We start from the raw sequence: 103649 nt of genomic DNA, 5'->3' as shown, positions 1-103649 counted from the left end.
AATGCAAGTCTAACGGAAGATGGTACAAATCTGATCTTAACTGATTCGGATGGTAGTACGGTTTCTATTGCATTATCCGATATTGATGACAATACAACCAATGCAAGTTTAACCGAAGATGGAACAAACCTAATCTTAACAGATTCGGATGGTAGTACAGTTTCTATTGCACTTTCAGACCTAACAACATCCACATTCTACACTTCCAATGGTACGTTAACTAGCTCTAGAATTGTAAATGGAGGGAATAATTCATTAGTTTTCAATACTATAAATGCTTATCAATTATTCACTACTACTACCCAGATATCTTCTACTAATACTATTGACATTTCTAGTATACAATCCTTACGACTTGGATCTACAGGAAATACTACTCAAATCTCAGGTGCATTAGGAATTCAATTACAAAATGCTACTCATGTACAAGATAACCTTAGAGTAGATGGTAGTTACTCTGATAGTAGTGGAGATGCTGGAGTTGCTAATCAAGTACTAACCTCTACAGGGACCGGTACTAATTGGGTAGATGTCTCTAGCTTAGAAACGGTGACCACAATAACCGATACTAATGGAGCTACTACCAAGAAAGAAATCGCTACATATAGTAATGAAGCTGGCGGTGCTGCTGTATCTATAAATGAAACGGTAACTTCATTAGAACAAGACAATACACCTACCACTACAGATCCTACAGCAACTGGAGAAATTACTTATACCGATGAAAATGGTTCAACGAGTACCGCTCAAGTAGTTAGTGCTGATGCTAATAACAATATATCCGTAGGTGCTGATGGAGGAGCTTTCTTAAGTATGCCTATAATTTATGCAGCTGGAAAAGTGAATGCTGACGGAACTGTTAACACAGGAGCTATTTATAATGCTAGTATTAATAAAGTTAACACCAATAATGGTGGATCCGGAGGAGGAATAGAAGGAGATTATGAAGTGAATTTCGATATTCCACTGACAAATATTAATTATGTTATCCAATTGACTATTCTTGATTGTGCAGGTGATTGTCCTGGTAATACATTAGATAAGTATGATGATCCAGGAATAACTTACTACAATCAAACAGTCAATGGGTTTTCGGTAAATATAAAAGACAGTGACAATGGCACCAATCAAGGAGATGATATTGATCTTGATTTTATGTTTAGCGTAATTAAACTACCTAATTAGAATTAAAAACATCAGATTAAACAAAATAATGAAAAACAAAACAATGAAAAAATTATCCCTCATAGCTTTCTTATTTGTCATATCAATAAATAGCATACATGGTCAAATTGGAGTTAATGATGCTAATGCCTTACTTGGGTTACCTAAGGCAACTAATTTAGCAGAGATTAATGCTATACTTTCTCCAACTATTGGTTCTGTTGTTTTTAATTTAGCTGATGAAGAAATTTATCGGTACACAGGTTTAACTAATGGATGGCAAGTAAGTACTGATGATCAATTAGATTCTGAAGTAAACTTAGCAACTTCTATTGATGTTGATGAAGCTGGGGAAAATACTATAACGAATGAAACAACTGTTCAAGAAGTTATACAAGCCATTGCCCCTATAACTTCTAAGGCAGCTAGAGTTTTTTATCCACCATCTATCGAGATAGATGCTTCTAGCACAGGAACAGGACGTACGATAAATTTATACACTCAATATACAGCACAATTTGCTACTCCTGTAGCTTCAAATCCTACTGCTCCAGGAGCCATACCTATATATAATGCTAATGAATTACATTATTATGTAACCTTTGCTGATCCGTCTGTATTTGACAATATATCTATTGATAATGCAGGAGAGATGACATATGATATTATTTCGACTCCTTTAACATATAATACATTAATTAATGTAGTATTTGTTGTTAAATAAAAAAACAGCATAGATGAAAAAACATCAGAATACACCATTTTTTATACTACTGATAGTATTCCTATACTCTTCTGTGATTTCTTATGGACAAGCTGTAGTAGAGATTGAAGTAAATTGGCCTCAATGGTCTTCAGAAAATAGGGTAACTTTTTTTATGCCTGATGGTGTAACCCTTGTTACTGGAGGCACAAATCCAATTTGTAATCCTACAAATTGTTTTGATGGAAATACAATTGCAGGCTATACTACCACAGTAAGTTTTAATGTCCCATATGGAACTAACTATTCTATACTTATGGAAGAGTTTTATGGTGATGGTTGGAATGGAGCGGCTTCTGTTATAGTTAGAGTAGATGGAACTCAAGTAATATCAGAAAATGGAAGTGATCTAGTCAACGGAAATCCTAAACCTTCAAGCATGAGTAAGACTGTTACTTTTGATATTGTAGCAGTAATACCTATAATAAGTATAGAGGATATTTCTGTAAATGAAAATGCAGGAACTGCTATATTTACTGTAACACATGGTGGTTCTAGTACCACAGGTACTTTTACTCTTGATTATACAACCGCTGATAATACAGCCACTGCTGGAGCAGATTACACCACAACAAATGGCACATTATCTTTTTCTGGAACTACCGGAGATACAGAAACTATAACTATTCCTATACTAGACGATATTAATATAGAGGGAGATGAGAGTTTTTTGATTAATTTTTCTAATGTAAGCGATCCGTCTGTTGATATTACAGATCAAGGAATAGGTACTATTATTGACATTGAAGTAGAAAATCCAAGACCCTATGAAGAACGTTTTTCAGTTAATGTGCGAGGCAATTTTGATATGATTGGTAACACAAACCTAATATGTACCGCCAATTGTCCTGGAACGCCTACAACTAATAACCCACCAGTAGTAATGGGCTATTCTAATATTGATGGGACTACAATAAACTCTAGTAGTAGTAACTTTACATTACCTGTAGGAGCCACTATTAATTGGGCAGGACTATACTGGGGAGGTGCATATAATTCCACATTTAGTGGAATTACAAATCCCGACCCTTCATTAAACCCTGGACAAATAAAATTTAGACAACCAGGCTCAGGAGCATATACTACAATTAATGCCAACATTACTAATATTGAAAATACCTCATTCAGTGGGTGGAGTACCTTTATATCTTTTGCAGATGTCACTTCCATTGTTCAAAGTGGAGGATCAGGAACCTATACTGTTGCAGATATTGCATTAATTACAGGTAGTGCCTTTACAGGACCATTTGGAGGCTGGACTATGGTAATCATTTATGAAGATCCTACGGATATAACCAGAAGTATCAGCGTATGGGATGGTTTTGATTTTTTTGGATTTGGAGCTAATGACGCATTTACAGTTGTTGGTTTATTAACTCCTTCTACAGGGGCTTTTGATACAGATGCAGGATACTTTGGATTTGACGGTGAAGCAAATCAAACGGGAGATTTTGTATCTATAAATGGAACTCCTCTTTCTAATGGATTAAATCCTACTAATAATACATTAAATAGTACTATATCAAAATACGGAGTTGATATTGGAGCAAGAAACCCTAATTTAAGTTTTAATTGGGGGATGGATATTGATATGTTTGACGCTACTGGTCTAGTTCCTAATAATGCGACTACTCTAGATGTTGGTTTAGGAAGTGCTAATGAAGGGATTTGGGGAGGTGTTTTTGCTGTATCTACAGAAGTAGCTTTCCCTGCTGTAGCAAGTAAAAATTTCTCACCAAATACTATTGGACATGGAGAAGAATCAACAGTTACTATTGTTTTAGAAAACCCAGCAACTGGAGTAGATTTGACTAATTTATCACTTACAGACAACCTCCCCTCAGGAATGTTAATTTCAACATCTCCTAATGCTTCTTCTTCTTGTACGGGAACTGTTAGTGCGGCATCTGGGGCTAATAATTTTTCTGTCTCTGGAATAAGTTTACCTGCAGGAAATTCTTGTACTTTTACTTTTGATGTAATAGGTACAGAAGTAGGAAGTTTTGATAACTCTCTATCATCTTCAGATATTTCTAATGATCAAAATATACCATTAGCTGGTACAACCACCGGAACATTAAATATTATTATAAAAACAGTAATAACCAATCGAAGAATCACGCATAGATCAAGACCTAATTAACAAAAAAATAACAAATAAAAAACTTCTACAAACAATTACATAACAACGAGTTATGTGATTGAAATTATTTCTACGCGAATCCAGTATAATATAAAAGTTATTTTTATATATATTTGTTTATATAAGTATCTACCATACCTATATATAAATAACGTGTTATCTTACAATATTAACACCGTTAATCGTAATAAACAAGCACTTAATCGGTGTTTTCTTATTTTTTATACCCTAAAAAGTTGTTCAGTTTAAAAAAAATATAATATATTTGCCATAACTTACTTACTGTCAAACCGTAACACAGTATTACCCCAAATATAATTATGGATAAAATATTTTTTATAATCGCATGCTTCTTAGCCCAATTTATCATAGGACAACAAGCTTTTCATAATTTTGGAAATATCCAAATTCATGATCAAGGTAAAATAGGTTTTCATACTAATTTAACTAATGACGGAACGTTTGATCAAAATAGTGGTCTTGCAGGTTTCTATAGTACTACTGATGAACTTACTATATCAGGAGATAACAAACCTGTATTTCATGATATGGAAATTGACGTTGTAAATGACCTATTCTTAGAAGTTGCAGTAGGTATTACGAATTTCCAAGAATTTATAAATGGAAGAGTTCAAACGCCTAGAGATAGACGTATTGTTTCTTTAGATTATGTAAATGATACGCCATATTTAGGAGAGAATAATGATCGATATGTAGATGGGTACGCATCAATAACAGGAATTCTTGATTTTACTTTTCCTATTGGAGATGACTATAGATTAAGACCTATGAAAGTTGATAGTCAAATTGCAACAAACACGTCCAAAGGAGCTTATTTTTTCGAAAATCCAAATACTCCTAATTTTTTTCCAAGTAGTTTTGATACTAATAATTTTGGAAATTCTTTATTTGGTGTTAGTTCTTTCGAATTTTGGGATCTAGATAGTAGTATAGAAACTAGAGTAACTCTTACTTGGGATGATAACAGTAATATCCCAACACTTGTAGATGATTTAGAAAATCTTAGAGTTGTAGGATGGGATAAAAATTTAAACCAATGGGTAAACCTTGGTAATACAGCTATATTAGGAGATTTAAACAATGGAGAAATCACTTCAGAAGTAATATTACCCGATAACTATACTGTTCTTACTTTCGGAACATCTAGTAGTATATTAGATGGCGATTTGCAAGTATTCACTGCTGTGTCTCCTAATGGAGATGGTCTTAACGATACTTTTACCATACAAGGTATTTCTAAATTCCCAGATAATGAACTTTCTATCTTTAACAGATGGGGAGTCGAAGTATATAATAAAAAAGAATATGATAATTCATGGGCTGGAATCTCAGAAGGCAGAGCAACTATTGCTAAAGATGAAGAGCTTCCTGTAGGTACTTATTTTTATATTTTAAAAATTAATGGGCAGAAAGATCGTTCAGGTTATTTATATATCAATAGGTAATTTTTAAAATATTTATTTATAAAAACTATTCATGGAACTTGTAATCCATGAATAGTTTTTTTTTGCATATGTCAATACCAAAAGTTTATATCTAACTTAATTACTATTTATTTGTATTATAGAACTTAGGCAAGAAAACATTTTGTTATAGTAAATTTATATATAGCTAATTATTTAGAAAGCAAGTAGTATTAAAAAATACTTATTTGGTCATTATAACTTTTTCACAAAATGATACCCCCATATTTCATACCCTTCATTAAGATAAAACTTGTGAGAAGGGTAATTCGTAACATAACTATTTAACTCCGAAGCCTCACACCCCCTACTCTTTGCATATTCATAGATCCATGTAAATACTTTCTTACCAATACCTTTACTTCTATATGCTTCTTTAATAAATACATGATCAGGCTCACATGATCGACCTACATAATGCCTTGTCATAAACCACAAACCAAATATTCCTATTAATTCTTTATCTAAATAAACTCCCCAACACTCATAATTCTGCTCAAACATCTCTTCAAAACGTTGCATTAAAATATCGTCAGAAAACTGGTTTTTCATTAATTTTTGGAGTAATGGCAAAGCTTTACAAAAATCTTCTTTTAAAATTTTGTGAAATGCTAAATTCATATGGTGTTTTTCTGCAAAAATAATTATACTTTTATCTCAAAGATGTTAAGAATTCTTAAAAATCAAATACATTACTAATTATAGTATTCTAATCAGCATGTATTGTTTTTATTTTTTAATCATCACTAACAAGCAAAAGAAAAAACTATATAAAAATGAAAGAAAAATCAGGAAAAATACAAGATCTGATCGATAAAAAATTTCTGGAAGAACGAAGTGTATTCCTCTGGGGGCAGGTAGATGATAAATCAGCAAAACATGTAATTGATAGATTGATGTATCTAGACATGATAAATCATAAAGAAATTAAGCTATATATTAATAGTCCAGGAGGATATGTTACTTCAGGATTTGCTATGTATGATACTATTAAAAGTCTAAAAAGTCCTGTTTCCACTATTTGTACTGGACTAGCAGCATCTATGGGATCAATTCTTTTAAGTATTGGTGAGAAAGGACGTAGATTTATTCAACCCCATGCAAAAGTGATGATTCATCAGCCAAGTGGTGGCGCAAGAGGACAAGCTTCTAATATAGAAATTCAAGCAGCAGAAATACTAAAAACTAAAGAGTTAAGCGCTCAGATTCTTGCAGATAATTGTGGCCAAGATGTAGAAAAAGTATTAAAAGATTTTAATCGTGATTATTGGATGGATGCTCAGGAATCATTAGAATATGGAATTATTGATGGAATTTTAGAATAAATTACTCTAAAATGACAGAATTGTAGTAAAAGAATGTTAAGACGAGATTTTATTGGTATTAGTACTTTAGGCGTAATCGGAATATTATCGTCATTTTCTATGCTTCAGTCGAAGTTCTCTAAAGATGACCTAATGGGAAAAAATAATCCTTTACTCTTTGGTGATGAACATAAACTTAGGAAAGAAGCTCATGAAGCTTTTTTAAAAATGAAAACCGAAGCACTAAAAAGTGGGTTTAGGATAAAGGTTGTTTCAAGCTATAGAAGTTATGCACATCAAAATAAAATCTGGGAACGCAAATATAAAAAGTTTACTAAAAAAGGGTTATCCCCAATTAATGCAATACAGAAGATTATAGAATATTCTACAATACCTGGTACATCAAGGCATCATTGGGGAACCGATTTAGACATTGTAGATGGTAATGCCAGACAACCTAAACGATTACTTCTTGCAGAGAACTTTGAGAGTGATGGCCCTTTTTGTAAATTTAAAGAATGGATGGATCAGTATGCTAATACCTTTGGATTTCATCTTGTTTATACTGACAAAAAAAATAGAAAAGGTTTTAAATATGAACCTTGGCACTACTCTTACGCCCCACTATCTGTACCAATGCTAAAAGAGTATCAAAAACTAGATATTACTACAGAATTAAAAAAAACAGAATTATTTGGTAGTTCTTTTTTTACAGAAAGCTTTATTAAACAATACATTACAGAAAACATATTAGATATTAATCCAAAATTAACATAATATCATATACTAAAACTAACTAATATTAGTTATCTACTACTGTAATCAAAACAAAAACCCCTAAAATCTTTGAAAACTTCTTTGTCTAAATATTTTTGTGCTTTTATTATTTTATGCTATACACTATCATGTTCTGATGATGAGAATAGTTCTAATAAGGTTTCTGATCGAAATTCTACTACAGAAGAAGAAAAACCTACAGGAAAACCTCCCATACCACTTTCTATTACAGAAGAAATACTAAAATTAGTAAATGAACATCGGCAAAATAAAGGCTTAACAAAATTAATCACAAATAAAACTGCCGAACAATTAGCTGTTACTCATACAGAATATATGATTTCTAAAAGCACTATTAGTCACGATGACTTTTCCTCTAGAAAAAGTGTTTTGAATAAAAAAGAAAATGCCAGATCAGCAGCAGAAAACGTAGCTAGCTTTTATCCAGATGCAAAAAGTGTAGTTGCAGGCTGGTTAGCTAGTAGTGGTCATAAAAAAAATATCGAAGGAAACTATACTCATACCGGTATCGCAGCAATAAAAGATAAAGATGGAAAATATTATTATACACAATTATTTTATCGATAAACTAACTATGCAAACTCAACGACCATAGTTAGCACTAATCCCATTTTAGTTTCTAAAATGGTACCCCTAGTAATTGCTTACTAAGAAGTGTTTATACATTTTATTAGTAAGCAATTTTTATATTTACTAACTTTAAACTTTGGTATCAAAAAAAACAATTTATAATGAGACGTGGTGGTTTAAAAATCAGAATCTTAATCGGTTTAGCAATTGTAGCTTTTGCTTTTTTTAAAAAATGTAATAATAAAACATTAAACCCGTATACTGATAGAGTACAAAATATCAATATGACAAGTGATCAGGAGATTGCCATAGGGCTACAAAGTGCTCCTGAAATGACACAACAACATGGAGGATTATATCCGGATCAAAAATTACAAAGTTATATCGACATGATTGGTAATAAGCTAGTCAAATCAAGTATGGCTAAACAAACCCCTTATAAATATGAGTTTCATTTATTAGCAGATCCAAATACTATAAATGCTTTTGCTTTACCAGGAGGGCAAATATTTATAACCTATGCTTTACTTTCTAAGTTACAAAATGAAGATCAGGTTGCAGGAGTACTAGGTCATGAAATTGGTCATGTACTAGGACGCCACTCTGCAGAAAGAATAGCAGAGCATGAATTTTGGAAAACGATATCTACAGGTGCATCTGTAGGCGCAGATGCAGGAGGAATTGTAAATGGTATTGGAAAAAACATCTTACTAGGAAATGGTCGTAATGATGAGCTAGAAAGTGATAAATTAGGTATTTTATTTATGATTAATTCAGGTTACAATCCTGAGGAAATGATTGGTGTAATGAAAATTCTTAAAGCAGCAGCAGGTCCTAATCGTACTCCTGAGTTTCAAAGCTCTCACCCTGATCCAGAAAATCGCATAGAAAAAATAAAAGAAGCGATACAGGAATATAGCAAACAATAAAAAAAAGCTACTTGTTTTTTCTTTTCTTTAAACAAGTAGCTTTTAGCTTTTTACATACTAATTAATGCAATTAATTAGTTATGACAATTCCTTTAAGAGTGTTATTGCTTCTTTGGCATTTGATAGTTTTGCAAATTTCATTGCTGTATACCCTTTACTATCTTTTGTCTTAATACGTGCTCCTTTTTTAACAAGTACCTTAATAATTTCGGTACGGTTAAACCTAGCAGCGTACATAAGAGGAGTCATCCCTTCAGATTTTTCGTTGACATCACTTCCTAATTCGATGAGCTTCTTTACTGTTTCTAAATCTCCTTTTACAATAGCCATACAAAATGGGCTTGTTTTATAAATCATGAGATCATAATCATGACTAGTAGTGATTGTTGATGTTTCTGCTCCCACACTTACATAAACTGTACATATAACCATTAAGGTTGCTAAAATTGCTTTTCTCATAATAAACTTGATTTTTAAATTATTTGATTGATTTCTATAAATATGACTATCAAGTCTTAGGTTTTGTTACACTTCTTTTTCTATAATAACAGAATTTTAACTTTTAACAGTATTATTTTATCAGTAACGGTATGTTAGCTTATATATAACGTATCGAGAAAAATTAAATCAGCAGTTTAGTTAAAAATAACAAATCCACTAACCATACAATGGAAAGTGGATTCATAGATTTTTTCAGTAAAGTACTTATTTAAAAAATTACTTTTTCTTAAGCTCTAATAATAATGCCTTAGCATCTTTAGCTCCTGACATATCAGCATACTTCAATGCATTAAAACCTTTACCATTTTTTTTATTAATCTTCGCTCCATTTGCTACAAGAAGTTTAATAATCTCTATTCTATTATAACGAGCAGCATACATAAGAGGTGTCATCCCCTCAGAGGATTCGTTAACCTCAGTACCTAACTCAACCATTTTTTTTACCATTTCATAATCACCTTTAGCAATTGAAATACAAAAAGGAGACACATTCGTGATCTCTGTTTTTTCAACTGTATACGTGTTAAGTTCTTTTACAGGGTCACTAGCCATAACAAGACCAATTGTCATAAATGCCACTAAAATTGATAACTTTTTCATTTTTTTTTGCGTTTTGTTTACGTTATTTTCAGTTTACGCTTTGTCTATTTTTGACGGTGCAAATAAATTACATTATTCCAATAAAAAATACTATTTTTTTGATGATAACTCACTTTTAACCTTCCCTGCACAAATTCGTTAATGATTTCATAAAAAACTATTACTCCATAACATTAAGAAAGAGATAAAATGACAAAGTAATAACCTAAGCTTTTTGCATACTTATCAACTAAGTTGTAGCTTTATCGCTTGTCATATTTTTGAGGTTAAAACCTCAAAATACAACCAACTAAACCATAACTATAGCACCTATTATGAATAAAAAAGTAATCCTGATGATACTGGATGGCTGGGGAACGTCTCCTGACCCTAAGGTTTCAGCCATCGACCATGCAAATACCTCATATATTGATAACTTGTATACCCAATACCCTAATGCTTCTTTACGAACAGATGGTCTGCATGTAGGTTTGCCAGATGGACAAATGGGGAATAGTGAAGTAGGGCATATGAATTTGGGAGCAGGTAGAATTGTTTATCAGGATTTAGCTAAAATCAATATAGCGATTGAAAACAATACATTAAAAAATGAATCTATTCTTATAGATGCCTTTCGTTACGCAAAAGAAAAAGGTAAAAATATTCATCTCCTTGGTTTGGTAAGTGATGGTGGAGTTCATTCTCATATTAATCATATTAAAGGAATATTAGACGTAGCACATTCTTATGAATTAGAAAATATTTTCCTCCATGCATTTACAGATGGACGTGATGTAGATCCAAAATCTGGAAAAGGGCATATTGAAGATATCCAAAAACATATGTCTAAGACCACAGGTAAACTAGCTTCTGTAATAGGAAGGTATTATGCTATGGATAGAGATCAAAGGTGGGAGCGTGTTAAATTAGCTTATGATCTTGTTGTAAATGGTATAGGTCAATCTAGTACAAGTGCAATCGATAGTATACAAAATAGCTATGATAACGATATTACTGATGAGTTTATCAAACCTATAAGTATACAAGAAAACAACACTCCTATAGCCACGATAAATGATGATGATGTTGTCTTATTTTTTAATTTTAGGACAGACCGAGGTAGAGAACTGACAGAAATGCTTTCTCAAAAAGACATGACTGAATATAATACTCAGAAATTACCATTATATTATGTTACCATGACTAATTATGATGAGAATTTTAAGGATATTAAAGTCATCTATAATAAAGAAAACATCACAGAAACTCTAGGAGAAATTATTTCTAAAGCAGGTAAAAAGCAAATCAGAATTGCGGAAACCGAAAAATATCCACATGTCACCTTTTTCTTTTCTGGAGGACAAGAGACTCCTTTTAAGGGGGAATCTAGAATATTAAGAAATTCTCCAAAAGTAGCTACTTATGATCTAAAACCAGAAATGAGCGCCTATGAACTAAGAGATGCCTTAGTTCCTGAGTTACAAAAAGGAGATGTAGATTTTGTGTGTTTAAATTTTGCTAATGGAGATATGGTAGGTCATACAGGAATTATGGAAGCTGCTATTAAAGCGTGTGAAGCAGTAGATTTATGCGTAAAAGATGTGATTTCTGCTGGATTAGAAAATCAGTATACTACCATATTAATTGCTGATCATGGTAATTGCGAAACTATGCTTAATCCTGATGGTACACCTCATACTGCTCATACCACTAACCCAGTACCCTTTATTTTGATCGATACTGATAAAATTGAAGTAAATGATGGTGTTTTGGGAGATATTGCTCCTACAATTTTGGATCTTATGGGAATCCAAAAACCCGATGCGATGACACGACATTCTTTAGTAAAGAAATAATAAACTACAGTATCAATGTAATTTTTTAAATATACTACAGCTAGGATCTTATAACCATCTTAGCTGTATAACAACTTATTGTTTTACAAAATTTTAATCCTTCTACCCTATACATTACCCTTATTAAGATACTATATTGAATCTACAAAAGCAGTTCTAATGTAGAAACTTAAAATATAGCATCTAATGGTGTATAGAACAAACATTATTCTTTGTAAATTTGCATTCTTTTATTATGGATTTTGTTTGAAAGCCTATGATTATTACCAAAACACGTGAAGAAATAGAATTAATGCGCGAAAGTGCATTGATTGTATCGAAAACATTAGGAATATTAGCCTCAGAAGTTAAACCTGGTGTAACTACATTGCAATTAGATAAACTTGCAGAAGAATTTATCCGAGACCAAGGTGCAGTTCCTGGTTTTTTAGGATTATATGATTTCCCTAACACACTATGCATGAGCCCTAATACTCAGGTAGTTCACGGTATACCTAATAATACTCCTTTACAAGAAGGAGATATTATATCTATTGACTGTGGTGCGATTAAAAACGATTTTTATGGTGATCATGCATATACATTTGCTGTAGGAGAAATATCTGAGGAGGTAGAACGTTTATTACGTGTTACTAAAGAGTCCCTATATCTAGGTATTGCAGAACTTAAAGTTGGTAATCGAGTAGGTGATGTCGGGTATGCTATTCAGAAATTCACTGAAGAAGCTGGCTATGGGGTCGTTAGAGAGCTAGTAGGTCATGGTCTTGGTCGAAAAATGCATGAAGATCCCGAAATGCCAAACTATGGTCGTAGAGGCAAAGGAAAAAAATTCATAGAAGGGATGGTTGTCGCGATAGAACCAATGACCAATATGGGAACACAACGTATTAAACAATTACAGGATGGTTGGACAATCTTAACTGCAGATGGTAAGCCTAGTGCACACTTTGAACATGATGTAGCTATTATCGATGGTAAACCAGAAATCCTTTCTACATTTAAATATATCAATAAAGCTTTAGGTATTGAAACTGATGAAGAAGATGCTTTTAGACAAGAACTATTAACAGTTTAATATACAATTTAGCACTTAAAAGTCTGCTTCTGGTATTTTTTAAATGAAAAAACTTTTTAAACTTATACTAAACACAATTCCTAGACCACTCTTAATTCGATTGAGTTATATTGCTCGACCTGTAATATCATTATTTTTACGAGGAAAGACATATACAGATCCTATTGATGGTAAAAGTTTTTCTCGTTTTTTATCTTATGGTTATGACAAACAAAGGGATAATGTCCTTTCTCCTTCTACGCTATCTTTAGAACGTCATCGATTACTTTGGCTTTTTCTCAAAAATGAAACTCAATTCTTCACCTCTCCTGCACGAGTATTACATTTTGCTCCAGAACAAGCTTTTTACAAAAGATTTAGAAAACTAAAACATCTGGACTACATAACCACAGATCTTAATTCTCCATTAGCAGATGTAAAGGCTGATATTTGTAATCTTCCTTTTGCTGAAAATGAATATGATATCATATTTTGTAATCATGTGCTAGAGCACATCCCAGATGATACTAAAGCCATGCAAGAGCTATTTAGGGTTTTAAAACCAGGCGGAATGGCGGTTTTACAAATCCCTCAAGACTTAAAAAGAGCTACAACTTTTGAAGATGATACTATTACAGACCCAAAAGAACGTGCCAGAATATTTGGACAATATGATCATGTACGAGTTTATGGTGTCGATTATTTTGACAAATTAAGAACTATTGGTTTTAAAGTACATGAAGTAGACTATACCTCTACTCTATCTATAGAAGAGGTAAAAAAATATTGTCTTGCCAAAGGGGAAATACTTCCTGTTTGCTATAAGCCTTGATAAACAGGCTATCCCCAATTAACTTATATTATTACACGCAGACTATTTTTTTTCAAAAATAATGAATTAGTTCATCATATTAAGCACTTATGCGATTATACCGAACTTAGGTATTACGAAAAGAAAACGAAATAAAAATCTTAAAAAAATAACAACTCTCCTTTTTACTTGTCCCATACTATACGTAATCTTTTTTGTCAAAAAATACAGCAAATATTTCTAATGCTCAGGAAAACCGTTTACCGAAAGTGTTTTTAATTCTTTATTTTCATCTTCATACATAAGAAACACTTTTAACTCTTTTTTTGTTTTTAAAAATTCTAAAGAATGCTCTAGCCCCATAGACATTAAAGCTGTAGCATAGGCATCGGCTTCCATACAACTATTGGTCATCACAGAAACAGCTAATAAATTAGATTTTAGAGGGTATCCTGTTTTAGCATTAAGAATATGAATATAACGTTCTCCATTTACGTCAGTTTTATATTTTCTATACCCTCCAGAGGTTGCCATAGCCTCGTTATGTAATGAAACAATTTTACTATAGGATTGTGTCCCATCAAAATTAGGATCTTCTACTCCTATCCGCCATGGTTTTTTCTTCAATATATTAGTTCCTTTTCCTCTAATCTCCCCTCCTATCTCTACCAGATAATTTTCTAAGCCCTTATCTGCTATAAATTCTGCAAAAACATCAACAGCATATCCTTTTGCTAATGCGTTAAAATCTAAAAACGTATTAGAATGGCTTTTTATAATTTTGTGCTCTTTTAAAACTATTTTATCTATCCCTACAGACACCAATAGACTATCTATTTTAAGACTATCTAAAGAGATTATTTTTCCTTTTGGACCAAAATCCCATGCATTTACCAAAATCCCTACAGTTGGATCAAAAACACCTCCTGTTTCTTTATAAATCTTTTTAGAAGTTGCAAATACCTTTTTAAAATGCTCATCTATCACTATAGTAGTATCTCCTTTATTAATTCTAGAAATATCAGAATCTGGAATATAGGTAGACATAGAGGTATTTATAGCTTCAATAAGACTATCATAATCTTTTGAAAAATCTAATTTTTGGTCATCAATAAATTGAATTGAAAAAGTAGTTCCAAATGCCTTCCCTTTAGTATAATTATGATATAATTTATTTTCTTGTTTACAAGAAATAAATATTCCTATAAAAAACAGTATGCTTATTCTTCCAATCATAAATATTTAGTTCAGATGAGTTTCTATTACTTGTAGTCCTGCATATTCTAGCATATATTCTTCATCTAAATACACTGGCTTATTAGGATTTTCTGAATTCTGTAGACCAACGCCTGCATAAAACACTACCGCCTCTTGCTCTCTGGCATGTTTTTTAAATGATTCCATCCAGATCATATCATAATTATGAGGATTATCCGGATAAGAAACTGCTTTAACTAATACAAAATAACGTTGGTTAGATCCATCTACGCAAACAAACTGAGGATGTTTTCCTAGCTTGCTATTGATTGCAATAAATTCATACCCTCTCTTTTCTAATTCTTTTCCTACGATATTCATCGCTAGATTATGTAATTCTTGTTTGGTAAGTATCCTTGTCATAGCACGGCAAAGATATTATTTTAGTCATATATTTCAGAATTATAACATAAGTAAATCTGGCATTAAAAACTTTTTTTTTAAAACCTCTAAGACATTAGTAGTTTGGTGTAAAATATTTAGCTATAAAATCATTTAAACCTAATAAATAAAGCTTTATCAAAATGATAACTAGGGGTGTATACTGGTTGATTTTCATCAAATATATACCATGGAGAAATTGATATATCTTCATAATTTTTAAGTAAACATACATTTTGAGCCGGTGTATTTCCCTGAGCCAGAAGATACATCTTATCCCCTTTATTGTTTATAATTTCGTCTACTATAATTTCTATATGACCTGGAGAACCTGGTTTAACCAACATATCGCCTATTTTCACCTCTTTGACTGGTATTTTTTGTAATTCATTATACATCGATAATGTACCTGCATAAGTATAAATAAGGTTTAGATATTTATAAAAACTGGTTTTAGAATGATTCGGTGTTGCTGTTTTATGAAATGTTACTTTGTTGCCATTTATTTTGGGACGATATCCTTGTGCATATTTATCCCATGAACAATAATGTCCCGAAGTAAAATTGAATCCTATTCTATCTTTTTCATTTTTTTTCCACAAGTACTCTGATCGCACTCTCATTAATGCATCTGCACATTGTTGTAATCCATTTGATGGAACAGGGATTTCTAAAATTGCATCGTGCCAACCTTGTGCAAAATATGTACTCCCATCATAATTTATGATTTTATGACCATATGGTTTTAGGCTATAATGACGAAGATATTCCTGAAAAGAACCTGAAGCATACTTTACTCTTTTGTAGCCATCTGGAACAATAACCCTTGTAGAAATAGAATCTCCTTTAGGATTTATATAATCCGGAGCCGTAATTGTATTGGTGACGACTCCTTTTATATAGTTAGTTACTATTTTACCTTTAGATGTGTTATCTAATATCAAAAAAAAGATAAGTATAATCACTCCTAATATCAGTACTATTTTTTTCATTTATAATATAATCTTTTAGCATACATATATCCTATAAAGACTCTGTTAATACTACATTAGTTACATCAAAAATAAACAAAAATTAATTTAACGAAAGATTAGTAAACGGCAAGGTTCTACAAGAAGTCTAATAAGTAAAATCATTAATTCTAAAAACAAAAAACATGAAAACAGCCTTACTACTTTTTACGATATTATTTACTTTCCTAAACACTTTTGCTCAAGAAGATTCTTCTTATGAATTTAAGAAAAATGATATTATTGTATCTGGAACCTTTAATTATTCTAACAAAAATTCTAAATCATTTACTAATGGAGAGGAAAAACATAGTTCTAAAATAAACAGCTTTACTATAGTTCCTGAAATTGGCTATTTTTTGTCAAACAATTTATTAATTGGTGTTCGGGCAGGGTATATAACTAGCACATCAAAAAACAAGAACAGTAACACCTATAACTATAAAGAGCGTAGCTATAAGACTAGTATTATTGGAAGGTATTATTTTACATCTAAAAAAAGAATTTCCTTTTTTGTAGAATCAGAAGTAGGATATCAAAACACTACTTTTAAAAGTGGATCTAATGACGCCAATATCCTAAATTCTAACAATAACAAACAAGAAAATTACTCAGCAACTCTTACTTCCGGAATCAATATTTTTATAACCAATAGTTTAGCATTAACTGCTAGAATTGGAAAAATAGGATATACAAAATCAAAATTTAGGAATAAACATTCAATAAATGAGAATTCATATAAAAATGAAAGTGGCGAATTTATTACCTCATTAAATATGGATAATTTTTACTTTGGTATTTTATATCGAATTTAGTGTTCATAAAATTATAAAACCGATACATACTTTATCGGTTTTATAATTTTATGTAAAAGAAAGATTAATTTACCCTCCAAAATCATCAAATCTGATGTGCTCATCTGGAATACCAAAATCTTCTCCCATTTTCTGAACTGCTTTATTCATTAATGGAGGTCCACAGAAATACAATTCTATATCCTCTGGGGATTCGTGATGGCTTAAGTAGTTATCAATTACACAATTGTGTATAAACCCTACAAATCCATCTCCCTCTGCATCAATATCGCTTTTCACTTTCCAGTTATCTTCTTCCAATGGTTCTGATAATGCAAGATAAAATTTAAAATTAGGGAAGTTCTTCTCTAAATCATAAAAGTGATCTAAGTAGAATAACTCTCGTTTAGAACGTCCACCGTACCAATACGTCACTTTTCGACCTGTTTTTAAAGTTCTAAATAAGTGATATAAGTGAGAACGCATCGGTGCCATACCTGCACCACCTCCTACATAAAGCATTTCAGATTCAGAATCATTGATAAAGAATTCTCCATAAGGTCCTGAGATCACTACTTTATCTCCTGGTTTTTGTGCAAAAATATAAGATGATGCCACTCCAGGATTTACATCCATCCATCCATTCTTAGATCTATCCCATGGTGGAGTAGCAATACGCACATTAAGCATAATCTCTCTTCCTTCTGCTGGGTAAGAAGCCATAGAATATGCACGCTCTACTGTCTCACTATTTTTCATTACCAATGGCCATAGTCCAAACTTATCCCATTCTGCCTGAAACTTATCTGGAGTTTCATGTTCTTCAGGGTGCGCAGTAATATCAATATCTGCATATTTAATCTCGCATTGTGGTATTTCAATCTGGATATATCCTCCTGCTTTATAGCCCATATCTTCTGGAATACGTACTACAAATTCTTTAATAAAAGAAGCCACATTATAGTTACGCACCACTTCTGCTTCCCATTTCTTAATTCCGAATACTTCTTCCGGAATTTCGATATTCATATCTTGTTTTACTTTTACCTGACATGCTAGACGTGCACCATGCTGTAATTCTTTACGAGAAAAGTGAGGTGTTTCTGTAGGCAATGCTTCTCCTCCTCCTTCTAATACATGGCACTCACATTGGATACAAGTTCCACCACCACCACAGGCCGATGGTAAAAATATTTTCTGAGCTCCCAGAGTTGATAACAATGTCCCTCCTGAGGCTACTTCAATTTCTTTTTCTCCATTAATCTTTATTTTTACTGGTCCTGAAGGTAATAATTTATCTTTGGCAAATAATAAAATCCCTACTAAAACAAGAATCAGCACCAAAAACGAGATAATGGTTATCGCTATTGTTCCACCGGTAGATGCTAAAAATATCATATTATTTAAGTATTGTAACGTTAGTATTTTCGGCTACTTTTTTTGTAGTCTCTTCTATTTCAACCTGAGCTGCTTTAGTCTCTTTTTTTTCTTCTTCATCACCACCTGTTAACATTCCTCCGAAACTCATAAAACCAATAGCCATTAGTCCTGTAAGGATAAATGTAATACCTAATCCTCTTAATGGAGCAGGGATATTAGAATATCTAATTTTTTCGCGAATAGCAGCAATTGCAAGAATTGCTAAAAACCATCCAATCCCTGATCCTACACCATATACTGCTGCATGAGATATTGTAGCAAACTCTTTTTGCTGCATAAATAAAGATCCTCCTAAGATTGCACAGTTTACAGCTATCAATGGTAAAAATATACCAAGAGAGTTATATAATGATGGTGAAAATTTTTCTACTATTATCTCTACTAATTGTACCATAGTAGCAATTGTAGCAATGAATAATATAAATGTTAAAAAGCTTAAATCATAATCTGCATATTCTTCTCCTAACCATACTAAAGCGCCTTCTTTAAGGATATATTTATCTAATAAGAAGTTTAATGGCACTGTGATTGCCAATACAAATATTACTGCAGCTCCTAGTCCTACTGCAGTAGATACTTTTTTAGAAACAGCAAGGTATGAACACATCCCTAGAAAGAACGCGAATACCATATTATCTATAAAGATAGATTTTAAAAATAATTCTAAATATTCCATTTTTTATCGGTTTTTAACTGCTATTAGTGATTCTAACGAATCAGTAATTGCAATTCTGAACTCTCACATTCTAGTGATCTTCGATTAATGCTTTATTTTTACTTCTTTGAATCCAAATAATTATTCCTACAGTAATCAGTGCCATTGGTGCTAATACCATAAAACCATTATTTTCATAACCTAAAGCATACAACCCTGTTTTATCAATAGGATCTCCTAATACCTTAGCTCCAAATAGTGTTCCTGAGCCTAGTAATTCTCTAAAGAAAGCTACCACAACTAATAGCACTCCATATCCAGCTGCATTTCCTACTCCATCAAGAAAAGATTTCCAAGGACCGTTACCTAATGCAAAAGCTTCAAAACGTCCCATAATAATACAGTTCGTAATGATCAAACCTATGAATACTGAAAGTTCTTTACTTAACGTGTATGCAAAAGCTTTTAGCACTTGGTCAACTATAATTACCAAAGCTGCAACTACTACAAGCTGAACAATAATTCTAATTTTAGAAGGTATGATGTTTCTCATTAAAGAGATGACTACATTTCCTATCCCTAAAACAAAAATTACTGAGATAGCCATCACTATGGAAGGCTTTAACTGAGCAGTGATTGCTAAAGCAGAACATATTCCTAATACTTGAATAGTAATTGGGTTATTATCAGCAAGAGGGTCGGTAAGTAGTTTCTTGTTTTTCTTAGAAAACAATGGTTCTTTAGGCTCTTTTGCTTTTACTTTTTCTTCTGTTACTTCAGCCATTTGTTATTTTTTTAAAGTTTCAAAATAAGGTTGATACATTTTTATCCCTTTCTTTATCATCGCAGTAACACCATCACCTGTTATTGTTGCACCAGCCATAGCATCTACTTCATTATCACTCTTATCTACGTTTTTAGGATCTGCATTACCTTTCTTAACTGTAATTCCTTTATAATTCCCTGAAGCATCTAAAATGTTTTCTCCAATAAAATCATCTCTAAAATACGCTTCTTTGATATTTGCTCCCAACCCTGGAGTTTCTCCTTTATGATCAAAAAATGCTCCCTTTACAGTCTTAAATTCTTTGTCTAAAGAAACATAACCCCAGATTGCATCCCAAAGTCCATTACCTCTCATAGGTACAATATAGAATTCTTCTCCTTCTTTTTTACCAATAAACAAAGGCATTTTTCTTTCGTAGTTATCATCTTGCTTTACCTTATCATTTTCCTTCTTTACTTCGATACTAAAAGCGTTATTAGATTTCTTAGCTGTACTACCAATAATAATATATTGCTCATCACCAACATACTTATCAAATAATTCCTGAGCTTTCTCTGCAGGTACAAATTCATTAGGATCTTCTGTATCACTAATTCCCATTGCAAACAAAATATTTTGTTGCTTTTCTGTACGCTTGTTTGCATCTATTCTACCTTTCAATGAAGATGCTGTAAATGCCAACAATGATCCAACCACAACTACCATTGCAATAGCAAATATGATTGTATATGAGTTTTTATCTGTATTCATCGCCATGATTAAGCCGTTTTTAGTTTTAAACGTTTCATTCTTTTCTTGATATTTCCTTGAACCACATAGTGATCAATAGTTGGAGCAAATACATTCATTAATAGAATTGCTAACATTACTCCTTCTGGATAAGCTGGATTAAATACTCTAATTAGTATTGATATAAATCCGATTAAAAACCCATAAATCCATTTTCCTTTGTTGGTTTGTGAAGCTGTTACAGGATCAGTAGCCATAAATACTATTCCAAAAGCAAATCCTCCTATAATTAGATGATGCCAAAACTCAGTACTCATCAAACTATAAAACTTACTACTCTCACTAATCCAATCTGCACTTACGATTCCATTAAAAATTAATCCCATTGCTAAAGCTCCTAATACGCCACTCAGCATAATTCTCCAACTTCCGATTTTTGTAAAAATCAAGAATAATCCTGCCAATAAAATTAAAACAGCAGAAGTTTCTCCAACAGAACCAGGTATAAATCCTAGGAACATATCTGAGGCAGAATACGAAAGCTCTTTGCCTTGTGCCAAACTTCCTAAAACGGTTTCTCCTGAGATAGCATCTAATTTTGCTCCACCAGCTATTTCATTTGCTCTTTCTACAGCACCATGTACCCATACTTTATCTCCAGACATCCAAGTTGGATATGCAAAGAATAAAAACGCTCTTATCGTTAATGCTGGGTTTAGGATATTCATCCCTGTTCCTCCAAACACTTCTTTACCTATTACTACTCCAAAAATAACTGCAACGGCTAACATCCACAATGGAGTGTCAATTGGTACAATCAATGGAACTAACATTCCTGTTACTAAATACCCCTCTTCTACTTCATGTTTTTTAATCACTGCAAATAAAACTTCTACAGCAAGTCCTACTCCATAAGAAATAACAACCAGCGGTAGTACTTTCCATAGTCCTACAGTAAAATTGTTCCAAGTCCAGAACTCTCCACTAAAAAACCCACTAGTTACTGCCTCTATTTCTCCTGCTGCTAAATGATGCTGATATCCAGCATTAAACATTCCGAATACTAAACACGGTATTAAAGCCATGATTACAGTATTCATAGTACGCTTTAAATCATCTGCAGCACGAACATGAGCTCCAGAATGTGTAATTTCATTAGGTAAATACAAAAACGTATGGATTGCATTAAATGCAGGAGCCATTTTTTTGTCTTTATACTTAAGTTTTAGTTTATGTAATTTATCTTTTAATCCCATAGCACTATCCTATTTCTTTTAACATTAGGTCTAACCCTTCTCTTATAATATTTTGATGTGGTTGTTTAGAGACACAAATAAACTCTGTAAGAGCAAAATCTTCTGGAGCCACCTCATACATTCCTAACTGCTCCATCGCATCTAAATCATTTACCACACACGCTTTAAGCAATTGTAATGGGTAAATATCAAAAGGAAATACATTTTCATAACTCCCTGTAACTACAAAAGCTCTATGTTCTCCATTTGTATTGGTATTAAGGTCATATTTCTTATTAGGGAACAACCATGAAAATGTAAGTGCTCTAGAAGGGGAAATCTTATTAAAAACAGGCTTATTCCAACCAAAAAACTCATAATCTTCTCCTTCAGGAATGACCGTTATACTATTATGATAATATCCTAAATAACCATCTGGTTTTACATTCTCTCCAGTAAGCACATCTCCACTGATCACTCTTATATTACCTTCATCATGCACTCCCGAATTGTAGATAACAGATGACACCTCTGTTCCTATTATGGTTTTATAATATTTTGGAGTTTTAACTGAAGAACCTGCTAATGCAATTACTCTTTCTGCATTAAATCTACCTGTCAATAACAATTCTCCTATAATAACCAGATCTTGTGGGTGTACTGTCCAAACTACTTCTCCTTTATTAATAGGATCTACTTTTGCAATTTGCACACTTACATTTCCTGCTGGATGAGGTCCTGAAATAGTGTGTGTTGTAACATTGTTTAACCCTTTCAGCGGTGAACTTCCTTTTTTACCTACTGAAATATGGACTTCTCCCTCTGTTAGCTTACTTAAAGCAGTAACAGCTGTCTGAAGTTCTTTTTCTTTTCCTTGCAATATATAATCACTATCAGCAGCCAAAGGAGCTGTTGTATACCCTGAAATAAAGATCGCTTTTGGAGCTTTATCAGGATTAGCGATTATATCATAAGGGCGTTGTTTTATAAAAGGCCAGCAACCTGATGCCAAAAGATGAGTTTTTACATCATCTCCACTCATAGAATTCACGTCCTTTACACCAAACTCTGTATATTTTTGCTCTTTATCTCCAAGGATTTTGAAAGCTAAGATCTTTCTCTTAGCACCACGCACAATCTCTATTATTTCTCCACTTACTGGAGAAGGAAACAGCATGTTTTCATTAGATTTGGAATGAAAAAGCGGATCACCTGCTTTAACTTCTGTACCTTGTTTAGCGATTACTTTCGGTACTATACCGTGAAAATCCTCAGGCTTAATTGCGTAAACATTACTTCTGGTAGCATCTGCAGTAATCTTCTCTGCTTCTCCAACAAGTTTAATGTCCAAGCCTTTTCTGATACGAATGTCTTTTGACATATTTGTAGTCTATGTTAATTAACTAAAAAAATCGTGCAAATTTAATAATTAAAACACGTAAGTGAAAGCAGGTTCTACTATAAGATTTTATTTATAATGTTTCTAAATAATAATATTCTAATTCAGCAAACAACTTTAATACTTTAGGCATACTTTTTGTTTATATTTACAGCTATAATTTCTCATATAATGCCACAAAAACTTAAACAATATTGGTGCATTTTTATATTAGGGCTGATATCGCAGGTATTTTTTGCACAATCTGTTACTATCAATAATGAAACTGCTGATCATATTAGAACAATTCAATTTATTACAAATGAAAAATTTTCGGGTATTCCTATACTTCAATTAGGAGATCCTTTCAAGATCACATTTGATGATATTAATGGTGATGAATCTGATTATTACTACAGAATACATCATCATAATTTTGATTGGAGCCCTTCTTCTTTATATAAAAATGAGTACCTAGATGGTTTTGATGGAATTAGAATTGTAACATATGAAAATTCTTTTAACACCTTACAAATGTATAGCCATTATAATTTAAGTATTCCTAATGACGATACTAGAAGACTAAAAGTGAGTGGTAATTATACAATTGAAATTTATAATGATGATGATGAAGTTGTATGTCTAAGAAAATTTATCGTATATGAACCGCTTACCACTGTTAAAGTAGCTATAAAAAGATCGAGAGATTTAAAACATATAAATACCAAACAAGCTGTTCAGTTCGAAATAAACTCTCCTAATAAACTCCTAAGAAATCCTCAAAAGACCATAAAAACTTTGGTAATGCAAAACAATGATATAAAAAATGCTATTACCAATTTAGTTCCTCAATTTACTATTGCTAATAGCTTAATTTACAAGTATGATAAGGAATCTAGCTTCTGGGGTGGAAATGAATTTCTATTTTTTGACAGTAAAGATGTTAGAGCCTCAAATATCAGTATACGAGGAATTGAATTAAAAGAAATTTATCACAATTATTTATATACTAATATTGTTAGAGCTAATCGCAGATACACCTACAACCCCGATATCAATGGAAATTTTGTTATTCGTAATCTAGATGCCGAAAATAATAATATTGAAGCTGATTATGTGTGGATGCATTTTTCATTAGAATGCTACACCCCTCTAGAAGGTGGAGAAATCCATATTTATGGCAACTTTAACAATTACACATTAGATACATCTACTCGCCTTCAATATAATAAAGAAAAAGGAATATATTATAACAAAAGACTCTTTAAACAAGGGTTTTATAACTACAAATATATCCTTCTAAAACCTAACGGATCTATAGACCCTGGTTTTATTAGTGGTAATTTTGATGAAACCGAAAATAAATACACTGTTATACCATATTATAGAGCCCCTGGAGCTCGCTACGATAGAGTCATAGGAAAAGGAACTAGTAATTCTTCTACTATCACTAATTAGAAAGAATACTACTATATCACTTCTCAAATTATAACAAAATACTGTTACTTTTGGCATTACAAGAAAACTATCAGTCATAAATAATGAAAGAAACAGGAAGATTCTTAAAAGAGTATCGTGGAAACGAATGCCTCAACTGTGGTGTACCATTAGATCTTATTGATCGGTACTGTCATCACTGTGGACAAATTAACACCAATAAAAGAGTATCGCTTAAAGATTTTTTTAATGAGTTTTTTGCCAGTATCTTTTCTTATGATTCCCGTTTAAGCCACACTATTATTGCGTTACTTTTTAAACCTGGAAAAATTTCCAAAGAATATATTCAGGGTAAAAGAGTAAAATATGCTAACCCATTTCGGTTTTATCTTAGTGTTTCTATCATCTTTTTTATTATTAACGGTTTGTTTATTGATTTTGATGGATTTAGAACAGAAATTGAAGATAAAGCTAGTTTCGGAAAAGAAGCTATTAACGAAATCAAAGAAAACATCAAAATGGATGATTCGTTAACGCAGAAAATCAATGATCAAATATTAGCAACCAAAGGCATTTCAGATTCTAACAAAAGAGAAATTAGTGAAGGAATCTCTAAAATAGAGGAATTTCCTTTATTAAGTAACACTCCAATCAACCTAAAAGAAGTCACTTACTATTCCCAAAAACAGATCGATAGTATTAGTTTCTTTAAAAGAAGCTTCAAACTATGGCTTATGTATGACGATTATTATGATAAAACAAAAGAAAAGTCCACTTATAGAGCTCTATCAGAATTAAAACATGATAGAAATCAACTCAATAAATACATTTATCACAGAGTCCTAAAAACCAACTCAATAGAAGAAAGTTATGGGCAAGAATTTTTTAAATTTATATTTAATAAATTACCTTTAATTATATTCTTTTTTCTTCCCTTTTTTGCTTTAAGTATCTGGCTTTTATACATTAGAAGACCTTTTAATTATATGGAACATCTTGTATTCATATTTCACATCCAAACCATGTTTTTTATCATAATAGGTTTTTCAATTTTGATCGCCAAAATCACCAACATTAATACTTTTTTGGGGATTGCAATACTTGTTTTCTTATTCTACCTATATAAGGCTATGCGAAAATTTTATAATCAAGGAAGAGGCAAAACTATTGTTAAATTTTTAGTTATCAATATATTATTTTTTATCTTAGCGGGGATTGGGTCTATATTAACTATAATAGGTTCAATATTTATAGTCTAATATGGTTCAGCAAATTACTAGCGGTATAAAAATTTCGGTGGATACCACCTTTGAAGGTACTTTTTACAAGAACTACAAGATTCATTTTGCCTTTGGCTATCAAATCACTATAGAAAATCAAAGTAAAGATTCTGTGCAACTTACCTCTCGATTTTGGGAGATTAAAGATGCTTTAAATAATACTGAAATTGTAAAAGGAGAAGGTGTAATTGGTAAGAAACCTGTTTTAAAACCTGGAGAATCTCATACGTATACTAGTGGTTGCTTGCTTAGTTCTCCTTTTGGTTCTATGAAAGGACATTATAACATGATTAACTTTACATCTACTCGTAAATTTCAAGTAGCGATACCTAACTTTAAGCTAAGCACCCCTTTTGCCCTCAACTAATAATTCGCTTTACCAATTCGAATCTTATTTTTTTTTGATGTTGCTCTACATGACAGTATTGGCAATTAGAGTCGTACACAAAACTATACTCTTTTGTGATATCAAAACTATAATCCATTACCTTAAAAAGTCCTTTAAAATCCTCTTCTCCACACGCTGTATATCTGGTAATCTTGAATATATTTTCTTCTAAAGATTTTTGTAATGTAAAATATGCACTACTCCCCGTACCTGAAAGAAAATGAGAATTTGTTATATTTTTTTTTAACTTTCTAACATCTTGTTTTTTAATTTCAGGAATATTTTTATCAAAATAATTAGTGAGGTTTTCTTTAAAAACCGATCCCGGATATATCTTTAACTCTCCCTTTTCTACCTGATAAATTGGATTATCAAACGATGCTTTTTCGACATTCCCTAAAGGACTTGGAGTAAATAACTTATTACGTAATAACGGTCTCCTTATTCTAACACGATCTGTACTTGCCAAAATAGTATCAGTAACAATACGAGAACAATTACTTCCAACTCGTCCAAAAGCTTTATATGGTATACTTCCTTGTTTCTGAATAGACAGCACAAAGTTTTTAGCCTTCTCATAATGAATATAATCACATACTGATGCTACTAAACGCCCATCACCATGTGTCTTATGAGGATTTGCTTCTAACCATAACAAAAAATCTTCTGTATTTTCTAGTTTCCCTCCTGATGTTAAGGTAGCTTTGATAGGAATTTCTAATTCCACATCAGTAATTGCACTTCTAACCCTACCATATCCTTGTGGAGTAATATACCTCCCAAAATCATAATACTCTGCTTTACCTGTTTTATTTTCAATTAATACAAATGCTGCATGCCCTGCTTTTATATAATTATGCTTTCCTAAACCTAAAGCTAAAAGAATTTTGGTCGAAGATTCATCAGAATGTTTTACAAAGGTATCAGGAAAAGCAAGTGAAATTATTTTACCTGTATAATTCAATTTTAATTTAATTTAATGGCACTTTTTCTGAAGCTGTTTCAGCTTCAAAAACAACAGTATTTACCTTTTTACTTTGTAAGTTTTCATATCGCATAGAAAGTTCTTCCTCATTTTTCACAATTTGAGTAATACTTCTTGTTTTCAAAGAACCTCTATCTATTTGTAAATCCTTATTTTTATCCCCTATTCCTGCATTTTTATGAAAATCCAAAAGTACTTCTGGAGTTAATGTATTTTGTTTTTCAAAAGTAGTAAACCATGTTTTACGTAATTCTTTTATTTCTTTAGTATATAAAGTAGAAGACGACCAAATATGTGTTTCTTTTTCTAACTGTTTAAAATGTTTTTGATTTCCGTCCCAAATCAATTCAAATAACATAAGATCAGACTGCCAATTGGCAACAATAATTGTAAAAGGCTCTATCCCCCTACAATCGTATGTTAATATTGCCTTCTCTATATGGCGGGCTTCTAATAAATCTCTAACTACTACTCCTCTACTCTGCTTATATGATGATGCCCTTTGATGAATTTCAAATCCCCCGTTAAGCAAACAAATCATTGTGTTTTTATCACTAATTCCTATCCAAGTTCCTCCTGCAACTGCATCTTTAGGGAATAACATTCTGGTTGTATTTACCTGATAAAACTCAGGGGGTAAAGTTTTTCGATTTACTGCCTCATCTCTATTAGAGGTAAGTATAAAATTATTTCCTTGAGTTGGGGTTAACGTAACTGTACACATATTTTTTTAGGTCGGCTAAATATCTTACAACTTACAAAAAAAAATACACACTCTATTATATTTATAACATCAAACAGTAAGCAACTTTTTCTTTTCATATAATCAAATTACATAATTGTTCTTAATAAGAAGACAACAAATACCACTAATAAAAGAAAAAACCAAAATGACTATATTATAATAATTCATTCATTTTTTGAGCATAAAGGATAAAAATAGATTTTAGCCTATATAATTTCTATCTTTGCTATCCTAAATGATAAATCGTTTAGAACAAATACATACTAATTAAAACATAACATATCACATCATGGGAAAAGGTTTTTTTCAAGTTCCTACTGCAATAAACGAGCCTATAAAGTCATACGCTCCCGGAACACCTGAAAGAGAAGAAGTACTAGCTACATATGCTGCAATGTATAACAGTACTGTAGACGTACCTTTATATATCAACGGTGAAGAAATCAGAACTGGAGATACCGGAACAATGGCTCCTCCACACGATCACCAACATATTTTGGGTACTTATCATAAAGCAGAAAAGCAACATATTCAAAAAGCAATTGATACTGCTCTAGAAGCTCGAAAAAAATGGGCTCAACTACCATGGGAGCAGCGTGCAGCAGTATTTCTAAGAGCTGCCGAACTTATTGCTGGACCATATCGCGCAAAAATCAATGCAGCTACTATGTTAGCGCAATCTAAAAATATATTTCAAGCAGAAATTGATGCCGCTTGTGAGTTTATAGATTTCTTACGTTTTAATGTAGAATTTATGACTCAAATCTATGAAGATCAGCCAGATTCTACTTCTGATGCATGGAACAGATTAGAATATCGTCCATTAGAAGGTTTTGTATATGCAATTACTCCTTTTAACTTTACTGCAATCTCAGGAAACCTTCCTGCTAGTGCTGCATTAATGGGTAATACTGTAGTATGGAAACCTAGTGATAGCCAAATCTACTCTGCAAAAGTTATTGTAGATATATTTAAAGAAGCAGGAGTACCTGATGGTGTTATCAATGTAGTATATGGAGATCCAGTGATGATTACTGACACTGTATTAGCAAGCCCTGATTTTGCAGGAATTCATTTTACAGGAAGCACACATGTTTTTAAAGACATTTGGGCAAAAATAGGAACTAATATACATAATTATAAAACATACCCTAGAATTGTAGGAGAAACTGGTGGTAAAGATTTTATCATAGCACACCCTAGTGCTAATGCAAAACAAGTTGCTACAGGTATTTCTCGTGGAGCATTTGAGTATCAAGGACAAAAATGTAGTGCAGCATCTAGGGCTTATATCCCTAAAAGCTTATGGGCAGATGTAGAAAAGCAATTACTAGAAGATACAAACTCTTTTAAAATGGGGTCTCCAGAAGACATGAGTAATTTTATTACTGCGGTAATTCATGAAGGTTCATTTGATAAACTTGCTAAGTACATTGATCAAGCTAAAAATGATACTGATGCAGAAATTATAGCAGGTGGTAATTATGACAAATCCAAAGGATATTTTATCGAACCTACTATAATCGTTACCAAAGACCCTAAATATACAACCATGTGTACTGAATTGTTCGGCCCAGTTGTTACGATCTATGTATATGATGATAATCAATGGGATGAAACATTAAAATTAGTAGATCAAACTAGTGAATATGCACTAACTGGTGCTATATTCTCTACAGATCGCTATGCTGCTACAGAAGCTACCAAAGCGCTAGAAAACTGTGCTGGTAACTTCTACATTAATGATAAATGTACTGGAGCTGTTGTAGGACAACAACCTTTTGGTGGAGCAAGAGCATCTGGAACAAATGATAAAGCTGGTTCATATCTCAACTTATTACGTTGGGTATCGCCTCGTATGATTAAAGAGACATTTGTTTCTCCTGCGAATTATAGATATCCCTTCTTAGGAGAATAATATTTCATCAGGTTTAAGTATTACATAAAAAAAGCGCCGATTGGCGCTTTTTTTATGCGCTAGTATTTATATATATTTTTATTTACGATTAATAGTCATACATTAAACAAGTATTTAAACATACTCGAACTCACACATATTATTGAATAATGAATAAAATATTAATTGTAGGAGGAGGGATTGCTGGTCTTGCTACTGCAAGAGCTCTTCAAAACCAAGGATATTACATTAAACTAATAGAAAAACAGTCTAAATGGCAAACTTCCGGAACAGGATTATATCTACCTTCTAATGGAGTTATTGCTCTTGACAAACTAGGACTGGGTGATATTGCTAGAAAAAAAGGCTTTCTCATAAGTTCTCGTAATATAAAAGATGCTAAAGGAAAAACAATTTTAGATTTAGATCTCGAAAAAATATGGGGAAGAGAAAAACCATGTTTAGGGATAAATAGAAAAGTACTTCATGAAGTGCTTATAGAGGGAACACACAATATTAATATCTCATTTAATACCACAATTAAGACACTAAAAACCAATTCAGATTCTGTAGTTATTGAATTATCTGATGATAGTAAAGAAGAATATGACTTAATCATTGGTGCAGATGGGTTATATTCTAAAACCAGAGAATTAATTCTCGGAGATGTTCCATTAAGAAAGGTAACTGCTCAAGTATGCCGTTTTATCACTAAAAAACCTCCAAATATTAACTCTTGGACTTTACATATTAGTTCTTCAGGTCAATTTCTGATCATTCCTATTGATAATGACACTGCATATTGTTATGTAAATAGAAAAACAAAAGGTTTTAAAACTTTTGAAGAAAAACAATATATGAATCCTTTCAAAAAATTTGCTTCTCCAATTCCTGAAATTCTTGACAAGTGGAATCCGAGTAACTCATATTGGAATGACTTAGAAGAACTCCCTAAATTATCAATGATGGGAAGCGGTAGAGTAGTTTTAATAGGCGATGCCGCTCATGGGATGCCTCCTTTTATGGCACAAGGTGGGGCTCTTGCACTTGAAGATGCTATCGCCCTATCTAATTTATTAAAAAACGAAAATTGGAATACAATGGTCGCTACATTTTCTAAAAATAGAGCCAGCCGTATTGATTGGACAAGAATTAGGAATCAAAAACGAGAAAAACTTTCAAAATTACCTTATTGGATTGCTAAATTAGGTCTAAAAAAAGTAGGCGAAAAAAATTGGACAGAAGATTACAAACCGCTCTCTGAAATCCCAAAATAGTAACTTCAAATAATAAAGATAATTTTTCCTTAAATAAAATATTATATTTCAAACAAGCATGATTATTAGACCAGCTATCATAGATGACTTACCCATTTTACTTGATTTCGAACAAAAAATCATCGAAGCGGAGCAACCAATGGATCCTACTCTAAAAACAGAAAAGATTAACTATTATGATATTGAATCGTATATCACTACTGATGATACAGAAGTAATAGTAGCCGAAATTAACGGAGAAATTATAGGTAGTGGTTATGGGCAAATAAGAGATCGAAAAAAACACTATAAACAAAAACAACTTGGATATATTGGTTTTATGTATGTAAAAGAAGCATTTAGAGGTAAAGGTATAAGTCAACAGATTATTCAAAATTTATGTAATTGGTTTCAAACAAAGGGTATTGAAGAAATTCGACTTACTGTATATGACAAAAATCTAAAAGCAATTAGAGCGTATGAGAAAGTAGGCTTTGAAAAACATCTAATTGAGATGAGACTTAACATTAAATAACAGTTAAAAAAAAACTCATTTAGTCATTGTATTTTTTAAATTTACCAACCAATCTTTTTCAGCTTGTAATAACATCTCATAATTAGGCTGATAATCTGGATTAGGAATATACCACTTCTGATTCTCATAATATTCCTGTATGTATACTGTTTTGAAGATATAACCTCTTCTAGCAAAAGGAAGATTTCGTACTATTTTATATGACTCAAAATCTGTTGCTGACAATAACTTTTCTTGATATGTAATATCAAAAGGAATTTCTAAACATTTTTTTGCGTCAAATTTTTCATTTTGGCAATATTGAATGTTTCTAGATGCAGATAAGTACAATTCTCCCTTAGGTGCAAAGTTTTTTTTATAAAATGTTATAAAACCGTCTTCAATATAAAACGTTTTATACCTATTTTTCTCTCCACTATCCATAATTCCTTTTCCTGTAATTACCCAATGATCATATTTATTATAAAACGACTCACCTATAGTAAACCCTTGCTCTTTACCCATATCGATGATAAGAGTAAAGTCATCAATCTGCTTGTTAGACCAACGATTTGCTGCAGTTAATATATAATCAAAAGAATATCGTTCCATTACTGATCCAGAAAGATTAAACATATACTTATGTTTGATCACATTACTCCCTTTTTTAAAACGTGCATTAAAATGGTATACATAATAAAAACTAGGGTCGTTTGTATTAAAATCTTTTCCTATCACTTCACTCTCTACCTTTGCTTGAATATTTCCATTTTTATAGTATATACTATCATTTACAATAGCTGTTTTATATGATAGAGATTTTCCATTCATTAATACAGAAAACTTACTAATGTATGGATGGCTACCTTTTACAGGGATTCCATCTACATCTCCCGAAGGTGAGGGAGCTTCAAATCCTACAAGAACCTCTTTCTCTTCTCCATGATTATAAAACTCATAATACACATCTACACTTAAGTACTCTTCATTATACCGCGTTAATTTTAATATTTCTTTGGTAACTGCAATATTTTCATTTGTAATAGGCACTAAATGATTGCCACTAGCATAATATGCTCCGTCATTAGCAAAAGAGAGATATGTGTGTAGTAAAAATGTAATCCAAACAAGAAACGTATAGTTCTTTATATTTATCATAATTAAAGTAATTATAGTTTACCTAACTCATCTTCTTTTAACAGATTCTCTCATGCCTCTATATAATCAAAAATAGTGTCAAAAGACAGCCCTTAAATATCTGTTTTTTTTACCAGAAGTGAAATAAAAAAAATCAATTAAACGATATTATCTATTAAACATATTTATTTTTAAAGCTTATATTTTATAGGTAAATACACTACTTTTTTAGTTTCAAAAAAATCTTCTTCGAAGTAATCTGATAAATTATGCTCTACTGCTTTTGGAAATAGTGCTAATTCTTCTGTAAGATCACCTCCTTTAAGGTATAGAATCCCATTTTGCAATTTATGCACACTTTTTTTTGCTATATTTTTTCGAACCCACTTTACAAAATCAGGCATATTAGTCACAGCTCGACTGACAATAAAGTCAAAACGGTCATCAAATGTGCCCGCTCTTCTTTGTTCTGCTTTACAATTTTTTAAACCTAGTACTTTTACAACCTCATTGACAACTTTTATTTTTTTTGCAATAACATCAATCAAATAAAAGTGAGTTTCTGGAAATAAAATTGCTAAAGGAATTCCAGGAAATCCACCCCCTGTACCAACATCTAATACACGAGTCTCTGCCTCGAACTCGATAATTTTTGATATCCCCAGAGAATGTACTATATGTCTCTCATACAACAACTCTATATCTTTACGGGAGATTACATTAATCTTAGCATTCCACTCTTCATATAACTCCTCTAATTTTGAAAACTGATTTTTTTGCTCTTCAGTTAAATTTGGAAAATATTTTAATACTATATCCATTAAATAATTAATTTAAAGTGTAAAAATACGTCTAAAGATCATATATTTTACTTCTTTTTAGGAACTTAAAAAAATTTAAATACCTAACTTTACCCAATATAATTATGACAACTATCGTTTGGTCATAAACCCTACTACTCATGACTACATCTAATATACGTTTTAGCAGAGTTGATTCTGCTAAATTTTTTAAGACACTGAATAAAAGAGTTAATATCTACTTTAAAGAAAACAATATTAAACGAACAGGAAATTGGCGATTACATCTAAAAACAATCGTTATGTTTTCTCTATTTTTAACTCCTTATTTTTTAATCCTCACTCTTAACATTTCGCAATGGTGGATGTTATTACTCACTATAGTAATGGGAGTAGGAATGGCTGGCGTAGGAATGAATGTAATGCATGATGGTAATCATGGATCATATTCGTCAAAAAAATGGATTAACAAATTAATGGGAGGTAGTATGTATATCCTTGCTGGCAATGTCTACAATTGGCAAGTACAGCATAATGTTCTACACCACACCTACACTAACATCCATGGTCATGATGAGGATATGGATGCTGGTAGAGTTATTCGATTTACGAAACACTCTAAATGGAGACGTTTTCATAAATTTCAACATTATTATTCTATATTCCTATATGGTTTATTAACTTTTAACTGGGCCTTAACAACAGACTTTAAGCAAACTAAAAACTACCTTGCACGTAAGCTTTCTTATGGAAAATTACCTAGCCCTTTAAAACAATGGAGTACGGTAGTGATTACTAAACTGATTTATCTATTAATATGGATTGTAATCCCTATGATTTTTATGTCTATTGCATGGTGGAAAATTTTAATTGGCTTTTTTATAATGCATTATGTTGCAGGGCTGATCTTAAGTGTAGTTTTTCAATTAGCACATATGGTAGAAGAAGCAGCAATGCCCATACCAGATGAGACAGGAACTATGAAAAATACTTGGGCAGTACATCAGTTATTTACTACTGTTAATTTCTCAACAAAAAACAGGTTAGTTAACTGGTTTACAGGTGGACTAAATCACCAAGTAGAACACCATATTTTTCCACATATAAGTCATGTTCACTACACTAAAATTTCTAAGATTGTAAAACAAACTGCTTTAGAATTTAATCTACCATATAATGAATACAAAACCACTCGCAAAGCAATTATTGCCCATTTTAAACATCTAAAAGAAATGGGAATGAAGCCTGCGACTATCTAATTATAACTTTTATTTACCAGATTAAAAATGAGTATACAAACATCAGAAATGGATATCCAATTATCAGACAGAATTAATGCACTTAAAGCATCGGCCACATTAGCAATGGCTGCAAAAGCAAGAGAACTAAAAGCTGAAGGAAAAGATATTATAGGTCTTAGCCTTGGTGAACCAGACTTTAACACTCCTGATTTTATTAAAGAGGCAGCAATCCAAGCTGTAAATGACAACTATAATTCATATACTCCTGTTGATGGATATACTGAGTTAAAAGATGCTATTATCACCAAATTTAAACGTGATAATGATCTCACATATAATCATTCACAAATTGTTGTATCTACAGGAGCTAAACAAGCCCTATATAACATCGCACAAGTCTGCATTAATCCTGGGGATGAAGTTATTTTACCATGCCCATATTGGGTAAGTTATAGCGATATTGTTAAGCTTGCAGGAGGAGTTCCTGTAGAAGTAAAAACCGCTATTGATACTGATTTTAAAATGACTGCCACACAACTTGAAAAGGCTATTACACCAAAAACTAAAATGTTATGGTATAGCTCTCCTTGTAATCCTAGCGGGTCTATCTATAGTAAAGAAGAGTTAAGAGCTTTGGCAGATGTGCTACAAAAACATCCTAATATTGTTGTCGTGAGTGATGAGATATATGAGCACATTAATTACGTAGGAGGTCACGCTTCAATGGCTCAGTTTGAAGACATGTATAACAGAACAGTTACTGTTAATGGAGTTGCTAAGGCTTTTGCTATGACAGGATGGAGAATCGGATATATTGGCGCTCCAACTTCTATTGCACGTGCATGTAATAAAATACAAGGTCAAGTAACTAGTGGAGCTAATTGTATTGCACAGCGAGCAGTAATTACTGCTCTAGAAGCACCTGTAAACAAGATTCAGTACATGGTAGATGAGTTTAAAGAACGAAGAACATTAATATTAAAATTATTATCTGATATTTCTGGATTCGAATGTAATGAACCTGAAGGAGCATTCTATGTATTTCCAGATATTTCACATTATTTTGGAAAAACATTACAAGGACATACTATAGAAAATGCAACAGATTTCTCTATGTTTTTACTAGAAAAAGCTAATGTTGCCACAGTAACTGGTATTGCATTTGGAAATAGTAATTGTATTAGAATTTCGTATGCTGCAAGTACTGAGGAAATTACAGAAGCTGCTAAAAGAATCAAAGAGGCGGTAAGCTAGATTCGAATAGTTTTTAATACTAAAAAACAAAACCGATTATTTTCGAAGTGAAAATAATCGGTTTTGTTTTTTAGCAAATGTTAACTAAATTTTAACTTTTTTTTATAATCAAAAAAAACACTGTACAACACTAAAAATCCGAAATTCGAGTTATACTATACTTAATCCTTAATACTATTTCCAAATAGTATTAGAAATAAAGAACCAACTTAAAACCGACAATCGTATGGATACTTTAGAAAAAGAACGTATCATTACAAAGAATGTTATTGAAATTTTTAAAGAAAATTTTAATGTAACTCAAACAGATGATGAAATCCTTAACATTAAACCCGAGAAAGAATTTTGTTCTAATTGCAATGGATATTACGAATCAATATTAGACATTTTTTTAATTGGAGATATGGATCTAGAAAGTATAAAAGGATCTGTAAAGGATACCATCAAGAAAGTTGCAGAATTATGGGCTATAACCCCGAATTCTTCAGCGACTTGGGAATGGCAAATGCAATAATCCCCCCTTTTCGTCTTTAATTTAGCCTAAATTAAGAATTTCTGTTTCATATACACGAGTACAGGCATTATGAGTTAAAGACGAAAAGTTTTTTATCTATTTCTCCAGAAAAATGGAGTAAGGAGTATTAACACTGTAAAAAGCTCTAACCTTCCTATAAGCATTAAAAAACAACACCACCACTTGCCAAAAGTTGGTAGTACATCAAAATTATTCACCGGGCTTAATTTACCAAAAGCCGGTCCTATATTACCTAAAGAAGAGGCTGCTCCTCCTATTGCAGTTTCAAAATCCAAGCCTAATGCCCCTAATACAACAGAGCCTATAATAAAAGCAAGCATATATAATATAAAAAATGCTAATATATTAAATACTATCTCCTTAGAAACAGCTCTTGTATTATATCGTACTGGCAATACTGCTCTAGGGTGTAATGTTCTTTTAAATTCTAAAATACCATTACGAATAGTAATTATATGCCTCATTACTTTCATACCTCCTGATGTAGACCCAGCTGATCCTCCTAAAAACATAATTCCAAAGAAAAAAACTGTTAAAAAAGGAGTCCACATTGTAAAATCTGCACTTACAAACCCCGTAGTAGTAATAACTGCTATCACCTGAAATAAAGAATGTCGAAAGGCACTCTCTGCTTCTCCCCAAACCATCGGATGATCTATCGATGATATAGAAGGGTCTGCTTTATAATAAACTATCAGTGTAGCAATTATAGTAAATACTACTGTAAATAAAGCATAAAACTTAAACTCCTCATCTTTTATTACTTTCTGGATCTTCCCTTTAAAACCAAAATAACTAAGGACAAAATTCATCCCTGCTAAAAACATAAATAATATGATAATGTATTGTATAATTGGCTGATCATTCCAGTATGCTACACTTGCATTTTTTGTAGAAAATCCTCCTGTAGAGAGTGTACTTAACGCATGATTTATAGCATCAAAAAAATTCATCCCTGCTAACTGCAATAAGATTGTTTCTGCAGCAGTATACCCTACATAAATCAGCCATAATCGCTTTGCTGTATCCGTAATTCTAGGATGTAATTTATCAGCACTAGGGCCTGGAGCTTCTGCTGCAAATAATTGCATCCCTCCTATACCTAATAGAGGTAAAATTGCAATTGCTAATACGATAATCCCCATACCTCCTATCCAATGGGTTAAACTACGCCAAAACAAAACTCCCTTAGGGATAACCTCGATTTCATTAAGAATAGATGCTCCTGTAGTGGTATACCCAGACATAGTTTCAAAAAAGGCATTGGTAAAAGAAGGGATTGCCCCAGAAAACAAATATGGTAAAGTACCACTGAGCGACATAAATATCCAACCAAAGGTCACTACAATATATCCATCACGTTTATTCAACTCTTTTTGATGTGTTCTTGTTAGAAACATCAGTACAACTCCGACAGAAACTGTTGCTAAAGATGCCATCATAATCTCTAGAGTAACTCCATCTTTATAAACAAAACTAATAAGGGTAGCTATTAGCATAAACCCTCCATTACAGAGCAATAAAAGCCCCATAATATGAGATATAATTTTATAATTTAACTTATACATCTAAAGGAATAGCTTTTCGATTTTCTTAATGGATTTAGGTAAACAACAAACTACGACTCGATCTCCTGCCTGAATATAAAAATCTCCTAATGGAATCATTCCATCACCATCTCTAATAACACCCGCAATTATAGCAGAACGAGGAAAATCTAAATCCTTGATTATATTATCACTCACTTCAGAAGTAGGTTTTACAACAAACTCTAACAGCTCTGCATTCATATTATTAAGCTTAGTCATTGCTACAACTTCTCCTTTTCTTATGAACCTAAAAATGTTATTGGCAGCTAAAAGTTTTTTATTAATTAAGGTGTCTATTCCTATAGAGTGTGAAAGTTGAAAATAATCCATATTTTCTACCAGTGCAATTGTTTTCCTTACTCCCTTAGATTTAGCAACCAAACAAGACATTATATTGGTCTCTGAATTACCGGTTACAGCTATAAAAGCATCCATCCCATCAATTCCTTCTTCTTGTAATAATTCTACATTTCGCCCATCACCATTGATTATCAGGGCACCAGGAAGGTCATCTGCAAGGTCAAAGGACTTATCTTTATCTTTTTCAATGAGTTTTACTCTAAATTTATGATCACAAAGATCTTTAGACGTTTTAAAACCGATCTTACTACCTCCTAAGATCATTACATTTTTTATCTGTTCCTTAACTTTTCCTGTTAATTTATAGAGTTCTTCTACGCCTCCTTTAGATGTTACAAAATATACTTGATCCCCTTCTTTAAATCTAGTATCCCCTCTGGGTATTAAAGTATACTGAGTACCATAACGCTGAATTGCAATAGGCATAAAATGAAGTTCAGGAAATACTTCTGCTGCTTCTCTTACTGATTTCCCTACAAACAAAGCTTGTTTAGACAAGGTTGTTCCCACCATAGTTAATGCGCCATTTTCGAACTCATAACTATTATGAAATGCTGATTGATTAAGAAGTAACTCTATTTCACAAGCAGCAAGTGCTTCTGGAGAAATTAACTCATCTATCCCAAACTTGATAAATCCTACTTCTTCTTTATTTTCTATAAATTCTGTATTAGATATTCTAGCAATAGTACGCTTAGCTCCAAGCTGTTTAGCTAATACACATATCGTAATATTAGTAGTCTCACTAGAAGTCACACTAATTACCATATCAACGCTATCTACTCTTGCTTCTTTTAAAATAGCAATTGAAGTAGAATCTCCTTTAATAACTCTAATATCTAAATGAGTATCTGCGTAATTAAGACATTCCTTATCTGTATCTATAAGTGTAATATCCTGAGACTCAAAAGAGAGTAATTTTGCCAAATGAAATCCGACTTCGCCTGCACCGGCTATTATGATTTTCATTGGTATTGTTTATTGTTTTCCATCTAGAGATAAAATAAAATAAGATCAAATACTATATCCTAAAAAGCGACTAATAAGTAATGTCTTAAAAATATAAAAGAGTACAAAGATAATGTAAATTGACTAACTGATAAAATTTGATTATCTCTAACTTAATTCAAATCTATTCTAACTATCAATATCAAAAATGTATATTTGCCTAAATTTTTTTTTAATGTCAGAAAAAATAACTCCATATAACGACAACACCAGATCTAAAAAAGAACAGGTAGCTGAAATGTTTGATACAATTTCAGAGAATTATGACGGACTTAATCGTGTTATTTCTTTCGGAATCGATGTAAAATGGCGTAAAAAAGTAGTCCAACTTGTTAAAAGAACGCATCCAAAAAAGATATTGGATGTTGCAACAGGAACGGGAGATCTTGCTATTAATTTAGCAAAAACAGGAGCTTCAGAAATTATTGGTCTTGATATTTCTGCTGGTATGCTAGAAGTAGGAAAACATAAAGTTACTGCAAAAAAATTGGACACCATTATTAATATGGTACAAGCGGATAGTGAAAACTTACCATATGAAGAAAATTATTTTGATGCTATAACTGTAGCTTTTGGCGTACGAAATTTTGAGAATTTAGAAAAAGGGCTTTTAGAGATATTAAGGGTACTTAAACCTGGAGGTATTTTTATTATTTTAGAAACCTCTATTCCTACCAAAACGCCTTATAAACAAGGATACAAGTTGTACACTAAAAGATTACTCCCTCTTATAGGAAGATTATTTTCTAAAGACAAATTAGCATATTCTTATCTAAGTGAAAGTGCTGCCGCTTTTCCTTATGGAGAAGCATTCAACAATATTTTGAGAAAAATCGGGTTTATAGAAGTCAAAGACAACCCACAAACTTTTGGTGTTGCTACAATTTATACGGCTACAAAATAATTAAGAAGCCGATAATAAAGTAATAACACTAAATAATAAAGTTGTAAAACCATACAAAAGGTTAATTTTAATTATAGATGAAAAGAGTATTTATCTTAATCGTAGTTTTAATATGCACTCAAAACATGAGTGCACAATTATTTTCTAAAGAAAAAGTGCAAAACTTGCAAAACTTCGACAAACCAAGATTTAGCTATGGCTATATCCTTGGATTTAACAATTATGATTTTAATTTTGATTACACGGCTGATGCTTCTGATACAGACATTATACATAAAAGCTCTTTTGGTTTTAATGTTGGGTTATTAGGGAATCTGAGAATTAATGATTATTTAGATCTTAGATTAGAACCAATGGTTATCTTTAACACAAGAAATTTAAAATTTTCAGGACCACAATTTACTTCTAGTTTTGAATCTGATAGAGAGGTAAACTCAACATATGTACACGTTCCTTTACTGTTAAAAATATCGACTAAAAGGATTAATAACATTAAACCATTTATAATTGGAGGAGTTTCTACATCTATCAATTTATCAAGTAACCAAAATAACCCTGATGATAATAGCCAAGGGCAGTTTAGAATGAAAACCAACACCAATTATTATGAAATTGGATTTGGAATAGATCTATACTTATATTATTTTAAGTTTACACCATCCATCAGAGGCGTATTTGCAATGTCTGATGAACTAGTAAAAGACAAAGATCTCAATAGTCCATACACTTCTACTATTGATAAAATGTCAACACGAGGGGTTTTTATAAACTTTACTTTTCAATAATCCATTTTTAGGATCTTTTAAATTCACTAAGTATAATAGCTGTAGCTGTAGCTACATTGAGGCTTTCTGTTTGTTGATCTGATCCGAATTGTGGTATCGTTATTTTATCTTTAATAAGATTTTCAATATCCATAGAAATTCCATTTGCCTCATTACCCATTACAATAATTCCTTCTTTGGGCAACTTCTCATCGTAGACAGAATTTCCATCCATAAATGTTCCAAAAACTCGTGAATTTAAGGTTTTATGCATTAAGAATTCTCTTAAATCAACATAACTAATATTTACTCTGGTAATCGATCCCATTGTTGCCTGGATCACTTTTGGGTTATAACAATCTACTGTTTGCATAGAACACACTAAGTTTTTTACATCAAACCAATCACACAAACGGATTATAGTCCCTAAATTACCAGGATCTCTCACATCATCTAACGCTAAAACTAATCCTTCTGATTTTATCTCAGACACCTCTGGTGTATAAAACACTGCTAATGCAACCTGAGGAGTTGTTAAAAAACTTATTTGTTTTAACTCTTCTTCGGTTACATTATACATAGGCATCCCAATATTATCAAAATTAGAAGAGTCTAAAGTAAATAGAGAATGTAACCTTAGATTAGCCTCGAGCAATTCTTTTATCACTTTTTTACCCTCTGCAACAAACAATCCATGTTGCTTTCGGTATTTTTTTTGATATAAACTTCTTATTAGCTTCTTTTGGTTTTTACTAACCATACAAATAGTGTATTTTTGGATCAATAATAAATAAAGGTTGAAAGATTTTCTGACAAAAATATTATTAATTACTATAACTACCACTTTTTTATTTTCGTGTAACGCGGTAAAAAAAGTTCCGGAAAAAAAAATTTTACTAGACAGTAATAAAATTTTTGTTGATAGTACTAAAATTAAAGATCCCAAACTATATGATTTATTATACCAAAAACCTAATATCAAACTTTTAGGAATCCCAATTAGATTACACATCTATAATCTAGCTCGAATAAATCAAGATTCATTATATAAAGATTGGCTAACAAGAAAACCTAAACGAGAAAAACGAATTACTAATTTTCTTTCTAAAAAACAAGTAGACCGATTAGGGGTAGGATTATCACGAATCAATGAATGGCTAAAAAGTATTGGAGAACCTCCTTCTATTATTAATGAATCTAAAATAAAACGTTCTATAAGAAAACTACAATCTCATTACTGGAATAATGGATGGTTTAATGTTAAAGCTGATTATAAAATAAACACTTTAAATAACAAGACTGCAACAGTAGAATATTATATAAAACCAAATAGACCTTATTTTATTGATTCTCTACACACTACTATAGTATCTAAAGTTGCTGATTCTATCTATAAACTTAACAAAGAGAAATCTACTATCATTTCGGGAAAACAATACAAAACATTAGATATTGAAACAGAAAGAGATCGACTCACATATTTATATAGAAATTCTGGTTTATTTCATTTCGAAAAAGAATTTATCAAATTTGATGCAGACACCATCGGTACAGACCATAAAGTAAATTTAAATTTACTAATAAAAAATCGATCTATAACATCCGGAGATTCGATCAACAGACCTCCATTTAAAATTCATAAAATAAGTACCGTTAATATCTATACAGATTATTCTTATCAAAATCGAAATAAGCAGATTAAAGATAGTACTTCTTATAAAGGATATAACATTTATGCTTTTGAAAAAATAAAATATACTCGCAGATCACTTACTAATGCTGTTCTAATTACTCCTGGAGAAGTTTTTAGAGACAATGATCGTACACTTACTTATAATCAAATTAATAATTTAAAAACGTTTAAATATCCAAATATAAAATACGAAGTTGATCCTAATGACTCTACCAAAGAGAGTCTTATAGCAAACATCTTACTTACCCCTAGAAAAAAATACAGTACTGGTATAGATTTTGACGCTTCTACATCAAATATTCAAACATTTGGAATTGGATTTGGAGGATCATTATTAATTCGAAATGTTTTTGGAGGAGCTGAAATTTTAGAAATTTCAGGTCGAGGAAGTATAGGTTCCTCTAGTGATGTAATAGATGTAGGTGAAAAATTCTTTAACATATCAGAAGTAGGAATAGATGTAAAACTATCATTCCCAAAAATACTTTTCCCATTCAGAACTCATAAAATCATTCCTAAACATATGTCACCGACCACTAATCTTATTTTTGGGATGAATGCTCAAGAAAATATTGGTCTAGATAGACAAAATGCTACGGGTGTATTTAATTACTTATGGAAACCAAATAAAACAGTAACCAACCAGATAGATTTTATCAACATACAATATGTCAGAAATCTTAATACTAGTAATTATTTTAACATTTATAACAACTCATTTGATAAGGTAAACACCATTGCAAGACAAGTTCTTGAAGCAGATTCACCTTTCTTTACCCAACCAATTACAGGAGTTCCCACGACAAACAACGCTTTACTACGAATACCTGATGGAATAAATCAGTTTATTTTTGAATCTCTTTTTACATCTAATATTGATTTATCTCAAGGTCAGTATAATGAAATTCAAAATATCCTAGAACGTAAAACTCGGCTAACAGATGACAATCTAATTTTTGCATCAAACTATACCTATACCAAAAACAATAGAGAAAACCTTTATGACGAAAGCTACTCTAGGTTTAGAGCTAAAATTGAATTTGCTGGTAATACCTTGAGTGCAATTTCTAATGTCTCAAAAATTAAAAAAAACTCTGCCGGGCGTTTTGATATTTTTGGTGTTGAATTCTCTCAATATGCTAAAACAGAATTAGATTACATAAAGCACTGGGATTTAGGAAGAAAAACTGTAGTTGCTTTTAGAGCATTTACAGGTATAGCATTACCCTATGGCAATGCTAATAGTATTCCATTTACAAAAAGTTTCTTTGGGGGGGGACCTAATGACAACAGAGCATGGCGTGTTTATGATTTAGGACCAGGGAGTACCGGAGGAAGAGATGAATTCAATGAAGGAAATATGAAAATTGCATTCAATACAGAATATAGATATAATATTTTAGGATCACTTAATGGAGCTCTTTTTATAGATGCTGGAAACATTTGGAATGTTTTAGATAATTTAGAAGATGAAGATGCCGTTTTTTCTGGATTAAAAGATCTAAAAGAAATTGCAATAGGAAGTGGTTTTGGGTTTCGATATGATTTTAACTTCTTTGTTCTAAGATTAGATGTAGGATTCAAGACATTTAACCCTGCTAATGATCAAGATAATAGATGGTTTAAAGGATATAATTTTTCCAAAGCCATTTACAATTTTGGAATCAACTACCCTTTTTAACAAATTAATAGTATTATTTATACTTTTTTATCATAAAAACACTTATACATTAAAGATAACTCTAAAGAAGCACTTCTGATTTTTAATCATTTGGTTTACGTATAATTTTACTATTTTTGTAACCTTATAAACCAAAACTAAATTATGAGTCACAACATCAAACCAGGGGTTGCTACAGGAGACGAGGTACAAACAATTTTTAAATATGCAAAAGAAAAAAGTTTTGCTTTACCTGCAGTTAATGTAATAGGTTCTAATTCGATCAATACTGTTTTAGAAACTGCAGCAGAATTAAATTCTCCAGTAATTATTCAATTCTCTAATGGTGGAGCACAGTTTAACGCTGGAAAAGGTCTATCTAATGAAAATCAAAAATCAGCTATAGCAGGAGCTATTGCAGGGGCAAAACATGTTCATTTGATGGCGGAAGCCTATGGAGTCCCAGTTATTTTGCATACTGACCACTGTGCAAAAAAATTACTCCCTTGGATTGACGGTTTATTAGATGCCGGAGAAGCATTTTATAAAGAAACAGGAAAACCATTATACAGCTCTCATATGATTGATCTATCTGAAGAATCAATCGAAGAAAATATCGAAATCTGTAAAGAATACCTAGCTCGTATGAGTAAAATGGGAATGACTTTGGAAATCGAACTAGGAATTACTGGTGGTGAAGAAGATGGTGTAGATAATAGTGATGTAGATGATTCTAAATTATATACCCAACCCGAAGAAGTTGCTTATGCTTATGAAGAATTAAGCAAGGTAAGTAATAAATTTACTGTAGCTGCAGCTTTTGGTAATGTTCATGGAGTATATAAACCTGGTAATGTGAAATTAACTCCAAAGATTCTTAAAAATTCTCAAGAATTTATTTCAAAGAAATATAATGTTGAAGATAACCACATTGATTTTGTATTTCATGGAGGGAGTGGTTCTACTCTTGAAGAAATCAGAGAAGCAATTGGCTATGGTGTTATTAAAATGAATATTGACACCGATCTTCAATTTGCTTTTAATGAAGGAATCCGTGATTATATGGTAAACAATATTGAATACCTAAAGACACAAATAGGAAATCCTGAAGGATCAGAAGAACCTAATAAAAAATATTACGATCCTAGAAAATGGTTACGAGAAGGAGAAATCACCTTTAAAAACCGTCTTAAAAAGGCATTCGAAGATTTAAATAGTGTAAATACATTATAAAGGATACTGAAAACCAAAGCTAAAACTTCTTATTAGGAAGTTTTAGCTTTTTTTAATACAACAATTTTATGGCTTGGTTTAAGAGAACGCAAAAAGGTATACAAACAGCTACTGAAGACAAAAAAGATGTTCCTAAAGGACTTTGGTACAAATCTCCTACAGGAAAAATTGTAGATGCAGAACAACTTGAAAAAAACTTTTATGTAAGTCCGGAAGACGGATACCATGTAAGAATAGGTAGTAAAGAGTATTTTGAAATCTTATTTGATGACAACAAGTACACAGAACTCGACAAAAACATTACCTCTAGAGATCCTCTTAAATTCGAAGACAAGAAGAAATATGTTGATCGCCTTAAAGATGCCCAAGAAAAAACAAATCTAAAAGATGCTGTAAGAACAGCTGTAGGAAAATCCCAAGGGAACGACCTAGTCATTGCCTGTATGGATTTTGCTTTTATTGGAGGTTCTATGGGAAGTGTTGTAGGTGAAAAAATTTCACGAGCAGCCAGTTATTCTTTAAAACATAAGATCCCTTTAATGATTATCTCTAAATCAGGAGGTGCTCGTATGATGGAAGCTGCATTATCATTAATGCAATTAGCAAAGACATCAGCAAAATTAGCGCAATTAGCAGATGCTAACATACCGTATATCTCATTATGTACAGATCCTACTACTGGAGGTACAACTGCTTCTTTTGCCATGTTAGGGGATATTAATATTGGCGAGCCCGGAGCATTGATAGGGTTTGCCGGACCTCGTGTTGTAAGAGATACCACAGGAAAAGAATTACCCGAAGGTTTCCAAACAGCAGAATTCTTAAAAGAACATGGTTTTTTAGACTTTATAACGCCAAGACATGAATTAAAACAAAAAGTGAATTTATATTTAAATCTTATTCTAAACAGACCTTTAGTAAACTAACATTTATCTTTTTTTTGTATTAAATATATTTCTAATACAAAAAATACTATATTTGCAGGCTGATAGTAAAGTACTATTAATACATAAAAATCATTTAAATAATATTGGAATGTATCTAACAAAAGAGATTAAAGAAGAAATTTTTGCAAAACACGGTAAAGGAAAGAATGACAGTGGTTCTGCAGAAGGTCAAATTGCATTATTCACACACAGAATTACTCATCTAACTGAACATTTAAAGAAGAATCGTAAAGATTTTAACACGGAACGTTCTTTAGTAAAGTTAGTAGGTAAACGAAGAGACTTATTAGATTATCTTATTAAAAAAGATATCTTAAGATATCGTGCAATAGTAAAAGAATTAGGATTAAGAAAATAATCAAAAAAAAGAGGCTTTATGCCTCTTTTTTTAATTATAATGGAATTTTAAAATTTCAAATAAAAACATTCGCACTTCACTAGAGTTCGAATGATGCCTTAGTTTTTCATTGGTCGCGCAATTACAACAACAACACAACCTTGTCCGTCCGAGTAAGACGGAAACCAATGTTTAACAAAACATAGCTACTTTAAAATATATTAAAAAAGTTGGTATGTTTAGAATCAAAAAAAAATATGATTCCAAAAGTTTACAAAGAGGTCATAGACCTTGGTGATGGTAGAGAAATCTCTATCGAAACCGGAAAATTAGCAAAGCAAGCTCATGGATCTGTAGTTGTACAATCTGGCAAATGTATGTTACTATGTACAGTTGTTTCAAATTACAAACAAAGTGATGTAGATTTCCTTCCTTTAACGGTAGATTACAGAGAAAAATTTGCAGCTGCTGGTCGTTATCCAGGTGGTTTCTTCAAAAGAGAAGCAAGACCAAGTGACGGTGAAGTCTTAACAATGCGTCTTGTAGATCGAGTATTACGACCATTATTCCCAAAAGACTACCATGCAGAAACACAAGTAATGATTCAATTGATGTCTCATGATGAAAATGTTATGCCTGATGCAATGGCTGGATTGGCAGCATCTGCAGCAATACAATTATCTGATTTCCCTTTTGAATGCGCTATTTCAGAAGCACGTGTAGGTCGTATCAATGGTGAATTTATCATCAATCCAACAAGAGCACAATTAGAAGAATCAGACATCGATATGATGATTGGTGCCTCTGCAGATTCTGTTATGATGGTTGAAGGTGAGATGGATGAGATTTCTGAAGAAGAAATGGTAGAAGCTATTAAGTTCGCTCATGAGGCTATTAAAATTCAATGTGCGGCTCAACTTAAATTAGCGGAAGCCTTTGGAAAAAAGGAGACTCGTGAATATGATCCTGAAAGAGAAGATGAAGAATTAGCTAAGAAAATTCATGATATGGCATATGATAAAGTATATGCTGTTGCAAAAGCTGGGTCTTCTAAACAAGAACGAGGATTAGCTTTTTCAGAAATAAAAGAAGAAATAACAGCTACTTTTTCTGAAGAAGAATTAGAGGATTTTGGAGATTTAGTATCAAAATATTTTTACAAAGCGGAAAAAACTGCTATTCGTGACCTTACTTTAAATGAAGGGTTACGTCTGGATGGTCGTAAGACTGATGAAATCAGACCAATTTGGTGTGAAGTTGATTATTTACCTTCTACTCATGGCTCAGCAATATTTACTAGAGGAGAAACACAAGCATTAGCAACCGTAACTTTAGGAACTTCTAGAGAAGCTAACCAAATAGACATGCCTTCGTATGAAGGAGAAGAAACATTCTATTTACATTACAATTTCCCTCCTTTTTCTACTGGAGAAGCTAGACCGATACGAGGAACTTCTCGTAGAGAAGTAGGACATGGAAACTTAGCACAACGTGCACTAAAAGGAATGATTCCTGCGGATTGCCCATATACCGTAAGAGTTGTATCAGAAGTATTAGAATCTAATGGTTCTTCTTCTATGGCAACTGTATGTTCTGGTACTATGGCACTAATGGATGCAGGTGTACAATTAAAAAAACCGGTTTCTGGTATCGCTATGGGATTAATTTCTGATGGTGACACAGGAAAATATGCTGTTTTATCTGATATTTTAGGTGATGAAGATCATTTAGGAGATATGGATTTTAAAGTAACAGGTACTGCTGATGGTATTACTGCTTGCCAAATGGATATTAAAGTAAAAGGTCTTTCTTACGAAATTTTAGTAAATGCATTAAAACAAGCTGCAGATGGTCGTTTACATATTCTTGGAAAATTAACCGATACTATTACAACTCCTAATACAGATGTAAAAGCACATGCTCCAAAAATGGTTACCAGAACAATTCCTGGAGACTACATCGGAGCTTTAATTGGTCCTGGAGGTAAAGTAATTCAAGAATTACAAAAAACTACAGGTACAACTATTGTTATCAATGAAGATCCTGTTACCGAAGAAGGATTGGTAGAAATTCTAGGTACAGGTCAAGAAGGTATTGATGCAGTATTAGCAAAAATTGACTCTATTACTTTCAAACCTGCAGTAGGTAGCGTATATGAAGTAAAAGTAATCAAAATGCTAGATTTTGGAGCTGTAGTAGAATATATGGAAGCTCCTGGAAACGAAGTTTTACTTCATGTTTCAGAATTAGCTTGGGAACGTACAGAAAATGTTAGTGATGTTGTTAACATGGGTGATATTTTTGATGTTAAATATTTTGGAATTGACTCCAGAACACGTAAAGAAAAAGTTTCTAGAAAAGCTTTATTACCTAGACCTCCTAGACCAGAAGGAGAAAAATCTAGAGATGATAAACCTAGAGGAGACAGAAAACCAAGACCAAATAAAAGAGAAGAATAATTTTATTTATTATCTTATCTATAAAAAAAGGTAGTGTCCAATAAACTGTGTAAATAAAAATTAGGCGGGTTTTAAAACCCGCCTAATTTTTTTTGTTTAATTTTAATAACACAGTTTTCTTATGGAAGATTTAAAGAAACAATTTTTAGAAAGTGGCTTACTGGATGGTTTAAAGACCGAAGCCGAGTTAACCAGTTTATTAAAACAGCTTCACAGTACTGCTTTAGAATCAATGTTGCAGGGAGAACTTGATGCTCACTTGGGTTATCCCAAGAATGCCAAGAACCTTACCAGTAATGCTCGAAACGGAACCACTAGTAAACAGGTCAAGACTGAATTTGGTAAAAGCCAGATTACGATTCCTAGAGATCGTCAAGGTAGTTTTGAACCTATTGTGGTGCCTAAACACAAAAGCAACTCCTTATCAGTTGAAAACATAGTGATCTCTCTTTATGCTAAAGGAATGAGTGTTTCTGATATTGAAGATGAGTTGCAAGAAATCTACGGATTTAAACTCTCTACTTCAGCGATTTCAATTATTACTGATAGGGTTAATCAACACGTTCTAGATTGGCAGAACAGGCCTTTAGAGAATGTGTATTGCGTGGTGTGGATGGATGGTATTGTCTTTAAGGTTAGACAAGCTGGAAAAGTAATAAACAAAACCATTTATCTAGCCGTTGGGCTTAATCGAGAAGGTCGTAAAGAGCTCATGGGAATGTGGCTTGGACATAATGAGTCTGCTGCATTTTGGCAAGGCGTACTTACTGATATGAAAGCTCGTGGGGTAGAGGACATTTTGGTGACTGTAACAGATAATCTTAATGGCTTTACTCAATCTATCAAAAACGTATTCCCAACAGCAGATACTCAGGTCTGTGTAGTGCATCAAATACGCAATAGTGCACGTTATGTAGTCTGGAAAGACAAAAAAGAATTTACTGGAGATATGAAGCATATTTACAATGCTCCAAATAAAGAAATGGCCAAAGTAGAACTAGATCGATTCGCAGAAAAATGGAATGACAAATATCCTTATGCGGTGCAATCCTGGCAAAGAAACTGGGAGGAACTCACTGTATTTTTTGACTTCCCAATAGAGATCAGAAAGATTATTTACACCACCAATCTTATCGAAAACCTTAATGGTAAAATCAGAAAGTACACTAAAAATAAAATGGCATTCCCAACAGATGATGCCCTCAAAAAATCAGTATATCTAGCATTAATGCAGAGTACTAAAAAGTGGACAGCTCCAATACCCAATTGGGGATTAATACTTAATCAGTTCTTAACTATATATGAAAAACGGGTTCAACTATAAAAAGTTAAACCCGCTGAAATTTTATTTACACAAAATTATGGATACTGTCTAAAAAAAGCGCTTTCAACATGTTGAAAGCGCTTTTTTATTAGCCTACTAATAAGAATAGTATCATACCTCTTCATTTTCTGAAACTTCAGGTATTTCTACTTCTCTTGCTATCTCTTCTACTTCTACTATCTCTTCATTAATAGTATTCGATTTTATAGATTTAAACCTTTCTAACTGCTCTTCTTCTCCTGTAAAATATGGGAAAACATCCATAATTGGAGATTCTGAAATAGCAGGTATTGTATAATCACCCATAGTATTTTGCATCACACTAGTTGTATGATCAAATGCTTCCTTTACATCATTAGCCTGTACCAATAAGTAGATATTCGACTTTCTTTCTTTACCACTCTCTTCATCATAAGCAACTAAAGAAACTTTTGATTTAAACCAGCGATCACAATTCTCAAATGGGTGTATCTCAGCAAAATTAGCAACTTTTATATTCGTGATTTTAAACTCCTCACTAATATACGCTGACATCTCTTCGTTAATTCTGGTTTCGGCTTCTGTATAAGATAAAGCATCCACCAAATAAGGTTCTGTAGTAACTTTTTGTACTCCAGAATCATTTAATTTTCTATATTTTACTTTACACTCGTACCAAGTAATATTCATATCTTTTTTTTAGGCATCAAATATATATTTTTAAAAAAAACCTAACTATGAATCGATATAATAGATATTCACAATTTAAAAATCATATCGTACAATAAAACACTTATTAAATGTTTATCGACTATTCATTTGTTTTATTATCTTTGGTTAGCACCTAATAGATGGGTCATACCATTATACTACCTATATATGATGTTCATTTTGAAAAATAAGACCGACTTATAATAATCATTATAAAATGAGTAAAACTACAAATTTTCATCTCCATCAATCTATCTATCTATTGCATAGTGTAGCAAAGTATATTAATATAAAATCTCCTTTTTCATAATACCCTCAATTTAATTAGCTTCATTTTTTAGATTTAAATTCTCATACTATTAATTTTGTTCTTTTGAATGCAAGCAGCAGACAACAAAATCTTAGTATTTAAAACTATATACATTTATTAATCAAAAATCTGTATCATAACAATCTAAAGATAAAATAGTGTAGCAATCAGTTTAAATAATTTTGTTAGACATACCTAAGCAGAATTAGAACAACAAACTCTTTATAAAAAATAATTGACAAACAGCATGAATAGATCAGAATTATTAGAAGCGATAGATAAAAAATATCAGGCAATGGGACAAGATCCTGATGTACACTTGTCTGGTTTATTACATTCAGAACCAATGAAATATTGGGATTTTATACAAGTAGATGCCTTACTAGGTTTACAGACAAAGCGCACACAATTACCCGATGAGATGGTTTTTATAATGTACCATCAGATTAATGAGTTACTATTCAAAATGGTTATTTGGGAAATGAGTCAGATCTCTCATACAGAAAATATAACTCCAAAAAAGTTTGAAATGCATCTTATGCGAATAAGTAGATATTTTGATATGCTTTCAAACTCATTTGATATTATGAGTGAGGGTATGGAAATTGAGCAGTACATGAAATTTAGAGATACACTCACTCCTGCAAGTGGGTTTCAGTCTGCACAATATCGAAAAATAGAAATTGCTTCGACAGAATTAATCAATTTAATCGATTATAGATATAGAAAAACGATTGATAAAAATACTGCTTATGAATATGCTTTTGAAAACATGTACTGGCAAGTAGCTGGCATAGATCATAAAACAGGAAAGAAAAATAAATTGATGGAAAATTTTGAGGAGAAATATAAAAATGAGTTAATCGAATGGATGAAAGAGTATAATAAAATCAATTTATGGTCAAAATTTAAAGAACTACCAAAGGAACATCAAAAAAATACAGATTTAATCAATGCTATGCGTCATTATGATCATACTGTAAATATTAATTGGGTAATGCATCATTATGATGCGGCAGCTAAATATCTAGATCATGGAAAAGTAAAGGCTGAAGCAACTGGTGGTAGTGATTGGCATAAATATATGCATCCAAAATACCAAAAGCGTATATTTTTCCCAGAATTATGGAATGCCGAAGAGCTTAATAACTGGGGAATTACTAATTTAGGAGGGTATCATAAAATCTTATAATGTCATTATAAGAAATAAAATTAATGATTTGAAAAAAGTCATATTTATGAAGTAAACTTTATAAATATGACTTTTACTAATTTAAATTATTTCATTTATACGCGTAAGGATACTCATTTTTTATTACTAATTACGAGTAAAAAGAAACAAATAACACGTTTTATTTTAAGATATATTTACTGATATTATCCTATAAAACTATAAGGCATTCATTTTTTTTAATTCATTTTTAGCTGTATTTAGAAGCCTCTTTAATTTTCTTTTTTTCAAGATATTATTAGAATTTGATATATCTTCTGAAATTCTGTAAATTAATGATTCACAATATTTAATTCTATTCTCAATAGGTAATTTAGAAATAACATCTTTATATAAATTATCGAAATGAGTTAGGTTTTTTTTGGGGATTTTATAACATGAAAACATCTAATACATAATTTTGGTCTTAATTAATTATAGTTATCATAATACTGACTATAGTTTTTCTATAGCATCAAATTTCATTCCCAAATTCTTATAAAACCATTTCGTAACTAATAAAAATAGATTTAATGCATTTATATCATATTATTTTTTGAATTTATTCAATTATATTTTATTTTTTTACTAGATGTCTCAAAACAAAACCTGATACAAAAAACTGATTATCAACCTAAGCAATTATCTTTAAACACAAAGAATTAATATTATATCGCTTTTAAAATACCTTTTTAATTTATAAAACGTTATTTTTAATATCCCATAATCTACATTACATTTTTTGAATTTTTACATAAAAGTTATACTATTGTTTGAAGGAGAGCCTTCTAATACAGTGTTCCAAAATACAATTGGAGTTATTGTTACTGCTGCAATTGTTTTAATATGCGTATATTATGTATTGCGTTATCTAGAATCAGTTTATGTAAAATATAATAAGAAACCATATTTTATTCATCTTTACCCTACACTTAAGGAACTACCTCCACATCTTCAAAAATTTTTAAATGATAATGATTTTTATAACACTTTAAATAAAAAAAGAAAACGATATTTTGCTCACAGAGTATTTCGTGTATTAGAAGAAATACAATTTGTAGGTAGAGAAGGACTCGTTATTAATGATTTTATGCGTATGCAAATTACAATAATGTTTACGCAACTTACTTTTGGGATGCGTCATTATTTATTAGAATATTTAAATACGATAGTTTTATATCCTACGTCATTTTATTCAATTTTAAATAAAACAGAAAACATAGGAGAATTTAACCCTAGATCTAAAGCTCTAGTTTTATCTTGGAAAGATTTTCAAAAAGGGAATTTACATCAAGATAAAGGAAAGAATTTGGGCATTCATGAGATTACACATGCAATCCATTATAACTCAATAAAAAATAATAATATTAGTTGTGAGATTTTTTATGATACTTTTCTATTACTAGAGGCATATCTGGGGTCTTCTGAAATACGGAATAAAATTGTAGACACCAAAATATTAAGGGATTATGCTTATACTAATAAATTCGAATTTATAGCAGTATTAATAGAAGTTTTTATGGAGTCACCAAAAGAACTAAAAAAAAGGTTTCCTGAGCTATATTCTTATGTGGTTCAAATGCTAAATTTTAGATATTTTGAGTCTTAATCAAGAAGAATTCTTAAGAAACAGTTATATTTATCGCACTAAAATAATTACAATTTATATTTAACTAGACTATGGAGGAATTTCAGCAAATACTACCTGTTAGCTCCCTTACTGATGACAGAAGGGTTGCTTTTTATAAAAAGACATATACTCACCTTGCTATGGCTGTTTTACTTTTTGTAATTGTAGAATGGATATTTTTTCAAATAGAACCTATTGTAAACTTTGCACTTTCTATGACTCAAGGGTGGAGATGGATGGTTATGTTAGGTGGTTTTATGTTAGCGACAACTTATGCAGAAAGAATGGTATTAAAAAATCATAATATCAATCAACAATATTTAGGATTATTATTATATGTAATTGCAGAAGCTTTTATTTTTATTCCACTTATAGGAATGGCAATGGTGATTTCGGAAAGCGGAGGGGTTAATATCCTTAATCAAGCAGCAATCTTAACTCTTGCTCTATTTACAGGATTATCTGCAATTGTCCTATTGACTAAAAAAGATTTTTCTTTTCTAAAATCGATATTGACTATTGGTTTTTTTATTGCCATTGGGTTGATCATTGCAGGATTTTTATTTGGATTTAATCTTGGTCTTTGGTTTAGTGTAGGAATGGTTATACTGGCATCAGGATCTATTTTATACCAAACATCCAATATGGTTCATAAATATTCTGAAGATCAGTATGTAGGAGCATCTTTAGGGTTATTTGCTTCATTGATGTTACTTTTCTGGTACATATTGAGTATTTTATCTCGAGAATAAAGGTAAAACCAATAATATCAGAGCCTCCACGAGATCTTATTTCTGAAAAAATATTTTGATTTTGAGGCAAGTCTCTGAAAATTAAATAGACCAAAGAAACAATATTAAAAAAGCCGAAGATCACTTCGGCTTTTTTAATATTGTTTTGTCTCGTCCTGAAATATCTCTATACAAAAAGACTGCTTTATTAAGTTTACATCTTTAGTAACAAGAATAGCCTATTTAATTAAACTCTAATTACCCTTATTATGAAATTAAGGTTTTCAGTTCTTTAATAGTTTCTGTTGGGTTTTTACTTTTAAAAACAAAACTTCCTGCAACTAACACATCAGCGCCTGCTTCTATTAATTGTTTTGCATTTTTATCTGTCACCCCTCCATCAATTTCGATTAGAGTATCTGCATTGTTTCTTACAATAATCTCACGCAATTTTTTAATTTTATTATATGTATTTTCTATAAAGGATTGACCACCAAATCCAGGGTTAACACTCATTATACAAACTAGGTCAATATCCTTTATAACATCTTCTAATACACTTACATTGGTATGAGGATTTATAGCAACACCTGCTTTCATACCTTCAGCCTTGATAGCTTGCAATGTCCTATGTAAATGAGTACAAGCTTCATAATGTACTGTAAGAATAGTACTGCCTAGATCAGCAAAAGTTTTAATATATCTATCTGGATCTACAATCATTAAATGTACATCAATTGTTTTAGTAGCATGCTTTACGATATCTCTTAAAACAGGCATTCCAAAAGAAATATTAGGAACAAAAACACCGTCCATAATATCTATATGAAACCAATCAGCTTCACTATTATTAATCATTTCTACATCGCGTTGTAAATTAGCGAAATCTGCAGCCAATACCGAAGGGGCAATACGTTTTGAAGCCATAAAATTTTATTATTTCAGGCAAAAATACTATTTAAGTTTTAAATAATACACTAACTGAGCTTCATAAATTTCTGGGTTAGATATGAGATACTTTTATAGTGCTCAGGATTATAGGTCTTTTCTTTTTTTAAAAATTGTTGTAATTTATTTTGACTATAATGATCCGATATTATTGTAAAAGAAGAATCATAATCTAAAAAATTAAATTCTATGATTTCTTTATCTAGCATTTTAATAATATCATAGTGTCTAGGGTCTCTTTTTATTCTTTCAAACATCATTTTAACTATTTCTTTTTCTCCTTCCAAAATCTGAAAAAAATTACCATCAGAATATATTAGTATACCTGCAATACCTATTTCTTTATTATTGTATTTGATAAAATCTATAAGTTTTATCATATCAGACCTTGACGTATTTGGGTTTGCGGTACTTACATAACTTATTATGTATTTCATAACGAATTAATTAGGGGGTCTATCTTAAAGGTACAAATTTAGAGGTACTTTTATTGTAAGATTATTGCTCTATTTAGACAAATTTCAAGTATTAATTTGAGATAGAGCTCTTTTTTACGGGTTGCCGTAAAAAATTTCATAGAGTTCCACAAAAAAACCTCCAGTAATCAGCTGGAGGTCATTCATCAATCAAAAAACGAACAGTTATGTTATAAAACTGTTTGTAGACGCAATTTAGGAATTTATCCTAAATAAGTTTTTAATATTTTACTTCTAGATGTATGTTTTAATCTTCGTATTGCTTTTTCTTTAATTTGACGTACACGTTCACGTGTAAGGTCAAAGGTTTCTCCTATTTCTTCAAGAGTCATAGGGTGTTGATCTCCAAGTCCAAAATATAATCGTATAACATCTGCTTCTCTAGGGGTAAGTGTTTCTAAAGCACGTTCTATTTCAGTACGCAGTGATTCATGTAATAATGTTCTATCAGGGTTTGGCGATTCTCCAGAGTTTAATACATCATAAAGGTTAGAATCTTCTCCTTCAACTAATGGAGCATCCATACTGACATGACGTCCAGAGTTTTTCATAGACTCTTTTACATCATTAATTGTCATATCCAATTCTTTTGCAATTTCTTCGGCACTTGGTGGGCGCTCATGTGATTGCTCTAAGAAAGCATATGTTTTATTAATTTTATTTATAGAACCAATTTTATTTAATGGTAAACGTACAATACGTGATTGTTCTGCTAATGCTTGTAGAATTGATTGACGAATCCACCATACTGCATATGATATAAATTTAAAACCTCTGGTTTCATCAAAACGTTTAGCTGCTTTAATTAACCCTAAATTACCTTCATTAATTAAATCAGGAAGTGTAAGTCCTTGGTTCTGATATTGTTTTGCAACGGACACTACGAATCTAAGGTTAGCTTTGGTTAATTTTTCAAGAGCTCTCTCATCCCCAGCCTTTATTCGCTGAGCTAATTCTACTTCTTCATCGGCAGTAATAAGATCTACTTTTCCTATCTCTTGCAAATACTTATCTAGCGATGCAGTCTCACGATTCGTTACCTGCTTCGTAATTTTAAGTTGTCTCATCTATATTTTTCTTGAAATTTATTTTTTGAATATTTAGGGCGTTTATCTATTATACGTAATATGTTATAAGAATGTTACAAAAAGGTTGTTTTTTTGTTTAAATATTTTTTTTACGCTTATATAACTAATACATTTAAGAGAATTTGTGAATACCTAATTTCTCAATATTACATGTATTGACATTTTAAAATATCTGCATCTTATAGACTATATTTTGATAAAAAGTTGTGCGAGTTACTAAATTTCTATGTATCTACATCTTTAATTGATTTATCCTCCATTCTACTATTATACCTAGGTTTAATGGTAGTACTTATTATGAGATACCTCATCAGTTTATTTGATAAACCTAATGCCTTTTTTCTTTTATGTGACCTATGTTACATATATCAGTATTTTAATCATCTAATTTTATAGGATTATAAAATTTATAAACAAATGGCTATACATCATCAAATTTTGATTATTGGAGGAGGAACAGCAGGAATAATGACTGCAGCTCAGCTTTTATTAAAAAATAAGAGTTTAGATATCGGTATTATCGAACCAAAAGAAATACACTACTATCAACCAGCTTGGACATTAGTTGGGGCTGGAACTTATAATCTAAAAAAAACTGGTCGTCCTATGATTCGTATAATTCCAAAAGGAGCTAAATGGATAAAGGATTATGTAACCAGTTTTAATCCAAAAAACAATAGTATTTATACAAAAAAAACAGGAGTAATTTCTTATAATTACCTAGTAGTCGCTCCTGGTTTAGTTATGGCGCCAGAACTTATTGAGGGATTACCTGAAGCATTAGAAACAGGAATTGCATGCAGTAATTACATCAATCCTAAGCATACTTGGAGTAGCATTAAGAATTTTAAAGGAGGTAATGCTGTATTTACACAGCCTACTACCCCCATAAAATGTGGTGGCGCTCCGCAGAAAATAGCATATTTAGCCGCAGATTATTTTAAAAAAAATAACCTCTCTGATAAATCTAATGTGATTTTTGCTACTCCTGGAAGTACTATTTTTAGTGTTAAACCTATCAAAGAAACATTGATGAAGGTTATTTATAAATATGGGATACATTTTAAACCTTTTTATGCTCCATTCAAAATTGACATCGATAATAAGGTTATCTATTTTAAAAACACACATCCAAATGAAAATAAATGCATCATAATGGAGGGGAGTACACTAAATGAGAGATCAACAGGTAATTCAATCATAGAAATCCCTTTTGATATGCTCCATATAGCACCCCCTCAAACAGCTCCAAATTTTGTAAGAGATTCTGTTTTAGTCAACGATACGGGGTGGCTAGATGTGGATCATCAGTCATTACAACATACTAAGTTTAAAAACATATTTGGTTTAGGTGATGTAGCTGCGTTACCAACAGCAAAGACTGGAGCTGCAATTAGAAAACAAGTACCCATTGTTGTAAATAATATTACACTCTTACTATCACACAATAAATTAGGGACAAAATCATACAATGGTTATTCTTCTTGCCCTATAGTTACAGGGTATGGAAAAATGACCTTAGCAGAATTTGACTATAAAGGTAATTTTACTCCCGATCCTATGCTTAAGAAGATGTTAGTTTTCAATAGCTCTAAAGAGCATTGGAGACTATGGTTACTTAAAAAATATGGACTCCCTTATATTTATTGGAACAAAATGATGAAAGGGAAAGATGTCTAAGATTATACACTTGTATATACAGGATAAGGTATATCTAATCTAAGAGTTCGAGGCAATAGTATCACTCATAGTAATTCTGCATATCTTCGGTATGCACTAATTGTTTCGGAAATACTTCAACAACTAATAAAAAAATATCATATCTTATATATCAGTAACTTAATGTCATTGCTTTAATCAAAGATTAAATTTTATAGAAAAACCCTGTATGAACTGTAAGATACATAGGATAGAAACTTTTAGAAGAAACTCTCTTCTTTAAAGAATAATTTATTAACGGTTCTACACTAAAAAATAATTTTTCTGAAAGCTTATACTCAAAACTTGAACCTAATTGAATATTATAGTTTATTCTAAATAAATTAGTGTTATCCCTTTTTAAAGTACCTGAATCAGTTTTGATTATTATTTTATTTCTATTAAGAACCATAGCCGACAATCCTCCTACTAATGATGTAGTTATTAGTTTATTTGTGATTTTATATTGCACTCCCAATGAGACTTCATGATGTATCAATTTTTGCAACACATCTACTTTTTTAGACTCTTCTGCAAACGCACCCCCAGAAACTCCTCCTTCTAAACCACGAAGAGAAGATGGTAATTCACTAATTGCAATACCTTTTAACTCATTAGTTAATTTTAATCGTCCATAACCCATTCTTAATTCTATTTTTTTAGAAATATTTGACTTTAATAAAATTCCGTAATTAAGAGTTACAATTCCTACATTACAACGATGGGGTATCTGATCACTTATTAAAGATCCTACAGGTAGAATTGGATATGCAGAAGTCATATGTAATCTGAAACTAAACATATTAAAAGGATTGGCTTGTATACGTTCCATATATATTAATGTATCTTTTTTCTTTGGTATAACCTCTACTACTTTTTTGTCTTGGAGTTTTATTGAATCTTTATTTACATTTTTTAAATCATTAGAGTTTGACAATAAGGCTTTATAAGCTTTAGTCTTTTTAGAAGTATGCTTTACTTCACCTTTAAGCTGTTCTATATTATTTTTATTCGTAGATGCTAATTGATTTTCTTTATTTTTATGAATTGCTTTTTTTACCTCTATATTTCTTGATGTTCTTTTTTTATGATCTAATGAATCCGTATTATTATAATTATTTAGTAAATAGTGTGTATCTCTTATATAATTTATAAAAAAATTATCTTTATCGATATTAGACGTTGTTTTAACTCCATCTATTTTTTTATCTAAACCTATAGAGTATTTTTGATATGTATTACTTGTTTTACAATAATCAGGTATTTCTATAGTATTGCTCATTTCTCCAAATACATTCCTATGCTTATAATTATCTGATTTAAAAATCAATAACAGGATCAATAGAATTACACTAAGTGTTCTTATCCAATATAAAAAAAGTTTACGTTCTTTTTTGGGTAACTCAGACTCTATATCATCCCAAGTTAATGTACTAGGAAATCTATCAAGTTCTTTTAGTTTTTCTCTAAAAGCTTTTCCTATATCTTTTGGGTCAGCCATTACTCATCACTGTTTTTTTTTTTAAACAATCATTACATGATACTATTCTTGTTTTTAGTATACTCTTAGCTCTATGCAAATTAGATTTTGAGGTTCCTTCTGAAATATTTAGCTTTCTAGCGATCTCTTTATGAGAATAGTCATCCAATTCATATAAATTAAACACTAGCCGATATCTATCAGGCAATTCTTGTATATATTTTAACAATTTATCTAATGGTATATTTAACACTTCTGGATCAACATCTGTATTTGCTATCCTATTTTCATCGAAACTTCTATCTAATAAGGGTGCTTTTTTATACTTATCTATAGCATTATTTATAAGTATTCTTTTCATCCATCCTTCAAAAGATCCTTTGAAGCTATATTGGTGTATTTTTTTAAAAATAACAATAAATGAATCTTGTAGATTATCTTCTGCCTCATTATAATTTTTACAATATTTTAGACTCAAAGCAAAAAGTATATCTTTATAAAGATGAAACAATTCGCTTTGTGCTTTACGATTATTTTTTTGGCACTTCTTTATTAATGTCTTTGTGTCCAATTGGTTTTAAGCTTTGTAAAAAAGTATTTTGTTTAAGTCTAAAAGTATAATATTAAATAGACCATTATTTATTAATGACTGAATTATTTCTAATGGTTGCGTTAATTTTTTTTGTTTTTTTATAACCTACTCACATTCTTATTTATACATGAAACTGCTAGTGCTCCTCTGCTAAACTTTTTAATGCTGCAATAGGTAGAAGAACACATATATTCATTATTATATTTCAGAATACAGGTATCAAACCTTAAAACATATCAAAAAAAACTACTCAACTCGCCTTAATCCCTCTTATTTGACATACTACAAGTAAAAAGAAACAATTAAAAAAAGAGGGGTTTAGAAAACGAATAATGATTTTAATACCTTTTTTTAAAAAACAGTTGTCTCATCATCTTTATCTATGTATTGTATAGCATTATAATTTAATAACGTTACTCTTCTTACAATATGTAGTAAGTAATACAATTCTTATGATATCTGATATCTTTGTTTTTTTATTATTAATCCCTACAAAGATGATCTGTTGACTTTTTAAGTTTATATAACTAGGTGTTGATAAAGGATTAATTTGTAACTCTGCATCTTCTATAGTTTTATGAAATGATAGCTCTAGGTTCTTAACCTCTGTAACATTTCTAAAAAAGTTATACACTTTATACAATCATCAAAAATAAATTCTATTATACTAAATTCTGAGCATTTCGTAAAATCTACATTATCAAATAAGTTTACAACATTACACTCTTTCTTAATATGATATTTTTCATCTCCATTATATACTTCTATACTATCTTTTTGTAAAATATTTGCTTTCCAATTAAAACTCCAATCTTTTGCTACTTCAGAATTCCTTTCTACATGAATATTTATATGTAATTTATTTTAATAAATAAATCCAAGAGTTTCTATAAGCTGTACTTTTATTATATAGAATCACGGTTCCATAATCATAAAAATCAAATACTAAGTTATCGTATCTTACATTATCTATTAGCGATATTACTTTCTAAACACAATTTTTATCCTCAAACACCCCATTACAATAGCCTATAATTTCAGATTCAATACAATCTTTAATTACTTCTCTTAGTTTATTATTATCTGTAGCACTTAGTACTGTACCATTTTCTAATGTTCTTTCTGTAGAGTAACTTAATCCTATGACTTCATTATTCTCTTCTACAGTTTTTTAAAAGTCAACAAATTCTAAATTATTACATATCGTTTTACTACCCACAATTTCTGATTTTTCATTATATAAATAGATCTAAAAAGGGTAGGCAAAGACAACGCATACCTCCTCGCCTTTTTCAGAGTTCTTTTTTATCAGATCAAATAGTTCTGAGTCAGAATCTATTTTTTTGGATATTATTAGGGTACAATTCTAAAGGTTCATTAGTGCAAGAAATTAACAAGGTTAATATTGTAACAAACAGGGAAAATATTTTAACGCATTTCATAGTTATAGATGTCTAATATATACACCTAGTAGACTACCTGTTATAAAAAGGTTACGCTAATTGAAAAAAGATAAACTAAAAAAACCTATTCTATTAGTACTATACTGATAAACAACACTATTACACTTCTTCTTAAAATCTGATTTAAATATTATTTTAAAGAATTCCCTATATACTCTGAGCAGATAATAGTAATTTTCATCCTCTTATCTCCAAATTATGTATCAATTAAAATACTCTATTTAGCAGTATTACTTATTGTAATTCTAAAATTGCTCGTTCCAATACCTCATCTTTTGTTACATCATTCCAATCAAAAAGTACTCGAATATCTGGAGGAACTCCATTTTCATAATCAGGTTTTTTGTCTAATGTTAATGCTTGGGTAATTGAGAATCTATATGTCCATCCATTAGGAAGTTGACCTCCATTAGGTAGCCCAAGCCCTCCTCCTGTAGTATCTCCTATAAGTATCATATTGGGTAGTGCTTTTGTAGCTAGTGAGAAAAATGAACCTGCGCTATACGTCCCTCTATCTATTAATACAATAACTTTATTTTTATACCTTACTCCACTATATGGAGAAACGTATACAGGTTCAGCATTCGAAAAATCATTATGCCCTGCACCTGTTTTTATTCTTGAATAGTTAACTAGTGTTTTACGCTCTACAAAGCGGCTCAGTATTGCAAATATATCGGTTACAGCTCCTCCTCCATTTTCTCGTAAGTCCAAAATTAACCCTTTAGTATTTTTATATTTTTCTAAAACAAAATTTAGATTAATTGGGTCTACTGTACCTGGGAAGGAAGGAAATCGAACATACCCGATTTCTTTATTATCAATAAAATTATGCCGGAATGGTCCTGAAACGTAATAATCCTGAAACAAATAATTATCTTCAATTATACGCCAATCAAAATTATCTTGTCCTAAATAATTAACCCCAAATGATGATATATTAAAGTTTGATATCAGATTGGTATGATCATCTTTTAACTCTTTTAGCATCCCTCCTAATACTTTAAATAGTGAATCTTCACTCATACCATTATATATTTTGGCTGAATATTCAGATTTTATACTATTCCAATCAATATTTTTTAAATCAAAGTAGGAATATTTTTCATTACATTCATTCCATAAATATTCAAAATTTTCTTTTGGGCTTGTAGAAGCTAAATCCTCTTCAAAAAGTGCTTTTTCACAAGAGGTAAGAAATAGTCCTGTTAGTACTATAAAATATAACTTTCTCATCATTTATTTATTATTTGTGTTAAACAACAAAGTGAGTTTAAAGGTGTGGTTAGCCATCTCAAATTTATCTAAATCTCCACCGGTTTTATAAGCATCCCATATATAAGAAAATTGAAGGGCATTTTTATTTTTTAATGAAATAGTATAATCCAGAGCACTATTCATTCTATACCCTGAAAAAACGTTGAATTGATAATCATCAAATAACCTAGGTTTGTTCAAAAGATCTGATTGCCCAGCGTACACATAACCGTTTCGATAAGAACTATTAATTAATCCAAGATTTAATCTAAAAGCTAAACTTCTTGTTCTTTTTTTTAATTTATATTTAATAAACAAAAACTTTTTGCTCTTTTCTTCTTTACGGCTTATATCTTTTTCGATTTTAATAGATCCAAAAAGAGTTGGGATTATTTCAAAACCTAATCCATTATTTAGTAGCGCCTCATTAGTTCTTAAATTGCCCGTAGCATTCAATAATCCACCAATTTTCACATTCAATTTTTGAGAACTTAATGCGTTTAACTGATATAATCTAGAATAAAATAATGATACGCTCTTAACTATACTAGTTTTTGAATGGTTATTAAATGTATTACTATGCTCTCCAAAAGAATAGGATAATCCGATTTCTGATTCTCTTTTTAAATTAGTCTTAGAATAAGATAGTGAGACATATTTTGATATTCCTCTGTAAAAAAGCGGAGAAGTTGCAAAGTCTCTAAAAATAGAACGACCTAGCCCCATAGTGACTCCTATGTAAGCAGGTGTGTTTTTTCTTAATTCTTTTTTAGAAACAGCAGATGTTTCCACCTGAGAAACGGCTGAAAATGAAATAAATACCATTAACACAACCGTAATTCTATTTTTTTTAATCATTTATGTATTATTTTACTTTATTATTAGAATACCCCAGTTACTCTTATAGACAGATGGAAAAGTCTTAGGTTGCATTTTGACTAAAGTAATGCCACAAAGTGAACTAATGACAATCCAGTAAAAAATCGTTAATTACAATAGACCAGATACATTCCTTTACTATGTCGTTTTCTAAGGTTTTGTTATAAAATTCAAAATATAAAACTAATACTTTCATAAAAACAACAACACAATTTCTATTTAATAGTAATACTTTTATATATTTGTTTTCATAAATGAAAAATTTACAAATACATAACCAATTCAGTTTTATAAAGCGTACTATATTTATTAGTATCCTTTTGGGTATATTATTACAAACTATAGTACAGAACGTTACTTTTTTTACTGATAATAGTTATGAATTAGTTGAAGTAGATATAGAAGAAGATTCTGACGAGGAAGGAAAAGAGGAAGATGATAATAAAGATGAAAAAATTGAACTTCAGGTTTTAAGTCATTATCAACTTAATTTTGCATATATCACAGAATGTTCGTCATATCAATTATTACAACCTTTATGGGATTTTAATCTTGAAATCCCTATACCACCACCTGAAGAAGCATAATATCTATAACGTTTTGACCTAGACATTATAATGTTCTAGTCATCTTCTTTTATTAAGGAAGTCATCAATTTACATAATAACATCATAAATTGAAGAATGTTTGTTGTGCCCTATGCCATCACATTCTCAAATCATAATAACTATGAATAGTTCAAATCCATTTAAAAATTTTAAAGCCGATATTCCGGCTAGTATCGTTGTATTTTTTGTAGCACTACCCTTATGCTTAGGTATTGCCTTAGCCAGTGGTGCTCCTTTATTTTCTGGTCTCATTGCTGGTATTATAGGAGGAGTTATAGTAGGTGCTATGAGTGGATCTCAAGTAGGTGTTAGTGGTCCTGCAGCAGGGCTTGCTGCTATTGTATTAACTGCTATTGGTGCATTAGGAGGATATCAAAATTTTCTTTTAGCGGTAGTTTTGGGAGGGATTATACAATTAACGTTTGGTTTTTTAAAAGCAGGTATTATTGGGTATTATTTTCCTTCATCTGTTATTAAAGGAATGCTAACAGGAATTGGTATCATAATCATACTTAAACAAATACCCCATTTTTTTGGATATGATGCAGATCCAGAAGGTGATTTTGCATTCTTTCAAGTAAACGGAGAAAATACATTTTCAGAAATATTAAATACTATTAATTTTATTAGCCCAGGTGCTACCTTAATAGCAATTATTAGTTTAGGTATTCTTATTTTATGGAGTAATGTACTTTCTAAAAAAGGAAAAATATTTAAACTTATTCAAGGACCTTTAGTAGCAGTAGCTGTTGGTATTATATATTATATAGCTACAACAGGTAATGGTACATGGGGAATTTCTTCAGAACATCTTGTAAGTGTTCCTGTACCAGAGGATGCTTCTTCGTTTTTAGCACAATTTAGTTTTCCAAATTTTGGAGCGATCACTAATCCTCAGATATGGGTAACTGCATTTACTATTGCTTTGGTAGCAAGTCTCGAAACGCTATTATGTGTAGAAGCAACAGATAAATTAGATCCTCGTAAACGGGTAACACCTACTAATCGTGAATTACTTGCGCAAGGAACAGGGAACATTATTTCTGGACTTATTGGAGGACTTCCTATTACTCAAGTAATTGTTCGTAGTTCAGCAAATATTCAATCAGGTGGTAAGACTAAAATGGTAGCGATTTTACATGGATTGCTATTGCTGATATCTGTGATTTTAATTCCAAAATTATTAAATAAAATTCCTTTATCAGTTCTAGCGGCTATCCTTTTTATTGTTGGATATAAACTTGCTAAACCAGGATTATTTAAAACGATGTATAAACTAGGTTGGAAACAATTTGTACCATTTATAGTTACGGTTGTAGGGATCGTTTTTACAGATCTTTTGGTAGGTATAGGACTTGGTTTAACAGTTGGTGTTGTCGTTATTTTGATTAAAAGTTTTCAAAATTCACACTTTTTACACATTGAAGATAAGAGTAATGGTAAACATAAAATCAAGATGACCTTAGCAGAAGAAGTGACATTTTTTAATAAAGGCGCTATACTTAAAGAGTTGGATAGTCTTCCTAGAGATACGTATCTAGAACTTGATGTTCGCAAAACAAGGTATTTAGATAATGATATTATCGAAATTCTTGAAGACTTTTCTGAGAAAGCAAGAAATAGAAACATTGATATTCGCCTTATTTCAGAAAGAGGCACTATAGAAAACCCAAAAAGTTTTATTCAGTTTTTTAAACTGCGCCCTAAAAGCGCTTAAAATATTTGATTATGAAAACTAAAATAGTAAAATCAAAATATAGGTTCTTAGTACTATTTGATCAAACTAAGTCTTCTTATACGGCATTAAATGATGCTGTAAATATGGCTAAGGTGGTAAATGCAGGAATCGATATACTGTATGTTAAATCACCTATAGAGGTTGCTCGACATGATAATCAAATAGCTGTAATGCGAACAATGAATACAGAAAGAGCTACCTCAAAAAAGAAAATGCAAAAATTAGTAAATACTATAGCAGATTTAGAAAATATTCCTATCATTTATAGTTTTACCTTCGGAAACGTTATTACTGAAATACAAAAACATATCACCAGAACACAGCCAGATGTCGTTGTTATTGGTAAGCGAAAAAATAAAATAGTAAATTTTTTAGGTGATGGTCTAACCTCTTACTTGTTAAAAAATCATAAAGGTAATATCCTTATTTCTGGAAATGAGAAAAATCTCAAATCTTACCATAATGTCTCTCTTGGTTTTCTTGATGATATATCAATAAGTAATGAAGTTGAAATTACTCAAGATTTAAAGAAAAACTCTATTAAACCTTTTTCGCTTTTTAAGATTAAGAAAACTAATAATTTGTCTGAAAAGGGAGATTCTGAAAAAGAATCTCCGGCACTAGAGGTAACGACTAATACAACAGTCTTTGAATTTGAAGAAGGTGTTGATAATAGCAGTAGTCTTTCAAAATATATTGAAAAAAATAATGTAGGACTGCTTTGTATAAAAAGAACGAAGGAATGGAAACCAAATAATTTTATTGGTCCAATCCACACTAAAATTAAACGAACGATTAATAAAACAAATGTAGCAGTTCTTATACTTGCGAATTAAAAGGAATACTAATTATGAAAACACATACAAAAGAAACTCAAGAAACAATAACTCCAAAAAAGGCTTTAGATTTTTTAATTGAAGGTAACCAACGTTTTCAAAATAATCTAAGGGCTAATAGAAATTTATTAGAACAGGTAGATGAAACTGCAAATGGGCAATTTCCTTTTGCAACTATATTGAGTTGTATCGATTCTAGAGTGTCATCAGAGTTAGTTTTTGACCAAGGGTTAGGTGATATTTTTAGCATACGAATTGCAGGAAATTTTATAAACGAAGATATCTTAGGGAGTATGGAATTTGCCTGTAAACTAGCTGGTACAAAACTATTAGTTGTTTTGGGTCATACTGCTTGTGGTGCTATTAAAGGAGCTTGTGACCATGCTAGACTTGGGAACTTAACAGCGCTGATAAACAAAATAGAGCCAGCCGTTGAAGCTGTTAAAGAGCCAAAAGAAGAGACGCTAAGAAATTCTAAAAATATTGATTTTGTAAATGAAGTTGCTGAAAAAAATGTACTAATGACTATTGATAATATTCGTTCTTCAAGTGTAGTTTTAGCTGAAATGGAAAACAAAGGAGAAATAAAAATTGTTGGTGGAATGTATGATATTAAAACTGGAGGAGTGAAATTCTTATAATCGCGATAGTAGCGACCACATAACGAAATAACTTACAAAATGTTATATTAAAAAAGACATCAATATATGTTTTTGAAAATGTAACTATAATCCTGTACAAGCATTATAGTTACATTTTTTTTGTAGAATATTTTTATATGATAAGTAATTAATAAACAATCCATGTTTTAATTTAAAAATTGCTAGTATTCAGTAATTTTTAAATTAAAACATGGATTGTCATTAAAGTTGTTTTTTGACCGACTGGTATGCTATAGTATTGTATATCCTAATATGAAAGAAGGAGAAGAATAACTAGAATCCCACAATTTATTTCCAAACATTTTTCGCTTAGTAGGATATCGCACCTCTAAGCTATATTTATTTTTGTATTTATATCCTAACCCAAAAATAAAGTTATTAGAATCTGTAGCTTTTATATCTAAACTGGCTTCATCACTAGACTCTATTTTAGAACTAAAGTCTAAATTAAAACTATAAGCTCCATTAATAAAGATTTTAGAATTATTAGTTATATAAAAACCATAGCGTATTCCGATTGGAGTTTGTAAAGCTTGATATTTAACTTTTGCAGTAGTCGTTTGAGTAACACCTAAAGATTGAATCTGAAGATATACAATATCTTTTTTTTCTGCAGTGTAAGAATGATATGTTGGCTCAATAAAAATAGACCATTTATCATTATTAAAAGGTAAAACAAACTCTGCTTCTAACCCTAGTCGTAAGCTCGCTTTGTTGTCAAACTCCGTTTTTACTTTAGTGAATTTATTTTCTATTGAAAATGACTGGAATTCTATCCCTGGCCTAATACTAAAATTTAACGGTTTTTTATCTTCTCGTTTAGTATAATCTATATGATCATTAGTAGTTTTATTATATAAGTTAAAATATTTCACCAAATCTTTTCTATTATACTGAAGTTTTTCGACATAACTCATCTTAATTCCGTCGTGTCTAACATCACTCCATAATTGCTGACGATATTTTCTGTTTTTTGCAATCTGAGTATCGTTTATTTTATATTTCTTATACACCAAAGGTGTTACATCACCTTCTTTTGTAGCATAAAAATATTTTCTTTGATTATCTGCTTCATAAAGAAATAAAGTAGCCTTACCCTCTACAACATATTTTAAGAATACAATCTTTTTAACAAATTTAGGTTCTTTATCACGACTTAATCCATTAAGACTTTTGTTAGATTGATCAATATCTACGTTAAATTTTCCATATTTAATCTCATTTGCAATAGCAAATTCTACAACAGTATTGATAGTGTGTGTTTCAACTGTAGCATCTGTAGATAGCTTGTATTGAAATTCTGTAGGATTATATTTCCAATCTTTGTTTTTGATTAAACACTCTGTTTTTACTCCGGTATTATCAATAAAATAGCCTTTTTCAAATTTAATCTGAGAAAAGCTATTTAAACTTATCAAAATCAGAGTAGTAAATAATTGTTTTGTCATTTTTAGTATGTATTTATTATAAGAATTAATTGTTGTTGTTCTACTATTATTAAAAGTCTAATGAATGAATACCATTAATAAGGGAAAAAACCTTATTAATAATCTTTACATTAACTACTTTTATAGAAAAGTAAAATGCTCTTAGTTAATTTTTTTTGATCGCATTGCTCTATCTAATGGCTATTCTATTTTCCTTATTATAATCGATTTTTTTTATTTTCATAATGCAATAATAAGGCATGTCAGTTTCATTTTTTGAAACTGAGGTTTTTTTTTTTGATTTTTTTTAAAAGAGCATACTTGTAATACAAAAGTGAATATGTAGATATAAACTCATCAGCAAAAAAACTGTATAATAAATTGATTACAAGATACTTATCCATAGTTAGGTGTGCAGTTTTTTCAATGGTACATCATTAATTCCTTGCACTTAGTTATCTAAACATAGTTATAATCAACTGTAAAACAATAGGTATACAGTTTTTCAGCAAATCCTAAGTAATTGGATTTTTATAAGTAATAAACTTTTATATTTTTTTTGGATTCATAAAATCCCTTAATGGTCTGCATAATACTTCTAAAATTGAAAAGAAGATTATATGTTTTAAAAAAAATTAAGCAATACTAATATGTGATTTTAAATAGGTTCCGTTAATTGGTTACTTCATTACACACCTAGTATTTAGTATATGATTATGAATTTTATGCAAGATTCAAACATTTATTATAAAACGTATGATAGTATTTCCCGTTTTTACTTATCACAAAATGTATTTCTCATTATTTCTACTAATCGATCAAAATCCCATAAATAGTTGTTTTGTTTTGGATAAAATCTCTTTTACAAGGCTTTTTTTAAAATATTGCTTGTTTTTTTGATTTCTATAAAAACAGTTTCAATGATAACAAAAAATTTGTGACAGCTATTTTAAACAATCACTTAATAAATAATATTACATTTGTTAGTATCTAATTAATTTATTAAAATCATGAAAACATTTAGCAAATTAACACTTATCGCAGTATTATCTGTATTTTTTTCTTGTAAACAAAATCCAGCTGAAACACCAGAACATAAGGCAATGGTAGAAGAACATAAAGAAATGGAGACTTCTCATGAAACCATGGCTACAGAGCATAATACAATGAAAGATGATCATCAGCAAATGGTAGATGCCCATAAAACTATTGAAAACGATTCTATCCATCTGGTAATCGAAAAGAATCATACGATTTTATTAGCTAAACATAGTGATCTTATCTCAGCTCATAAAGCATTAATAGAAAAACATGCTGAATTAGAAACAAAACATGCTTCTGGAGAATTTACTTTAGAACAGATGACAGCAGAACATGAATCTATGAAAACTGAGCATACAAAAATGAAGGAAGAACACCAAGGTATAGCTACTGAACACAACCGAATTACAGAAGAAGATAAAAAATTGATAAAAGAAGATCAAGAGAAAACAACTGAAGAAAATTCGAAAAAAATAAAGTAGTGTCCCATAAACTACTTTATAAACAAAAAAATAGGAGGGTTTTAAAAGCTTCCTATTTTTTTTGTGTAATTTTAATAGTGTAATTTTTTTTATGGAAGATTTAAAGAAGTAATTTTTGAATAGCGCCTTAAAAATTGCCCTAAATTTATTAAGTAGTTCACAAAACAAATACCAATACGAACACTGGTTCTTAGTATATATTACTTACTCGGTAGATAATTGAAAAAAAGTATTGTAGATTTGAAATTTACAATTTATTAAACAATGAAAAAAGGAACTACTTTAGAAGATTTTTACAAAGAAATTGCAACAAAAATCCCAGAAGATATTTCAAAAGAAATAGGTCATTTTAATGTCTTTGAGTTTGAAAAATTGTTTGATAAAACAAAGGGTAAGCATATAATGCCCTATAGTAAGAGAGAATACTATAAAATAAGTTTAATAAAAGGTAAGAACAAAGCTGAATATGCTGATAAAGTAATAAATCTAGATGGTTCTGTTTTATTATTTGCAACACCAAAAATACCATATCATTGGATACCTCAAAGTACAGAGCAATCGGGTCATTTCTGTATTTTTACACAAGAATTTTTAACTCAAAGCAATGTCGGGTTATTGTTAGATGATTTGCCAATTTTTAGTCCTGGCAGTTATCCTATATTTCATCTTTCAGAGGCTGAAACCGAAGAGCTGGAGTACATATTTAATAAAATGCAAAAGGAAATATCTACAGAATATATTTATAAATATGATTTGCTTCGCAATCTGGTCTTAGAGCTAGTCCATTTTGGGCAAAAACTACAGCCTACAATGGCTCTATATTCATCACAAAAAGCATCAGAGCGTATTTCTTCGTTATTTATAGAACTATTAGAACGTCAATTCCCTATTGAGTCTTCTCAACAACGACTTGTTTTGCGGACGGCCAAAGACTATGCTGATAGATTGGCAGTTCATGTAAATCATCTTAATAAGGTTTTAAAAGAAAATACAGGAAAAACCACAACAGAAATAATAAATAGTAGAGTTGTTCAAGAAGCAAAAATTCTTTTAAAGCAAACAAATTGGAATATTTCGGAAATATCAAATTCTCTTGGCTTTGAAGAAGTCGCTCACTTTTCTAACTTTTTTAAAAAACGAACGTCACTTACTCCATTATCGTTTAGAAGATAAATGATTGATTTTTACAAATTATTGATTGATCCTTACAAAATGAACCTTACCTAGGCTAAATAACTTTGCATTATAAATTTAAAATTAATTATAATGGCACAAAGTAAAATAGCATTAGTCACTGGTGGTAGTCGTGGCTTAGGAAAAGATATGGCTATAAGTCTTGCGAAAAAAAAACTTGACGTTGTACTTACATACAACACCAATAAAACAGAAGCAGATAATGTTGTATCTGAAATAAAAGGTTTAGGGCAAAAAGCTTCAGCTTATCAATTAGATGTCATGGAAACTTCTAGTTACGATTCATTTATTGAGTTACTTACTTCTACCTTAAAATCAAATTTTAATACAGATAAAATTGATTTTTTAATTAATAACGCAGGATTCATTCATTATGCAAACTATATCGAGGCAGATGAGCAACAGTTTAATGATATGATGCAAGTTCATTTTAAAGGCCCTTTTTTTCTTACTAAGAAAGTACTCAATATTCTCAATGATCACGGTGGAATCATAAATATTTCTTCTGGCTTAACTCGTTTTACAACTCCAGGCTTTGCAATTTACGGAGCTATGAAAGGCGCAATGGAGATTTTAACTAAATATCAAGCCAAAGAACTAGGAGAAAGAAGAATAAGAGTAAATATCGTTGCTCCTGGAGCTATAGAAACTGATATTCTGGAAGGTATAGTTAGGGATAATGTAAAAATGAATCAATACCTAGCTTCACAAACGGCATTAGGACGTGTTGGCTTACCTGATGATATTGGAGGTGTCGTAGCATTCTTATGTACAGATGATGCTAAATGGATAAATGCTCAGCGTATTGAAATATCCGGAGGTTCTAATTTATAAATCAAATAGATTACGAAATATACATTAACACTTAATTCCTTAAATAAAGGAAATGATACCAAAAGCAAAAATTTAGAAATGATATTTGAAAATTATGATGATATTTTTTAGAATCATTAAAAATGTAAAATCTAAAGAAATTTTTTCAGAAGAAATTTCCGTAATTTCTTTTCTCATTGGTTTAAAACTATTTAGTGAAGAAGTGTTAAAAAATTATGCAGAGGATGGTTAAACAATTATCGATTAACCAATAGCTACACTAAGCTCAAAAGTTAGATGAATGGCTACGGTATTGCATCTGGCATGATTGGAAAAAGCCAGAGAGGAAACGCAAGAATCTGATTCGATTAGGGATTAAATATGGACAAGTCTATGTTTGGAGTCGAACTAGGATGGGTGGTTGGGCAATAGCTCAAAGTCCTGTATTGGGTACTACCATTACCATATCCAGACTTAGAAGAAAAGGATACGTTACTATGATTGACTACTTAAAATAAAAAGCAAACTTCGATTTAGTGAACCGCCGTATACAAGACCCGTACGTATGGTGGTGTGAGAGGTGCACTCTCCTCAATCATGGGGAGAGCCGTCTACTCGATTAGGCAAAGTTTTTTACTCTTTCGAGTTTAAGTATTCATACAAGACTAAATCATCTTTGGACATTATTTCAATTTTTTCAGCATCTTTGATTACAAAATTTCGATTTGTTATTTCCAAAACATCATTGTAATAATGATCTGTTAAAATGATTCCCTTTGTTTCTTTAAGATTGAGCAATAGTTTTTTGATAACGTCTTTGTATAGTGGTTCAATCATCGAAAAAGGCTCATCTAACATCATAAAAGGATGGTCTAGATTTCCAATAATTAGTAATTCAAAATATCGTAATTGTCCTAGAGATAATTTTCCAGCTTTTATTTTTTCAAAACTTGAGATTTTTGAGGCATAAAAAATTCTATCCTGATCATCTCCATTTGGGAAAAACATAGATATAATTTCTCTTACAGTTTTTTCTTTTGGCAAAAACGTGTCTTGAGGTAGATAAGCTATTTGTTTAGACGGAATAATTTCTTTTGAGGCAATTATTTTTGAATTAATTTTTATTTGAATTGAATCGGCTTTTACAGTTCCAAAGATTAATTTTAATAATGTTGATTTTCCAGTTCCATTGCGCCCGAAAATCCCGATTATTTCCCCAATCTCACATTTAAGAGAAATGTCTTTTAAAATTACTTTTTTACTGTAAGACTTATTAAGATTAGTTACCTCTAACAAATTCATTTACTTGAAAATCATAAAAATTAAAAGAACTAAGAAAGATATGGAAGTATTTATTAGCCATACTTTTTTTACCAAGTTTATTTTGGTGAAACCTAGATTGTGATATCCAAAATATTCATTCTTTTTAAAAACTTGAAACCCAATATAACCTATTAAAATCCCAAAAGATGAAAATATAATTAAACTCCAAAAAATACCGGATGTATATCCAAAAAATAAGGAAAATGGAAGATTGAACATATTAATATCTAAGTAGTATTTCTAAATCGCCCTACTATACATTTTTCAATCCTAAGTTTAATTTCATACAGTTTTTAATTCTGACTAACGTCACTTTTTCAGTTTGATGTTTAGGTCATTTTAAATCATAAATCTTCTGGTTTTAAGTCAAATTTATCGATTTGTTTTTTAATTCTTTTCATCATTCCAAGTTTTCTTTTTTGATCAAGGAATAGATATTGGGTTGGAGGTTTATATTGGATTTTCTTAGTAATCATATTCTAAATAATGACTGCTATTTTTCTAGCAGTTGCACTAATGGCTGAATGCCTTCCTTTTCTGTAGTCGACTCTTCTGAAGAAATCAGAAAGATGAGTATTTTTTAAGTTTCCAATGGCATTGCTAGTGCCTATAACCTGAAAAAGCACTTAAAATTCATCCATAAAAAAATAAAAAATGGGGCAGCTACATCTGTTTTTCTTGAATCGATACTACTTGCCTTTTCGAGCCTATTAAACCGTAAAATAAAGAACATGAAAATCTCATTCTAATACCGAGAAAAAGAAATAAAGCCTCTTTAAAGAGGCTTATCTGAAGTCGTTATATTCAAAATTATAGGCTTGTGCAACGATTACCGTTGTTGTGTACCGTTATTTTATCACTTAAATGGTAATAGTTTAAATGAGCCTGACTCTTTAAAGTTTAATTTTTATTATGAGAATCGTAAACCTTACCGCTTATTTTCCATTCTCCATCTTTTTTAAATAAGACAAAGAAATCAGTAAATCGGGATCCATTCCAATCATAAAACTCAACTTTTGCAGCTGCCGCTGGTCCAGAAATATCAATCCAGGCAATATGAGATTGGACATTTTTTGAAGGTCCACCTTCACTAACCGCAACACCAAATTCGTCAGCAGTCATATTATAAACTTGACCTTCTACGGAACCGATAATATGTGCGTGGTCATAAAATCCAGACCGACTTAATTTCCCATCTCCAGACTTAGCACTTTTAATGTACGGTTCTAAGGCTTTTTCAACATCTTTATACTCATTAAAACTCTGTAATTCTTTATTTTGTTTGTCCATTTTTTCTGTTTTTAAATCTTTATTAATTTGTGATTGTACGTTTTGAGCATTAATACTAAATACGATTATACTCATTGCTAAAAGGCTTAATACTTTTTTCATTATCCTGACTATTAAAATAATACAGAACAAAAGTAAGTTTGAGCTATAGTACTTAAATGCAGAAAACGACCAATAACATGGACAAAAGGGTCAACTAGTATGTTGTAATCGGAATTCGGATGGAGAAAGGCCAATACGTTTTTTAAATAATCTTGTAAAATATAATGGGTCATTAAAGCCAGTTTCGTAAGCAATGTCACTAATATTCATTTTACTTACTTGCAATAACTCTATAGCTTTATTGATCTTTTTAGTATTAATATAATTGTTTGGGCTATCATTGAAAAAGGTTCTAAAAGCCCTTTTAAAAGATGAAGGACTCATATTACAAAGCTTAGCCAATTCATTAACTGAAAGATTAGAAAATGTATGTAAAGCGACAACTTCATTCAGTTTTATCGTTTTGGTACTATATAAATCTGTGATTAATTCTTGTACCGAACCTATATAATTAGTTTGAATAAGTAGTAATAATAGTTCCTTAACTTTTAATTCTAGCAAGTCATTATTTACTAAAGTTGGATTATCAAAATAAAACTCTAAAGAATCAATAAATTTTGTTATTAAATCATTCGAAGAAATTTTTAAGCTTTGCTCACTATTGGTGCGTTTTACAATTGCGGTTGGTAGTTCATTTTTATAAATTTCCTTAAGCAATTCTGGAAAGAGATGAATTATAATTGTTTCTAATTCTTCATCATTATTTTTTTGAAGTATTTCAAGAAAGTTACTTCCACATTTTAATAAAACAGCTTCCTTTCCTCTTATTTCTGTATTATGTTCACTAGATAGTAGTTTGGTATTACCGTTCTTAAAATAAATAAAACAACCTTTGTTTTGAAAAATAGCTTCATATTTTAAAGATGTACTAACCTTCATCTTTTCAATAATTGTAAAATCTTTATACTTAAAATATTTATAGTCTTGATTCAAAATTTTGTTTTTATCTATGAAGTCTGTTCTCTAATGGTACACAACGTATTGTGTATGAGTAGTAGTGGGTTTTAAACACTAACTTTTCAGTTTTACATTAGCACTCAACTTATTAAATTCATATTCGTTTAACGACTTAAACCACTATTTTTTATATACTTTGTTATCTTCTGTTGTACCCCATTCGAATAAGCACGTTATATTTCGTTTCCAGAATATTTAAATATAACTCTATTGTTTAAAGTTCTTTTTGATTTTATCAATAAATGAATTTTCTATTTCCGTTATTTTATCTAGACTTGCGATAAACCAATCTCTTTGTCCTTGATTTGCCCTAAAAGGAATAATTTTTAGGTCGTTATTTTTTAAAAATGGTGTAATTGCCCATTTAGCCATAACCGAAATCCCTAAATTGGCACTAACCAATTGTATAATGGCCTCGGTCAATTGTATTTTTTGAATAGAGTTTACCAAACTAATGTCATTCTTTAGAATATTGGTCAAAACGTAATTTTTCTCTTCGGGAATATCATAAAGGATTAGGTTTTGCTTTTTAAGGTCGGACAATTCAAGTCTCTCAAAATCTATCAAATCATTTTCTTTTGAAAGAATAACGACCATTTCATCAGTTATTAAAGGTTCAAAATTTACCAATGGGGTATTCGATTTGCTACTTACGATAGCCATATCAATCTTGCCTTCGGCAAGATATTGAAGTGGTTCTTTTGTGGCCTCAATATTAATCTGAACATTGATTTCAGGATTATCTTTTCTAAATTCTTGAACAACTTTTGGCAACCAATGGTAACAGGTATAACATTCGGTCGTCAAACGAATTTTCTTCTTTTTACCTTTTTTTAATTCGTCAAGTTCGGCATTGAGCAGGTTAAAGGAAGCTAGCAATTTTTCAGAATTCCTGTATAGTATTTGCCCTGTTTCCGTAAGTATCAATTTTTTGTTTAATCGGTTAAAAATCTTTAAGCCTATTTCTTCTTCCAACTTTTTTAGTTGATGGCTTAATGCTGGTTGCGACAGGAATAATTTCTCTGAAGCTTTCGTCACAGAACCTTCTTTTACAATCACATTGACTAGTTTTAAATTTTTTAAAGAGATATTCATTATTCAATAAATTTATGAAAATGATAAAATTAATTCATTTATTTTATATCACCAAAACAGATACCTTTGCTCCATAGAATTAAAAAAAAGAAATTATGAAATACATAATTCAAATTTTAGGTGATAAAAACTCCTTTTTATTATCTGCATTTATTTTAACATTAATCTTTAACACAAATGTTATGGCACAAAAAAGTAAAACAACGTCAAATTATTACCAAGTGTATGGCAGTAAGATGCACGTGCTTGAATACGGTAAAGGGGAAGGAAGCCCAATTCTCTTTCTACACGGAAACCCTTCCAACAGTTTTTTATGGCGAAACATTACTCCTTATGTAGAAGGAACTGGACACCACATTATCATACCAGATCTTATTGGTATGGGGAAATCTGATAAACCTGCAATTGATTATACCTATATGGAACAATATGCTTATGTAGAAAAGTTAATTGAGCAAATGGAACTTAAAAATATAACACTTGTATTGCACGATTGGGGCTCAGGCCTCGGATTCAATTACTTTGCAAACCATCAAGACAATGTAAAAGCGATTGTTTTTATGGAAGGAATAATACAGGATATAGGTACTTATTTTGATGAGAGTACACAAGAATTTTTTAAAAAATTGAGAGGTAAGGACGGTTACAAAATGATTGCCGAAGACAATGTTTTTTTAAACGAAGTTCTACCGACTTGGGTGGTTAGAGAATTAACCGAAGATGAATTGAAGGCTTACAAAGTTCCTTTCCAAACTGTTGAAAGTAGAAAGCCTATTTGGAAGTTTGTTTCGCAAGTACCATTTGATGGAAAACCAGAATTAACATCTGCAATAGTAAAAAATTATAGAGAGCAATTGCAGAAGTCAGGGATTCCAAAATTGTTTTTTTATGCAGAGCCTGGTGCGTTTATGCCAGAACAAGTTCGTAACTGGATTATTGAAAATATTCCGAATATGGAAGTTGTCAACATAGGTTCAGGAACACACTTTATTCAAGAGGATAATCCAGACTTGATTGGTCAAAAAATTAAGGAATTTATTTTAAAACTTGAAGATTAAAAGTTCGATTTAAATCTGACAATTTTGTTATGTCTCAATTTCCGTATGTTTTTGGGATATTTTTTGTTTTATTTCGAATGTTTTTTGAGCAATTGAAGATAACGTATTGTGTATGAGTAGTAGTTGGTTTCTATTCATAAACCTTTCGGTTTTGGACTAACCTTTGTTTTAGAATTATATTCTCTTTTTATCACTTAAACCGCTATTACTAATACACATTGTTACCTGCTGGCTTTTTTCAGTCAAATATATGTTCTTCATAATCTTTCCACCATTTCTCGATATCAACTTTTGGTTTTCTGCAAACATAAAGGGGAATTCCATTCTCTTCTCCTATTGCATATTTGTGATTAATTATTTTAACTAATTCAACTTCTTCGAAAACGTATTCAACAGATGGTATTTCATTACCCAAACTAATCCAAACATCGGCATCTTTTTTTCCATATCCCCAAGTCCAAAAACTGCCGTGTCTGCTTATCGGATTTGGTAAATTATATTGCTTACCCAAGATTTTAAGTGCTCCTGCTTCTCCATAATTTTCTGCCCACAAAACGCAATTCTTTTTCTCTTTAGGGCTTAATGATTGATAAACGCTATCTACCAATTTTACCTGCTCTTCCCAACCAAACATATCTGCATAATCTCCTGTTAATTCAATTCGTCCATTCTTTTCTTGAAGATTTTTATACTTGACAAATTTTTCAATTGGTAGAATAGGTGTGGCTTCTGGAATAAAATAGATGGAAGTTGCTAGTGTGACAAAAGCAATTGCATAAACCCAGATAGACTTTTTAGAAAGTATGCTTTCTATCTTAACCGCTCCGCTTGCAAAAAGAACAGGATAAATTGCAAATATATAATAGGCTTTTGAATTGAGAAGCCACATTGTAAAAAAGATTACTATAGATGTTACTCCAACAGCTCTGTATTTTCTTAATTTTTTATCTGTTAGCAGTGCAACAAGGCCAAAAAGGCTTATAATTAGCGTAAATGGGAAATTTAATTGTTCAAGCCCAAACTCTAAAGGGTTAATTTCATTGAGTTGATTATCATTTAATGCTTGCAAATGTTTTAAAAGTGGAAAATCATTTTGAATTTGCCATATTAAATTAGGTAAGAAAATCAGCAAAGAAATCAATGCTGATATATACAGCCATTTGTTTTTAAATAGATTCCCTTTTTGATAAAAAAACAAGCCAATAAATAGTCCAAATGCCCAAACCAACATGGTGTATTTGTTCATTAATCCTAAGCCAAATGTTATTCCCAAAAGGATTAGAAATTTCTTGTTTTGTGAGTTTATAAATTTGATTATAAAGTAAAATCCGAGTGTCCAAAATAGCTGATCAAACGCTACTGGTTGAAATAGTGTATGGTTTCTATAAAACGGGAGAAACGCTAGTATGCAAATTCCACTAAGCAGAATAGCTTTCGATTTCCCACCAAGTTCTTTTACAATTAAAAAGCATAGTACGAGAATAGCAACACCTGCAAGAGTTGGGAAAAGTCTCACTCCCAAAATTGAATAACCAAAAAGCCAATATGATAGTTTTCCAATTGCACCGATAAACGGTGGAAATTCCATAAAACCCCAACCCAAATGTTCACTTACGGATAAATGTAGTAGTTCATCGCGATGAAAGCCATAGTTTTTATTTCCAAACCATTGAATGATAAGTTTTATAAATGATAGGGTCAGAATTATTGGCAGATATTTTTTCATTCGTTAGGTTCAGCTTGCAAGTAACGGTTGCATAAAGAATATATATCCTTTATTTCCTGAATATAAAAGTAATGATAATCAACAAAAAAGCAAGACAATATTGTCTCGCTTCGGTAAAAATTGTTCAATTTGTGACCTCGGCAGGACATATGTCGAACCCTTTTGAAAATGAACTTTTGAAAATCAATGAATTAGCAGAGTATTTTGATGTTGCTTAGCAAAATTGATATAATTCTGAAAAATTCTATTGTCCTCCTTTAAATTAGTTTACTAATTCAGTCATTAAACTGAACTATTGATTAAAACCAGGGAATAAAGCCTACAGAGTTCAATAAATCTGTTCATTTTATAAGTTCACGATTTGACACTTAAATGAACCGTAATGTTATTTGGATATTCTCATTTTTATATTGCTTTTGCCGAACTCACCAAAATACAGCGAACATTTTCGTTATAAGGCAGCGAACTTTTCATATATTGCAACCAAATTAAATGGTTTAGAAATGAACCGAATTAAGGAAATCCTAAAAGAAAAAGGGATTACACAAACTTGGCTTGCAGATAAAACGAATAAGAGCTATACGACAATAAACGAGTATGCTCGAAATGTGAGACAGCCAAGTGTTGAGGATTTATACGAGATTGCCGACATTCTACAAGTTCAGGCGACCGACTTGTTAGTAAATAAAAAGACTAAAAATGATTGAAACCAAGGTTATCATTTCAATTCCCGAAGGGAAATTAAGAGATTACATTGACGGAACTATTCGCAAAGACACGCCAGAAGAATACGTTAGACAAACCGTTGAAAAACGATTAATTAATGAACACAAATACTCAAAAGAACAAGTTAAAATTGAGTATGGCGTTCAAATGGGTTCAGGTAAAAAACGCGCTGACATTGTAATCTTTCCAGAAGGTTCAACAGAAGAAGAAATAAAAGCCCAAGACAATATTTGGTTAGTTATTGAATGTAAAAAAGAATCAATAAAACCAACTGATAAAGACAATGGCGTAAAACAATTGAAGTCTTACATGGCTGCTTGCGCTAACTGTGAATGGGGAATGTGGACAAACGGAATGCACAAAGAAGTTTGGCGAAAAGTAAAAAATGAAAAAGGGAAATACGTTTACGAAGAATTTAATGATATTCCTTCTGCTGACGGAACAACGGATGAGCAAGAAAGACCAAATCGAAATACATTAATCAAAGCATACGAAGACAATTTACTTTTTACGTTTAAAACTTGTCATAACATTATTTACGTAAACGAAGGATTGCAAAAGCAGCCTGCATTTTTTGAATTTCTAAAAATCATTTTTTGCAAAATACATGATGAACGAAATTTGCTTGAGCCTGTAGAGTTTTTTACTACTTCAAAAGAGAGGAATTACAAAGATGGACAAGCAAGCGTTTACAAAAGAGTTTCCAAAATATTCGATGAAGTAAAAAAACGCCACGGACAAATATTTGATAAAAATGATGAAATAAAATTGCTTCCACGAACAGTAACTTATTTGGTTGCAGAACTTCAAAAATATGCTCTTTTAACAACTAACATAGACATAAAAGGAAAAGCTTACGAAGAAATTGTTGGAGCAAATTTAAGAGGAGATAGAGGAGAATTTTTTACCCCTAGAAACGTAATGAAAATGGCAATTGCCATGATAAATCCAAAAGAGACAGAACGTGTTTTGGACAGCAGTTGCGGAACAGGCGGATTTGTCGTTACAGCAATGACCTCTGTAATTGACTCACTTCGTGAAAGAATGGAAAGCCAATACGGAGAAGAAGAAGGTTGGAATGCAGACATTAGAAAAGCATTTAACGATAAAATATCTGAAATAGCTGCTGAAAATTATTACGGTTTTGATATTAATCCTGACTTGGTAAAAGCTACCAAAATGAACATGGTAATGAATAATGATGGTAGTGGAAATATTTTACAGCTTAATTCATTATTGCCACCAGCAGAATGGGAAGAAGAAACAAAAAAGAAACTTGCCAAAGCATTAGGTATTTCAGCAAGTGATATTCGGAACCATAGAAGTTTAGGACACTTTGACGTAATTGTAACCAATCCTCCTTTTGGCTCAAAAATTCCAATAAAAGACCAACAAATTTTAGAGCAGTTTGACATTGCCTATATATGGAATAAAGATGAAGAAGGTAATTGGTACAAAACAGACCGTTTGCAATCAAGCGTTCCGCCTGAACAACTATTCATTGAACGAATCATACAGCTTCTAAAAGAAGGTGGTAGAACAGCAATTGTTTTACCTGATTCTATTTTAGGCTCACCAGGACTTGAATTTATTCGACATTGGTTAATTAAAAACACAAAAATAATTGCAAGTGTTGATTTACATGCAGATGCATTCCAACCAAGAAATGGAACACAATGCTCAATCCTATTCCTGCAAAAAAAGACAAAAGAAGAAATTTTAGAAGAGGAAAAATCAAGACAAATAATTGACTACGATATTTTCATGACTATGATTGACCATATCGGACATGATAAAAGAGGGGGTAAAATCTTTAAAAGAGACGAGAAAGGAAATATCGTAATGCTTGAAGTTGAAGAACTCGTAAAAGAAAAGGACGCAGAAGGCAATTTAGTTGCACGTAAAGAAGTTACGCAAGAAAAAATTTTAAATGACCAAACTATCCATGTTGCAGATGTTTTCAGCAATTGGAAAACTAAACAAGGAATAGCATGGTAGATAAGAGTAATTTAGCATACAAGTTTCAAGAAGTTGAAGAGGAAATAGATTATACATATTTACCTGACAAACTAAAATATACTTCTGTTTCTCTGACAGAGATTTTCAACAATAAACTTCGTTTGGAAGCAAGTGCTTTTAGTATAGAATCTAAACTTGCTAAGGAAAAAGTAAAGAGTAATAAATATGGATTCGTAAATGCTTGGTCGGATAATGGTTTCATAGACGATTGTTTCTATGGTGGCAGAGTAAAAAGAAACTATGTATCCCAAAACACCCAAGGTGCAATCGGCTTTCTTGGTAGTTCTGAAATGTTATTTGTTCGCCCGAAGGCAATTAAATTTTTGTCCTCGAATGTCATTAACGTAAAGCCGTTTCAAGTTTCAGAAGGAACAATTCTAATTTCTCGTTCAGGTACAATAGGTAACGTAACTTTCGTTAATCGAACATTAGCTAAAAACTTGATAAGCGAACATGCAATTAGAATAATTGCTAAAAGGTATGCAGGTTATTTATATACATTTTTCCAAACAGAGACAGGCAAAACAATAGTTAAAAGTAATACATTTGGTGCTGTTGTAGACCAAATTGAACCACAGCATTTTGAAAAAATTGTTGTTCCAAATGCACCGGATAAACTAAAATGGACTTGCAAGATAAATTCGGACAGTTTTTCTAAGACCTATGCTACATTTTTAAGTTTATAAAATTCTATTTCAACTTCTATTGGAGTTTTGTATCCCAAAGAAGAATGTAATCTTTTCCTATTATACCAGACCTCTATGTAATCAAATACAGCTGTTTTAGCTTCTTGTATTGTTTTGAAACTATGATGGTAAACAAGTTCTGCTTTTAATGTTTTAAAGAAAGATTCTGCTACTGCATTATCCCAACAATTAGCTTTTCTACTCATGGATTGGGTAATCAACTTATTAGTAGTAACAACTTTTCTAAACTCTTTACTTGCGTATTGAACCCCTCTATCAGAGTGAAAAAGTAAAGGCGCCTCTATTTTTCTTTTAGAAGTTGCCATTTTCCAAGCGGGTACTATGGTTTGATCAGTAAACAAAGAAGTACTCAATGACCAACCTATCACCTGACGGTCATAAAGATCAATTAATGTTGTTAAATATAACCATCCTTTATTGGTTTTAATGTAAGTAATATCAGAGACCCAAACCTGATTTAATCTCTTGGGGTTAAACTCCCTATCCAAATGATTTTTGAATATGGGAAAACAATGATTTGAATCTGTAGTAATCTTATATTTCTTTTTTAATTTACTTCTTAACCCGTTAGATTTCATTAATCGGGAGATCCTACTTCTGGATACCTTATACCCTCTTCTAAGAAGTTCTTGTTTAATTCTAGGACTCCCATAAGTTTGTCTACTATCATAGAAGATATTTTTTATTTCCAAAGTTAATTTCTGGTCTTCTAAAACCCTATTACAAGGGCCATTACTATACCATCTATAATAACTACTTCTACTAACTTTTAGTACTTTACACATTCTCTCAATGGAATACATATGTTTATATGAAACTATGAATTGATAGATTTTCCATCGCTCTTGGAGAAAATGTGAACGGCCTTTTTTAAGATCTCTAGTTCTAATTGAGCATCTTTAAGAGCTTTACGTAACTCCTTCACTTCTTGGTTATCTATTTGAGAAGAAGGTGGTTTAGAAGCTTTTTTAGAAACTCCATCTTCACTATCTAGCTTACGCCAACGATAAATCCTATCAACTTTAACTCCTAATTCATCGGCTAATTCTTTTATGTTTTCTCGCTGATAGCTTAACCGAACAGCTTCTGATTTAAATTCTTTACTGTAAAATCGTTTCTTCATTTTTCTAAGATATTTATTTAAACATAAACTGTCTTAAATATCTGTCCGAATAAAGGTAGCAACTCCATGATTTACCTTCTAAAGAAAAAGATGCTTTATTACTTACTATTGATGCCTTCCTAAGAGATTCTAAAACCAAAAAAGCATATTCATAAAAAAACCACCCCAATAATGAGGTGGCTTTACTCTATTTGTTAATCAAGCTTGGATTGCAAATCCGAGCTATATGGTTATTTATACTCTCCTCTACATTGACGATCTATAACTTTAATTTCAATATCTCCATCAACATTAAATTTATTTATCACAGTATATCTGTTTGGATTATTATTTACCTCACATTCATCAAAAGATTTGTAGTTACTAAATCTTTTTTCATAATCTAAAAAAGATGACTTCTCTTTACCTTTTAAATTTAACTTCCCACGAAAGGCATTTAATTTTATTAAGTTATTTCCTTCTGTATTTAACAATAAAGTATATGATAAACCATGTTGACTGATTGTTTCAGCGATAAAAAAGTGATTGTCTTTAATCTCATTATGATAATTTGTATATGCATAATCTAAAATAGCTCTCTTATAACTTTTAAACTCTTCAGTATCTAGTTGAATAGTTTTAAAAGAGTTTTTCATATGATTATATAAAATCCCTGGCTTAGTAATATTCTCTTTATCTAAAAAGTCATCATTTGCCTTTTGCCATTCTTTCACCTGTTTTTCAACTAAATTATTATCATTTAAATCTGTAGATAACGGTTTACAACATATATTAAATGAGGTTATTATCAAATAGACACTTATAGCACAAAATATTTTTCTAATAATCATTTTAATTATCGTTTAAGTATTCTTTTAAATTTTTTAAAGTATTGTCAATAGGTGCCTTTCTTTGTTTAACACCTTGCTCTGATCTTATATCGTTCTCTTTTTCTCGAACAGAAACTTCTTCTGGACCTAAAATCCCCTCCATCATTGTATCTGGATCTTGTAAGTCTTCTTGAGCATCGCCATCATCTACATTTCCAGAAAGAGCATTGTCTGCATGGATTAATTCATGTGCAAGACCAATTTCTTTTGGTCTGCCAGTAGAACCATCTTCATTAACAATTTGAGTTCCATTATCATTTTGATCAAATACAACTGTTGCATCTCCGCCAATACCGTTTGATTGATTTTCAGGTGATGCATGACTCTGTGTTGCATTACCTTCTAGTGTACCAAGATCTGTGCCATCTATGGCTTTTTTTCCTTTATTTTCTGCTCTAAAATTCTCTATGGGGTTAATTGTAGCTGTATTTTTTGAACCTATAACCCTAGAAATTAAACTTGTTCCATTTTTAAGACTCTTGCTTCTATTTCTAGTTCCTCTTCCAATACTTACTACTCCAGTTTTCCTATTTAATTTTAATCTATTATTCGTAAGTTTTCTTAGAGTTCTAAGTGTTCGTCTACGTTGTTTTCTATTTCCTGCAATTTTTAACTCTCTACCATCAGGGTCTATAAATGATATAGGGTTGTTAACTGTATAATTATAAGGAGAATAAGAGTGAAACTTACTAGCTAATGGATCAATGTTCATCCATCTGCCTAAAGAAGCATCATAGTTTCTTGCACCAAAGTCCAACCACTCTAAACCAAGTTCGTCTTGCTCTTCTTTATTACCAAACCCATAATTATGATTTCTCCCTCGTAGTGTATTATTATATCCAGAATGAGTCATGCCGAAGGGGTAGTAGTTCTTCTCCTGTATGATTTCATCCTGAGTAATTGTACCGTCTTTGTTTTTGTCTGAATACGATAGTCTTACATTTTGAAGGTGATCTTTAAACTGGTATACATACTTATACCCATCTGCTTCTTTCTCTACATAGCCTTCAGGCTGGTTAAAGAACTCAAGCGTACCATTTTTATAGACGAAGTTACCTGCATACGCTGTCTCTGTTAATGAACCTCCCTCTGTTGCAATCTTTTTTAGTTTTGCGCCAGTAGCATCGTAAATATAAGAAATAGTTCCGGTATGTTTGCTATTATTTATGGTAACTGTTGTAGGCAGATTTAAATGATTATAGGTAATCCCTGTAATTCCTTTATTACGGTCAATGGTCATATTACCATTGCTATCATACTCAAAATCATCAATGGCATTCCTACTTTCTTTAAATCCATAGGTTTTGTTTCCGGTATCGGTTACTTTTAAGAGTTTATTACCACTGTCGTAATCATAACCTAGTACATCAAGATTAGTATAATTTGATGAGTTTTGCCAACCGTTTCTAGTTAAGCTTTCTATATTACCCATTTTATCATAAGTAACATTGTTTAGGTCATAGTTCCCATCATTACTTATAGCGCTATTGATTCTATTTAAAGCATCATAACTGTACTTGTAATATCGCTGGATATGATCATTAGCAGTTTTCCATTTTGTCTCAGAGATATTCCCGTTAAACAGCGCAGTAGCCCCGTGTTCTGGGGTATTATAATTGATCTTAAAGCCGAACAAATCTCCATTAGCTGTATTCCCATCATTAATAGCGGTTAACCATCCTCTAACACTATAAGTGTAATCTACAGTTTGTAGTCCTTTTCTTTGGATATTGATATCACTTTTTGCAGCACTGTCAACTATTCCAAAGTTTTTAATTTGATGTTGTTTCCTATATATAGAGATATCCCCATATAAAGTACCTGTAGAGTTTATCACAGAGGTATGGAATACTTCTCCATTTTTTTTATAATAAACGGTATTACCTATACGCTCGACTCTTAAAATATCTCCAGCGATATAGGTTTCAAAATTTCCTCTATTTAGTGGTCCTTCATAGATATCTACATTTCCATTTCTTTGCAGAAATATTGCATATTTTATACTACTATAATGAAGATTGGTATTCTGGGTAGTTAAGCCTGCCATTAGTATGGAGCTTGCCGAGGTAGCTTCAAACTCTACATAACCATCACCAGAAAAACCTGTATCAGTGATCAAGCCTGCATTTGCCCAACCATCATTAACTGTTTTAGTGATTGTGTTATCAGATACTGTTACTCCAGCGATATCTTTATATGTTGTTCTCTTGTTATTAGCTGTTCCCGCTGCTTCTCCTCCAATATCGTTGCTTACCAACTGTCCTAGTTTGTCATAAACGTTACTCTGAATAATTTCTGGTGTTTGAGAATTGATTTTTTGGGTTTGGGTAAGTAATCTCCCTATATGATCGTAGGTAAAAGTGTCTACTGTTACAATCGCTGTATTACTATCTTTAGTATGTGTGGTTTTGGTTTGTTCTACTTTACCTACAAAATCTAGTTTACTTTCTACAACATCTGTTGTATGTAGATAGTCATTTGTACTAGCTATATAAGTAGGTCGCGCCTTCTGATCATAGCCTGTAATAGTAGTTACCCAGTTATCGGTTTCTAAAACTTTTACCTTACTTCCTGTTGCTAATGTCCTTGTCTTTAACTGATCAGCATCATCATGATTTATAATTGGTACTTCATAACTTTGAGATGGTAGGGTTAAATCTACAGTATCAAAATAGTAGTTGTCATAATAATTGACTGTTAATACTTCTAGATTTGTATTAGGAAAATTATCATTTGTATAATAGGTATTAGCATATCCTGTTCCAGAAGTTACTTTAGTTTCATAATTCTGAGTTGCTGTTTTACTATTAAAATGATCTTTCTGTATATTGGATCTATTCGTATCGTCTTTGTAAATTCCTGTATAGATCACTCTACCTAGTGCATCATATTTGGTAAATAGCCATTCTTTTGGGTTTTTAGTTGCCTGATTAGCATCTTGTGTTAAGACAGGACGATCCAGATTGTCATATACAATAAACTCCCATCCTTTGCCAGGGATTTTCTTTTCGATCAATCGATTTCTATGATCATATTTGTATTGATAGCAGAGTTCTAGTAATTCCGTAGTATCAACTCCGTCGCTAGTATCTACCTTAGGTGGAATTACGTATGAGAGGTTGCTATAATCATCATACACATAATAGGTATCATGGGCTACATCCTCTACATAGGTTCTTTTTAGAATTATACGTCCTTGCTTGTCTTTATATTCTTTGGTCGTATGATCATTAGCATATGTTTGATCAGAATTCCAGTTTTCATCTTTGGTAACAGAAACATACAACTCATTTTCAGCATATCCCGAATTTCCTTTTTGTAATTCTGGTTGTTCTGAATCATTTCTTACAAAGGTTACATAAAAATAAGCTACTTCTCCATTAGTATTAGTATGCCAATCAAACTTAATCGTATGATCATCATTACTATCTTTGTCAGCTTTCCATGCTTTTCCTGGTGCCCCTTGCTTCAATACACGATTTAAGGGAGAAGCTTCAAAAACACTTTCTGAATAAGCATTGACTTGTGTAGCATTGGTAATCTCTGAAAAATCATTGGCATAATGCTCTAAATAATATTCCTGAGTAGTTCTACGAACATCTCCTCTATAGTTTCCAAAATCATCTTGCTCCTCTTCATAGGAGAGCCATTCTTTATCTTTACGACCATAAGCATCATAACCTATATGAGTAACGATATCTTTTTTATTACCAGACTGACGGATTCCTATATCTTGCATAGGGCGACCTAGACCATCATAGTAGGTAATATTTTGTAGAATACCATCATCATCTGCAAACATCGTTGTAGCCCCTTCTGTTCTTGGTTCTTGATATTGCTTTGTATAAATATAATTCTGATCTAAAATATCTCCTCCACATTCATTAGTAGCAGAGTGTTTCTCTGGGCATATATCACTATTGTCACTTACATACTTATCGGGTTGTGTACAGTTTATTATTGAGTCATTAGGATCTCCTAATCCATCTCCTTCAAAATCAGCATACCATACCCTTTCAAAGATAATAATTGCATTAATCCGTTTTCTTCTAGGTGCACTACACCCTGTAGTAACATTATAACTTTCGGCATAATACGAAGTGGTGGCACTAATATCTGGGGTAGTATATTGAGTTCCTGTATGCAAAACAGTAGTACTGGTTGCAGAATTATACCATCGTATCGTCGTACCATTAGTACCAGGAGTGGCTTCTAAAATAACACTACCTGTATTACAGCGTTCTTTATTTGCTCCCGATGCTATTGAGGGCAAAGGATTAATAATCGCTTTAATTTGTTTTTTAGAAGAGGATTTACATCCTGTAGTAGCATTATAACTTTCTGCATAATATGAAGTAGTTGCACTACTATTACTCGGAGTAGTATATCGGGTTCCTGTATGCAAAACAGTGGTACTGGTTAATGTACTATACCATCGTATTGTCGTTCCATAAGAACCTGGGGAGGCTTCTAAAATTACACTTCCTGCGCCACAGCGTTGTTTATCGACCCCTGATGCGGCTGAAGGCTGAGGGTTAATTGATACTGTTATTGCTCTCCTTGGAGATATGGGATACGAACAGCCTAGTGCATTTTTTAGTACACCTCCTACATAATAGGTTTTTTGACCATTGGTTTCATTGAAACTTAGTGTAGGTGTATATAAACTACCTGTATGTAACACTGTGTCGCTACTAGGAGAGTCGTACCACTTATAAGAACCATTACCCCCTTCCGCTAATAACGAAAATGTAGCACTAGGTCCACATGGTGTATCTGATAGGTTGATTAGAGTTAATTCTGGTCTAGTATTGGGAATATATTTTGCTGTTGCCTTTTTTCTTTCACTTTCACAACCATTGTACTCTACACTTACCCAAAATTCTTTAGTTCCATTTGAAACTTCCATAGTAGAAGTATATACCGTTTCATCCAGTTCTGCTGTAGTAGTAGCAGCCATTCCTCTTCCTGTTGGTGATGTGTACCAATTATGCCTTACGCCTCCTGTAATACCATCTGTCAAAAATGTTTCTGCATACAATCTAGCTGCTGGTGATTCACAGCTACCTCTACCACCACTTATCCATACCTCGAGACTGGTATTTATTGCACGAACCATTACAGGATCACTAAGACATCCTGATCGCTCTGCTCTTACCTGATATCTGGTGGTACTACGTATTGATGGAGTAAAACTAGCTCCAGAAGCTAAATAGGTTCCTGTAGCTGTATACCACTTATAGGTAGCTCCACTTACTCCAGATGCAGTAAGTGTTATCGAACCAGGACCACATCGTTTTTTGTCATAAGCGTTTGGTTTTTTAGGTTTTGTAGGAATAGTCACATTTATTACCCCCGATTTACTACTCCAGTGAGTATTCTTTTTGGATCGTATATAATACCGTCCATTACCTTCTTTTGCAGTAAATGTAGCTCCAGAGCCTCTGGAGGTACTGGTACCATTAGCATTTTTCCCTTGCCAATACCAAACCTCACCATTAGAGGGACTTCCTGCTCTTTGTAAAGTAACCTGACCACAACCTGTTGTTTTAACAGTAGGGTTTTTAGGGTTTGAAGGAAAAGAAGCTCCATGATCCTGAGATACATAAATTTTATGGTATTCTGATCCATAACTTAATTGAATGACCCCTGATCTTGCTGCTAGGGTATTAGACTTTGCTACAATTTTTAACTGCTCACTTCCTGATCGGGTAACAGTAACCCAGTATGGAGCATCATCAATATGTAAACTACAACTACCTGTATCATATATAACATAGGCGGTTTGTGTCCCCCCAGATGAAGAAAAATTTAGTGTTGATGGGCTAAGAGCAGCTATAGAACAACTCTGAGCCAATGCTGTATTCGTAAATACTATAACCAATAGTGCGATAAAGGTTACAATTCTATATACATGTTTTCTCATATCGTTTATTGGTTGTTTTTATAATGGTAGTGGTAATCGTTTATTAAGTTCCCTTCATGGTCTCGTACTTCTTTTAGACGATTCAATTCATCGTACTCATAATACATCGTATATCCTTTGGGATCTGTCATACTGGTTACTCCTATTAGAGGGTCATAGGTATAAGTGCTTACCATTGTTGTAGAAGGTAAAGTGTTTCTTAAATTATCCAGTGCTTGTCGTAAAGCTCCTTCTTTACCCAGATAGCCTTGTGTACGATCATTATCTTGGTTAGATGTTGTTTGGAGATTTGATATATAATCCTCTATGTCACTATACGTAGCATTCTCAATCTTAGCAATAGGGTGTTGGTTCTGATATCCCCAGATATAGATGATGTGCGTACCATTTACTTTGTTTACTTGTTTTACATTCCCATTAGAATAATATGTATATTCAATTTTTTCTTCTGATTTATTAGTACTAGCATTATAAATGCCTTTTAAGGTTTGTACACTTTTAGGTAAAACAAGATTTGTAAAAGGTTCTGAGAAATTGGTACGCTGTATGAATTGAGATAGAAGATTATTATTGATGTCTTTTACAGTCGTTTCTATTTGTATGGGTGTTGCTACTTGATGTAAAGCTCCTTCTTTCATTTTGTTAATGGCATTAAAAGTTGTTGCGGTTAACTCCCCTCCATTAAGTATACTATCGTCTTGTAATGTTACATTAGTCTTTATGTCGTCTGGATATAACGTTTTGGTAGACACTGTTTTGCCATCACTAGTAGTAATAATTGTTTCTGTTAGTTGTATTTGTTTAAGATGGTCGTATTTATAATCTATGTTGGTTTCAAGAAAATTAGCTACATTATTTTGATCATATGTCCGCTCTGTCGTTTTGGTTAGGTTAACTAAGTTTGATTGTATTGCTGGATACAGATAGGCTGTTCCACAATGTTTAGACGCTACATTCGAAGACACATGTTTTCTTAGAACAACACCATAATAGTATAAATTTGAGTTATTTATATTATAGAAGACAGAATTATATTGATTAAATAATTCTGATACCTTTATAAAGTTACTATCTTGCTTGCGATAATGTGTTTTGGTCAATAATAAGCCATTTTTTTCATAACCTAAAGATGGTTTAGATGGTGGCATAAAAGGGGTAGATTTTCCTAAAAGTTCTCCTACAGTTAAACTGTAATTATATACCTTATCTGATTTATTTTCATAGGTATAAATAGTTTTTCCATAAATTCCATCATTTCCGTATAGTACGGACACTTGGCTATAACCAATTGTATTCCCACTTGCTGAACTAGTTAATGGCGTTGTACTATTTGATGCTCTTACTAATAAAAAACCATTATTTCTAGGTCCTTCATTTACTGATTCAAAATAACTATATCGAGGGTGAATCATTAATAAACCATGAGAGTATTCTTCTTCTATGCCATCCTTATTTTTATCCTCTTTATAGTGATACTTATAATGCTTTATTTTGTTGTTTGCATCATTTACATTATCCTTATCAATAATTTTACTAATTCTTAAACCTCCTGCATAACTAAACTTTTGGTCGTTACTATATAAAGAGCCATATTCTGCTTCATACGTATAATTTGCATGAATATCTTGAAATTCTGCTGTAGCATAATCATCAGCCATATAGGCTTTCCATAGATACACGTCTGGTTGCAAACTATATTCATTAGTATAATTAAATTCTACTCCATCACAAGATAAACATTGATCATTTGAATTATCTGTACATCGAGGTGTTTCAAACGAAACTCCACTTATCCTATTACCATTGCTCCTATAGAGTTCAAAATAGATATTTGGTGTATCGCTAATACTACTACACTCATTAGATACTCTAAAAAAAGCTCTTAATTTCGTTTTAGGGTAATTTCCATTTCCATCAACAGCCATATCTCTTAGGTCGAGCTCCTGTTCATAAATAACACCTCTATTTTTTCCATTGTAATACATTCTTTTTCTTTTTGTATAAGTCAATGGTCTATTATGGCCAAAATAAGATTGATCTCTTAGCTTTGAAAGTTTAGGATCATAATCGTGAGCTTCATATTGAAATTCTGTACTACCCCCCGTAGGATAAATAATTTCTTTTAAACTATATGCTTTTATATATGAAGGAATTGCATCTCTTTCTTTTCCTCGAATTCCTATAGCATGATCAACAGGGTTAGTAGTATTACCTATACTATTAAAACTTGGAACAAGAGAATTGTTACCTCCTTTACCATTATAGTACCCCCAATGATCTCTAGCAAAAGAACTTTTTGCTGGTAAAGGAATTTCTTCATAATATCTAAACCGATAAGGTGGTTTTGTTACAACCTCTTCTAAATTGATACTTTTTTCTTGTAACGATAGTAATTTGAGTCTTTTAAAAGTAAAGGGGTTTTCTACATCAAATTTAGCACCAAAGTTACTTACAAAATAATCATAATTAAATTGAAATTCTTTAAATGGATTAGCTGCGATATTTCCATTTACTTTTTTAAATACCTTTACAGATTCTATTTTAGAATCTTTTTCTATATCATCTCTTGATCCATAAATAAGTTTCACTCGTCCATTATTAAAATCTATCGAATCTAGCTGAACATTAACGTAATCTTTACTCGGAGCCATTTCACTGAATGGTGGAGGTGTAACGACACCATCAGACCTATTCCCTTTTACTGAGAAAGTGTACCTTCTTTCAACAAACGTACCTATTGGTTTAATATTCCAGTTATTAATAGTACTATAATGAAAATTTACTTCTTCGCCAGTTGGGGATTTTATTTTTGTTAGATACCATGCAGATTTAACAGGTGGAACAATATCTTGAAGATCTAAATAACTTTCATATACATTAAAGGAATATATCATTCCGTCAGAAGTTCTTATTTCCCATGCATTTGCATCATCATCTAAGCACCTAATCTCTATTTTTTCTTTTTTACCTAAAATAACTTCTTTATTGGGTGTTAAAATAAATTTTCCAGAATACCCTAAAAAATTATAACTGTATTGGTCTGGTTCAAAGTCATGTGATATATCAGTCATATCAAAATAATGCTCAGGGATATCTAAGTCTCCTGATATAAAACTTAATTTACAATGAAGGTCCTGTATGTTTGCAATAGGCTCATCAATAGGTCCATAAGGAAGTTCTGGAACATTTCCTTTATGATACGAATCATCTACACTAAAATCATCTCTGCCCATAACTGTTCTAGAAATAATTCCTCCAGAGTTTAATGTAAACCCTAACCCAACACGACTAGCTTCTTCAGCAACTCTAATACCTGAAGCATGATAACTAAGAGATATAGGAACAGATATATCTTTACTATTAATAGTATATAACGGAACAGAAATATTTGGAACTCCGGTATATGGGCTAACAGGAATATCTCCATATTTATTAAATGCGGCTACATTTGGTGATGGAGGTATAACCCTATGTAATTCCTGTTCCTGTGATAGTACGATCAATGGGAATAAAAATAGTAGAAAACCTTTCCAAATTTTCTTTAATGGTATTATTTGACGAATGTGATACGATATATCCCTGTTTTTCATACGATGATTGATTAGATTTTTTTTATTTTTCCTGATGCAATAATAAGGCACGCCAGTTTCATTTTTCGTTACTGGGAAATTTTTTTTTCATTTTTTTTAGCTGTAGTGAGCAATACATAAAACAGAGTGGAGATACGTGTATATCTAACTGTTTATCAGTAATATTAGTTGTGTTTTTCTGATGAATATAAAAAGGATTTATTTCTTAATCCTTGTAGATCAGGGTTCTGGGTTCTGTCGCTTTAATTTTTTTCTTTTAAATATTTTTAAATTTGCAGTTCACAAAATTACTTCATGTACAAACATCATCGGTATCCACAGATTATCATACAACAAGCGGTATATTTGAAATTAAGATTCACATTAAGTTATAGAGATGTAGAAGAATTAATGGCTATAAGAGGTTTCAAAGTAGATCATTCTATCCTTCAAAGATGGGTGTTTAAGTTTTCTAAAGAGATAGAGAGAAACATGAATAAAAGAAAAAGGCAAACAAGTAGTAGTTGGAGGTAAAGACAGGTATTTGTATAGGGCTGTTGATAAACATGGAAATACGATTGATTTTCTATTGACTAAGCGAACAATGAAAGGTTCGGCTCAAAAGTTCCTAAATAAAGCTATAGGAAATAATGGAAAACTAAGGATTATAAATATTGATAAGAGTGGTGCTAATATAGCTGGAATAAAGACTTGGGACAAAAGAAGCATGACTTCAAAAAAGATAAAAATTAGACAAATTAAGTACTTGAACACTATTGTAGAACAGGATCATAGAAATATAAAAAGGAGAATTACAATTACAGTAGGTTTTAAAGAATTTGAATCAGCACAAAGAACACTAGCGGGAATAGAAATCATAAATAGTATTAGAAAAGGGCAAATATTGAACCCTAAGAATTCTACGTTTAAAACCTTCTGCTCTCTAGCTGCTTAGAATTTCTAAACTGATAATGATTTGATTGTTGAAGGGATTAATGCGACAGAACCTTTTATTTTTAGCAACTATAATTTTTATCAGTATTTCTATATTATGGCACAGCTATTTTCTTCTAATACTCAATATGAATAGAACTTCAGAAATAGATAAGATTAAAACCTTCATCCTAGCATTAGAAGATATTAAATTTTTACGGGCTCAGGAAATAACTTTAAAAAAATGAAAGCTAAACTTGATTGGATTGTTAAAATTTGTCGTCAATACATACAGTAAATTTGCCCTTAAGATTGATTGTTGAACTTATTGGAGTAATGAAGAGTTCGAATAAACTATAATCGCTTTAGATTCTTTAATAGTTTACCACTACCTTTAATCGGTCTAAACAATTACTGAATGAATATAAAAAATCTTGTATTATTCGGATTTATCGTTTGCATCTACTCTTGTACCCATAATGTAGATTCTAATGAACGTTTTTTTATTCCACAACATTCCATCAACAAAGAAAGTATAAACAAATATTATGTTACCATATACCCTACTGATAATAGTAGTACTAAAACCTATATAGAATATTCCTACATAAAGAAATTTAATGATAGTATGTATATTAAAGAAATATACAATTCCGCATTTAAGCTTTTATCTACTAAAAAATTCAGTATAGATAATAATAAAGTTAGTGAAATTAGCCATCAGCGGTTCTATCGTATGGATACACTTACCGCCGTGTATCCTGAAAATACAACTGCACACTACATCACTTTTGATAAAGACACTGCTTATTATAATGTGAAACTAAAAAATAAAGATTCTATTTCTCTCAAAGTTGATCGATTTACCATATTACTTAAAGATACTCTAGTAGAAAAAAAACCTGCCAAAATCGTAGAACAGACTACTACAGATACTACATTTTTTGGAGAAACCCTCAAAAATACTTCTCAATACCGTTCTCGATACATTTATGTTCAGGATTTGGGGTTGTGGAAATCTATCATCACCAAAGACAACCAAATACAAGAGAAAACACTAGTAGAACAACTAACTCATAAACAGTTTGACACCCTTTCCAAACATGACATAAAAAGAGTAGGTTATATTGATTTCGACAATACCATAGATGCAGATGCTACACTAGCACTCTGCTTTTCTCATGCTGATATAGCGGATTATTACAATGGAGGTAATGATCGTAGTGGGTTTATAGGAGGTAAAGGAAATCTAAAAAAGTTTATTGATGAGAAACTTGATAATAGTAAATTAAATGATGAAACTGGCTATCTTACCTTCAGATTTGTCATTAATTGTAAGGGAAAAGCCGGTAAATTCGTTACCAATCAAGCTGATTTTGATTATAACAAAAAACAGTTCTCCAAGCAAACTGTGATGCATTTGTATGATATCCTCTCTAGTGTAGAAAAATGGAAACCTTGTGTAATTAGAAATGTAAAAAGAGATTCTTATTTCTATGTAACCTTTATTCTAAAAAATGGAGAAATTCAAGATATTTTACCTTAATATTATTTGGAGTTGTTTACTCTTATCGGTTAGTTCTTGTAACCAAAGTTCTTCTTTATACAAAAAGGAGTTTACAGCATTGGAAGCTAAAGTTTACTCCAGACAATTCATTCAGGGTATTGGATATTACTATCAAGGAACACCAGAAGAACATTTTTTATTATATGAGGCAAACCTACTAGATTCGACTTTTTCTGATGTGTATAGAGAAATGGGAGTTCCTAGAGTAAAAAGAGGTATCAATACAGAAGCCATGAAGAAGTATGCAAAAGCCGTCGAATATAATGCTGAATCTTGGCAAGGTTATCGAGGATATCTATACTTATATTTTTATAGGGATTATGATAATGCCATCAAAGATTTTGATGAATTAGATGCACTTACCCCAAATTTTGTAGATTATCCGCAGTCTGAAAATATTGATTTCATGAGAGGTATTGCATATTTAATGAAAAAGGAATACGCAAAATCACAAGAATATTTCAAGAAGTTCTTTGCTCATGAATTAAAATCTGGTGATCTGAATTATATTGAAAGTAGAGCTTTTATGTACTACGGAATTACATATTTTGAAATTGGAGATTTTGAAAAAGCATTAGAAAAATTCAATTTAGGGATTAAACATAATAAAAATGCAGATCTTTTGTATTGGAAAGCAAAGGCACTAATCAAACTTAAAACTAATTCCTCGTTGGTAATAACATTACTTGAAGAATCAGAGAAACTTTTAACACAAGGATACAATAGTAGAAGACCTTATGTTGAGGAATTTTACCAAACCTATATAGAAGATATTGAAGCACTGAAAAGTTAAATTAAACGATATCCTTAAAACATAGAATGACAAATAGTAGGCACGAAAGATTAAAACCTGATGGAAGTCTCGAAAGTTTAGAATATTTATGGGTGGACTTGTAACAAAAAACTGGACAATAAGTTAAGCTGATTTTTTCATATTAATTAATAAAAGTAAATAAGAGTATAACCCTTATGGAGCTATTAATAATGTAGAATATGTTTTTATAAATGCTTCTAATTCAAATAAATTGTCAATAGAATGGTTAGATATTTCAATCTCTCCCGCTAATAAACTTCAGTAAATCTTTTCCTACATACCCTAGATGTATAGTTCAAACTTTTTTATGACAGTATCCATAATTTTGTGTAAATAAAATTTCAGCGGGTTTAACTTTTTATAGTTGAACCCGTTTTTCATATATAGTTAAGAACTGATTAAGTATTAATCCCCAATTGGGTATTGGAGCTGTCCACTTTTTAGTACTCTGCATTAATGCTAGATATACTGATTTTTTGAGGGCATCATCTGTTGGGAATGCCATTTTATTTTTAGTGTACTTTCTGATTTTACCATTAAGGTTTTCGATAAGATTGGTGGTGTAAATAATCTTTCTGATCTCTATTGGGAAGTCAAAAAATACAGTGAGTTCCTCCCAGTTTCTTNCTGAGTATCTGCTGTTGGGAATACGTTTTTGATAGATTGAGTAAAGCCATTAAGATTATCTGTTACAGTCACCAAAATGTCCTCTACCCCACGAGCTTTCATATCAGTAAGTACGCCTTGCCAAAATGCAGCAGACTCATTATGTCCAAGCCACATTCCCATGAGCTCTTTACGACCTTCTCGATTAAGCCCAACGGCTAGATAAATGGTTTTGTTTATTACTTTTCCAGCTTGTCTAACCTTAAAGACAATACCATCCATCCACACCACGCAATACACATTCTCTAAAGGCCTGTTCTGCCAATCTAGAACGTGTTGATTAACCCTATCAGTAATAATTGAAATCGCTGAAGTAGAGAGTTTAAATCCGTAGATTTCTTGCAACTCATCTTCAATATCAGAAACACTCATTCCTTTAGCATAAAGAGAGATCACTATGTTTTCAACTGATAAGGAGTTGCTTTTGTGTTTAGGCACCACAATAGGTTCAAAACTACCTTGACGATCTCTAGGAATCGTAATCTGGCTTTTACCAAATTCAGTCTTGACCTGTTTACTAGTGGTTCCGTTTCGAGCATTACTGGTAAGGTTCTTGGCATTCTTGGGATAACCCAAGTGAGCATCAAGTTCTCCCTGCAACATTGATTCTAAAGCAGTACTGTGAAGCTGTTTTAATAAACTGGTTAACTCGGCTTCGGTCTTTAAACCATCCAGTAAGCCACTTTCTAAAAATTGTTTCTTTAAATCTTCCATAAGAAAACTGTGTTATTAAAATTAAACAAAAAAAATTAGGCGGGTTTTAAAACCCGCCTAATTTTTATTTACACAGTTTATTGGACACTACCTTTTTTATGTTGAATATCAGTAAGTTCTGTTTTTTTTTTGCAAATCTTATTGAAGAAACAAATCCTTTGTAAACATTAGTATTTACAAGGGATTTGTAATGTTTCGTGACCCCGAACCCTCAGAGTTCAAACTTTTCAATACAAGATTTAGAAGAAATTTCAGAGTTTATAACAGAACATCAAACTTTACTGATAGCATGTTAAAATTATTAACAATATCAGTTAGTAAAAACACTAATCTATTTTGTTTTACAAGAATATATATTCATCTTACCGAACGCTAAGGGTAAAAAATTAGCCTAAGAAATGATCTAAAACTTAGCAGATAGTCCAGAATAATTTATATAATCAAAGGAAGTCAAACTTTATAAAAATAGAAACTAAAAGTTAATTTATAGTAGAGTCTTACAATTAGTTCTATTTATTGAACGTTAACAATAATTGATGATTTTCTTCTAAATACTTTTTGAATTGATTACACTTACTTTTATAATCAGCTTTTGAAGTATCAGAAAGTGTACTATTTTTTAAATTTAAAGCATAATCAAGAGCATCGTTTGCTGTATATTGTAATGATTGATTATTCATGTTAGAATGATTCTTGACAGTCTCCAAAATTTTATTTACACAGTTTTTTGGAGACTGCCTTTTTTTCTAATAAATTCTCTTTTTTTGATACAAAAGAGGACATAGTTTATATTAAATAATTATTACGCGTATAATTAGACACTTTGTGATTACTGTATTTTAACATTTAAAAACTCAAAACAACCTTAAATATTACTTTTTTTCTTGAAAAAATATTTAGATTTAATGAAAGAATCAAGCTAACTATAAATATGAAAGAAACACAAAATATATTCAAAAAATTAAAGGAATATTTATCAGTAATTATTTTAATTCCTACTGTTATAGGAGGTGCAATTCAATTAATACAATTAGCCTATATATCTCCTTCATTCATAAGATTGTATTCTATTACTCAAGCTTTAACCGATGGGCTTTTTTCTCTTTTCTTTCTTTTATCCATTTTATTAGTTGTTTGGATATTATTTTTATTTAGACCAACATATATGAAGTTTACTTATGTTTTTCTTGAAAAAATCTCTTTTACCTTAATTAAAATCCCTTTACAATATGGAGCTATTTTTATAGCACATACAGTATTTATATATTTTATACTATTATGTGTATGTATTTTTGTCAAAACTGATACAGGTGTTTTAGAAGCGTTACTAGGTATTTTAGGTTTATCTTTTATGATTGCGTTTCTTTCAGCATTTTTTACACTAATAGCAATTAAAAAAAATAAAAAAAGCAAGAATATAACTCATAAAATAAGTGACAATAGGTGGCGCGGTTTTATTATAGGATATTCAATGTTAGTAATTATTTTATTATTAGTAATTAATTACGCTAATGGAAGTTTTAACGATACTCAAAATAATGAAAACGTTTTCTGTACTTTAAACACTATATCTTTTAAAAATACAGTTGAAAACTACACAATACTATATTTTAATGATAAATTTGTGTTTGTAGAAATATCTTTTGAAGATAAAAACATTGAAAACCAACAAATAGCTTTAGAATTTAAAACACTTTTTGACTTCAACACTTGTAATAAACTGAAAATAACTCACTAATCTTATAAAAATTGGTTGTTATTTCTGGTGGGACAAATAATTATAGCTATAAGAAAGGTAGGGAAAATATAATAATGACTTTAGGATTAAGTCTTTAAAGATAAA

88 protein-coding genes and 2 pseudogenes are annotated in these 103649 nt (G+C 31.3%); 49 read left to right on the top strand and 41 right to left on the bottom strand.

The annotated features are described in order from the left end of the window. From N456_RS24675 to N456_RS22530, 4 genes are all read left to right on the top strand, one after another. A partial coding sequence (locus tag N456_RS24675; protein ID WP_158447953.1) for an autotransporter outer membrane beta-barrel domain-containing protein occupies positions 1–1185 on the top strand: 1185 nt, incomplete at its 5' end. A 43-nt stretch (positions 1186–1228) separates the two neighbouring features. Further along, positions 1229–1888 (top strand): hypothetical protein, encoded by a 660-nt coding sequence (locus N456_RS22540; RefSeq protein WP_082422630.1) that lies wholly within the window; start codon positions 1229–1231, stop codon positions 1886–1888. 13 nt (positions 1889–1901) lie between these two features. Further along, on the top strand, positions 1902–4070 hold the full coding sequence (locus N456_RS22535) for a DUF7933 domain-containing protein (RefSeq protein ID WP_062062524.1): 2169 nt from the start codon (positions 1902–1904) through the stop codon (positions 4068–4070). Between the two features lie 320 nt (positions 4071–4390). Then, positions 4391–5536: a T9SS type B sorting domain-containing protein gene (locus N456_RS22530; protein ID WP_062062521.1), complete on the top strand. Its 1146-nt coding sequence runs from the start codon at positions 4391–4393 to the stop codon at positions 5534–5536. Between the two features lie 213 nt (positions 5537–5749). On the opposite strand, the gene N456_RS22525 is transcribed toward N456_RS22530, so the two are convergent. Further along, the gene (locus tag N456_RS22525) at positions 5750–6175 is read right to left on the bottom strand and encodes a GNAT family N-acetyltransferase (protein ID WP_062062518.1); all 426 of its coding nucleotides are present in this window, start codon (positions 6173–6175) and stop codon (positions 5750–5752) included. 155 nt (positions 6176–6330) lie between these two features. On the opposite strand from N456_RS22525, the gene N456_RS22520 reads away from it, so the two are divergent. From N456_RS22520 to N456_RS22505, 4 genes are all read left to right on the top strand, one after another. After that, positions 6331–6879, top strand: coding sequence for a ClpP family protease (locus N456_RS22520; RefSeq protein WP_062062515.1), 549 nt, complete (start codon positions 6331–6333; stop codon positions 6877–6879). A gap of 33 nt (positions 6880–6912) precedes the next feature. Next, a complete protein-coding gene (locus tag N456_RS22515) occupies positions 6913–7635 on the top strand; it encodes a M15 family metallopeptidase (RefSeq protein ID WP_062062512.1) in 723 nt (240 codons plus the stop codon). Between the two features lie 69 nt (positions 7636–7704). Then, positions 7705–8223, top strand: a complete 519-nt coding sequence (locus N456_RS22510; RefSeq protein WP_082422629.1) for a CAP domain-containing protein — start codon at positions 7705–7707, stop codon at positions 8221–8223. A 164-nt stretch (positions 8224–8387) separates the two neighbouring features. Further along, entirely contained in the window at positions 8388–9155 is a 768-nt protein-coding gene (locus N456_RS22505; protein ID WP_062062506.1) for a M48 family metalloprotease, read from the top strand. Between the two features lie 78 nt (positions 9156–9233). Here the strand turns inward: N456_RS22505 and N456_RS22500 are convergent, their stop codons facing one another. Then, positions 9234–9614, bottom strand: a complete 381-nt coding sequence (locus N456_RS22500) for an ankyrin repeat domain-containing protein (RefSeq protein ID WP_062062503.1) — start codon at positions 9612–9614, stop codon at positions 9234–9236. Between the two features lie 258 nt (positions 9615–9872). After that, positions 9873–10256, bottom strand: coding sequence for an ankyrin repeat domain-containing protein (locus tag N456_RS22495; RefSeq protein WP_082422628.1), 384 nt, complete (start codon positions 10254–10256; stop codon positions 9873–9875). A gap of 314 nt (positions 10257–10570) precedes the next feature. On the opposite strand from N456_RS22495, the gene gpmI reads away from it, so the two are divergent. The 3 genes from gpmI to N456_RS22480 all read left to right on the top strand — a co-directional run bounded on the left by gpmI (position 10571) and on the right by N456_RS22480 (position 13977). Beyond that, positions 10571–12091, top strand: coding sequence for a 2,3-bisphosphoglycerate-independent phosphoglycerate mutase (gene gpmI, locus N456_RS22490; RefSeq protein WP_062062496.1), 1521 nt, complete (start codon positions 10571–10573; stop codon positions 12089–12091). Between the two features lie 256 nt (positions 12092–12347). Continuing rightward, positions 12348–13166 carry a type I methionyl aminopeptidase gene (gene map / locus N456_RS22485; protein WP_062062492.1) on the top strand — a complete coding sequence of 273 codons (819 nt, stop codon included), beginning with the start codon at positions 12348–12350 and terminating at the stop codon, positions 13164–13166. A 43-nt stretch (positions 13167–13209) separates the two neighbouring features. Continuing rightward, positions 13210–13977, top strand: a complete 768-nt coding sequence (locus N456_RS22480; RefSeq protein WP_062062489.1) for a class I SAM-dependent methyltransferase — start codon at positions 13210–13212, stop codon at positions 13975–13977. A gap of 219 nt (positions 13978–14196) precedes the next feature. Here N456_RS22480 and N456_RS22475 read toward each other — a convergent pair whose 3' ends face one another. From N456_RS22475 to N456_RS22465, 3 genes are all read right to left on the bottom strand, one after another. Beyond that, on the bottom strand, positions 14197–15192 hold the full coding sequence (locus N456_RS22475; protein WP_062062487.1) for an FAD:protein FMN transferase: 996 nt from the start codon (positions 15190–15192) through the stop codon (positions 14197–14199). Positions 15193–15198: 6 nt separating this feature from the next. Then, positions 15199–15576: a hypothetical protein gene (locus tag N456_RS22470; RefSeq protein ID WP_062062484.1), complete on the bottom strand. Its 378-nt coding sequence runs from the start codon at positions 15574–15576 to the stop codon at positions 15199–15201. A 128-nt stretch (positions 15577–15704) separates the two neighbouring features. After that, entirely contained in the window at positions 15705–16586 is an 882-nt protein-coding gene (locus N456_RS22465) for a DUF4846 domain-containing protein (RefSeq protein WP_062062481.1), read from the bottom strand. 164 nt (positions 16587–16750) lie between these two features. Here N456_RS22465 and N456_RS22460 point away from each other — a divergent pair, with 164 nt between their 5' ends. Beyond that, complete coding sequence (locus tag N456_RS22460; RefSeq protein ID WP_062062478.1) at positions 16751–17419, top strand: hypothetical protein; 669 nt, start codon at positions 16751–16753, stop codon at positions 17417–17419. A 69-nt stretch (positions 17420–17488) separates the two neighbouring features. Here the strand turns inward: N456_RS22460 and nqrF are convergent, their stop codons facing one another. The 6 genes from nqrF to N456_RS22430 all read right to left on the bottom strand — a co-directional run bounded on the left by nqrF (position 17489) and on the right by N456_RS22430 (position 23625). Then, on the bottom strand, positions 17489–18796 hold the full coding sequence (gene nqrF / locus N456_RS22455) for an NADH:ubiquinone reductase (Na(+)-transporting) subunit F (RefSeq protein ID WP_062062475.1): 1308 nt from the start codon (positions 18794–18796) through the stop codon (positions 17489–17491). Between the two features lies 1 nt (position 18797). Then, positions 18798–19514 carry an NADH:ubiquinone reductase (Na(+)-transporting) subunit E gene (gene nqrE / locus N456_RS22450; RefSeq protein WP_062062472.1) on the bottom strand — a complete coding sequence of 239 codons (717 nt, stop codon included), beginning with the start codon at positions 19512–19514 and terminating at the stop codon, positions 18798–18800. Positions 19515–19584: 70 nt separating this feature from the next. Next, entirely contained in the window at positions 19585–20277 is a 693-nt protein-coding gene (locus tag N456_RS22445; RefSeq protein ID WP_062062469.1) for an NADH:ubiquinone reductase (Na(+)-transporting) subunit D, read from the bottom strand. 3 nt (positions 20278–20280) lie between these two features. Then, complete coding sequence (locus tag N456_RS22440; RefSeq protein WP_062062466.1) at positions 20281–21036, bottom strand: Na(+)-translocating NADH-quinone reductase subunit C; 756 nt, start codon at positions 21034–21036, stop codon at positions 20281–20283. Positions 21037–21038: 2 nt separating this feature from the next. After that, positions 21039–22265: an NADH:ubiquinone reductase (Na(+)-transporting) subunit B gene (locus N456_RS22435; RefSeq protein ID WP_062062463.1), complete on the bottom strand. Its 1227-nt coding sequence runs from the start codon at positions 22263–22265 to the stop codon at positions 21039–21041. Between the two features lie 4 nt (positions 22266–22269). After that, positions 22270–23625: a Na(+)-translocating NADH-quinone reductase subunit A gene (locus N456_RS22430; protein ID WP_062062461.1), complete on the bottom strand. Its 1356-nt coding sequence runs from the start codon at positions 23623–23625 to the stop codon at positions 22270–22272. Between the two features lie 189 nt (positions 23626–23814). Between N456_RS22430 and N456_RS22425 the strand changes: the two genes are divergently transcribed. The 3 genes from N456_RS22425 (at position 23815) to apaG (ending at position 26706) form a co-directional block, all read left to right on the top strand. After that, entirely contained in the window at positions 23815–25080 is a 1266-nt protein-coding gene (locus tag N456_RS22425) for a type IX secretion system plug protein (RefSeq protein ID WP_062062458.1), read from the top strand. Between the two features lie 83 nt (positions 25081–25163). Continuing rightward, complete coding sequence (locus N456_RS22420) at positions 25164–26318, top strand: DUF3667 domain-containing protein (RefSeq protein ID WP_062062454.1); 1155 nt, start codon at positions 25164–25166, stop codon at positions 26316–26318. A gap of 1 nt (position 26319) precedes the next feature. Then, positions 26320–26706, top strand: a complete 387-nt coding sequence (gene apaG, locus N456_RS22415) for a Co2+/Mg2+ efflux protein ApaG (RefSeq protein ID WP_062062451.1) — start codon at positions 26320–26322, stop codon at positions 26704–26706. Here the strand turns inward: apaG and N456_RS22410 are convergent. Both N456_RS22410 and N456_RS22405 read right to left on the bottom strand, forming a co-directional pair. Next, positions 26699–27691, bottom strand: a complete 993-nt coding sequence (locus N456_RS22410; RefSeq protein ID WP_062062448.1) for a DUF6695 family protein — start codon at positions 27689–27691, stop codon at positions 26699–26701. The genes apaG and N456_RS22410 overlap by 8 nt on opposite strands. A gap of 7 nt (positions 27692–27698) precedes the next feature. Further along, positions 27699–28436 (bottom strand): NRDE family protein, encoded by a 738-nt coding sequence (locus N456_RS22405; protein ID WP_062062445.1) that lies wholly within the window; start codon positions 28434–28436, stop codon positions 27699–27701. 310 nt (positions 28437–28746) lie between these two features. Here N456_RS22405 and pruA point away from each other — a divergent pair, with 310 nt between their 5' ends. From pruA to N456_RS22390, 3 genes are all read left to right on the top strand, one after another. After that, a complete protein-coding gene (pruA, locus tag N456_RS22400) occupies positions 28747–30375 on the top strand; it encodes an L-glutamate gamma-semialdehyde dehydrogenase (protein WP_062062443.1) in 1629 nt (542 codons plus the stop codon). Between the two features lie 149 nt (positions 30376–30524). Then, a complete protein-coding gene (locus tag N456_RS22395; RefSeq protein WP_062062440.1) occupies positions 30525–31631 on the top strand; it encodes an FAD-dependent oxidoreductase in 1107 nt (368 codons plus the stop codon). Between the two features lie 58 nt (positions 31632–31689). After that, on the top strand, positions 31690–32145 hold the full coding sequence (locus N456_RS22390) for a GNAT family N-acetyltransferase (RefSeq protein ID WP_062062437.1): 456 nt from the start codon (positions 31690–31692) through the stop codon (positions 32143–32145). A 15-nt stretch (positions 32146–32160) separates the two neighbouring features. Here N456_RS22390 and N456_RS22385 read toward each other — a convergent pair whose 3' ends face one another. Then, complete coding sequence (locus N456_RS22385) at positions 32161–33282, bottom strand: YARHG domain-containing protein (protein ID WP_062062434.1); 1122 nt, start codon at positions 33280–33282, stop codon at positions 32161–32163. 170 nt (positions 33283–33452) lie between these two features. Further along, on the bottom strand, positions 33453–34082 hold the full coding sequence (gene rsmG, locus N456_RS22380) for a 16S rRNA (guanine(527)-N(7))-methyltransferase RsmG (protein WP_062062432.1): 630 nt from the start codon (positions 34080–34082) through the stop codon (positions 33453–33455). A 140-nt stretch (positions 34083–34222) separates the two neighbouring features. On the opposite strand from rsmG, the gene N456_RS22375 reads away from it, so the two are divergent. The 3 genes from N456_RS22375 (at position 34223) to N456_RS22365 (ending at position 37070) form a co-directional block, all read left to right on the top strand. After that, the gene (locus tag N456_RS22375) at positions 34223–35320 is read left to right on the top strand and encodes a fatty acid desaturase family protein (protein WP_062062429.1); all 1098 of its coding nucleotides are present in this window, start codon (positions 34223–34225) and stop codon (positions 35318–35320) included. Between the two features lie 48 nt (positions 35321–35368). Then, positions 35369–36556 (top strand): pyridoxal phosphate-dependent aminotransferase, encoded by a 1188-nt coding sequence (locus tag N456_RS22370; RefSeq protein WP_062062543.1) that lies wholly within the window; start codon positions 35369–35371, stop codon positions 36554–36556. A gap of 226 nt (positions 36557–36782) precedes the next feature. Next, on the top strand, positions 36783–37070 hold the full coding sequence (locus tag N456_RS22365) for a hypothetical protein (RefSeq protein ID WP_062062426.1): 288 nt from the start codon (positions 36783–36785) through the stop codon (positions 37068–37070). A 92-nt stretch (positions 37071–37162) separates the two neighbouring features. Here N456_RS22365 and N456_RS22360 read toward each other — a convergent pair whose 3' ends face one another. Both N456_RS22360 and trkA read right to left on the bottom strand, forming a co-directional pair. Beyond that, the gene (locus tag N456_RS22360) at positions 37163–38659 is read right to left on the bottom strand and encodes a TrkH family potassium uptake protein (RefSeq protein ID WP_062062424.1); all 1497 of its coding nucleotides are present in this window, start codon (positions 38657–38659) and stop codon (positions 37163–37165) included. Continuing rightward, positions 38660–40009, bottom strand: a complete 1350-nt coding sequence (gene trkA, locus N456_RS22355; protein ID WP_062062421.1) for a Trk system potassium transporter TrkA — start codon at positions 40007–40009, stop codon at positions 38660–38662. A 214-nt stretch (positions 40010–40223) separates the two neighbouring features. On the opposite strand from trkA, the gene ubiE reads away from it, so the two are divergent. Further along, positions 40224–40952, top strand: coding sequence for a bifunctional demethylmenaquinone methyltransferase/2-methoxy-6-polyprenyl-1,4-benzoquinol methylase UbiE (gene ubiE / locus N456_RS22350; protein ID WP_062062418.1), 729 nt, complete (start codon positions 40224–40226; stop codon positions 40950–40952). Between the two features lie 77 nt (positions 40953–41029). After that, the gene (porT, locus tag N456_RS22345; RefSeq protein WP_062062415.1) at positions 41030–41737 is read left to right on the top strand and encodes a type IX secretion/gliding motility protein PorT/SprT; all 708 of its coding nucleotides are present in this window, start codon (positions 41030–41032) and stop codon (positions 41735–41737) included. A gap of 7 nt (positions 41738–41744) precedes the next feature. Here porT and N456_RS22340 read toward each other — a convergent pair whose 3' ends face one another. Further along, positions 41745–42476: a TrmH family RNA methyltransferase gene (locus N456_RS22340; RefSeq protein ID WP_062062540.1), complete on the bottom strand. Its 732-nt coding sequence runs from the start codon at positions 42474–42476 to the stop codon at positions 41745–41747. Positions 42477–42513: 37 nt separating this feature from the next. Here N456_RS22340 and tamL point away from each other — a divergent pair, with 37 nt between their 5' ends. The 6 genes from tamL to N456_RS22310 all read left to right on the top strand — a co-directional run bounded on the left by tamL (position 42514) and on the right by N456_RS22310 (position 51369). Beyond that, the gene (tamL, locus tag N456_RS22335) at positions 42514–45090 is read left to right on the top strand and encodes a translocation and assembly module lipoprotein TamL (protein ID WP_062062411.1); all 2577 of its coding nucleotides are present in this window, start codon (positions 42514–42516) and stop codon (positions 45088–45090) included. A 144-nt stretch (positions 45091–45234) separates the two neighbouring features. Beyond that, positions 45235–46302, top strand: a complete 1068-nt coding sequence (fbaA, locus tag N456_RS22330; protein ID WP_062062408.1) for a class II fructose-bisphosphate aldolase — start codon at positions 45235–45237, stop codon at positions 46300–46302. A 68-nt stretch (positions 46303–46370) separates the two neighbouring features. Continuing rightward, complete coding sequence (gene accD / locus N456_RS22325) at positions 46371–47228, top strand: acetyl-CoA carboxylase, carboxyltransferase subunit beta (RefSeq protein WP_062062405.1); 858 nt, start codon at positions 46371–46373, stop codon at positions 47226–47228. 109 nt (positions 47229–47337) lie between these two features. Beyond that, positions 47338–47607 carry a 30S ribosomal protein S15 gene (gene rpsO, locus N456_RS22320; RefSeq protein WP_062062537.1) on the top strand — a complete coding sequence of 90 codons (270 nt, stop codon included), beginning with the start codon at positions 47338–47340 and terminating at the stop codon, positions 47605–47607. Between the two features lie 236 nt (positions 47608–47843). After that, on the top strand, positions 47844–50045 hold the full coding sequence (locus N456_RS22315) for a polyribonucleotide nucleotidyltransferase (protein ID WP_062062402.1): 2202 nt from the start codon (positions 47844–47846) through the stop codon (positions 50043–50045). A 121-nt stretch (positions 50046–50166) separates the two neighbouring features. Further along, positions 50167–51369, top strand: a complete 1203-nt coding sequence (locus N456_RS22310) for an IS256 family transposase (RefSeq protein ID WP_062054977.1) — start codon at positions 50167–50169, stop codon at positions 51367–51369. Positions 51370–51480: 111 nt separating this feature from the next. On the opposite strand, the gene N456_RS22305 is transcribed toward N456_RS22310, so the two are convergent. Beyond that, complete coding sequence (locus tag N456_RS22305; protein ID WP_062062399.1) at positions 51481–52038, bottom strand: DUF4494 domain-containing protein; 558 nt, start codon at positions 52036–52038, stop codon at positions 51481–51483. Positions 52039–52616: 578 nt separating this feature from the next. Between N456_RS22305 and N456_RS22300 the strand changes: the two genes are divergently transcribed. From N456_RS22300 to N456_RS22285, 3 genes are all read left to right on the top strand, one after another. Next, a complete protein-coding gene (locus N456_RS22300) occupies positions 52617–53561 on the top strand; it encodes a tryptophan 2,3-dioxygenase family protein (RefSeq protein WP_062062396.1) in 945 nt (314 codons plus the stop codon). 787 nt (positions 53562–54348) lie between these two features. Next, positions 54349–55188, top strand: a complete 840-nt coding sequence (locus N456_RS22290; protein WP_062062390.1) for a zinc-dependent peptidase — start codon at positions 54349–54351, stop codon at positions 55186–55188. Positions 55189–55259: 71 nt separating this feature from the next. Continuing rightward, complete coding sequence (locus tag N456_RS22285; RefSeq protein ID WP_062062387.1) at positions 55260–55961, top strand: Bax inhibitor-1/YccA family protein; 702 nt, start codon at positions 55260–55262, stop codon at positions 55959–55961. 246 nt (positions 55962–56207) lie between these two features. Here the strand turns inward: N456_RS22285 and rpe are convergent, their stop codons facing one another. The 3 genes from rpe to N456_RS22270 all read right to left on the bottom strand — a co-directional run bounded on the left by rpe (position 56208) and on the right by N456_RS22270 (position 58431). Next, positions 56208–56867 (bottom strand): ribulose-phosphate 3-epimerase, encoded by a 660-nt coding sequence (rpe, locus tag N456_RS22280; RefSeq protein WP_062062384.1) that lies wholly within the window; start codon positions 56865–56867, stop codon positions 56208–56210. A 50-nt stretch (positions 56868–56917) separates the two neighbouring features. After that, positions 56918–57325 carry a BLUF domain-containing protein gene (locus N456_RS22275; RefSeq protein ID WP_062062381.1) on the bottom strand — a complete coding sequence of 136 codons (408 nt, stop codon included), beginning with the start codon at positions 57323–57325 and terminating at the stop codon, positions 56918–56920. 242 nt (positions 57326–57567) lie between these two features. Next, positions 57568–58431, bottom strand: a complete 864-nt coding sequence (locus N456_RS22270) for a sigma-70 family RNA polymerase sigma factor (RefSeq protein WP_024772554.1) — start codon at positions 58429–58431, stop codon at positions 57568–57570. A 438-nt stretch (positions 58432–58869) separates the two neighbouring features. Between N456_RS22270 and N456_RS22265 the strand changes: the two genes are divergently transcribed. Continuing rightward, positions 58870–60132 (top strand): NAD(P)/FAD-dependent oxidoreductase, encoded by a 1263-nt coding sequence (locus N456_RS22265; protein ID WP_062062378.1) that lies wholly within the window; start codon positions 58870–58872, stop codon positions 60130–60132. A 184-nt stretch (positions 60133–60316) separates the two neighbouring features. Here N456_RS22265 and N456_RS22260 read toward each other — a convergent pair whose 3' ends face one another. From N456_RS22260 to N456_RS22240, 4 genes are all read right to left on the bottom strand, one after another. Further along, positions 60317–61651, bottom strand: a complete 1335-nt coding sequence (locus tag N456_RS22260) for a hypothetical protein (RefSeq protein WP_062062375.1) — start codon at positions 61649–61651, stop codon at positions 60317–60319. After that, positions 61644–62201: an RNA polymerase sigma factor gene (locus tag N456_RS22255; RefSeq protein WP_062062372.1), complete on the bottom strand. Its 558-nt coding sequence runs from the start codon at positions 62199–62201 to the stop codon at positions 61644–61646. The genes N456_RS22260 and N456_RS22255 overlap by 8 nt, the downstream gene beginning before the upstream one ends. A 1718-nt stretch (positions 62202–63919) precedes the next feature. Beyond that, positions 63920–64924 carry a S41 family peptidase gene (locus tag N456_RS22245; protein ID WP_062062366.1) on the bottom strand — a complete coding sequence of 335 codons (1005 nt, stop codon included), beginning with the start codon at positions 64922–64924 and terminating at the stop codon, positions 63920–63922. Beyond that, positions 64925–65800, bottom strand: coding sequence for a hypothetical protein (locus N456_RS22240; protein ID WP_148639416.1), 876 nt, complete (start codon positions 65798–65800; stop codon positions 64925–64927). A 275-nt stretch (positions 65801–66075) separates the two neighbouring features. On the opposite strand from N456_RS22240, the gene N456_RS22235 reads away from it, so the two are divergent. From N456_RS22235 to N456_RS22220, 4 genes are all read left to right on the top strand, one after another. Further along, the gene (locus tag N456_RS22235) at positions 66076–66408 is read left to right on the top strand and encodes a hypothetical protein (protein WP_062062360.1); all 333 of its coding nucleotides are present in this window, start codon (positions 66076–66078) and stop codon (positions 66406–66408) included. A 142-nt stretch (positions 66409–66550) separates the two neighbouring features. Continuing rightward, the gene (locus N456_RS22230) at positions 66551–68146 is read left to right on the top strand and encodes a SulP family inorganic anion transporter (protein WP_062062357.1); all 1596 of its coding nucleotides are present in this window, start codon (positions 66551–66553) and stop codon (positions 68144–68146) included. Positions 68147–68157: 11 nt separating this feature from the next. Continuing rightward, positions 68158–69003 (top strand): universal stress protein, encoded by an 846-nt coding sequence (locus N456_RS22225; protein WP_062062354.1) that lies wholly within the window; start codon positions 68158–68160, stop codon positions 69001–69003. A 14-nt stretch (positions 69004–69017) separates the two neighbouring features. After that, entirely contained in the window at positions 69018–69644 is a 627-nt protein-coding gene (locus tag N456_RS22220) for a carbonic anhydrase family protein (protein WP_062062351.1), read from the top strand. A 251-nt stretch (positions 69645–69895) separates the two neighbouring features. Here N456_RS22220 and N456_RS22215 read toward each other — a convergent pair whose 3' ends face one another. Then, a complete protein-coding gene (locus N456_RS22215; RefSeq protein WP_062062347.1) occupies positions 69896–71113 on the bottom strand; it encodes a porin family protein in 1218 nt (405 codons plus the stop codon). Positions 71114–72102: 989 nt separating this feature from the next. On the opposite strand from N456_RS22215, the gene N456_RS22210 reads away from it, so the two are divergent. From N456_RS22210 to N456_RS22200, 3 genes are all read left to right on the top strand, one after another. Beyond that, positions 72103–72615 carry a hypothetical protein gene (locus N456_RS22210; RefSeq protein WP_062062344.1) on the top strand — a complete coding sequence of 171 codons (513 nt, stop codon included), beginning with the start codon at positions 72103–72105 and terminating at the stop codon, positions 72613–72615. 264 nt (positions 72616–72879) lie between these two features. Further along, positions 72880–73788: a helix-turn-helix domain-containing protein gene (locus N456_RS22205; RefSeq protein WP_062062341.1), complete on the top strand. Its 909-nt coding sequence runs from the start codon at positions 72880–72882 to the stop codon at positions 73786–73788. Positions 73789–73881: 93 nt separating this feature from the next. Then, entirely contained in the window at positions 73882–74643 is a 762-nt protein-coding gene (locus N456_RS22200; RefSeq protein ID WP_062062338.1) for an SDR family NAD(P)-dependent oxidoreductase, read from the top strand. A gap of 612 nt (positions 74644–75255) precedes the next feature. On the opposite strand, the gene N456_RS22195 is transcribed toward N456_RS22200, so the two are convergent. The 4 genes from N456_RS22195 to N456_RS22180 form a co-directional block, all read right to left on the bottom strand. Further along, a complete protein-coding gene (locus N456_RS22195) occupies positions 75256–75924 on the bottom strand; it encodes an ATP-binding cassette domain-containing protein (protein ID WP_062062334.1) in 669 nt (222 codons plus the stop codon). A gap of 921 nt (positions 75925–76845) precedes the next feature. Further along, on the bottom strand, positions 76846–77337 hold the full coding sequence (locus tag N456_RS22190; RefSeq protein ID WP_062062331.1) for a nuclear transport factor 2 family protein: 492 nt from the start codon (positions 77335–77337) through the stop codon (positions 76846–76848). A gap of 90 nt (positions 77338–77427) precedes the next feature. Beyond that, positions 77428–78270: a helix-turn-helix domain-containing protein gene (locus N456_RS22185; RefSeq protein ID WP_148639414.1), complete on the bottom strand. Its 843-nt coding sequence runs from the start codon at positions 78268–78270 to the stop codon at positions 77428–77430. Positions 78271–78501: 231 nt separating this feature from the next. Then, positions 78502–79389, bottom strand: coding sequence for a LysR family transcriptional regulator (locus N456_RS22180; protein WP_062062328.1), 888 nt, complete (start codon positions 79387–79389; stop codon positions 78502–78504). Positions 79390–79484: 95 nt separating this feature from the next. Here N456_RS22180 and N456_RS22175 point away from each other — a divergent pair, with 95 nt between their 5' ends. Further along, positions 79485–80447, top strand: a complete 963-nt coding sequence (locus N456_RS22175; RefSeq protein ID WP_082422626.1) for a haloalkane dehalogenase — start codon at positions 79485–79487, stop codon at positions 80445–80447. A gap of 238 nt (positions 80448–80685) precedes the next feature. Here N456_RS22175 and N456_RS22170 read toward each other — a convergent pair whose 3' ends face one another. After that, a complete protein-coding gene (locus N456_RS22170; RefSeq protein WP_062062325.1) occupies positions 80686–82173 on the bottom strand; it encodes an ArnT family glycosyltransferase in 1488 nt (495 codons plus the stop codon). A 71-nt stretch (positions 82174–82244) separates the two neighbouring features. Here N456_RS22170 and N456_RS24670 point away from each other — a divergent pair, with 71 nt between their 5' ends. From N456_RS24670 to N456_RS22155, 4 genes are all read left to right on the top strand, one after another. Next, on the top strand, positions 82245–82391 hold the full coding sequence (locus tag N456_RS24670; RefSeq protein ID WP_158447951.1) for a hypothetical protein: 147 nt from the start codon (positions 82245–82247) through the stop codon (positions 82389–82391). Positions 82392–82676: 285 nt separating this feature from the next. Beyond that, positions 82677–82880: a helix-turn-helix domain-containing protein gene (locus N456_RS22165; RefSeq protein ID WP_062062527.1), complete on the top strand. Its 204-nt coding sequence runs from the start codon at positions 82677–82679 to the stop codon at positions 82878–82880. Further along, complete coding sequence (locus N456_RS22160) at positions 82873–84897, top strand: type I restriction-modification system subunit M (protein WP_062062322.1); 2025 nt, start codon at positions 82873–82875, stop codon at positions 84895–84897. The genes N456_RS22165 and N456_RS22160 overlap by 8 nt, the downstream gene beginning before the upstream one ends. Further along, on the top strand, positions 84891–85604 hold the full coding sequence (locus tag N456_RS22155; protein ID WP_062062318.1) for a restriction endonuclease subunit S domain-containing protein: 714 nt from the start codon (positions 84891–84893) through the stop codon (positions 85602–85604). Before N456_RS22160 ends, N456_RS22155 begins: the two co-directional genes overlap by 7 nt. On the opposite strand, the gene N456_RS22150 is transcribed toward N456_RS22155, so the two are convergent. The 5 genes from N456_RS22150 to N456_RS22130 all read right to left on the bottom strand — a co-directional run bounded on the left by N456_RS22150 (position 85580) and on the right by N456_RS22130 (position 97133). Next, the gene (locus N456_RS22150; protein ID WP_240315472.1) at positions 85580–86446 is read right to left on the bottom strand and encodes an IS3 family transposase; all 867 of its coding nucleotides are present in this window, start codon (positions 86444–86446) and stop codon (positions 85580–85582) included. The two genes, N456_RS22155 and N456_RS22150, sit on opposite strands and share 25 nt — an antisense overlap. Continuing rightward, entirely contained in the window at positions 86443–86748 is a 306-nt protein-coding gene (locus N456_RS22145; RefSeq protein WP_033566529.1) for a transposase, read from the bottom strand. Before N456_RS22145 ends, N456_RS22150 begins: the two co-directional genes overlap by 4 nt. Positions 86749–86978: 230 nt before the next feature. After that, a complete protein-coding gene (locus N456_RS22140; RefSeq protein WP_062062316.1) occupies positions 86979–87578 on the bottom strand; it encodes a hypothetical protein in 600 nt (199 codons plus the stop codon). 1 nt (position 87579) lies between these two features. Then, entirely contained in the window at positions 87580–93543 is a 5964-nt protein-coding gene (locus N456_RS22135; protein WP_062062313.1) for an Ig-like domain-containing protein, read from the bottom strand. Between the two features lie 5 nt (positions 93544–93548). Further along, entirely contained in the window at positions 93549–97133 is a 3585-nt protein-coding gene (locus N456_RS22130) for an RHS repeat domain-containing protein (protein ID WP_148639413.1), read from the bottom strand. A 294-nt stretch (positions 97134–97427) separates the two neighbouring features. On the opposite strand from N456_RS22130, the pseudogene N456_RS22125 reads away from it, so the two are divergent. The 3 genes and pseudogenes from N456_RS22125 to N456_RS22115 all read left to right on the top strand — a co-directional run bounded on the left by N456_RS22125 (position 97428) and on the right by N456_RS22115 (position 100405). Beyond that, positions 97428–98067 (top strand): annotated as a pseudogene (locus tag N456_RS22125) (IS6 family transposase). 396 nt (positions 98068–98463) lie between these two features. Then, positions 98464–99591 (top strand): hypothetical protein, encoded by a 1128-nt coding sequence (locus N456_RS22120; protein WP_062062307.1) that lies wholly within the window; start codon positions 98464–98466, stop codon positions 99589–99591. Next, positions 99563–100405, top strand: coding sequence for a tetratricopeptide repeat protein (locus N456_RS22115; protein WP_062062304.1), 843 nt, complete (start codon positions 99563–99565; stop codon positions 100403–100405). Before N456_RS22120 ends, N456_RS22115 begins: the two co-directional genes overlap by 29 nt. A gap of 379 nt (positions 100406–100784) precedes the next feature. Here N456_RS22115 and N456_RS25090 read toward each other — a convergent pair. The 3 genes and pseudogenes from N456_RS25090 to N456_RS24665 form a co-directional block, all read right to left on the bottom strand. Then, positions 100785–101052, bottom strand: a pseudogene (locus tag N456_RS25090) (transposase); the annotation flags it as partial. Between the two features lies 1 nt (position 101053). Next, positions 101054–101806: IS256 family transposase (locus N456_RS22110; RefSeq protein WP_240315579.1), on the bottom strand; the 753-nt coding region annotated here is incomplete at its 3' end. Positions 101807–102315: 509 nt separating this feature from the next. After that, positions 102316–102486, bottom strand: coding sequence for a hypothetical protein (locus N456_RS24665; protein WP_158447950.1), 171 nt, complete (start codon positions 102484–102486; stop codon positions 102316–102318). A gap of 251 nt (positions 102487–102737) precedes the next feature. Between N456_RS24665 and N456_RS22105 the strand changes: the two genes are divergently transcribed. Continuing rightward, positions 102738–103544 (top strand): hypothetical protein, encoded by an 807-nt coding sequence (locus tag N456_RS22105; RefSeq protein ID WP_062062301.1) that lies wholly within the window; start codon positions 102738–102740, stop codon positions 103542–103544. Positions 103545–103649 lie beyond the last annotated feature (105 nt).

It is taken from the genome of Aquimarina longa SW024 (assembly GCF_001401755.1).
Classification (GTDB): domain Bacteria; phylum Bacteroidota; class Bacteroidia; order Flavobacteriales; family Flavobacteriaceae; genus Aquimarina; species Aquimarina longa.
The sequence above is the reverse complement of the archived record's forward strand: the minus strand, read 5'-3'. Positions and strand labels throughout refer to the sequence as shown.

Excerpts from the sequence above, each read along its gene's own strand:
- N456_RS22540 (WP_082422630.1), top strand. The coding sequence starts at position 1,229 with ATGAAAAAATTATCCCTCATAGCTTTCTTATTTGTCATATCAATAAAT.
- porT (WP_062062415.1), top strand. The coding sequence starts at position 41,030 with ATGAAAAGAGTATTTATCTTAATCGTAGTTTTAATATGCACTCAAAAC.
- N456_RS22430 (WP_062062461.1), bottom strand. The coding sequence starts at position 23,625 with ATGTCAAAAGACATTCGTATCAGAAAAGGCTTGGACATTAAACTTGTT.
- N456_RS22235 (WP_062062360.1), top strand. The coding sequence starts at position 66,076 with ATGAAAAATTTACAAATACATAACCAATTCAGTTTTATAAAGCGTACT.
- N456_RS22205 (WP_062062341.1), top strand. The coding sequence starts at position 72,880 with ATGAAAAAAGGAACTACTTTAGAAGATTTTTACAAAGAAATTGCAACA.
- N456_RS22465 (WP_062062481.1), bottom strand. The coding sequence starts at position 16,586 with ATGAAAAAAATAGTACTGATATTAGGAGTGATTATACTTATCTTTTTT.
- N456_RS22200 (WP_062062338.1), top strand. The coding sequence starts at position 73,882 with ATGGCACAAAGTAAAATAGCATTAGTCACTGGTGGTAGTCGTGGCTTA.
- N456_RS22195 (WP_062062334.1), bottom strand. The coding sequence starts at position 75,924 with ATGAATTTGTTAGAGGTAACTAATCTTAATAAGTCTTACAGTAAAAAA.
- N456_RS22180 (WP_062062328.1), bottom strand. The coding sequence starts at position 79,389 with ATGAATATCTCTTTAAAAAATTTAAAACTAGTCAATGTGATTGTAAAA.
- N456_RS22220 (WP_062062351.1), top strand. The coding sequence starts at position 69,018 with ATGAAAACACATACAAAAGAAACTCAAGAAACAATAACTCCAAAAAAG.
- N456_RS22105 (WP_062062301.1), top strand. The coding sequence starts at position 102,738 with ATGAAAGAAACACAAAATATATTCAAAAAATTAAAGGAATATTTATCA.
- N456_RS22525 (WP_062062518.1), bottom strand. The coding sequence starts at position 6,175 with ATGAATTTAGCATTTCACAAAATTTTAAAAGAAGATTTTTGTAAAGCT.
- N456_RS22210 (WP_062062344.1), top strand. The coding sequence starts at position 72,103 with ATGAAAACATTTAGCAAATTAACACTTATCGCAGTATTATCTGTATTT.
- N456_RS22230 (WP_062062357.1), top strand. The coding sequence starts at position 66,551 with ATGAATAGTTCAAATCCATTTAAAAATTTTAAAGCCGATATTCCGGCT.
- N456_RS22145 (WP_033566529.1), bottom strand. The coding sequence starts at position 86,748 with ATGAAGAAACGATTTTACAGTAAAGAATTTAAATCAGAAGCTGTTCGG.
- N456_RS22225 (WP_062062354.1), top strand. The coding sequence starts at position 68,158 with ATGAAAACTAAAATAGTAAAATCAAAATATAGGTTCTTAGTACTATTT.
- N456_RS22260 (WP_062062375.1), bottom strand. The coding sequence starts at position 61,651 with ATGGCTGACCCAAAAGATATAGGAAAAGCTTTTAGAGAAAAACTAAAA.
- N456_RS22515 (WP_062062512.1), top strand. The coding sequence starts at position 6,913 with ATGTTAAGACGAGATTTTATTGGTATTAGTACTTTAGGCGTAATCGGA.
- N456_RS24665 (WP_158447950.1), bottom strand. The coding sequence starts at position 102,486 with ATGAATAATCAATCATTACAATATACAGCAAACGATGCTCTTGATTAT.
- N456_RS22155 (WP_062062318.1), top strand. The coding sequence starts at position 84,891 with ATGGTAGATAAGAGTAATTTAGCATACAAGTTTCAAGAAGTTGAAGAG.
- N456_RS22115 (WP_062062304.1), top strand. The coding sequence starts at position 99,563 with ATGGAGAAATTCAAGATATTTTACCTTAATATTATTTGGAGTTGTTTA.
- N456_RS22140 (WP_062062316.1), bottom strand. The coding sequence starts at position 87,578 with ATGATTATTAGAAAAATATTTTGTGCTATAAGTGTCTATTTGATAATA.
- N456_RS22445 (WP_062062469.1), bottom strand. The coding sequence starts at position 20,277 with ATGGCTGAAGTAACAGAAGAAAAAGTAAAAGCAAAAGAGCCTAAAGAA.
- N456_RS22340 (WP_062062540.1), bottom strand. The coding sequence starts at position 42,476 with ATGGTTAGTAAAAACCAAAAGAAGCTAATAAGAAGTTTATATCAAAAA.
- N456_RS22270 (WP_024772554.1), bottom strand. The coding sequence starts at position 58,431 with ATGAGACAACTTAAAATTACGAAGCAGGTAACGAATCGTGAGACTGCA.
- N456_RS22390 (WP_062062437.1), top strand. The coding sequence starts at position 31,690 with ATGATTATTAGACCAGCTATCATAGATGACTTACCCATTTTACTTGAT.
- nqrF (WP_062062475.1), bottom strand. The coding sequence starts at position 18,796 with ATGATATTTTTAGCATCTACCGGTGGAACAATAGCGATAACCATTATC.
- N456_RS22265 (WP_062062378.1), top strand. The coding sequence starts at position 58,870 with ATGGCTATACATCATCAAATTTTGATTATTGGAGGAGGAACAGCAGGA.
- N456_RS22190 (WP_062062331.1), bottom strand. The coding sequence starts at position 77,337 with ATGAAAAAAGTATTAAGCCTTTTAGCAATGAGTATAATCGTATTTAGT.
- N456_RS22275 (WP_062062381.1), bottom strand. The coding sequence starts at position 57,325 with ATGAAATACATAATAAGTTATGTAAGTACCGCAAACCCAAATACGTCA.
- N456_RS22425 (WP_062062458.1), top strand. The coding sequence starts at position 23,815 with ATGCCACAAAAACTTAAACAATATTGGTGCATTTTTATATTAGGGCTG.
- N456_RS22395 (WP_062062440.1), top strand. The coding sequence starts at position 30,525 with ATGAATAAAATATTAATTGTAGGAGGAGGGATTGCTGGTCTTGCTACT.
- N456_RS22460 (WP_062062478.1), top strand. The coding sequence starts at position 16,751 with ATGAAAACAGCCTTACTACTTTTTACGATATTATTTACTTTCCTAAAC.
- trkA (WP_062062421.1), bottom strand. The coding sequence starts at position 40,009 with ATGAAAATCATAATAGCCGGTGCAGGCGAAGTCGGATTTCATTTGGCA.
- N456_RS22475 (WP_062062487.1), bottom strand. The coding sequence starts at position 15,192 with ATGATTGGAAGAATAAGCATACTGTTTTTTATAGGAATATTTATTTCT.
- N456_RS22300 (WP_062062396.1), top strand. The coding sequence starts at position 52,617 with ATGAATAGATCAGAATTATTAGAAGCGATAGATAAAAAATATCAGGCA.
- N456_RS22440 (WP_062062466.1), bottom strand. The coding sequence starts at position 21,036 with ATGGCGATGAATACAGATAAAAACTCATATACAATCATATTTGCTATT.
- N456_RS22530 (WP_062062521.1), top strand. The coding sequence starts at position 4,391 with ATGGATAAAATATTTTTTATAATCGCATGCTTCTTAGCCCAATTTATC.
- N456_RS22135 (WP_062062313.1), bottom strand. The coding sequence starts at position 93,543 with ATGAGAAAACATGTATATAGAATTGTAACCTTTATCGCACTATTGGTT.
- N456_RS22240 (WP_148639416.1), bottom strand. The coding sequence starts at position 65,800 with ATGATTAAAAAAAATAGAATTACGGTTGTGTTAATGGTATTTATTTCA.
- rpe (WP_062062384.1), bottom strand. The coding sequence starts at position 56,867 with ATGGCTTCAAAACGTATTGCCCCTTCGGTATTGGCTGCAGATTTCGCT.
- N456_RS22170 (WP_062062325.1), bottom strand. The coding sequence starts at position 82,173 with ATGAAAAAATATCTGCCAATAATTCTGACCCTATCATTTATAAAACTT.
- pruA (WP_062062443.1), top strand. The coding sequence starts at position 28,747 with ATGGGAAAAGGTTTTTTTCAAGTTCCTACTGCAATAAACGAGCCTATA.
- N456_RS22360 (WP_062062424.1), bottom strand. The coding sequence starts at position 38,659 with ATGTATAAGTTAAATTATAAAATTATATCTCATATTATGGGGCTTTTA.
- ubiE (WP_062062418.1), top strand. The coding sequence starts at position 40,224 with ATGTCAGAAAAAATAACTCCATATAACGACAACACCAGATCTAAAAAA.
- rsmG (WP_062062432.1), bottom strand. The coding sequence starts at position 34,082 with ATGGATATAGTATTAAAATATTTTCCAAATTTAACTGAAGAGCAAAAA.
- rpsO (WP_062062537.1), top strand. The coding sequence starts at position 47,338 with ATGTATCTAACAAAAGAGATTAAAGAAGAAATTTTTGCAAAACACGGT.
- N456_RS22160 (WP_062062322.1), top strand. The coding sequence starts at position 82,873 with ATGATTGAAACCAAGGTTATCATTTCAATTCCCGAAGGGAAATTAAGA.
- N456_RS22405 (WP_062062445.1), bottom strand. The coding sequence starts at position 28,436 with ATGTGTACAGTTACGTTAACCCCAACTCAAGGAAATAATTTTATACTT.
- N456_RS24670 (WP_158447951.1), top strand. The coding sequence starts at position 82,245 with ATGATAATCAACAAAAAAGCAAGACAATATTGTCTCGCTTCGGTAAAA.
- N456_RS22305 (WP_062062399.1), bottom strand. The coding sequence starts at position 52,038 with ATGAATATTACTTGGTACGAGTGTAAAGTAAAATATAGAAAATTAAAT.
- N456_RS22285 (WP_062062387.1), top strand. The coding sequence starts at position 55,260 with ATGGAGGAATTTCAGCAAATACTACCTGTTAGCTCCCTTACTGATGAC.
- accD (WP_062062405.1), top strand. The coding sequence starts at position 46,371 with ATGGCTTGGTTTAAGAGAACGCAAAAAGGTATACAAACAGCTACTGAA.
- N456_RS22365 (WP_062062426.1), top strand. The coding sequence starts at position 36,783 with ATGGATACTTTAGAAAAAGAACGTATCATTACAAAGAATGTTATTGAA.
- N456_RS22215 (WP_062062347.1), bottom strand. The coding sequence starts at position 71,113 with ATGACAAAACAATTATTTACTACTCTGATTTTGATAAGTTTAAATAGC.
- N456_RS22520 (WP_062062515.1), top strand. The coding sequence starts at position 6,331 with ATGAAAGAAAAATCAGGAAAAATACAAGATCTGATCGATAAAAAATTT.
- N456_RS22500 (WP_062062503.1), bottom strand. The coding sequence starts at position 9,614 with ATGAGAAAAGCAATTTTAGCAACCTTAATGGTTATATGTACAGTTTAT.
- apaG (WP_062062451.1), top strand. The coding sequence starts at position 26,320 with ATGGTTCAGCAAATTACTAGCGGTATAAAAATTTCGGTGGATACCACC.
- fbaA (WP_062062408.1), top strand. The coding sequence starts at position 45,235 with ATGAGTCACAACATCAAACCAGGGGTTGCTACAGGAGACGAGGTACAA.
- nqrE (WP_062062472.1), bottom strand. The coding sequence starts at position 19,514 with ATGGAATATTTAGAATTATTTTTAAAATCTATCTTTATAGATAATATG.
- N456_RS22470 (WP_062062484.1), bottom strand. The coding sequence starts at position 15,576 with ATGACAAGGATACTTACCAAACAAGAATTACATAATCTAGCGATGAAT.
- N456_RS22120 (WP_062062307.1), top strand. The coding sequence starts at position 98,464 with ATGAATATAAAAAATCTTGTATTATTCGGATTTATCGTTTGCATCTAC.
- N456_RS22370 (WP_062062543.1), top strand. The coding sequence starts at position 35,369 with ATGGATATCCAATTATCAGACAGAATTAATGCACTTAAAGCATCGGCC.
- N456_RS22130 (WP_148639413.1), bottom strand. The coding sequence starts at position 97,133 with ATGAAAAACAGGGATATATCGTATCACATTCGTCAAATAATACCATTA.
- N456_RS22435 (WP_062062463.1), bottom strand. The coding sequence starts at position 22,265 with ATGGGATTAAAAGATAAATTACATAAACTAAAACTTAAGTATAAAGAC.
- N456_RS22310 (WP_062054977.1), top strand. The coding sequence starts at position 50,167 with ATGGAAGATTTAAAGAAACAATTTTTAGAAAGTGGCTTACTGGATGGT.
- N456_RS22165 (WP_062062527.1), top strand. The coding sequence starts at position 82,677 with ATGAACCGAATTAAGGAAATCCTAAAAGAAAAAGGGATTACACAAACT.
- N456_RS22175 (WP_082422626.1), top strand. The coding sequence starts at position 79,485 with ATGAAATACATAATTCAAATTTTAGGTGATAAAAACTCCTTTTTATTA.
- N456_RS22245 (WP_062062366.1), bottom strand. The coding sequence starts at position 64,924 with ATGATGAGAAAGTTATATTTTATAGTACTAACAGGACTATTTCTTACC.
- N456_RS22385 (WP_062062434.1), bottom strand. The coding sequence starts at position 33,282 with ATGATAAATATAAAGAACTATACGTTTCTTGTTTGGATTACATTTTTA.
- N456_RS22480 (WP_062062489.1), top strand. The coding sequence starts at position 13,210 with ATGAAAAAACTTTTTAAACTTATACTAAACACAATTCCTAGACCACTC.
- N456_RS22315 (WP_062062402.1), top strand. The coding sequence starts at position 47,844 with ATGATTCCAAAAGTTTACAAAGAGGTCATAGACCTTGGTGATGGTAGA.
- map (WP_062062492.1), top strand. The coding sequence starts at position 12,348 with ATGATTATTACCAAAACACGTGAAGAAATAGAATTAATGCGCGAAAGT.
- N456_RS22420 (WP_062062454.1), top strand. The coding sequence starts at position 25,164 with ATGAAAGAAACAGGAAGATTCTTAAAAGAGTATCGTGGAAACGAATGC.
- N456_RS22535 (WP_062062524.1), top strand. The coding sequence starts at position 1,902 with ATGAAAAAACATCAGAATACACCATTTTTTATACTACTGATAGTATTC.
- N456_RS22495 (WP_082422628.1), bottom strand. The coding sequence starts at position 10,256 with ATGAAAAAGTTATCAATTTTAGTGGCATTTATGACAATTGGTCTTGTT.
- N456_RS22375 (WP_062062429.1), top strand. The coding sequence starts at position 34,223 with ATGACTACATCTAATATACGTTTTAGCAGAGTTGATTCTGCTAAATTT.
- gpmI (WP_062062496.1), top strand. The coding sequence starts at position 10,571 with ATGAATAAAAAAGTAATCCTGATGATACTGGATGGCTGGGGAACGTCT.
- N456_RS22505 (WP_062062506.1), top strand. The coding sequence starts at position 8,388 with ATGAGACGTGGTGGTTTAAAAATCAGAATCTTAATCGGTTTAGCAATT.